The organism is Chryseobacterium artocarpi (assembly GCF_001684975.1).
Classification (GTDB): domain Bacteria; phylum Bacteroidota; class Bacteroidia; order Flavobacteriales; family Weeksellaceae; genus Chryseobacterium; species Chryseobacterium artocarpi.
Window position 1 is genome coordinate 230687 of the sequence record NZ_MAYH01000048.1, and the last position, 94721, is coordinate 325407.

Sequence of the window (94721 nt, forward strand, 5' to 3'; positions counted from 1 at the left end):
GAAAAGCAAAATATTGAGATAGAGTGGAAAAGTTTTCAACTTGACCCTTCGATTCCGGAGATTCCCAAATATCAAGATGATATTTACAGATTTGTAGCTCAAACCAAAGGAATATCATATGAACAGTCAAAATCGATGCATGAACATGTAGTAAAAATGGCAGAGCAAAGTGGTCTAGAATACCATTTTGATAAAATTTTAGTTACAAACTCTTTAAAAAGTCATATTTTAATTCAACTGGCTAAAACTAAAGGTCTTGCTTCAGAAGCTGAAGAAAAGCTTTTCTATTCTTATTTTACACTTGGAAAAAACCTTAATGATATTAATCAATTAACAGTGATTGGAGAAGAAATAGGCATTAAAAAAGACGAGATTGAAAAGGCTTTTAATAATGACGATTTTGTACTGAAAGTTAAAAAAGACAGACAGGAAGCATTAGCATATGGTATGACCGGAGTACCTCTTTTAGTTATAAACGGTAAACATGTTATAGTTGGTGCACAGCAGCCTGAAGAAATACTGAAAACAATTTCCAAAGCATACCAAGAATGGAAATCAGAACAGGATCCAAATCTAAAAATACAATATGGTGCTAGTTGCGATTCGGACGGAAGCTGTCAATAATTATTAATTGTTCAAAAATGTAAAACCCAATTAAAACCATCACCGTTTATAGTTGGGTTTTTTACATTTATGCATTTACACAAAAATTTCCAGTTCACTTATCATTTTTTCCGGTTCAAAGCTTCTTACTTTTCTAAAATACATCAATGGATAATCTTTGCAACTAATTAATCATAAAGTTTTAAAGATGTATAATAAGGTTGGTATGATTACCATGCTTCTGACAGCATTAGTTGCTTGTACACCAAAAGATCAGGCCGATAACAGCAATAGGCAACCTATTCCTGAGCTTCCTGTTAAAATTATTAATCTAGGTGATGCACAATCATTCAAAGATTATCCAGCAGTAATCGAAGGTAAAGAAAATATTGAAATTAGAGTTCAAGCAAATGGCTACCTCGATAAAGTCTACGTAGAAGAAGGTAGTTATGTAAAAAAAGGACAATTATTATTTAAAATTAATGATGCAATTTATCTTGCACAAGTAGAAAAAGACAAAGCTAATTTGCTTTCTTCTGTATCAACTTTAGAAAATGCTAAACTGGAAGTAGAAAAAACTAAACCTTTGACTGAAAATAAGGTTTTCTCACAAGTCCAGCTTAAAAATGCCATAAATAACTTAAATATTGCAAAGGCAAACTTTCAACAGGCAAAAGCTAAACTAAATGAAAGTAAAATAAATTTAAATTTCACGTATGTTAAAGCTCCAGTATCCGGATATATTGGAAGAATTCCTAAAAGAATAGGAAATTTAGTGTCTGTGTCAGATGTAACTCCACTCACAACACTTTCAGATGTAAGCAAAGTTTATGTGTATTTTTCCCTGAGCGAGACAGATTATTTTAACCTGGTGTCTAATGAAAAAGACCTTTTAAAGAAAAAGGTCGATCTCATTTTACCTAATGGAGAACTTTATAAGTCACCTGGACAAATTGAAATGATCGATGGACAATTCAATAAAACAACAGGGGCAATTACGATCAGAGCAAACTTTCCCAATAGTTCATCACTTCTAAGAACCGGAGTAACTGCCACTATAAGACTTTCTGAAAAGTATCATAACGTATTACTGGTACCGCAAATTGCAACAACGGATATACAAAATAAAGTCTTTGTATTTACCTTAGATAGTCACAATAAAGTAACGAAAAAACAAATTTCTCTATTTGGAAAGGCAGAAAACAATTATATAGTTTCGTCCGGTCTTAAAATTGGCGACAAGATAGTAATTGGTGGTGTTGAAAGTTTAGCTGACAATACTATAATAAAACCGATATTTAAATAGATTACTATGTTACAGAAAATATTAAAAAGACCAGTTCTGGCAACAGTAATCTCTGTCATTTTACTAATATTAGGGATCTTTAGTGTTTTTAAATTGCCGCTCACTCGTTTTCCGGATATCGCACCTCCAAGTGTACAAATCACAACTACTTTTCCTGGAGGAAATGCGTCAACGGTCTTGAGGTCAGTTGTTGCACCAATTGAAGAAGCTGTTAATGGTGTTGAAAACATGACTTATATTCAATCAACAGCCAGCAATGATGGGACAGCGAACATTACGGTATTTTTTAAACTTAGTACCGATCCAGATCAGGCCGCTGTGAATGTTCAGAATAGAGTATCACAAATAACAAGTCAACTTCCACCAGAAGTTATTCAAAGCGGCGTCACCACTGTTAAGCAACAAAACAGTATGATCATGGAATATAGTGTTTACAGCGATGACAAAAATCTCTACGATGAAGCATTCATACAAAACTATGCAAAGATTAATATTATTCCAGAAATAAAAAGAATCCCAGGAGTTGGACAAGTACAACTTTTTGGTTTGAAAGACTACTCAATGCGAATATGGCTTGATCCAAATAAATTGGCATCTCACAACCTGACTGCGTCAGATGTGATTACTTCAATTCAAGACCAAAGTCTCGAGATAGCCCCAGGGAAATTTGGAGAAGGGACTTCGCAAGATTTGTCTTACGTTATTAATTATTCAGGAAAGTTCAACCAGCCCGAACAATATGAAAACATTGTAATAAATGCAAATGATGATGGTTCTGTATTGTATTTAAAAGATGTTGCACAAATTGAGCTTGGTTCTGCAAACTATAATACTGACAATAAATTAGATGGAAAAGATGCTGTCGTATTTGGAATATATCAAACTAATGGCTCCAATGCTAATGAGATACAAATAGAGGCCATCAAAGCTATGAAGAGAGCAAGTGAAAACTTTCCAAAAGGGATTAAATATGAAGTGGTTTATAGCACAAAAGAAACACTTGACGCCTCAATAAACCAAGTAAAAAGTACCTTAATTGAAGCTTTTATACTTGTTTTTATTATCGTTTACCTTTTTCTACAAGATTGGCGTTCAACATTAATTCCTGCAATTGCTGTTCCGGTTGCATTAATTGGAACATTCTTCTTCTTACAATTACTTGGTTTTACAATTAATATTTTAACTCTCTTCGCATTGGTTTTAGCGATCGGTATCGTAGTAGACGATGCAATAGTTGTAGTGGAAGCAGTTCATGAAAAAATGGACAAAACAAAACTTTCTGCATCTCAAGCAACTGTAAAGACGGTTAATGAAATATCATCTGCAATTATATCAATTACGCTAGTAATGACTGCTGTCTTTGTGCCAATTGGATTTTTGGAAGGACCTGTGGGAGTCTTTTATAGACAATTTGCATTTACATTGGCAGTAGCGATTATTATTTCCGCCTTGAATGCATTAACCTTAAGTCCAGTACTTTGTGCCTTATTATTACGGAAAGAAGATAAAAACGAAGAGAAACAAAACTTTACATCTCACTTCAAAAAATCATTCAATACCGGTTTTAATGCAATAACATCAAAATACATTTCTACCGTTAAAACTCTAATAAAATTTAAATGGATTAGCGTTGGGGCGCTGATTGTTATTACTGCAATTTCTGGTTGGCTAATAGTAAACACCTCTACAGGATTTATTCCAAATGAAGATGATGGTTTTATTGCAATATCAGTATCTCTCCCTGCAGGAGCAAACCTAGAAAGAACAGGAAAAGTACTTAAAGAAGCTGATTCAATCATTGGGAAACTACCTTATGTGGAATCGTTTGCAACAATTTCAGGTTTTAATTTGCTTACAAACAGTGCCAGTCCATCTTACGCTGTAGCATATGCGAAACTTTTACCAATGGATAAAAGGGGCGAAACAAAAGATATTAATGAAATTATTGCAGAGGTTAATTTTAAGCTAAGTAAAATAAAAGAAGGAACATTTAATGTTTTTACTTTTCCTACAGTACAAGGTTTTGGAAGCTTCAGTGGTTTAGAGCTTATGCTACAAGACCGTTCAGGAAAATCAGTTGTAAAATTCAGTGATGACGTGAATAATTTTATTTCGGAAGTCAATAAGTTACCTGAAATTGAGACTGCCTTTACTCTTTTTAGAGCAGATTTCCCTCAATTTAATTTAAAAATTAACCATATAAAAGCAAAACAATTAGGTGTATCGGTTTCAAGTTTAATGAAAAATATACAGACTTATTTTGGGAGTAATCAGGCTTCAGACTTTAATCTATATGGAAAATATTATAGAGTTATAGTCCAAGCCCAACCTAATAGCAGAGCTACTGAGACTAGCCTGCAATCAATCTACGTCAAAAATAACCGGGGAGATATGGTTCCAGCTTCAAGTATTGTTACGCTTGAAAAAATGTATGGTCCGGAATCTATGAATAGATATAATTTATATAATGCAATATCATTAAATGCGATTCCTAAAACTGGTTATAGCACGGGCGATGCAATGTCTGCCATTGAAAAACTTGCAAACCAAAAGTTGAACAAAAATTACAGTTACGAGTGGACAGGACTCAGCAGAGAACAAAAAGAATCAGGAAATCAAACTTTGATAATTTTCGCAATGGTAATATTATTTGTTTATTTTCTTCTCTCAGCACAATATGAGAGTTATATATTACCGTTAGCTGTGCTTCTTACAATACCTACTGGATTAATTGGAGTTTTTTCTGCAATAAAAATTGCTGGTATAGACAACAATATATATGTCCAAATTGGATTAATTATGTTGGTGGGATTATTGGCAAAAAATGCAATACTAATCGTAGAATATGCTTCACAGATGAGAAAAACTGGTCAAGATATAATTACATCTGCATTGCAAGCATCCAAATTACGACTTCGTCCTATAGTAATGACTTCATAGCTTTTATTGCCGGTCTTTTACCTCTAATGTTTGTTAAAGGGTCATCAGCACAGGGAAATCACTCAATTAGTATAGGTACAGCTGGTGGAATGTTAACAGGGGTCGTCCTGGGAACCTTGCTAATCCCCGTATTGTACATTATATTTCAGAAAGTGCACGAACTAATATCAAAGAAAACAAAAAAAATAGATGATTAAATGATTACAAAAATATTGACATTAGCAACAGTATTAATTCTACTGCAGTCGTGTATATCAAATAAAAGCACACAAAAAACGAGTCATAATATACCTACTAATTTTGAAGGATTCTCTAAAGATGACAGTGTTAGTATAGCAGCACTTCCAATTGATCAATTTATAAAGGATAGCACATTACAAAAAATTCTTAATAATGCAATTGATAAGAATTTTGACTATAAAATTGCATTACAAAATATTTTGATTAATGAGGAAAAACTAAGACTTACAAAAGCAGCAAATCATCCTAATGTTAACTTTGATATAGCTGCTAAAAGAACATGGCAATCTTCCAATAGCTTAAATGGAACTCTCTCCGATCAACTTATTACAAGCAGCTATTTAGACGATTACAATTTGGGACTTTACTTTAACTGGGAAATATTAACCTGGGGCAGAATAAAAAAAATGAAAGAAGCTTCGTTAGCAGATTATATTAAGTCCATCGAAGCAACAAGAGTTATAAAAACAAGACTTGTAACCGATATCAGTCAAGCTTATTACAAGTTAATTATGCTGGATGCGCAACATAAAATAGTTTTAAAAAACATTATTTTAATGGAGCATTCTTTAAAACTAACTAAACTACAATTCAATTCAGGGTTGGTCACTAATTTGGCTGTTGATCAAATGCAGGTGCAACTTGATGAAGCAAAAAGGATTATTCCAGAAATTGAAGAAAATATTATCACACAAGAAAATATTATCAGATCTATATCTGGAGAATTTCCTAAAGGTGTTATCAGAAGCAATATATTGGAAAATAGCGATATGGACGACACTTTCTTGGTAGGCATTCCAGCACAACTGTTGAAATTCAGACCAGATATAAGAGAAGCTGAAAGTAATGTTAATTCATCTTTAGCTAAAATGGGAGTATCAAAAAGATTGATGTATCCATCCATAAAATTAACAGCAGGAATCGGACTTAATTCATTTCAAAATTTTAACTGGCTGAATGTTCCTAATAGCTTATTTGAAACTATTGGAGGAGGAATAACCCAACCAATTCTTCAAAATAGAAAGTTAAAAACCCAATACAATATCTCAAAAATAGAATTGACTAAAGCCAAGATAGAATTTGACAGAGTAATTGTATTAGCAGTTAAAGAAGTAAGCGATGCTTTAAATAAAATAAAAAAAAATAGAGAATCATTAGTTATAGAAGAGGCAAAACTCAAAAACTTAAATAATGCAATTTTGCGAGCAGAACTACTCTATCAAAATGGGCAAGCAAGCTATTTAGAGGTAATATCAGCACAAAGCAAAATGCTTGAATCCGAGCTTTCAATAGTCGCGATTAAAAGTACCATATCTCAGGCGAACATTGAGTTATACAGATCATTAGGCGGAGGGTGGAAATAATTAATTATTTTTATAAATTAAAAAGTAAAATAAGTGAAAGATAAACTGTTTTATAAATATTACAGGATAATTATTATACCATTAGTATTTCTGATATACTTAATTATCTCTTTTTTTATGAATCCTTTCAATTCATATTGGAAATATCTAATAAACTTACCTCTCTCACTTTTTTTAATGGAGGAGCTTTTAACTCTACTTACCTGTTGGGCAATAACAGAATTAAGTATTGCGATGGCAAAATGGATGGATGGTTGGTTGGATTGGGAGACAAAACCCATTATCAGAGCAGTACTTCAAACTATATTCTTACTGATAGGTACATATTTTCTATTAAAAATATTTGACTATCTGGCACTGATATTATGTCAAAGACCCAAAGGCTTTTCAGACGAATTGGGAAATTGGCAATGTGCCTTTACCGGTTTATTAATGTCAATTCTCATCAGTGCTTTCCATACCGGAAACTTTTTTTTTAAAAGCTGGAAGTCTTCTATGCTAGAAGCTACAGAACTACAATTAAAAGCTGCGAAATTTAAAGAAATAGCAATGCAGGCTCAGCTTCAGTCACTTAAGCTTCAATTAGACCCTCATTTTCTATTTAATAACTTTAGTATTTTGTCGGCTTTAATAGATGAAGAGCCAGAAACGGCCAGTTCTTTCCTTGAAAATTTATCAAAAGTCTATCGGTATATGATCAATAATCTTGATAATAATGTAATAGCAATTGAAGAAGAACTTAAATTTATTGATTCATATAATTATCTTATAAAAATCAGATATGGAGAAAATGTTAATGTAGATGTTCAGGTCTCGAATGAGACAAAATTAAAAGTCATCCCTCCAATTACAATCCAACTTTTAATAGAAAACGCTATTAAACATAATATTGCAACAGGCGAAAACCCACTGCAAATTAAAATTTATGATGATCAAAGTTATTTGATTGTTGAAAATACTTTACAACCTATTGACCACATAATCCCGACAACAAAATTAGGTTTAGAAAATATTAAAAGCAGATATAAACTACTATTTGACAAGGATGTTCTTATCAAAAAAATCGATGGAAAATTTTGTGTTGCCTTGGAACTTTTACAACCTAAATAGATATTTTTATGAAAGTTATAATCATTGAAGACGAAAAATTTAATATTATTAAATTAAAAAAAATGCTTTCAGAAATTGATTCTAGCATTGTAGTCGAAAAAGAATTAGGAACTATTAAAGAAAGTGTAAATTATCTAAAAAAAAATACTGATGTCGATGCTATATTTATGGATATTCGGTTAGGAGATGGACTAAGCTTTGAAATCTTTTCACAAGTAAAAATTACCTGTCCAGTCATCTTCGTTTCTGCATATGATGAATATGCTGTTCAAGCTTTTAAAGTAAATGGATTAGATTATATTTTGAAGCCTGTAGATAAAACTGATCTATCAAATGCCGTTGAAAGAATCAAAAATAGAATCCAATCATCTGATACCAACAGCCTTATCAAGAGTTTATTGGAACAAATCAATAGTAAACAATTAGTTTACAGAAACAGATTTATCATAAATTTTCAAGATGAAATAAAGACAATCCAAACTGCAAACATTCATTTTATCACTTTGGAAGATTCGAAGACTTATATTCACTTGAATGACGGTACTAATATCTATCTAAATATGACAATGGACGATGTAGAAACTCAATTGGATCCAACAATTTTTTTTCGCGCAAACAGAAGGTGCATTATACATATTGACAGTATAGATAAAATAGTTAACTATTCAGTCAGTAAACTTAAAATAATTATAAAATCAAATAAAGAACAAGAGATAATAATAAGTAGAGAAAAAGTTCCTGTATTTAAAAAGTGGATAGACCGTTAAGTCTATCCACTTTTTTTTGTATTAATCACAAGATCCTACTTCTTTAGGATAAGGAAGGCTGTTTCCTGTTTCATTCCTGTGTTGTGCACCCCAAACCTCCAACAGTCTCCAAATAGGTATAGAATCAATTGCGAGTTGTGTTAACTCATAATCAACTCTAGGCGGAACAACTGGATGAGCAGTTCTTGTCACAAGACCATCTGCCTCCAACTCTTTTAATTGTAGAATTAGCATTCTTTCAGTAATGTTACCAACTCTCTCTTTTAATTCTTTAAATCGTAAGGTTTTATTCTCTAATTTACCAAGAATAAGAATTTTCCATCTTCCCCCTAACTTCCGAAGAGCATAGGATAAATCGCATTCATCCAGATGCCTTTCGTTGATCATATTAGTTGATTCCAGCTTTCTTTTACCCATTACATACAAATTTGTTTGTTACATACAATTAGCTTGATAATTGTGAAAAAAAGGCTTTACTTGTAATTTTGCACCTTAATTTTTACAAAGATAAGGATAATATGAAAAGGATTGCTTATATAGGAGCCATTGGAGTATTGGGAGTAATGACTACAGAATTTGGGATTATTGGTGTACTTCCTCAAATAGCTGAGCATTATAAAATTTCAATTGAAAAAGCTGGGACTTTACTTAGTGGCTTTTCTTTAGTAATTGCATTCACAGGCCCAATTGTTACTTTATTCACATCATCTTTTAATCAAAAAAAACTAATGCTTTATTCAATGCTATTATTTTTGGTATCGAATATCTTATCTGCTTTAGCTCCGCCATTTTGGGCTCTTATGTTGTTAAGGATGCTGCCTGCTTTTTTACAACCAGCATATATGGCAACCGCAGTATCGGTAGCAGTTTCTTTTAGCGATAAAAAAAATAAAAATGAAATGATGGGAATTGTTTTTAGTGGAGTTTCTATCGCAATGGTTACAGCAGTACCATTGGCATCATGGATTGCCAGCAAATTTTCATATGAATATTCGTACTTTATTGGAGCTGTTGTCAGCTTAATTGCCATGATATCAATTTATATTGGGCTGCCCAAGATGGAAAAAAGAGAACGAAAAAGTTTTGGAAGCCAGCTCATTATTTTAAAGAGACCTACCTTCATTATTAGTACATTGATGAACCTATTTAAAATAGGCGCTTGGTTTGCAACTTATAGTTATTTTGCAGAATACTTAAACAAAGCTAAGAAAATGGATCCTACAACTGTTAGCTATATGCTTTTTCTATTTGGTATACTTGGAGTAATTGCAAGTTTCATTGCTGGAAAAATGCTTAGTAAGGGTATTACAAAAACTACAATTTTCTTTTTATCTGGAACAATAGTTATTCCCATATTGTTACAATTTACGGGCGAATTCACAGTTGGCACAACAATTCTTATTGCTTTTTGGGGCTTTATGTATGCTCCTTGTTTTCTGGTTGCAACCGCATATATGATTTCTGCCGCACCAGATGCAATGGAATTTGCTAACAGTCTCCAAATTTCTTTTGGAAATCTGGGAGTAGTTTTAGGAACAAGTTTAGGGGGATGGGTTATAGCATCAATGGGTGTTGAGTTTACTCCTTGGGTTACTCTAGGCTTAGGAATATTAGCTTTACTAATGATACTACTGAGATCATTGGTAGAAAGAAAAAAAGAATCACAATTAGCAATCAGCCAATAACAATATTTAAATTAAAAAATTATGGATAATAATCTTAAAATATTTACGCCTTTAAAAACGCCAGCATTTACATTAAACAATAGAATTGTAATGGCTCCAATGAGTAGAAGAAGATCTCCTCAAGGTACACCTTCTGCTTCAGTAGCAATATATTATGGACAAAGAGCTTCTGCTGGTTTAATCATAACAGAAAATGTTGCAGTTTCTCAAAATGGAGTTGGATATTTGGACGCTCCTGCAATGTTTAATGAAGAGCAAAAGGAAGCGTTAAAAAAAATAGTTGAAACTGTTCATGAAAAGGAAGGCAAAATATTTATGCAGCTAGTCCACAGTGGTCGTGTAGGACATCATTTTAACCATAAAGACAATGCTGAACTTGTTGCTCCAAGCCCTATTAAGGCAAGTGGATTAATCAAGATCCCTACCGGTGAACATTTAGAAATGCCAGAACCGATAGAATTGTCAACTGAAGATGCTGAAAATTTGATTGACTCATTCGTTGATGCCGCAAAGACAGCAATTGAGTTGGGTTATGATGGTGTTGAAATACATGGAGCTCATGGTTTTCTTACTGAGCAGTTTTTAAATCCACATACTAATTTAAGAAAAGATAAATTTGGTGGAAGTGTAAAAAACAGAACTCGTTTTCTACTTGAAATTGCTGAGAGAACAGCGAAAGAAATAGGACCAGAAAGAACAGGAATAAGACTTTCTCCCTTTGCAGGAGTTAATGAAATGGCACCTTACAGTGAAGAATTAGAAACATATCAATACCTTATTGATAATTTAAATACCATTGGATTATTATATGTTCATCTTTCTGGATTTACCATAAACGGGAAACAGAGCATAACTGAGGATTTTATTCGAGATGTAAGAGCAAGATTTAAAAATTTGGTTATGTTAGCAGGTGATTACACTAAGGAATCTGCTGAAATAGCTATTGAAAATGGCTTGGCAGATCTAGTAGCATTTGGAAGACCATTTATATCAAATCCTGACTTAGTTAATCGTTTTAAAAACAATTTACCTTTAGCTGTAGGCGATGAAGAAACCTTTTATAAAGGTGGAGATTATGGTTATATCGACTATCCAACTGCATAAAGAAACTAAATGAAAGAATCAAAAAGGGCAACACAACTCATTTTTTTAGCTTGCGGAATAGCGTTATCAAGTTGGGCACCAATGATACCCCTAGCTAAAGACCGTCTTAGTTTAATAGATAGTGAACTGGGATTGCTAATGTTGTTTCTGGGATTCGGAGCCATTGTAGCAATGCCAATCACAGATTGGTTTATTCAAAAATTTGGATGTAGGACAGCTATTAGTGCTGCATCGGTTCTGATTTCACTCAGTTTGCCTTTTTTGATGATTATTAAGAATTGGACTTCAATGTCAATTTGTCTGTTTCTTTTTGGATCTGGTATTGGAATGATTGACGTTGCAATGAACGCACATGGAGCTTTAATAGAGAAAAAATTAAAGAAGCCTATTATGTCTGCACTTCATGGATTATATAGTATAGGAGGATTGCTGGGACCAATTTTGTTTGGCTTTATTATGAAAATAAATATTCCTACTATTTACAGTGCGGTTATCATTTCAATCATAATTTTACTAATTGTATTTTCCCAGTATAAGACACTTTTGAGTAAAAGTGAAGAAAAAAATATACAAAAATCTGAACAAGAATTTACTGAAAGCCGATTAAAAAAGAAAGGAGGTTGGTTGAATCCGGTTCTATTAATAGTCGGAATGATGTGCTTTATCGGTTTTTCTTCAGAGGGAGCTTTATTGGATTGGGGTGCATTATTATTACGAGATACAAAAGGTATAAATGAAAAATTTGCAGGAATCGGCTTTGCATGTTTTTCAATTGCGATGGCAGCAATGAGACTAATTGGAGACAAAATACTCTCAAAGTTTGACCAGGGCTCTGTAGTTTTTTATGGGAGTATAATAGTATTTATTGGATATCTAATGGCAATACTATCACCATCTATCCCATTATCATTATTAGGATTCGTTTTAATAGGAATCGGAGGAGCAAACATAGTTCCTGTATTTTTCAGTGTAGCGGCTAGTATTAAAAATGTAAATATATCAACTGCAATTTCGGTAGTTACAACATTAGGATATACTGGCATGCTGGTTGGACCTGCACTTCTTGGTATTGTTTCTCAACACTATTCAACTTCAGTCGCATTATTTATAGCTGGTTTACTTCTTCTGGTGGTTGGAATTGCATTTAAATTCAGCAACTTGTCATCATTTTTAAAAGAAAAAAAATAGTGACCAAATAGTCTAGATCACTAATTTAAATTTGATTCATTACTTCGAGTAACTATCTATGATTTTTGCTCTATGATTTTTTCCCCATTTATATAATTCTAAAATAACCCCTTCTAAAGATTGTACATATTCTGTAGGGGTATATTCTACCAAAAAAGCACTATCATCATACACGGTTCTTTTGATTAATTGGTGCTCTTCCAAGTCTTTTAGTTCTTTAGCTAAAACCTTTGAAGAAATTTTAGGGATACTACGTTCGATTTCTCTAAATCTTTTATTACCATTACTTAATGAGATAATAATTAGCAATTTCCATTTACCATTAACTACATCAAGGGCGTCCCGAACGGATAACATCAGAGATAAACAATCATCTTTTGTTTTGTTTTCTAAGTCTACCATCTTTAATTTCTTACTAAAATTAACATACTATAAAACAAAATTACGATTTTTATACGTGGGAACTTGCAACTATTTTTGAGACGAAATTCATATACTCATAAGCAATTAAAAATTTTTTCCCCTTAATTTAATTGTAAATTTATGATGTCAAATAAAGAAGGGCTGGCTTCCGTTATGTGTATCAATGCTAGAAAGTGATTATGCTATTACACTCTGGTTAGAAGAACTTTTACCGGATATTTGTAATTCAAATACTCCAATTTGTTAAATTAAAAAGAATGAAATTTTTTCCTCTATTTTTTATAACGATTGCATTCAGTAGCAAATGTTATGCGCAAAATGAAGACATCAATTATGCAGAATATCCTTACAAATACCTCGACAAGAACTTTAAGATCAAAATATCTGACAAAGAGTATCAGGAAACCGTTGATAAATATGGCTTTTACAGAGATAGGGTAATCGGGGTTTCATATAAAGATTCTTTAACGGTTATAATGGCAAAAGAATTTGGAGATGACTCACAAAAAGGTAATAGAGCAACCCTTCATGTTGGCTATGGCTGGGAAATGGTAGGTTATCATTTATGGATCTCTGCTGAAGAAGCTAAAGAATTCGCAAAAAAGTATGATGTTACACATCCATACACTTTTATGGTGTTATTAAGAAAGCCAAACAGTAAGGATGACCAATATATTAATGAATTTTTTATAGAGTTAAGAAAAAAAGCACTGGAATATACCAAAGATGAAAAAGTCAAGACTCTATCTATTCCTCACCTAATGGATTTTGCTATGTATAAATCTCCTAAAAGAATAAAAGATTTTCAAGATCTTGTGGATGAAAGGATAAATAAAAAAAAATTGAAAAAAGATTATTAAAAAATAACTATGAAAAAAAAGTTTCTCTTCTTGCTATTAATACAAGTCGTATTTGTTAGCTGTCAGAAAAAAATTACTGATCTTAAGCTTATAAGCTACGACGAAAGGTCAAATAATGAGCTAAAAATAAATGCCTTCTCTACTTTAGATAAAGATGGAGTTTTATTGGTTTATTTAGATAGACAAAGAGATAATGTATTTTACAAATATAAATTGAGTCAAAGCGAGATAGACCAGATAAATACTTTAGCTAGTAAAAAATTAGAAAATTATGTTATCAAAAAATCATTAGATCTAAATCAAGGCTACGCTGGTAGCAGGAATTTTATAAGTTTTAAAGTAAATGGTAAGGAAGACAAAATATGTTTTATTAAACCTTTTATGGATTCTGATTTTAATAAAATTATAGATTCGCTTGAAGATAAAATCTACAAACAGGAAGATTCGCAAAGAACTGAAGCATTTCAGATTGATTTCAAAAAGACAGAAAAGGAAATAGCTAATCAAAATCAGATTAACAATTATCTTCCAAGCAAGTCACTACCTCCTCCTCCGATGCGATAAAATTCTTATATTTACAAAAAGCACATCTATGAAAGCATTAAAAATCTACAGTATTATTTCAACTATTGCGGTTCTTATCTTATCAGTAAGTCTTTATAATACGACAAAAAACTACAACAAAACTCAAAACGAGTTTGATAAGACGAAAAAAGAATATAAAGAGACAGAAGAAGTCCTCCAACAATGTTCCGATCGTTATTATAAAGCAATTGGTAAATAAAAGAAAATCCTTGCTTTACTTAATGGTAGGTTCATTAATGAAAATGGGACTGTCAAAAAATTCTTTTAAAGAAATGTTTAAAGCAATACATATTTTGTTAATGCTATAAATTGATACTCCTCTTTCGTTATTTAGGCTTTCCCAGCTATTTATTAACTGTTTGTCTAATCCGATATCATTTGCAAATTCGGTTTGATTATTAGTTACGCTCTGTCTTAATTCCTTCAGTCTTAGAATTATTTTTGTTCTTAGGATTTTATCTTCGTCAGTTAACTTTGCCATATGGCAATTTTGATATTATTTAAAAATAAATAGTAAAGCATATGCTTTACTATTGCGAATTTTTTATTATATTTGTAAAATAGGTTACAATAAATGTAACTTTGCGATACTTCAAAGAATAATAGAAGCTATTGCTTAGAATCTTGCTATTGAAAACTGGTAATTTTACGCACGCAAGACGATAAGTATTAAGCTCACGACCTAGGCGTGGGCTCTCTTATCTGTGTGCAGGGTATACCAGTACCTCAATAGCTGATAATGTAGAGTTCCCATGCCGTCTTTTTTCTAATGCAGTCCTTATTTTCTACAATCTAAGCACCTTCAAAAACATAGTATCAGATTATACGATACAGTGAGGTGTACAACTCATTGCGGCTTTATAGCTTTCACGGGACATAATTTCATTCATATTAAATGGCTTTCAAGTGCCTTGCGGTTTTTTAAGCGAAATCCTTTACCAAGAGGCACTGCGAAAGTTTTGTTTTCAAATACCTGAATCCAGAAGTAATAATAAAAAAGAAATGAAGAATAATCAGTAAATAATTAAAAAGCCCCTACCCTATCTGCCGACTAAAACATTCAGGGAAAGGAGCCTCAATTATTGAAGAGTTTAATTAAAAAACCCATACAAAACTATGAAAAAATCCTATTCTAACATAGGAGGCATTGGTCTTGTGTTCATATTAACCGCAGTATGTGGCAATATTAAGGCACAAACCAAGACAGTGACGGGAACTGTTACTGTCGGAGAGAATCAATCACCACTTTCGGGAGTCGTTGTATCTCAGGAAGGTAGTGATCAAGTTACCTTAACCAATTCAAAAGGCATTTATCAATTAGAAATAACAGGAGAAAATTCTACTCTACTTTTTCGGCATCCACAATATGCTGAAAAGAAAATTACTGCAAATGGCAAAACAGTCATCAATCTTAAGCTAGATCAAAAGGAACAAAGCATCGAGGAAGTTGTTTTAAATGCAGGTTACTATAAAGTTAAAGAAAGAGAAAGTACTGGGAGTATTGCTAAGGTTTCTGCTAAAGATATTGAAAACCAACCTGTGACTAATGTTTTATCTGCCGCTCAAGGGAGAATGGCTGGTGTGTCGATAACACAAAATTCAGGAGTTCCTGGAGGTGGATTTGATGTGCAAATACGAGGTCGCAACAGTTTAAGAAATCTCTCCAATTCGGAGATAGACGGCAATCAGCCATTGTATGTGATCGATGGTGTTCCTGTAGGAGGTTCTATGACCTCACTGTACAGTGCATCAATACTTCCAACAAAGAATATCAATCCGTTGAATAGTATCAATCCTAATGATATAGAAAGTATAGAGATCCTGAAAGATGCGGATGCTACAGCTATCTACGGTTCCCGTGGTGCTAATGGAGTAGTGCTGGTCACCACAAAACATGGCAAAAATAAAAGACTGGCTTTCAACATTACGACCAATTATGGACTCAGCCGTGTGGCATCAAAAATGAAAATGATGAACACCGTACAATACCTCGACATGAGACGTCAGGCCTATTTGAATGATGGTATCTCAAATTACCCTGCAAATGCCTACGATATCAACGGAGTATGGGATCAAAGCCGGGATACCGATTGGTCAAAAGTACTGATGGGCAATACGGCTTCTTCCTACAGTACCCAGTTCTCATTGAGCGGAGGTAGTGAGACAACGTCATTTTTGCTGAGTCTCGGACATTCAGAACAAACAACCGTATTCAGAGATGATTTCAGGTATCGCACGAATACTCTTAATAGTAATATCAGCCACCGTTCAAAGGACAACAGGTTTCAGTTGAATGTATCAAATATATTCTCCAAGATCGACAATAATCTGGTCAGACAGGATATTTCAAGGCAGGCTTACCTGCTGGCACCGAATTCTCCCCAGCTGTATAACGCTGACGGAAGTCTGAACTGGGAAAACAATACCTACACCAATCCTGTAGCTATGTACAACAGTACTTATTCCAATGATAATTTGCAATTTATAACCAACATCAATACAGAATATGAGATTATCAACCATCTAAAGCTGAAACTGAATGGCGGTATCAATTACAATACCTTTGAAGAATGGGCATTACAGCCCAATACCATTTACAATCCGGCAACCGCCACAGGGCAGTCGAGCGCTTACTCGCGTACATCAAAGAATAATCAAAACCGATTCTCCTATATTCTGGAACCTCAGGTAGAATGGAGTTTAAAAAAGACAAAGCACGAAATAACTTTGCTTGCCGGAACAAGCATTCAGAATGAGACCAATCGGTCAGGATCATTGGTAGGCGTAGGATTCGACAGCAATCTCTTTATGACAAACATCAGCGCAGCGAAAACCAGAACGGTTGGTGACCAGATCAACAGTGAATACCGATATGCCGCATTGTTCGGCAGGATCAACTACCAGTTCGATAAAAAATACTTTATCAATGTGACGGGTCGCAGAGATGGCAGCAGCCGATTCGGTCCCCAAAAGAGATTTGTAAATTTCGGAGCGGTTGGCGCTGCATGGATCATTTCGAATGAGAATTTTTTAAAAGATTCCGGATGGTTAAGCTTTGCAAAATTGAGGGGGAGTTTCGGAACCGCAGGCAGTGATAATATCGGGGATTATCAATTTCTTGATAATTACACGACCTCTACTTTAATCTATAATAATGTGACCGGGTTACTCCCTGCAAGATTATTTAATCCTGATTATAGCTGGGAGAAAACGACCAAACTTGAGACTGCTTTGGAATTAAGCTTTCTAAAAAACAGAATCAATTTCACGGGCGCATGGTACAGAAACCGTTCTTCCAACCAATTGGTAGGGATCCAGCTTCCCACAGTAACAGGCTTCAGTTCTGTACTGGCAAACCTGGATGCAACTGTTGAAAACCGTGGTTTTGAATTTGAATTGAGCGCAAAACCGTTATCCGGAAGGGATTTCATGTGGCAAACAGACTTTAACATCAGTTTTCCAAAAAATAAGCTGCTTTCTTTTCCGGGACTGCAAGGATCTACTTATGCCAACCGGTATGTAATCGGGGAATCAACATCCATCGTAAAACTATACCAGTATGAAGGCATTGATCCTGCTACAGGATTATACCGTTTCAAAGATTTTAACGGTGATGGTAAAATATCTTCACCTAACGACAATCAGATAATCGGCAACATTGATGTGCAGTATTTTGGAGGCTGGAGCAATACTATCAGATATAAAAACTGGGATATGTCCTTTCTTTTCCAGTTTGTCAAGCAGGATAACTTCAACTATAACCGGAATATGCTTATTGCAGGAAGCCAGAGCAATCAACCATTAGAAGTATTGAACGTTTGGTCAGCGACCAATCCCAATGGCGCTTATATGCCCTATACTACCGGTGCTAACGGAACAAAATCAGCACTGCACACCTATTTCCAAAGCAGTACGGAATCAATTTCTGATGCTTCGTTCATACGCTTAAAAAACCTGCAGATAGGCTATTCCATTCCGTTACAATCAGATGTTCTCAGAAGTGTTAAAATTTATTTGCAGGGGCAAAACCTTTTGACCATCACCAACTATTACGGGATTGATCCTGAGTTTGTAACCGCAGGATACCTTCCACCGCTAAGAACCTATTCCTTTGGCGCACAAATTAACTTTTAATAGTGTTATAATGAAAACAATATATTTGAAATATAAATTATTTTTGATGTCGGGCCTTCTGCTTGTAGTTTCCTCATGTGAAAATCTCGTGGAAGTCGACATCCCTTCGAACCAGATCAGTACCCAGCTTGTATTTCAAGATGTACAGACTGCCAACGCAGCGCTTGCAGGATTGTATGCCGGACTTTGGGAAGATTCACCTGTAGCAGGTGGTGCAAGAGGCTCAGGTGCGCTTTTAGGAATCTATACTGATGATCTTGAAAGTTATGCATCCTCTGTGGTTAATGCAGAGTATGACCTTTATCAGAATATGCAGATCGATGATAATGTGGCAGTCTACGCTTACTGGACATCTGCGTATCAAAAAGTATATCAGGCCAATACTATTTTAGAAGGAATGGCTTCCACAACGTCGATCAGTGGCGCTGAGAAGCAGAGAATCAAAGGTGAAGCTCTTTTTATCAGGTCGTTGGTCTTGTTTTATCTTCAGCAGACTTTTGGCAATATTCCTTATCCGATCTCAACGGATTATGAAATCAACCGAAATATATCAAAAATAACGGCAGCTGCTGCATTGCAAAGACTTGAGGATGATCTTAAAGAAGCTATTCCGCTGTTATCCGACCAGTATAGGGAATCGGAAAGAATTGTGGTCAATCGGAAGGCCGCAGAATTTCTTTTAGCAAAGATTCTGATGTCCGAAAATAAATGGAATGACGCTGAAATTTTATTAAGAGGCATCGTAACAAGTCCCCTTTATCAATTTGAATCTGACCTTTCTAAAGTATTTCTTAAAAGCGGAAAACATATTTTATTTCAGTTAAAACCAAAAAATGCTGTCGATCCGACGAAAGAGGCGACACTGTATTATTTTGCGAACGCTGCACCTTCTGTCTATTCGCTATCATTAGAATTGGTCAACAGTTTTACTTCCGGTGACTTAAGAAAATCGCAATGGATCACTCCTGTAAGCTTTAATCAGACTACGAAGTACCGTTCATCCAAATACAAGGTTATCAGTAATAACAGTACCGAATACTCCATCGTATTCAGACTGGAGGAAGTGTATTTACTACTTGCGGAAGCGCTCGCACAACAGAATAAACTGACCGAAACACTTCCGTTTATTAATGCCACACGGCAAAGGGCGGGTTTAGTAGGTTTATCAGGAACAATAACAAAAGAAACGCTCTTAGCCGAAATCCTGTCAGAAAATAGAAAGGAGTTTTTTGCAGAAATGGGGCTTCGTTTTATGACTTTAAAAAGAAGGGGATTATTAGGTACTCTAATTTTGGTAAAGCCTAACTTTAAAAGTTACCATGCCTCTTGGCCGATACCGCAAAAGGAATTACTGTTGAACAACAATCTAAATCCTCAGAATGAAGGTTATTAGACATCTGTTGATTGTAATCTTAATACTGCTGCAGGGGTTCTATTATATTTCTGCAGCATATAGTGATTCACCCAATATCAATATAAATCCAACGAATAGGAACAATGACTTACATTATTCCGTAAGTATTGTGGGAAATTCTGAAAATCTTAAATGGATGGTGCTGAGGAAATGGTATTATAAAAATAGTGACAGCACGCTTGTTTTCAGCCGTGCAAGTAATCAAAAGCCAGTTTTAAATCTTTATAAGATGACCGATTTTAAATTTATAAATGAGGATCATCTGCTTGCATTTGGGAATGGAAATGCAGAATATTATGATTTGAAGTCAATGTCTTTGAAAAAATATGAAAATGTTATTCAGACCTCTACCCTGAAGATGAATGGGGAGCATATGCTTTATGCCATTCTTCAAAAAGATGGTCATCTGTTGATTTGCACAAAAGACAGTAAGATAATTTACCAACTTGATGGGATTCATAGTTTTCAAGCAATTGACAATAATGGTTTTATCGCCAATCAGTATACCTCGGGGCAGTCGAACCTCATAAAGATTACTCCATCGGATCTCAAAACAATTTATACTACAGAAAAAAAAGTTGAGTCAGTAGTTTTTAGCAGTGATAAGCAATATATTTTAATACGAACTCGTTCGACGACGTCAGATTTAGATGCTGTCAATCTCAAGACAAATCATCTTTCAAAAATTCGAGTCAGTGCAATCATAAGAGATTTTGATGAAATTGAAATATCTGCGATAAGTAAAGAATCGTATCTCATTCAGACCCGCAAAAAAATTTTACCTGATCGTACATCGCCAGAGATATGGTATGGGAACGAATCCAATATAAAATCAATATACAAAGGAAAATTGAATAAGATATTTTTCATTTGGGATGCTGATAATAACAGATTGGAAAAACTGGAATCGACACCTGATGAAGTTTTTGTTGCTTTTAATAATTCGAATTACCTATTAAAATATGATCCTAATCTTAGGCATAATTATACGGAACAGATTCCAACAGTACAATTAAAGCTTTACAGCATTTCTACAAAAAAAGAAATAATCTTAAGTACTTGCACAGGCATAAATTATAAGTCACCAGAAATAATATACAATTCAGAGGGTCGTTATATCATGGGAAGTGATGATCATAAATACTGGAATTTATGGGATTTAAAAACGATGTCCACAATAAAAATTAACCGTGAAAACCTCAAAACACCGTTTTTCACACCGGATAATCAGCACATTTATTTTGACAGCAAGGAAGGTCTATGTCGTTATGATATTACATTAAAAAAACTTTCATCATTAGAAGCGGTAGAAAACAGTTTGGAGACCAAAATCTTAAATGGTGATGCAGATCGACAGTTCAACGAGTATTACTTTGCGATGCACACAATCAATCCTAATAAGCCACTGCTGATTAGGAATTATGATTTTTATAATAATGAAGTCAATTATGATGTATTGATAAAAGGGAAAATAAAGCATATCATACCAATAACTAAAAATAGAATTACAGACTTTGTCTGGAATCCTTCATTAGATCAATACATTTATCTTGAAGAAAATCACAATTTTCCAACCAGTTTATTTATCCAAACAAGAAAAGAAGAGAAAAAAAAGATTTTTCAGTCTAATCCCAATGATCATTTAGCTTCCACTCTGAAATCAGAAATTATCAGATATAAAAATAGCACTGGAAGGGATTTGCAGGGAACTTTATATTATCCTGCATACTTTAATTCTGAAAAAAAATATCCGATGGTTGTTAAAATTTATCAGATACAACGGTACAAAACCAATGAGTATATGGTAAGTGGTAACGCCAGTTATGTTGCATTTGACAAAAGAGCATTACTTGAAAGTGGATATTTTGTTTTCGAGCCAGACATAGCGTACGGAAATGAGGGTACAGGATATGGTGCTTTGAATTGTGTCAACACGGCAATGGATTCTATTCAGGGCAATAAAAACATAAACTTTTCAAAGGTTGCATTAATTGGACATTCTCATGGCGGATACAGTACAAATTTTATTGCAACGCATTCCAATCGATTTGCAACGTACATATCAGGTGCTGGGAACAGCGATATTGTCAGGTCTTATTTTTCATACAACAGAAATTTCAACAGTCCTTTCTATTTTCAATTTGAATCAGGACAGTATCAGATGCCACCATTTTCAGAGAACAAAGATCTATATTTCAAGAATAATCCGATTCACTACGTTGAAAATGTTGATGTTCCAATTTTGCTTTGGGCAGGAAAGAAAGACGAGAATATTTTTTGGGAGCAAGTTCAGGAGTTTTATATTGGATTGAAAAGAAACTCCAAAGATGTGATTGCCTTATTCTACCCTGATGTTGGGCATGATTTAGGTAGAGAAACATGGCAAAAAGAAGATATGCACCGCCGTTCGATGGAATGGCTGAATTACTTTTTGAAAGATAAAACAGACGTAGAATGGATCAAAAGGCAAATGAGTAAATCTAAGTTTTAATGATCAATTAATAATAAAAAAAGAAAGGATGCCGAGGCATCCTTTCCCATTTACTTAAGGGTTGGTAACAATTTCAAACAACTCATCCCCGCACATTGAATCTTCCAGTTGATGTAATTGCTGACCATTGTAAGTACAAACTATGTTTCCACTTGTTTCACAGCTTTTAGGTGTGATCACACACGCAGGCTCGCCTGCATTTCCAAATCTGTAACCTGATACAACAGCTTTGCTGCTATCAGTTTTTTTTGCTGCAAAAGCAGCTCCCGTAGCCATTAACATAACGACTGCCGGCATAATGAACTTTTTCATGATAAAAATGTTTATTGATGTGCCTACTCTAATAGGTTTTCGGCTTCCCCTATTTATTTATAATACTTGAAAGATTATTTCGGTAACGGTAAGAAATTAGTTCGGAACTGGTTAAAACATAAATTCTATCTTTGGTAGCCAACAGACCTGTCAATTTTTCACCTTTGTTATGAGGGATATAAAAACTAGCGATATATTGTTTTTTTTCGAAGTTATATATATCAATAGCCCAAGAGGATTTCCAACGTTTCTCGGATTCATTCTTTCCGATTAAATCAGATTGATTTAAAAGTAATTTGTTTACAGATGCTTGAAGTTTATTGACTTTAAATGGAGGTGCATTCATTTTTGTTCTTCCATCTGCTAAAGTTTTTGTCTGGATTTTGGCTACTGATGTAGTATCAATTGTATTTTGTGTGCTTAAAATGTTTAGATTTTCATCCATCAGAATAAACTGATTCCGATAAATATAAGTATAGATTAAATAAGCATTTTGTCGAGAACTAATTAAGTTTCCGTCAGAATCAAAAATACCATCAGCCTGCTTTGTTATGATTTCCGGATGCATAACCGCTTTTTCTCTAGAATCATACTTCTGGATTCCCAGGGTAAAAGACTTTGTTTTTGCACTGATTGTTCTAAATACAAATCGGGTACTATCTATAGGAATAAATTGATTAAAATAAACCTGTCTATAACTTACAGTTTTTGCAGAAGATTGATTAAATCTCCCCATATAGATGATAGGAACGCTTCCATCTGAAAAATAATAATAGTTATCTTTTACGGTCAATCTTAACCTCTTAAAAGAATAATCATAGGAATCCAGACCAACTTTTAGATTCTCCACTTTTCTTAAATCCGATCCTATAATTTTAATTTGGAGCGGCGAGGTTATATCCCCAAGAAATATACTGTCTGAATTATTACCCGCAAAATAATAGAACTGATGATCTAAAGAAACACGGTTGTCTTCAAAAAGAGCATTTGGAAAATATCTTCTTGTAAAATTATTTTCATTTTTTATAGTATATTCTGAAGAATAAAAAAGATAAACAACGACAGATGTGCTGGCGATACTTATGGCTACAATATTTAAAGAATAATGAAGTATCTTTTTCATTTTGTCATACTCAACTAGAAGAATACTTGTTAATGCAAGCAGAATACAACCCAAATTAAAAAATAGATGCTCTGTCCATCCCAATTTTTCGAGAATACCACCACAGGAGCAAGGTATGAAATCACTGAAATTAAGAATAAGATAAATATAGATTGTGAACGATATCATTATTGCTAAAGAGCAATAAAGTCCTAGAAGACGAGAATAAGGAATTACAAGAAGTAATGCAAAAAATAGTTCCGCGATAATTACAGCATAAGAAATGTATCCAGCATAAGCACTTAAAAGGGGTGATTGTGCAATCTGAACTTGGAAATTCTCAAAGTCCAAAAGTTTGCTAACACTCGCATAGCAAAAAAGTAGAATAAAAAAGTACGCCGTAATGGTTGGCATAAGATGGTAGATTGATTTTTTCATGGTTAAAAAAGTATTTAATTAAAAACTTTAAACTCAAAATCTGTCCACTCTTCATAACCTTCTTCGTAATTATTAGAAGATTTCCCTATACCCGATCTAACGTCGTTGGCTGGATATTATACTTGGAGGTATAGGGAATCTTTTTATCATTTATTTTAGTGTTTCCAGTCTTGTCCATCCTTAACAGGAGGATCTTTCTCGAACTCGAGATCTACTTTTTGGTTAGTAGAATCAGCTGATCTCTTACTTTCATTTGCAACTTTAGATAATTCAAAATTGCCATCTAATTGCTCATCCGATTGTCTGCAACTTTGGATGCTTAGCCCCATAATAAGACATAAAAATGGGATAACTCTCTTCATAATTTCAAAATTTATTAATTATTATCCCGGCCGGTTTTTCTTAGAATTCTTGAGACCAAAGGTATTGGCATTGAGTACGTTCGACCAAACAATTGTTGGCAGGCTTTAAAAAGCAAGACGTCGTGATTTATAAAGCACGACAACTAAAAATAACTAAAGTGGCTCATAATCAGTTATTTTTAATAATAATTAAATATCTTGATAGAATATTGTTAAAGAAGCCATTTTCTATATATTTTACATAAATTTGGCGCATTTTAATCGATAGCTAACAACCATGCCTAAAGGATTTTCAGTCATTTTTCTATTTTTTTCACTTTTCCTCTCTGCACTTGAAAAGGAAAGACAAGACTATGGAACTATTCGAAAAACTTATGAAAATCTTCTAAAAAATGATGAGAGGGCTATGCCTTTCGTGAATAAATACATCAGAAAAGCTAAAAAAGAGAAAGATTTTGAACATTTGACACAGGGCTATCGAGATGCAGTGTTCTTTATTAAGAATGAAGAAAAAAAATTGATCTATTCAGACAGTATGATCTATGCTGCATTAAAGTCTAGAGACAATGACCTTATTGGTTTGGCATATTTAGGAAAGGGTATCATCTATTATTTTAATTATAAGAAATTTGATGATGCATTGAATGAATACTTAAAAGCCTATGAACATTTAAAAAATACAGATGATGAGTATTTAAAATACAAAGTAATTTATCATATGGGAGTGGTAAAAAGCTATCTTGGATACTTTTCAGAATCCAAAGATCACTTTGAGGAGTGTCTTAAGTTCTTTAGTAATAAATCTGGAAAGAAGCTACATCCAAACGAAGTATTTAATAATAAACGAGGATATTTTAATACCTTACATCAACTAATTATATGTCATAGAAATCTTAAAAACTATGCGGTGGCTGATAGTCTTTTAGATGTCGGATTAAGAGAAATTGTTGGTAAAGAAGAATTTAGATTAGAAAAAAGTTACTTCTTAAAATGCAAGGGAATTTCGGAATATAATCATCAGAATTACAAAGGTGCAATCGATATACTTAATAAAGCAATTCCGGAAATATTAAAAGTTAATGACTTCGCAACACTCTCACTCATATATTCATATTTAGGTAGAAGTTACTATAAAGTCGATAGAGATAAAGAGAGAGCATTAAATTACTTTAAAAAAGTAGACACCATATTTAACAAACAGAATTTCATACTCCCTGAAACACGTAGTAACTATGAAATTCTTATAAATTTTTACAGAAAGCAAAAGAACACGGAAAAGGAACTGCTATATACGAAGCAATTACTATCTGTAGATAGCCTATTAGGAAAGGAATTTAACTTTTTGACTTCTCGGATTCATAAGGAGTATGATACGAAATCACTTCTGGACAAAAGGGATGTTTTGGAAAGAAAAAACTTTTTCACTTGGTTATTGGTAATCTTTTTTATATGCTTGTCAGCAATATTTTTAACGTTATATATTTTCAAGTATAAAAAGAATAAGCAGATGATTATAAAATATCATGCCCTTCAAAAAAAACTTGAAAAGCGGCACATTGAAAGTAAAGAGGAACCTACTTTCAGCGAGGAAAAACAATCAATCATTAGCCAGGAAATATATAATGATCTTGTTTCAAAATTTAAAAAATTTGAGGAAAAGGAAGAATTTACCACTATTGGATTAACATTAAATCTTCTTGCTGCACAATTTAATACTAATACAACATATCTTTCGACGTTCATTAATGAGACAAAAGGCGTAAATTTCAAAAACTACCTCAATGGTCTTCGCATTGATTACATAACGAACTTATTGAACACCGATCGAAAGTACCTTAATTTCACTTTTGATGCATTAGCAGAAAAATGTGGAATTGCCACTCGTCAGAATTTTTCAGATTTATTTTATGAAATTAATGGAATACGTCCAAAAGATTTTATCAAAAAGAAGAAAGAAGAGCAGAAAAACAATGATGTTAAATAGAAGTTAGTAATTCACTAATTTTCAAAAAAAAATTTTACCTAATTTTGATTATCTAATTTGGAGAAGACTCTTCTCGTTGGCTGATTTACATATGCGAATTCTAATTGGGATTGGCTTACTAGTTAAAAAATTGCCACATGAAAGATCTAAAAACCTCCGGCAGAGCGAAGACTGCACGAATTACTTTAAGGCTGCATCAAGATACCAAAGAAAAATGGCTTCTGCACTGCACTAATTCTAATGTTCATCTTTCAGACTATATCATCAACAGCGTCGAAGGGAAACTGTTGGACAATGATAGAAAAGAAATCATGAATTTCATAGAAAATCAGGTGAATATCTTTGCAAAAATTGAAAACAATATTAATCAGATTGCTAGATATATCAATTCAAAAAAAGACTTTCCTTCTTCCCTCCTATCTGAGTATAATTCAAAACTTGAGATTCTCAACAACCTGAAAATTGAACAAAACCGAATTATCAAAAAAATCTATACTGAGCTCGCAAAATGATTGTAAAAATTTTAAATCGATCATCTCAAGAGTTTAATGGTGTTCTTTACAATGATAAGAAGATTGAAAAAGGTAAAGGGGAGCTTTTAAAAATGAAAAATTTCCCCTCCCATATCAATTCATCATCAGGAACTCAGGATGTAAAAAATTATTTAAAGGCAATATCCAAAAATAACCAGAGAGTTAAAAACCCACAATTCCATGCTACAATTTCTGCACAGGGCAGAAGCTATTCTAAAGAACAATTAGCGTTGACAGCGGATAAATTCATGGAAAAAATGGGTTATGGTGAACAACCTTACATTGTAGTTTTTCATAATGACACGCCCAATAATCATGTTCATATTGTGAGTACAAGGGTTCATAAAGACACATCAAAACGTATAGAAAGAGACTTCGAAAAATACAAAAGTCAAAGTGCTTTACAGGAAACTATCAAAGAATTGTACGGCAATGATGTACTTAAAAACTTAGAAAAGATTATGGATTATAACTATAGTACAATGCATCAACTGCAAAGTATATTAGAACTCAGTGGATATGGCTTTTACAAGAAAAATGATCAATTAAATATTACAAAAAATGGAACTCTGGTAAAGCAATTATATATCAGCGATTTAAATTTTTTCGAAAAAAGTTTTGATGAAAAAAGAAAAAAACAGATATTTGCTCTATTCAAAAAATACAAAGAGGTATATTCCAACTCAATTTTCAGAGTTTCGGACAAAAACCATACCTCCTACCAATCAGAACTTCAATACCAACTGAAGAAAAAATTTGGGATTGACGTTGTTCTTTCATTCAAGGATGATAAAGTGCCATTTGGCTATTCCATCATCGACCACAAAACCTATACAATTTACAAAGGCAGTGACATAATGAAATTGGGCGACCTATTCACTATCAGCTCCCAAGTATTAGACAAAAAGATCTTTGACATTCTGACCAATTCAAATTTGACAATCGAAACGAAAAACGTTTACAAAAAGCATTTGGAACAAGAGTACAAATGCGAAATCCAGGATTATATGATTTTTTTGAAAAATTCAAAAAAAACTGATTATAATATCTGGAAGGACACACGAAATTCAACAATAGATTACATCCTAAATTTAGGAAAAGTAGGCGGTAGTTCGCAGGACAAAATAAAAATCGTCAGCTTCTCAAATGAGACATACATCATTAATAAAATAGACAATGTCATCTTTACCGTAAAAGAATTGGTCGGAGATTACTATCATGATTTTTATTTATCTCAATTACTAAATCCTCAAATTTTAGGACAGCAATCTACTGTAAGTGGCTCAATAGCTGCGGAACAACCAAGTTTAGAAGAAATGCTAAAACGTTCTTCCTTATTTGGCAATTCAGCAGCTCCTCAGCCATCCAACGAAGAACAAGAAAATAAAAGAAGAAAAAAGAAAAAGAAGAGATGATTATTACGTTTGCAAATCAAAAAGGCGGAGTTGGAAAGACTACTTTGGCCATTGCATTTGCCAACTATCTTTCTCTATTTACCGAAAAAAAGGTAAATGTCATCGATTTTGATTTTCAGCGTTCATTTTACAGGCAATGGTCAGAAGACAAAGATTCAAAAGGAGCAAATCTTTATGAAGTAGAAAAAATTTCAGAAGAAAACATTCACCTTACGCAGAATGAAAAAATTCTAATGCAGTTAAAAGAAAGTGAAGAAGTCATTCTTTTTGATACCGCCGGAAATATCCAAAACAATTACACCCAAGTATTACAATACAGTGATGCTATAATAATTCCGTATGGGTACTCCAGTGTTACAATGATGTCTACCGTACTGTTTCTCAACCTTCTTAAGCTAATAAAAGTTAAGGCAAAAATTTATTTCATCAGAAATAATATGCGTAAAGACGATAGCTATGAATTGAAACCTGTAATGGATGCTGAATTTAACACGATTGGGAAAGTAATTGGCAGTTCAGTTCTTACTCGAAAATGCATGTTAGGAATTAACACAAAAGGACTGACCTATGAGCAGAAGCTGGCTGTTAAAGAGACATTTGATGAATTAATCTATCATTTATGGGAATTTTAGATCGCTACACAACCGATGAAGATAAAGAGGAACTAGCGAAGAATCTAAATTTACCTGTCGATAAAACAGCTATTTCAGGAAAGACTACTAAAAGCAAAAAAACTTCAGCTCCACAAACAAGTAAGTACGAAAAGAAACAAGCAAAAAATCTAAACGAACTTGATGATAAAATTTTATCTACTATTAACCAATTTGTTGACTCCTATAAGAGTAATAAAAAAACAAGTAGAATGATAAGAATACAGGATCATCATTATAGAAAATTAGTCAGTTTACGTGCTGATGGAATTTCAGTTAGTGAATTTGTGAGTTTTGCAGTACATCTTGTTTTAAATTCTGAAGATTTTGAAAATTTTTTAAACATTTTAAAAAAATAATAATTAATGGGAAAAGTCTTAATCATTACTGGTCTATTGTATCTTTTATATTATACCGGAAATGTAGTTTATGACTTATTTATAAAAAAGCAGATTGTAAGTAAAAATGAACAAGATGGGGAACTCATCAGTCTTGAAAACATTATTGAAGAAATTCCTCCTTCTTTAACCACTATCAATGAAGATGAAGTAGAGAATTTAAATCTACCGAGTTCTTATGATTATGACGAAACGGAATTATCCAATTATGATGATGAAAGTTTTACTCGCCATCAATATGAAGAGGAACAAGAAATTGATAATTTTTACGTCAAGGAACAACAGGAAGAAGATGGGCAAGAAGTACGTCAGTCATTTCTTTCCAGCTTAAGTTCAGTGATAGGAAGCAAGAATTCAGAAGCATCTCCGGAAAAAGAAATAATTCCAACAGTAATTTCTGATGAGATGTTTCGAAATTTCTTTGAAAAAGCTTCAAAACATATCGTAGTGGCTTCTGAAAGCGGTCACAGCTTTTATAAATCAAGTTTAGTTTTCTAACATTTTTAGTTAGTGATACGGGTAAATCGCCGTATCTGTTTCGATTCCAAAGTATCAATACGATGCTTTGGAATTTTTTTATGCCAAACCGAAAGGTTTAAAACAAAGCAATTAAATAATTGTTCAATTAAATTTTTAAAAATCAAATGAAAAATAATATCAAACTTATCAATAAACATCAAACGATTAAAAAGGCTCTCTTTTCTTTAGCCTTTGTTTTAGTCACAAATATGCTTTTTGCTCAAACGGGTGGTGCCGGAGCAATATCATCTGCAACATCGGATATAGAAGAATATGTTGAACCGGTATCGAATCTGGTTCAAATGATTGGCGCTATCGTAGGAATTGTTGGCGGTGTAAGAATTTACAACAAGTGGAACAATGGCGATCAGGACGTCAATAAAGAACTTATTGGCTGGGGTGGCGCCTGTATTTTCTTACTACTGGTGCCAACGGTGATTCAAGCATTCTTTGGAATTTAAACTATGGAAGAAAAGTGTTTCTTTCTGTACAAGGGGCTTAAGAAGCCTCTTGTATTCAAAGGTTTAAAAGGAAAGTACATCTATTATGCCGGAGGTTCATTTGCCGGCACTATGGTTTTAGGCATCATCCTAAGTAAAGTTATCGGATTCTTTGTAGGAATCGTCCTTGCTTTGGGAATTGGTGCAGGATTGATTTGGAATGTCTTCAGATTACAGAAAACAAAGGGTCTTTTCAATAAAACCCTCACCAAAAATGAGATTTTTATGATGCCTGTAAGAATAAAGCTGAAGCAAAAATATAAACCCAAATAATTGCAAACATGAAAAAGAAAAGCTTTAGTCTGCCATTCATAGGATATGACTATGGTTCAGAATTTAATACAACGTACGACGTACTTATCGGTGAGTTTGGAAATCCAATCATTGCAATTCAAATAAAAAATATCGTTACTCAATATTCTGCAAATAGGGCTTTATACTTAAAATATCATTCGATACTTTTAAATATCATTAGTATTATTGGTGAAGGTTATATCGTTCAGAAACTGGATATTTTTGATAAAAAAGTCTACAAAACAGAAGAACATGAAGAATATTTACAGCAAAAATATTCAGAACATTTTGAAGGAAGAATCTATAAGACCATCGACAGTATTTTAGTAATTACTCATCGGATCGATCAAAGTAAAAAGAAAAACAATTATAAATATTCTGATAAAAAGTACAAAGAGCTACGTGATAAGGCGGAGAAAATCTTTATGCTCTTGAAAGAAAATAATTTTGAACCAAAATTTTTCTTGGAGAAGAATTTCGAATATTACATCTCCTCCATCCTTTCAATGAATTTTGGCAGATCAACAAAAGCACTCGATAATATTAGGTCTTTAGACAATAACCTTCAGATAGGAAGTTCATTTATTAAGGCGATTTCTCTTGTAGATGTAGAAAATATTGAGCTTCCTAATGAGATTTATCCTTACACAACCTTAGGTGGCAACGGCGCAATTAAAGATACAGCAGTTGACAACTTTTCATTCATCAATGATTTGGAACTGTATGATACTATCATTTACAATCAAATCATAGTAATTCCCGATCAGACGGAAAGAGTGAAATTTTTAGCCAATAAAAAAAATCGTCACGAAGGATTCCAAAATGAACCTTTAAATAGAATCTGTGCAGAAGAAATTGGACTTTTGCTGGATAGTATTGCAAAAGATGGTCAACTAATTGTTGATGCTCACTACAGTTTAGTAACAAGCTGCTCAACAATAGAAGATATGGAGAAAACTCAATCTATGATTGAGAACCAGTTGTTTCAAAAAGGAGTTATATCGAGTAAAAATTCTTTCAATCAAATGGAATTATTTCGCTCATCCCTTCCGGGAAATGCGAATGAGTTAAAAGAATACGATTTGTTTACCACAACGAGTGAAGCCTCGTTGTGCTTTTTTTTTTAAAGAAAGCTACCCCATCGATGAACAATCTAATTTTTATTTAAGATTCACTGACAGACAAGGCGTTCCTTTAAAGATCGACACTGCTGATTTGCCAATGCAGACAGGTAGAATTAACAATAGAAATAAGTTTGTACTTGGACCTTCCGGAAGCGGTAAATCTTTTCTGATGAATAATATCATTGAACAATATCTCACGTATAATTATGATGTTGTGATTGTAGACACAGGAGACAGCTACAGTGGAACAGCCAAATACAAGAACGGGAAATACATTCAATACACTGAAGAGAAGCCTATTACAATGAACCCCTTTGTAGTAAGCCAATCAGAATTCAATATTGAAAAAATTGAGTTTTTAGGAAATCTCATTTTTCTTATTTGGCAGGGTGCTGATTCATCGATGACCACGACACAGAAATCAATCATTGATAATCTTCTTTTAGCTTATTATCATCAGTTTTTCAAAGGTGGTACCAACTGGTATCGACAAAAAACCTCCCGTGAGCTGATTCTTTACTTAAGCAAGTATAACATCTATGAAGATGAACTGTATGCTGAATTTGAGAATCAATTCGCTGAAAACGAGAATTACTATAACATTTTAGGAATCCCGATGAATGCCGAAAGTACAGACATCAAAAAAGCCTTTCGAAAACTCGCGGTACAACATCACCCTGATAAAAATTTTGAAAAAGACGATTTTGATGAGACTATGTTTGATAAAATCCACGAGGCTTATGAAACTTTAATTAATGTTGAAAAAAGAAAAGTGTATGACGACAGCCAGTTAGCACTTTCAAAGACCCAAATCATCGAAAGACCAAAAATTAACAGTGAAGAATGGGAAGATGCATTTAGAAAGTCGTTAATTAAAAAACTGATTGAACTCGAAGAAAACTTAAATATAGAAGAACTTTCTTTCAACTCTTTTTACGAGTATTCCGAAAAATTTCTTCCTATCTACCTTTCAAATAAAAAGTTCAAAATCTCTGAATCTGAGTTTAACTTAAGAACTTTCCTGTATGTACTTGCTGATTTCTACAAAGGAGGAAGATATGGAACCACTTTAAATGAAGATGCAGACAATTCATTATTTGATGAGCCTTTCATTGTATTTGAGATCGATAACGTTAAGGATAATCCGAAGCTTTTTCCGATAGTTACACTCATTATCATGGACACGTTCATTCAGAAAATGCGTTTGAGGAAAGATAGAAGAAAGGCACTTATTATTGAAGAAGCATGGAAGGCAATTGCAAGTAAACTGATGGGAGGATATATCTTATACCTATACAAAACTGTAAGAAAATTCTGGGGCGAAGCGGTGGTAGTAACGCAGGAACTTGATGACATCATAGGAAATGCAGTTGTAAAAGACAGTATCATCAATAATTCCGACACCTTTATCCTTCTGGATCAAACAAAATTTATCGACAATTTTGACAAAATCGCCAAGCTACTGTCGCTAAATGAAGTAGAGCAAAGTAAAATTTTCACTATCAATAATCTCAATAACAAGGGTGGCAGAAGCCGGTTCAAAGAATTCTATCTCAAACGAGGAAGCAAAGGAGAGGTCTACGGTAATGAGGTTTCCTTGCATCAATATTTGACTTACACCACTGAGAAGCCTGAAAAATCAGCATTAGAATACTATGTCAATGAATTTGGAAACTATCAAGATGCTCTTGAGCAATTTGTTGCCGATATTGATAATCTAAATGATGGTTTGCCAAACCTTGTATCATTGGTTAACATCTACCAGAAACCAATTGAAAAAGATCTAATTGAGTACTATCATTTATTTAGGAAGCAAAACCCCGGACAAGACTTTTTCAAAAGTATTAAGCGGCAGCTTATTCATCATAACATGACTTTTAAAGAATTTATTAAAAATAAAAATCAATATTATGAAAAAATATAGCATCATACTCATGGTCTTGATCATGAGCTTTTTTAAAACACAAACTCCATATATAGACGTATTAACGGCTCCTTCAATGATTTTATATGCAAATCAGATTAAAAGCGAACAAGAGAAAACGGTAGACGAAATGAATAAGCTACAGCAGGCACAGGCGTTTGTATCATCGCAAATGGTTCTCGCAAATGATCTTCAGAATAAACTATACAAGGGATTAAAGGAGGTTAACGGCACCCTGAAGAATGGGATCCAGGTTCAGAATATTTATAATAACCTTAATAAAATCATCAACAACGTTAACGGGATATATAGCGAGGTTCAACATGCTCCGGAATACAGCTTGTTCGCTACGAAGTCAGTGCAACTGGTCACTAACAAGGCCACAGACATCTATACCGACGTTGCAGATTTGTTGACGAGCGGGGAGTTAAATCTTGCAACATCCGGCGATAGAAAGAGACTCCTTTACAACATTGAAAACAACACGCGGTTACTTAATGTTTACCTTATCAATGTCAAGATGACAATTAGGAGAGCAAAAAAGAAAGGATTCTGGAAATCAATTAATCCATTCCAAACTTACGTCAATACGGATAGGCAAATTTTCCAACAAATATTAAATAATGCAGGAACATTAGGATTATGAAAACTTTAATAACTAATATTTTATGCTTGGTGATTATGGTCTGTTCAAGTATGTTTAAAGGTCAGCTAACCGGAGGGAACTACATCTGCTACTACCTTATCAATTCCGAAATCCAAAAAACGATGGATGAAAACGACAAGCAAAAAGAGATGAGAAATAAACAACTGTCCAATTTAAGTTTGGAGTCGGCTAATAAAGAACAATGGAGTAAATATAGGGATGTGACAGAAAAAATACGTGGAAGGCTGAACAATCTGTCATTTGCAGTTCAAGCCATCCCCACATCCGTCTATATAGTTAAGGAAGTCGATAAGATTTATGAGATACAATCAAAAATTTATACAGAACTATCAGATGCTCCCATTTGGATTCCGGTAGCATTAAATGGTCAGTACGAATTCATTGATAATCTCCAGCTGTATATCAGATTGATGGCAGGAATTATTTTATCATATGGAACTATCAATGGAATGGAAAAGGCAGAACGTAAAATTCTTCTGGACTACGCGCAGAGTGAAATTAAAATGCTTCGGCAACAGTCATACTCTACCCTTCAGAAAATTGTTAATGTGAAACGCAAAATGAAACTGCGTAACAATCTATTGCAAAACTGGGTCAATAGAGATAAAAAAATCATTCAGGATATTATTAACAATGCTAACCTTTATTAAAATGAGAACATTTCTAATTGGATTTTTTTTGCTGTCTTTTAATATAGTAAGATCACAAACGTACTATCAACTTTATTACAATTTAGAATTACAGGCACAGGTGACTGCCAATCAAGCCGCAAGAGTTGCTTCTGAAAAACTCTATCAAAAATCTTATGAGAAGCAGAGAAAAGCTTATGATGACATCAAGGAAAAAGCCACCCAAGTAGTAGTTATGAAGAATCATATTTACAACCAGCTTCGTAATGTTAATTCAGCATTGAAACAGGGAAAACAGTTGGAGGGCATCTATAATGACTTTACAAAATTGATAGGAAACATGGAAAAAATGCTGGAGCTTTCAGCTCAAAAGCCTCAGTATGCTGTATTAATTACAAATTACTATTCTAAACTTTATCTGCACGCTATGAATTCTTATGAAAATATAAGTGAATCTGTATTGAACGAAGAAAATGATTTTCTTATGGATAGCTACGACAGACAGAAAGTTCTGTCGAAAATACAACATGAAATAAAAATCATGAACGGCTGGACAGTACATATAATTAATTATCTGAAAAACGCTGAAAAGAAACCCTATTTCAGACATATAGGTGTATTCAATAGCTGGTATATAAGAGATAAGGGTTTAATCCAAAACATCATTAATAATTACAACTATAATCTAAATGGTTGGTAAAATTTGACATCATGAGAAATACACTAATACTACTAACAATACTATTCTTTTTACCTTCTGTAAAAGGACAGACTATAAAAAGAATAAAGGACAAGCACATTGTAGGGCAGGAAAAAAGACAAGTTTTTTATCAATGGGGAGATTGGCATCCTGAACCAAAATATTTTTTAGGTATTCAGACCAATTACGCTTATGCTATGGTCTGGGGATGGTTAGCGCCAAGTCGAAATCGCGACTACAAAGGAGGAAGCGATATAAGACCTCTCAGTTTAACAGGATTACAAAATCAACGGTACGCAACAACCTTGGTTCAGCAAGATAAGACAAGCGATATACAAGAAGAAGCAAAGTTGACTTACGAAGAAAACCTTAAAGAGTTCTATCACTTTTCAAATGTTACTTCATCAGCTGACCCTCTTTATCTGCTATACTACAAAGATGTACTTAACAGTCTGGACAATTTTGAAACGAACTCTTCAGCTTCTTCACAATGGGGATTTACATCATCTAAAGCTTGGGAAAGATTCAATAACTATGGCATTATTGGAGAATGCAGACGAAAGATCAATGTGTTGCAAGACAAATACAAATTTGCTAAAAGTGTTGATATGCCGAGAGGAAAAAGAATTCTGGCCTATCACGATTGCCTCATTGAATGGCGCAAAATGAAAAAGTATCTGGCTTACTTAAATAAGCAGGGAGAAAACAGATTCAGAGCCGAAGTAAAACTTCAAAGTTACAAAACAAAAAATCCCGGAAAGATCACAAAAGAAAGGAGAGATGCAGAAATATTTATGGATGTACTCATGGGACACTTATAACCAAAAAAAATATGAAACGAGAAACGATTTTAAAAAGCATTATGAAAGTAATGCTTTTATTCATTCCCTCCCTTGCATTTTCACAGGATACTCACAGCGATGAATATTACCAAAAGGCAATGGATTTTCTACAGGGAGAAGGAATTTTGGAAGGATGGTTTACTGAAAAATTCCTGCCATTATATGATAGCTTTATGACCGCTGAATATGGACAATTTATATTATTCGGGCAAGCAGTAGCAGGATTAGGAGCACTACTATATCTAGGTAACATAGGCTGGCAGATGGTCAGCGGAGATCGAGAATGGGAAATTGTTCCAATGCTAAAACCCTTTGCTATTGGACTGGTCATTATGAATTGGGTATCATTTGTAGGTGTTCTTAGAACACCATTGATAAAACTACAAGATGTATCAGAAAGCAGCTTTATCGAAAGTCAGCAGGAACTAAATTCATTAAGATGGGTAAGGTTTAAAAAACAACAGCAGGTTGTAGACAGAATTGTTGAAGAACAGGCAAAAGCTCAAGCTGAGATTCAACAGCAGGAAGCTGGAGACAAATCTTTAATTGAGGAAGGTCTTGATATGGTCGGCGACGGATTAACAAGTCTAATGAGTCCGGTGTATGAACTATACCTTCGATTACAGGTGGGATTGCAATTAGCTATCTCAAGTGCGTTAGAATTAATTGGATTATGGATATTGAGAATATGTGTGTATGGGATATTTTTTATTCAACTTATATTTTCTACCATCCTGATAATTATAGGTCCGATTCCTGTTGGTTTATCTGTATTTCCCGCATTTTCAAGTTTTCTCACACAATGGGTTTCAAGATTCATTAATGTCAATCTCTATGGATTTGTTGCATTTATTATACTAAAAATAGGAACACTGCTTCAGCTCTTTGCTTTTGAAGCCGAAATCGAAAGGTACGACCAAATCATCAATACAGATGGAAGTATTAAGAATATGGATCTTCTGCTCACCTATTCGAGCAGTGGAATCATGTCTTTCGGGTTAGTTATTGTCTGCTTTCTAATTACCGCAGTCGGAATTTTATGCGTTCCAACTTTAGCTAATTATATAATTCCGTCAGGGGGTGGTAACACTGGAGCTATGAGTAAAATGAAAAAAGCAGGAATGGCAATAGCAACAAAAGGAACATCACTATTAAAAGGATAATTATGGCAGTTGTAAAAAACATCGAAAAAAAAATAAAGATTAACAAAGTAACCTCAATCGGTTGTTTAGTCTTATCCGTCATTATTGTTATAGCAGGTTTCATTTTTTCGTATAAGCAGATTAAAGATGCGAGAAAATCCATTTACATACTTGATAATGGTGTTCCAGTATTAGTCAAGCAAACCGATTTACTTTTGAACAGACCTGTAGAGTACAAAGCTCAGATTGATATGTTTCATGCATTATTCTTCACTTTATCGGCGGATGATGACTACATAAAATCACAAACGAAAAAAGCATTATATCTTATTGATGACAGTGGTATGAAGGAGTATATGAACCTTAAAGAAAAAGGCTTTTATAATCAAATTATTTCTTCTAATAGCGTAATGACAATTAAAGCGGATAGTATAGTATTAGATGAGCAAAACTTGAAATTTACTTATTATGGTAAGCAGACTATCAATCGAAAGACACAACTGATTGTCCGAAAATTGATTACTGAAGGTTTTTTGCAGGATCTGCCTCGTTCACCCAATAATCCTCATGGCGTGTTGATTGAAAAATGGAAAACATTAGATAACTCGGATATTTCCGTAAAAGAAAAATTTAGATAATGGAAGAACATGATAAAATTATAAAAGAAAACAAGACTTCTCTTTGGAGAGGTTTGGAACGATTTGCCGAACGTCAGCCTAAGAAAACATTTTACCTGATGTTCGGATTGATTTTCTTTTCAACCATATTCTCTATTGGAAATTTGATTTACATCCATAAAGTTTCAATTCCGGAATATGAAACATTGAAGGGGCAAAATGTATTGACCGATGCAGCAACATCATTCAGCTCTTCTCTAAAAGAAACAGAAAAGATAATGGATATAAGAGAAGCAATAAAAGAACTTGAATACTATCAGAAAAAAAAGATGCTGAGTCCGTCCGACAGTTCGAGAATCAAATATCTACTTGATAAATACAAAATAAAATATTCAAGATGAAAAAACTCAATTTTAAACAACCCAAATATATTCTTCCACTTATTGCCCTTCCATTCGTTTTGATGATAGGGTATTTTTATATCCAATTCGTAGAAAACTCTGGAAAAGACAAAAACAAACTTGCAGAGAGTAAAGATATTTCTACAGATTTTGGAAAAGTTGGAGAACGTTCTGAAATCAAAGATAAAGCAGATGCTTACGCTGATTTTTTCGACAAGAGAACCGATGGAAGAACTATGATTGACGGCTTTGGCGATGAGCATGAAAGTCTTGAGAAATTTGACGATGATCTTTCAGAACGTCAGAAAAGACATATCGACAGTATGAATTACGCTCGTGAAAAAGAGCGTCTCAGTAACCTTTCGAGACAGGCGAATAGACAATCCTATTACAATGCTATGGATGCCAGACAATCCAAAAACCGGGAAGATGAGCAATATGACAGAAGTATGAAAATGCTTAAGATGTTAGATAATGACAATAATAAAGACTCAAATACTGGAAATTTAAATAGGAATTCTGAAACATCAGACTGGAAAAAAGACCAGATGACTTTGATGCGGGAACAGATGATGCTAATGGATAGTATTGAAAAAGCAAATAATCCTGAGCTAAAGAATCAGGCAAAAGCTATTGAAAAAATGAAAAAAAATGAGAAAGAGATGGACTTCTTTCTTAACTCAACATTGGATGTTACAAAAGCTTCCAAAAGTTCTGATTTCAACTCAATTTACAGGCAAAGGGAAAATAATTTTATCAAAGCGGTCATTGACGAAAATATTAAAGGTTTTGCCGGAAGCAGAATACGTATCCGATTGCTTGAGGACGTATATGTAGGAAATACAAAAATTACAAAAGGTACTCCTCTCTATGCATTAATCAGTGGTTTTTCATTGCAAAGAGTTAATCTTAATATCGTTTCAGTAATGCATCAAAATGAAATACTTCCTATTAGTCTTAATATATATGATATTGATGGAATGGAGGGATTATATGTACCAAGTTCTGCTTTCCGTGAAATGACCAGATCAATGGGAGAAAATATCGTTCAAGGGCAAAATCTATCCAGTGGAAGTGCCGATTTTTTCACGACAACATTAAGTTCTGTTTATCAATCCACGTCAAAAACGATATCTGATGTTATAAGAAAAAACAAGGCAAAGATTAAATACAACTCTTTCGTTTACCTAATTGATAACAAAGAACTTGAGAAAAAGAAAAAAAATATCTATAAAAAAAATACCAATCCATAAACTATGAAAAATTTCATCCTAATTTTTATGCTTATTATTGTTTCAATACAGACCTCGGCACAAAGTCAAGTAAGCTCAAAAGTATATAAAAATAATCTTCCTGAAATTTATATTACCGGAGATGTCAATCTCCATTTCAGAAGCCCACAGCCTGTTCAGTTTGTTGATCTAAGTACAAAAAATCTTATTGGTGACCTTCCAACTGAAAATGTTGTGAGAATTAAAATTCAGCAATTTGAAAATGAAAGTCATACGCTGAAGGACAGTATAAGTGATAAGGAAGACATCCCAATTTACTACTTTGACAACCAGGAGCTCGGCATTGTCACAGTTGTTGGTCAATCTTTTATGGCTCAATATAAACTGATTTACAAAATTGATAATTCTTCTAATATAATGACCAATATTGAAATTTTACCTGAAGATATGCAGGCACTTGAATACCCTGATTACCAGATATCCAGTACTGAACTCAGAAAATATTCACTGGAGATTATTAGAAAAAAGGAAGGAAAAAAAATACGAAAAAACAAAGATCTTGGGATCGAATCACAGCTCAATAATGTATTCACTTTTGGTGATTATGTCTTTCTAGATGTGAGCTTTAAGAATTACACTAACCTCACCTATAATATTGACAAACTTAATTTTTCAATTGATGATAAAAAAGTATATAAGGCGACTAATGTGCAATCAATAGAAATAGAGCCCGTTTTTCGACTATACGATCTGAAATCATTCAAAAAGTATTACAGGAATATTTTTGTGTTCAAAAAGTTTACTTATCCTAACAATAAGGTTTTAAACATAAGATTGGTTGAAAATCAAATAAGCGGAAGGACATTAAATCTTGAAATAAAATATTCAGATATTTTACAGGCAGATACCTTTTAAAAACTTCTTTACATCCAAAACACAACAACAGACAGCTGGGAAATCCTGGCTGTCTGCTTTTATATAAATCAAGAAAAGAAATTATGCAGGAAAGCAAAGAACAACAAAAAATCTATGGCTTTTTTCAGAAGGCAGTTTATATGCTTGTCCTTACCGAATGTAGTATCATATTTTTTGGAGGAACACAAATTCCGATACTTCCAAAACTGTTAAAGTCATTTGCGAAAATGCCATTTTTATTTCCACCACGCAATGCAAAATTTGCTGAGCTTATTTTAATCATTCTCATTGCTATTGGAACAAAACCTAAAAAAAATCAGAACATAAATATTACGACATCTATTATTTTACCAATAATAGGAGGGCTTTTAATGATATTCGGTTCTTTGTCATTTATAGAAGATACCTTCCGAATTGATTCCTTCGCAATTACTCCGTATTTCAACATGTATCAAGCAGTTTATGCATTACTATCATTTTCAGGTGTTTTAATTACCCTTTTGGGAGCTGATAATATCAGTAAGATCATGAAAAACAAGCTAGGTAAAGACCGCTGGAATATAGAAGAAGAATCATTTGATCAAAACAAAGAATTAATCACGACTGACTTTTCAATTAACATTCCTTACTTATTCTATTACAATAAGCGTATGAATAATGGCTGGATCAATATCAATCCATTCAGAGGAACCTTAGTGATAGGAACTCCAGGAAGTGGTAAATCATTTGGAATAATAAATCCAGCTATCAGACAGATGATTAACAAAGGGTTTTGTCTTTGTATCTATGACTATAAATTTCCTGACTTGGGTAAAATTGCTTACTATCATTACCAATTAAAACGACAAAGGGAAAAAGATTACAAGTATGAATTTGCTGTTATTAATCTTAACGAGGTCGAAAAATCAAAGAGAGTTAATCCATTAAGGAAAGAATACCTCTCTACTCTAGCAGAAGCTCAGGAAATCGCAGAAGCTATGGTTTCTTCTCTTCAAAAAGGCGGAGGCTCCGGTGGAGGTAGCGATCAATTCTTTACGCAGTCTGCCATTAATTTTTTGGCATCCTGTATTGCTTTCTTGGCAAAATATGAAGACGGAAAATTTTCGACTTTACCACATCTGCTATCTTTTATGAATCGCAGTTATGAAGAAATTTTCAATACACTGTTTACAAACATTGAGCTGCATTCATTATTATCAACATTCAAATCGGCTTTCGACAATAGAGCTTTTGACCAATTAGAAGGACAAATTGGAACTTTAAAGATATTTTTATCGCGTTTAGCTACAAAAGAAAGCTTTTGGGTATTCTCGGGAGACGAAGTAAATCTAAAAATATCTAATAGAGAAAATCCTACAATTATCGTATTAGCCTCTGATCCTAATACACAGGATATCAATTCGGCGCTGTACTCAACTATCCTGAATAGATTACTGAAACAGATTAATTCGAAAGGTAATTTACCAAGTGGTATTGTTGCTGATGAGCTGCCAACTATTTATATCCATAAAATAGATAATCTGATTGCCACTGCCCGAAGCAATAAAGTAGCGGTTCTCTTAGGTCTTCAGGAGATACCTCAATTTAGGCAATTTTACAAAAAAGAAGTGGCAGATACTATCACTGCCATTATCGGAAATATTCTCAGCGGGAGTGCTCGTGATAAAAGTACTTTGGACTGGCTTGAAAAAGTATTTGGAAAGGTCAAACAAAAAACTCAGTCCATGTCCATTAATAACAATCAAACTACAGTTTCTATACAGGAAAAAATGGATAATCTTATTCCTGCAGGTAAAATAGCAGGTCTAAAGACAGGCGAAATGGTTGGAATAATTGCAGGAGACGAGCATAATCAAACCGAAGAATATAAAACTTCTGCAATTCACGGAAGAATAAATCTGGATATGAGGAGCATTCAAAAAGAAGAACAGGGATACATTGAAATGCCCATTTACTTCAATTTCACTGATCAATTGGGAAATGACAATAAAGAGAAAATTCTAATGTCAAATTTTTTAAGAATAAACAGAGAAGTCGAACTTATAATTCAGGACTTTAACGGTAAAGTTCAATAATATTAAAATATTTAAAAATGAAAAAAACATTAATCATAATGCAATTATTTATTTTTTCTAATTTCTTACCACAATTTAATACGGTTTCATACCAAGGAAAGCTAAATAATGTAAGGGTCAATAGTTCTTTACAAAATAATTTTAGCAGCAACTTCTTTTCACATCATATTGAAGGCAAGAATAGAAGAAAAAAAATTGAAAAAATTAAAGATCCTAGTCCGGATTCATTGGCAACCAGTACGCAAAATGAAGATTCTCAGATGATTTCTATTGAGGGAAAAGAGGAAATTAACAATGATTCTGAGGAAGATATCGATCCAAAAAAGTACGTGATACAGAAAAGATATCGTAATAAAAAGCTACCACTAATAGAATCAAGAAATTATACAATAGAAGAGCGTCAAATAGTCTATATGCCACTTGAAAATATGACGGTAACTTCAAATTTTGGAACTCGTTTTCATCCAATAGACAAAGTTGAAAAATTTCATTCAGGCGTTGACTTTCGAGCAAAGAACAATTATGTATTTGCTGTATTAGATGGGACAGTCAGTGAAGCGGGCTATAGCAATGCGGCTGGCAATTACATAAAAGTACGACATGGCGATTTTGAAACTATCTACCTTCATTTATCAAAAACATTTTTTTCCTATGGAGATATTATATATGCAGGTGATATCATTGCTGTTACTGGTAATACCGGGAAAAGCACCGCGCCACATCTCCATTTCTCAGTAAAAGAAAATGGGAAATATATTAATCCCATTCGATTTCTAAACGACTTAATACAAACCAATAACGCATTAGCAGATTACAATTATGGAACATACTAATACATTACTTACAGAGGAACTAAAAAAATTCGGAATCATGAATGTGAACGATGAATTTAGCGACAAACTTTCAAAAACAGAAATTAATGATTTTCTGAATGGTGGAATTCTTATTGCTGAAAATGATAAGAACAGACTTACATTTAAAATTAATGAAGATAAGCTTGATTTAAATGTCTACACTAAAGATTTAGTAAATCATAGAGATTTATCAACAGCTGAACTTTTTGAAATTGCATCTTCTAATAGCAATCTTTATAAGGTAATGGCTGATTATGGTAATATTACTCATATAGGAACCGATTACTTCAATAAAAATTTAGAAAATGAAATGACAACTTTTGTTGAAATTGAAAATGAAAGAGGTAAAACTATTTTTTTCGGAAACAAACTTGACGAAAGTTTAAATAATTTCAAAGTTGGCGATAAGGTTCAGATTATTCAAAGCGGTGTAGAGAAAACAAATCTTCAAACCGGCAATGAGAATTCGGAAGAACTCTCAAAATATGACAATCTGTTTATAATTAAGCCATTAAATGAAAAAAATAAGCAATTCCAATCCAAAATATTTGAATTAGATAAAAAAGACAATACAATCAAAGACATTGATACTACTAAATATGAACTTCAAAATGTAAATGGACACAGTATTTCAGAAAAGCAGCTTCAATTGCTACGCAAAGGAAAAGAGTTGAAATTAGATGATGAAACCATTATACAAATAAGTCCATCAGCAAATAACGACGTTAAATTATCGGCAAGTTCAAAATCGCTACTCATTTTATCAATTGCAGTGGATGGAGGCTTGAGTTTCCTAATAATAAAAGGTATTCAAAAATTGGCTAAAATGCGGGAAGAAAATCAGCTTCAAAAAGAAAGCACAAGATATCAAACCGAACTTCTTAAACTCAAAGCCCATCTTCAATCTAAATCAGAGCAGTATCCAGATAATAAAGCTATTATATCAGACCTTAATATTGTAAACAGAGAAATCTCAGTTTCGCAACCAGCATTAAGTAAAAATAATAGTAAAGTGGATGAGCGGCAAAACATCAACCTTCAGGTAAACGATCAGGATATGTACCAAGATAATAATAAAAGGAAAGATCAGGAAAAACAAATTTCCGACGATTCTTCAAAATCCTCGACCTATTCGAGAGGAAGATAAAAACCAACATTCACAATGTACTTAAAGCTGGAAGTGCTAACTCTATTTGGAGGCAGAATTAGTGAGAATGGAAATCTTTACTTTTTGGGTCATAGAAAAAATACCTGGAATATTATTTACAAAGATTATTCCTCATTTGAAACCGCTCATTACTATCAGATTATCAATCCTGCGGGAGATTCTATAATCCATAATATATACTGTTTTAGATTCATTTTGGAGGCAATACTTTTTTATCATTGCAGGTCTCAGGACTTTTTTAGAAACTCTGTGGTAATTATTACAGGAGCTAACAACAAAAAAGCTTTAAAATCACTTCTTTTAAAAAGTTACCTCCAAAAAAAGCTGCTTGTACCAAAACTGCATTTTTTTCATTCATCGGAAAATTTTGAATTAACCATGTTTTATCTGGAATTATTGGATAAAGAAATTTCAGCCAGTATGATAACTGCCAAAGATCACACTTACCTTAAGATAAATTATAAGTCAATTCAATTAATGCTTAATAATAAACAACAGACTAAAAGTAATATTACATATCTATTAGGTATTAATGACCGGAAATTTAAAGTTCGAAATTATTATCTATCAAAATTGATTTACGATAACAATTTATTATGGTAAATCTATAATCCTAAATTAACAAAATTGATATGAAATCAAATTCCGATACTGAAACTTTAGCTGAATATTTTAAAAATACAAACAATAGCATTTGGCTAAAAGAAGGTAGAAGAGAATCCATTTCTTCTGAAATTGACTCCTTTTCGTCACTGATTAAAAATCTTGAGGACAGAAAAATAATTTTCACTGATAATCCTTTGACAATGGTACCATTTAATAGTTCTGGAATTGATTTTAAAATAGTCATTCAAAACGATTTTCAAAGGAAAGAGCTCATTTCAAAACTAAGAGACTATCAAAATCAGGAAGTAATCAGACAAAGTAACAATTCACATCATAACAACAACAATATAAACATCATGGAAAACAACCTATTTCAAGGCAAAAAGGCCGATCTCGAAGTCAAAATTGAACTACCTAAACAGGAAAAACCATTTTTTGAAAAAATGACCACACCTAAAAACTTGATCAATATGCTTCAAAAAGCGGGACAAAAACTAAATCCAAATGAAGAATTAGGAGTCAGTTTAAACGGTACATCTTTTAAAATTACAAAAGAACAAACTGAAAAATCGGATATCCTCCAAACAGTAGCTACAGAATATGATAAAGTTAGAATTGTGAAGAATGACCTTTCCGGTGAGAATAAAAATTTACAGGATTTAAAAGATCAGATAAAATATTTAGGATTTGGTGAAGAACCAAGAGTCCATCAAGAACTGGCTGAAAACTTAGCATCTGGTAAAAAAGACTTTCTCATTAATATTTCTTCTGACAAAGCTTCTTTTAAGAACAATGAAATCAATTTTGAACTAAGGTTTCAAAAATCTGAAAACAATGAAAAGTTCTATTTAAACTCATTTTTAGCAAATCTTAAAAACAATGAAAAAGATGTCAATTTAAGTCATACCTTTTCCGCCAATGGTAGCTATACGGCAAAAGCCGCTATAAATCTTTTGGAAGGCAGATCAGTACGAACTCAGATCTACAGTAAACATTCTGAAGAAAAAGAAGATGCATTTGTAAAGCTTCAATTAAATGAAGAAAAAAATGAAAAAGGAAATTATAAACTTCAAGTCTTTAATAAAAATTATGGAATCGATGTTGAGAAAATTATTGATAAAGCTAAGCTGCAATTTGATAATGAAAGACACCGAGAAATTACTACTAAGTCCCTTGAAAAAGGGAATATTGTTTCCGTAAAGTTTTCTGATCAAAACAATAAAATTACTGAAGGAAAAGCTATTCTTAATCCACAATATAAGATGCTGAATCTATACGATAATAAAATGAAAAGAGTCAATTCCAATGAACAGGCTTTCCAGCGTGAAAATTCTGAGACTAATGAGGTGAAGAATCAGCAAAGTCATTCAAGAAAAATTTAGCCGTTATGAAATGTTTTTTGCTATTGTTCTTAACAACAGTTTTGGTTTCATGTAAAGAGGAACATAGAATACAGAGTAAAAAAGGAGGAATTGATATTGTCACCAACATTTACTATGGGGCTTCAAAAGGTCTTGATAACCATCAACAAATTATTTTGTCAAAAATAAACTATTTTGAAAACGATATCATCGAATTAGTACCTAACATTACAATACCGGAAATCATCGACAGTGTTTACTACATAAATGATTCGGTTTATTATGAAATAGGTTCGTTAATGGATTCCAAGTCTCTTAATTTTATAAAGCAACGGCAGGAAAAATCAAAAAATGTCAGAGATAAAAAATACGGTGCAATATGGATTGACAAACAGATTTCCAATTATGAACTAAGAAAAAACCTCAATGATACGGTGCTTTATGGTAGATTGCCATTTAAACGCTTTCAGATCTTAACAAAAGACAACTACAGTATTTTCTATATTAATAAAACTGATACTATTCTGCCCTATTCTCTTAATCAATTTGCTGATAATGATTATGGAGGACGTTTAGAAAGGATTGACAGTTATGATAAAAAAAGAGATCTATTTACCACTATTATATTGTTACCCAGGAGAAACTGGGATAAAGAAGCTGCAGTTATTTTCGAATATAATTATCAAATAAATATTGATTCCAATTAAAAATCCCAAGCCAAATTGGCTTGGGATTTTTTATTTGACTGAAGTACGTCTTTTTGATAATTTAACCAATACTTGAGTTGAATCCTTAATTTCGATTAGTTGCTCTTCTATGAATAAAAACACACTTTTGTCCAAGATAAAAATATCAAAAACCGTCTGTCGCTTTTTAAAAAAAAATTTTCCTGTGAGTATTATGCAATTATTATAGTTAATGGGTGAAGAAAGTTTCAGATTAACTTTTGATTTCTTCGTCTTGGCATAGAAAACAATAAATTTTCTTTTCTCACAGTATTCAAGAACAAAATAATGTTTCTTCTTTAGAAGTTTTAATGAAGTTAAGTTAAACAGGTTTTGAGAATCAATTCCGATCTCTTTTTTTTGATCATGATTAAAAATTACGTTAATAAAATATTTAAAATTCAAATAATTTAGTGATAAATATTGCTTCACCAATACAAAGAAAAATTTTATGCAAAAAAATCCCCAAGACTATGGGGATAAAAACTAATAACCATGAAAAACTCAAATTAAACATGAGAGTCTTCACAAATTTATAAAATATCATACGCACCTTTTTTAAAAGGCAATATAATGGCTCTATTCAGCCAATTCTATTTATCAATGGCATCTACATAATAAAAATTAAATGCATTTAATAATTACTTACTTCTCTCCAAATTTTCAATATCATCTTCCCAGTGCGGTCTATTAAAACCGCTGACTGATTCGGCTAAAAGCAAATCATGCTCCAAAACAGGATGATGAATCTGCTTGTAAAAACAAGTAGTTTCAGCCCAATCAAAATTATTACTCGAAGCAAGCAACTGAATGCTGTTACAATGGATTGCTCGGATATCTTTTTCTTTATAATCAAATCCTTGTATTGTTTCCTGTGCTTTCAAAAATCTCTTTCTTTCTACATAAGGGCCATCCAAATTTTCATAGCCAATATGAATAATTCCTGGGCCATCTAGCGGTATTTGATCAACCGCCTTAACAAGAAGTCTTTTAACATCCTTCGCTTTCATATTAATAGAATGATCAGAAACACTAGTCCATTTAAGAATACTTATACTTACTACCTTGTCAATATAAACATTAAGAATATCAAAATTTTTATCCAAACCTAATTTATAAAGTTCATCATGGTTGAAAGCAGACACATAGTTACCTCCACTTTCATACTTTCCCACGCAAACCTCAATTAATTCCGGAGAATTACTTCTTACATCTTTTTCTTTTAACTCCTTGTTAATAGCAATCACATCCAGTGGACGAAAGGTAATTTCAACATCATTGGTCTTTATTTCAGCTCTATTACCACCTCCATAAACTTTAAGATACTCGTTAAAACAATCAACTAAAATATTGTCTCCTGTTTGTGAAACTGGAACTTTAAATATTATATCAACAGAGTATGATAATTTGTATTCCTGCAATATATTAGTCAACCGTAAAGATCTGTTTTGCCATTCTGATCTTTCACTTTCGGAATAATCTGGAACTTTCTGCATTCTTTTACATTCAACCCAGTATTGCTGTCCATCTTTTCTAATTTGTAAATCTGGAGATTTATAAAAAATGCTTTCAGGTATAAAGCTTACTTTCCACCCATTTTTGCAATATAAATTTGCGACTGCCAATTCAAATAAGATTGCATCAGGTTGATTTTTCCTTTCGTTCAATAGTTCCTCAATTTTTTTCTCTATTCCATCGATCTCAAGAAGCACTGAAAGATTTTTCCCTATCATCGAGAAAAACGGAAATATGCGAGCTGATTGGAGAGCATCACCAGACAATGGTCGATCAAAAATACTTTCTACCAGATACATATACCATGCAATCCAGTCATCATAAACAGCTATTGGCATCACAACCTTTTCTTTACTTCCTGCTTCCTTAAAACCAAATTGAATTGCTTCAACTTCACGAAAATAAGATACAACCTTCTCTCGTCTTTTTGACCATCTATCATCTCCCATTCTCGACACAAAAAAATTCAACGCTTTTTTAGCATCTATAGCCCAATCCTCTTTAATGTATGTATTTATCATTTTCAGTAATTATTATTTTTAATCTAATATACTTCAAATTTGAAAATGATTGAAATTGTTCTGAAGACCTTTTCTAATTATAATTACGAATGAGTCCCTACCAAATTTTAACGAGTTCCGAGTTATAAAAAATCCTTTTGAAAAAAGGCAGGATACACTTTTGTTAGTTCATTTAAAAAAATGGACGTCCAAAAGGACATCTTGCACCACAAAAAAAACACTCCTATTTAAAATCATATTTAGTAAGTAATAAGAAATATGACACATACTATTTGAATCATTGTAGAATTACATCTTTCATCACTTACATAAAACTACAATGGAGTAATTATATAAAGGATTAATTACATCTTTCAATAATTAAATAAACTTATAGTTATACTCTTATACATTAATCACATTGTATAACTATACATTTATATACTTATATATTGATTTAAGTATATAAATCTATAACTCTACAATAAAATAATCTAAAGTATTTGCGCTTACGAAAGAAACAAGAAATTCAAAAAAAGCTGAAATGGAATAGCTGGAAGAATCTGATTTTTCATTGATGTAATAAGTATGCATCAATTCATAATAAAGGTCTGAATATTTTATAGGAAGGAGAAAATTAATACTTTCCAGAACTCTTTCCTCTTTTGTTTGTCCAATTTTAGTCCCCCTTTTTTTGTAGAAGACTAAATATTGCTCGTTGGGTTTGAGAACTTCACCATATTTCATTTGAAAGTTCTTTTGAACATTGAGTAGAACGAGACCTAAATAATGCCTATAAGAAAACAGGGATAATAAATCATTATCCTTATAATAAGTGAAACTGCAAATTTTAAAATTATCTACTAAAAACTTATCGGTTTTCACCAAGAAGTTTTTGGTTGCTTTTTTTGCGCACATAGAATGCCTATTTATTAGCCAACTTGCCGTATTGAACGACAACAAATTATTACAAATGTAAAACTAAAACCGTAAACTAAAATTCAAAATTCTTACGGTTTTACAAAATTTTTAAAGCACGATAGACAATTTAATCTCGTCTTTCTTTAATTTCTGAACCATTTCAACAGCTTTTTGCCGTTGAAAAACGTAATACGCCAGTTCTTTAGAAGGGCTGAACAAGGGTAGCTTGCCATTATAGATTCTTATAAATTTAGAATAGTATAGTCCTTCGTCTGAAGTAAAGATGTAAACTTTCCGGTGAGTTGCGTTATTTATCCAAGCACTAAGTTTATCCTTTAGAAGTGAAGGATCATTTTTCAGCTTTACTGTAAAGCAATCTTTACCATCAAAAGAATCATCTTTAAATACAAGGTTGAAATTACTTACGTAACAGCTCAAAACAATATTGTCTGCAGTAACAATCAGTGGGTTATTGATATCACCCAATAAATCAATTGAGATTTCATTCGCCTTAAAGAACTGTTTTATCAAAAAATTTCTTCTTGCAATATCCGTAAATAGATTGTGATTTGTTTTTTCTTCCATTTCATTATTATCAGAATTAAACAAAAATACTATTTTTTACCTATTAAACCTATTAAAAATATCTTGCCTATTATTTAAAATATTTGTTATATTTACATATTCTTATTAATCGATTTTAATATGAAAAGAATTATAAAATTTGTGGTGTACGGAGCTTTAGCGTTTTACATATTTCTGTTTTCGTTCATCGGTACGACCACAGACAATAATAATGCAAGAAAAATATCAATAACTCTATTTGTTATCGTCGTTGGCTGGAATGTCTTTAAGTCACCTATTAAAAGGAACTTGAAGAAAATATTTAATAAAAATTCTTGACGATAATAATTAAGGCTGCCTTATGGCAGCCTTTTAAATTTTAATCTTTTTAGTATCTCACTACTCTTCTAAGTAGTTTATTAATTCACTCATCATATTTTCCCAAGCGAACCAAGTATACCAATTTTGAAGTTGCATCGTATCGGATGGTTTATCTAAAGGTTGTCCGATTTCTTCTTCAAATGTTGAAAGCTGTTCAATTATCAACCAAATATTACTTTTTGCAAATCTGCAGGTTTCAGAATAATATATCATTCCAGGAACAGCTCCGGTATTGGCAGCATAATAATCATTGGGATATTGCTTTACTTTTTCAAATGAAAGTCCTCCTTGGTTCCAAACTTTCCTAAAAAGTTCAGGGTTTGAGCAATTTTTAAAAAAATCTGTAAGTGTTTTTCTTGATTTCATAATTTGAATTTTAGGGGTGATAGATTTCTCATTTTTATTGAGCGACATTTTATTTTTCTTTGCTCAATGACCAGAGAAATACTAATTCGACTAAAACCGAAATGACTTTAAGAATGTAGGCTTTGAAATCTTTTTGTCCGCAGGATTATGGAGTGTCTGAAAAATCAAAAGAAGAATGAAAGTGGTTTTTTAGAAACCCAAAAAGATTTTTTTTGATGAAGTAGTGTTTCTAATTTTGCAAATAGAAAAAGAATTTGCTCGATAAAAAGAAAGAAAAATCCAGACTAACCGTGAAACAATGATAAATTCAAAAAAATAGTAGTGAAGGAAACTATCAAATAGCCGATTGAAACTTTTACAAAATTATGCTGAAACGATACGTTAAATGATGGCGAAACGAAAATAATTTATGTTGAAAGTTTGGTTAGATTCAACTGATGTTTCAAGTATTTGTTATACTTTTTTAAATAAATACGATTACCTATACATCGTGAGGTTAAAAATTTAATGTTCGCTTGGAAGTAGTAATACATCACCTTCTTTCCAAATGGTAAATTCCTGAAAGAAAAAATCAGAGAAGGGAATTTCTCTTTTTAACAATTCATTCTCATTTCCATCTGTGGCGGAGACCTGAAATCTATTTCCATCTAATCTTTCGATTTTCCAAACTTGAAAGTCTTCTTTTCTAAATTTCTCATAGAATTGATAAGAGACGATAATATCAATAAACCAATAACATTTTTCCTCATCAGCTACCGTCTTAACGCCATCTGTCAGTAGAAGTCCAAGAAGGTAGGAGTAATAATGTTCTGTGCAATAAAATTGATTGTAAAAATCATTAGCTGAAATAGTTGGATTTTTCATAGTTGTAAAATTTTAGATTATTATTCATTAATTAATTTTGAGCTAAGTCAGATTTAATTTTTCTGACTACTTTGAGCGTTTTTCTTTGCTTTCCTTCAGAGAAATTCCATTTCAGCCAAAACCGAAATGACATATGGAATGCAGGCTGCGAAATCTTTTTGTCCGACGGATTTAGGAGTGTTTGTAAAATTTATTTTAGGGACTAAAGGAAATTTTATAGATGCCCTAAAAGATTTTTTTAGAGCAGAAATAGGATTTCTACTTTTGCAATTGAAAAACAACAAACAGAAGAGAAAAATAATGTCATCAGCGACAACCGTTCAATGTCATCTAACATCGAAAATTTGTATATTTGAAAGCAGCCTAAGATGCAAGATTAGCTATATTGATGCGAATAAGTAAAAGGCCGTAAAATGTTTGAGATGGAATGCAAAAGATGTAACGAAAGTTCTTTAAAGCTTTATTATGAGACAGATTTTCACGATATTTATATTTGTAACAACTGTGAATTTCAGATAATAAAAAAGTTTGATGACTGCTGTCAGAATCCTGACCTGATTGTAGTAAATGATAATAAATTTTTTCCGAACTTCAGATTGTATCATCAATGCAGAAAATGTGGTGGAGCTAAAAGAAATTTTCCTTTGAAATATACTGCTGATATCGAAATACGAGGAGAATTTGATTTGGAATATTTTGAGGAATGGCGTACAAATGTCAATAGAGATAAAAACTTGGCGTACGAATCTGTTTCATATTCCAACTATCTAACATCACCGCAGGGCAAGTATCACAAATATTTGGATTCGCCTGAATGGAAAGCTAAAAGACAATTGGTCTTTGAAAGAGATGAAAATCTTTGTCAGGAATGTAAATCCGCACCAGCATTCCACGTTCATCATTTAACCTATGCAAATATATTCAATGAAAAGCTTGAGGATTTATTATCGGTATGTGCAGAGTGCCATTCTAAAATCCATCATCAGGAACTAATGGATAAAATCAATAGTTTAAAGGAAAGGAAATAAATATAAATTATCGAAGTGCAACCTCTTTTTAAAATATATGGAATGAGAAAGGATGGAAATATTTTAAAATGTGGTTGCTCCATACACGCAAAAATGCGTTTCCGACCAAAGGGAGGAATTGCATTTTTGCCACCTGATTTTCATCAGGCAACTTTTATGGGTTGAGAATTGAAGTTTTTGAGATTTAGAAAAAAGCCTCTGTTTTCGGTCATTCCGTTCCTGAATAGATTCCACAAAAGAGAACCTCCCATTTGAGCCAAAGTAGAATTAATAAATAGGTCTTGTTTTTCCAGAGCTTCAGCCAAACTACAACTTGGAGTATCGTCTTCCGTTTCCGATTGTTTTAGTAGTGTTCCAAATTCGTCTGTTATAAATTTTAGTTTTGATACAGTTTCAAATTTTTTAGAATCAGGCTGTCTAATATCCCCTATCGTCGAGAGCAAAACCTGTCCACTAAATTTACTGTTTCCGAAATCCATCCAATACTTAGCAGTGTTGCCATACAGATAAGTAGTGTCGAGAGTTCTTAAAACATCTGCAATTTCAAATCTTGTTTGTACATTGTCCACACAGGATACAAAAATATTTGCAGTCAGGCTGTGAGAGATTTTACCGAATTCATCTTTACGAAATCTATGATTTTCCGCTTTCCAATTTGTTCCAAAAAATCTGTTTGTTCTGTTGATTAGAGCTGTCGCCTTGTAAAGCCCCAATTCACTTTCCGCAAAAAGCTGTCTGCCAAGATTCGGTTCTTCAACTTTATCATCATCCCACAAACGAACAAAAAATCCCGGATGTTCCAGTTCAGTTAAAGCGTGATTAATTCTTCCCAAAACAGTAAGCATTTGTGAACCTGTTCCTCCTGCTCCAATCAAGTTTATAGTTATTGGGTTTGTAGGCTGAATAAAATTGTTGAATGTAAAATGTACTTTAGGTTTGCTATTTATATCGAAAACATTATCTTTTTTAAATTCCATTACAATAGATTTTTTAATTTGAGATTTGACTTGATTAACACATCGTTTGGAAAAGGCTTCTGATTTTTGATAAGTTCTTTCCAAAGATTAACACAATTACCATTAATTGGGTTATGATTAAACATTAAATGGCTGAAATAAGAATTGAAAAAATTGTATTCCCAAGTTTCAATAAACTCTTCGAGAGAGGAAGATTTTTTAATTCTTGCGTTGACAGTCCCCATACATACACTTCCACTACTATTAACATTAAAAAATGGTGCGTGAAACAGTTCAGTGTTTTCATTTGGACGTAGGTCATCATCTAGTGCATAGATTTTCAGATGCTGTTTATCCGCACACCATAATAGTGCAGGAACTTTTGCTGTTCCATTTGGAATATTTAAATCTTTGACAAAATAAAGTTCTCGTTCCCCACTTTCTGTAAACCATATCACCTTTCCGTTTTCGGTATTGTCGATAGAAAGTATATTTGAAGATAGTACACCTTTAGGTTTTAGAAATTCTTTTTCTTTCCGATTCTGAACATTTAGTTTTTTTGCCAAATTTTTGGCTTCATTGACTGTTAATGGATGGGCATTTAATGGGTTTCCATTTTCATCCATATCAAAATATTCGACATAGGTTTCTGAAACTCTTTCATCACTCTCGTAAAAAACCAATGCGCATTTTGGATGATAAAGCATTCCAAAGTCATTTGTTATATCCAAGACCTCACTATCTTGCTCATTACTTCTATTCTTCATATCTAACTTTTTATTGATTGGAATAATCCTCAAACACTTTCGCTAACCGATTGATAATCTCAAAAACAGAATTTTCAAAATCGAGACTATCACCCGAAACATTACTACCATTGAAAATTTTATAGATAATTGGTTCTTGAATATCTCCATACTGATTGAACTCATTGTTTACAGTATCTACGATGTTATCATACACCCATCCCCTGCTGTCAGCAAAAAATGACACATATTTTTCTATCGAAATAACAGTTTCATCATCTTCATAATTATCTTCATCAAAATCTTTCAGCTCGGTATTGTTGTTTAGGTAAACATTTCTATAGATACGTTCGTTTGGAAAATTGATAAATAGTTCAAAAGCTTTTTGGGCAATCTCCAAGCATTCTTTTTCAAAATCTCCGTAAGGCTTAAATGATTCAATACGATTTTGAAAAAAATTAAGATTTTCAACATTCGAAATCTTCTGTTCCATAAAATCCCCAATGACCTCAGCTTTCTTCAACTGCTTTTTATAGATTGAATCTTCATCCAATTCCTCGTCTTGGTCAAGCCAATCCTCAAGCATTTCGTACAACCAAAACAGATAAGAACTTTCCTGCCTGTAATATGGAATATCTACGCTTTGATACAAGTAGGTACAAACCGATAATAATAGTTGAGCCGTTTTTCTGTCTTTTCTACTGTGGAGCATTTTATAAAGAGGCACGACAGGTATATAGAATAAGGTCATTCCTGTGTTACATCTTTCCTCACTTACAAAGTAAATATCATTTCCCTTTTTCTTTAAAGTGATGTCCTGCCAATTTTTTATCTTCTTTTTTATTTGCTTTTGAGAATGGAAAAAGGATAAACTCAAATTATAGGGAAATTCCAAATTAGTATGTACAAATTGAGAAATATTATAATGTTCAGACATTTGGGAAAGGGATTTAAAAAAATCCCTCTCCATCTTGTTTTTCTTTCTTTGACTTAGTGAATTTGCCATTTCATTTTCTTTCAGCTTTGGTAAAAAAGTTGTTTTTAGAAAAGCATTGGAATTTGATTCAGCGGAACGGATTTTCTTTTGTCTCTTTGGATTTCCGAACTGTCCTTGTCCTGCTTCATCCACTTCATAAATTCTCCTACCTGTCGATGAAGCCGTTTTTGCTTTTGTTCTTCGGGGAGTAGTATTTTTCCTGATATTACATTCTTTTGCATTCATAAATATTTACTGAAATTAAAAAAGTTGAAACATTATCCTTTTGTTCCCATAACACTTTCAAACTGATACTGAACAGCATCGTCTTTTATTTGAGGTGCGGAGACTTTAGCAGTTGTAAGGATCGGATAAGTATTTGCATAAAAATTCATTACTGCTTCCACACTCCATTTTGGTTCGGGGTCAGTTAAACGGATTTCCTGTCCGTTATCTTTCAAAATAAAAACTCTATCTAATTGCTTTGCGAGTAACATAATTAAGATTGTTAAGGATTAGAAATTTGTTGTGCTTGTTGTGGTTCAGTAAACAAATTATGAGCGAAATGAGCCTCATATTCATCCTGTTTTTTTCTTATGACGTCCACATACTGTGGAAATTCAGAAACTTTGGGAAGCGTTGACCAAGCTTCTTTATGTTTTCCCTCTGATGCAAGTTGCTCAGCTTTCTGTAAGGCATCATTATATTTTTTGTCTTTCCCCTCTTTCTCTTTCTTCTCCTTATCTGATTTTTCCTTTTCCATTGCCGATTTTTTCTTTGCTTCCTCAACCTGTTTCATAAAGCCCTCCATATCTACCATTAATCCCGATACAGTTTGCAAAGGATTTGCTACTTTTTCGAAAAACCCATTATCTAATTCTTCGGCAGTCCCTCTCAAATTAAGAGGTGGAATTAATTTTCTTGCTTTGTCTCCACATTGCTCATTAATGAGCAATATGGATAATACGAAGCCACTTTCCTCTGTTGCACGGAGCGTCAACTGTAAATCACCTGTTAGATTTAATTTAACAATCTGTCTAAAAAAATTGGTCTGTACCATAATTTAAATTGGTGTTAGTATGTTAATTGTTTCAATGAAAACTTGATTGTCCAATATTCTTCTCCCAAGTGCTTTTCAAAAGCATTGTAAATAGCAGTGCCATCATTAAAAACCTGCATTTGATAATTCCTCAAAATAAAATCCAAAGGTTTTAGTTCGCTTATTTCATCATCGTCAGTCTCGACAAAAAAAATTTGCTTTTCAGAAAACCACTCTTTTAATTCGGGGAATCTATCATCTGAAAATCGAAAAAAATCAATTGCTTCATCTTTGTAGTTAAGCCATTTAAAAAAGTCATCAGTTTTAAAAGGCTCGACTGCATCAAGCCGTTCCTTACAGATTTGTTTCCATTGTTCTGTTGTGTGAATAATTGCAAAATCAGAGAATTCACTGTTATCAATTGATTTGATAAAAAGGTAATCTGTTGGTGTAAGGGATATTTTCATTATTTAAAAATTTAAAATTAAAAAGGTAGATCATCATCTTTATCTTCAAGTAAAGCTTTTGAGTTCTGTGGCTGTGAACTTGAGGTATTGTCAATTACACTATCTGACTTAAATCCTCCACCGTGAACTTTGATAAGTGAAGTAAGAAAATTCAATCCTGAACGAATTTCTCCATCTTTGCCAATCCAAGCACTTGCGCTCGGTTTACCAGTCAACTCAACTAAAGTACCTTTAGTAAGAATTTTTGCCACATTTGAACTAATCCAATATGAGCAGTTGTAGAATGTAGTTTGGTCTACTCTTTCTCCTTGTTTGTTTTTATAACTATCATTGATAGCTACTGAAAAGTTTACAACTTTTTTGTCGTTTGCTAATGCGTTAACTTCTGCGTTTTTTGTAATTCTGCCTACGATGTTCATAATTTTTGATTTAAATGTTAATAATTATTATTGTTGTGTAAATTTTTTTCGAGTGAATTGATTTGGTATCGAGGACACTCGTTTTTCTTTTTTTTATTTTTCCATATTGGAAAAGACTTTATTTTTTGATTTTTATAATAATTCCGAAGATGTCAATGAGCGTTTTTGAATTGATTCGTATAACTGAGGTCGCTGTTTTTCTTTGCCTATGATTATAGAAAAGAAGATGGTACACAAAACCCTATCCCATCAAAGAAGTAGAAGAAAATTGTTACTAGGGCTTGAAATTTTTTTGTCCGGAGGATTTAGGAGTGTCTGAAAATAATCTTGTAGCTGGCGAAAAGATTTTTTTAGAAACCCAAAAAGATTTTTTTGAGTGAAAGCTTCTGTTCTACATTTGCAACAGTAAAAACAAAACAACAGTTAGACTAATTCAAAAAATGTTTATTAACTATCTCAAATACTGTAAAAATCAAAGGACTGTATCTGTTTACAATAGTTTATAACAGATAGTACATAAGATGTAAAGTATGTGAAAAATTATCTTTTTTTTTTCCTTATAAGCAAAACATCCTACTAAAATCCTTTTAAATAAAAAATTAACTTTTATTTACTTTTATAAATACTTTTATAAATTATAGGTACTAAGCTTTCACAAGTGTTTTACTCCATTTACTCAATGAGTGCTTTTCCGATATTGACATCAGTGCCTTTCCGAGTTTCAAATAAGTGCTTTTCCTAAATACTTACTTAAATCAGATGAGTGCTTTTCCGAAGTTAAAGGAGCTTAGAGTAAAACTTATTCACAATCCTTGTAACTATTTAGTAAAAAGGAGCGCTTTTCCGAATTCTTATCTATTCTCGCAAAATTTTAAGTCTATAATCTAAAATGATGAGTGCTTTTCCGAATTTGTGATGAGCGCTTTTCCGAGATAGAATGAGTGCTTTTCCGAAATAGAAGAAAAGAGTTTCAAAATTGTCCTGACTTACCATTAATACAATCGCAACAAGCCATAAATAGTCTTTCAATAATCATAGTAATCATTTTGAATAGTCTTCTTAATAGCACTAATCATTTTATAACTTCTTAAAAAGTCAAAGTGATGATAAAAGCAGCGGTTATTTCTATCATAAACCACTATTACTGAATTTTGCAAAGACATTTCCAAAAATTGATTTCTAATGAGAAACAAATTTCTACTACTACTTTTTATTGCTTTCAGTGCATATACTTACTCACAGGTTGGAATCAACACTTCATCACCGGAGACAACTTTTGAGGTTGTTGGTAAAGGAGACGACTTAAGTCATTACGACGGTATTCTTCCTCCCCGAATCTCAGGTAATCAATTATCTAAGAAAACATATACCTCTTCAAAAAAAGGTACAGTGATATTCGTTACTAATCCTCCAACGGTTTTGGCTGGGCAAGTCATCAATATTTTAGAAGCCGGTTTATATTACTTTGACGGAAACAATTGGCAATCACTTTCAAAAGATACCGATCCCATAGAATATTATATATCATTAAGACTAGACTCTGAAAGTACCTCAGCTTTAGCAGCCGAATCAAAGTGGTCAGAACCAAGAGATCAATGGGGTAACATCAACAATTATAAAACCTCTACAAAATACTACACGGTTGGAACTAAAAATTATGGTGACCTAAAAGGGTTTATTACATTCAGGAAAATTCAAGGTATTGTAAATGTTCGTTTTCAAATCTACAGACCTTATGGAGCTGGATCGGTTAGTGAAAATGTTTTTATAAATATTGGAGACATATTTAGCGATATAGGCTACATCCCTAATCAGATTGTTTTGCTACATAATGAAAATTCGACCCAGTATTTTCCCGCTTTACTTGAAAATTTTTCTTTGCAAATACCATTTAGTTCAATGAACTTAATATCGGCTTCGTCATATACCTATGGAGAAGTTCAGGGGTATTCTAATTGGAGAAAACCATATTTAAAGTAAGATTCTAAAAACCACAATGAATTAAAATCAAAAAACAAAATGAAAAACAATTTTCTAAAATTAGCTTTATTATTAGTAACCACTCATTTATTTTCACAGGTCGGTATTAATACTCAGAGTCCGAAAGCTACCTTAGAAGTAGTTGGAAAGCCAAATGACATCAATCATTATGATGGAATTATTCCACCCCGAATCACAGGTGACTTGTTAGCTGCAAAAATCTTTTCTTTTGAACAAAAAGGAGCTTTAGTTTTTGTGACGACACCAGCTTCTAACTTAACTGGTCAAGTAATTAATCTTGAAAGGTCAGGGCTTTACTGTTTTGATGGTCAACAATGGATTCCTGTCCTGCAAAGTGATCCATTAGAAATTGTTGCACTACGAGGTAACACTTCTTCGGTTAAATTAATCGTAAAAAACAACCTGGAACTTGATTTTGACCAAAAAGAAAATTACATATTAGGAAAGTCTAGAAGCACAATTACAGGTGATTACAACTCTATTTACGCTACAGATTCAAACATTACGTCAGGAAAGGGAAATTCAGCAAGCGCCTATGCGATGTCTCAAGGCGAGATCACTGGTAAATTGAATTACGGAGCTGGAGTATCAGCCTTAAATGGAATTGCTAACGGAGTAATTTCGGGAAACAGAAACATCGGGATTGGTGCCGGAGCGATGTCGTATATTACTTCAGGGAATGATAACATATCAATAGGCTATTTATCAGGAACAGGAAACAGAACGGGTTCCAATAATGTATTTATTGGAGTTGGTGCTGGTAGCCCAGCAGCCGGAAATAGAAGTATCAGTAATAAATTGGCGATCCATTCTACTCCTGTAACAACTAATGCTAATAATTTTTGGGATAGTATTACAAATAACTATACCGATTATAAGTTTGCTTTAATCTCTGGTGACTTCTCTGAGAGATGGTTAAATATCAATGGAAAATTAAGTGTCACTCCCTCCCAAATGCCAGATGCAGACGGAGATTCGTCATACACAAAAAAAGTGGTTGCAAGGGCTGACGGTTCATTTGGATTTGCAACTGAAGTTATCCCTCCACCACCTACAAATGGAACATTCATACTAAAAAGCGTAAATGGATTACCTGAATGGGTAATACAATAAATAAAAGTTTTAAATAAACCGCTACTAAATTTAGTAGCGGTTTATTCAAAATAATCATCGACAAAGCCATTTGTTTAAGTCTTCATAATCCTTGTAGAACTGGGAACAATCTTCAATATTATTATGAAAAAGGCTAATATTTTCTATCGCAGTCTTCCCTGCGCTATCATTATCAAGAAAGAGTGATAGTTTCTCATAGCTGCATAAAATATCCCTTGCAAGAAAAAGCATTGAAGTAGAATTTAGTATCAAATAATCTGTCTCTGAGGAAGAAATATTCTTTTCTATGACTTTATAGGAGAGATAGTCAAAAAAACCTTCGAACACAACCACTTCAGTGTTTTGCGATTCTTCCGATTTAATTAAGGTTACATCCTTTGGACCTAAACAAATTTTAGAATATTTGCTTCGTATTTCATATCCTCCGGAATTGTTTCGAAAAGCAATTCCAAAGTACTTTCTCTTGTTAATAATGTAATGTGCTTCTTTGGCAAAAATTTTACTATTGACGACTTTTCGTGATTCCAGATATTGTAATAATGCAGGATGTTGTATATCGATTATTTTAGATATATCGTAAGATGAAAGGTCTTTACTTTCGATATTATTGTCAAGAGGTTTTAAAACATCAAATCTTTGCAGATAAATTAACGCTTCAGAAACATTGCACCTGTTCTTTACTTGAACAATTGAAATCACATCGTAACTTTTTCCCGTTCCAAAATCAAATGCTGTATTTTTAACAAAATCTACTGAAAGACTAGGCGTTTTTTCATCTCTATCCAAAGCAAAATAGGTTGCCGTTCTTCTATTCTCCTTTACGGGTAACAGACCGTATGATTCTAAGACGTCCCGAATACTGATTCGTTGCTTAATTTGCTCACAGTTCATTTTTTCTCTTTAATAAATAAATGCTAGTGTTAATCTACAATATCACTGGATAACCGTCCGGCAATAACTTGCCCATCCTAGTAGTTCTATACAACTCTATCATTATCTGTTGTAACTCTGTCAAAAAGTGTTTCCCTTTAATATCATCCGACTTTCGTTTCTTACTTCTATTAGTTTTAATGAAGTAGCTGTAAGATTTTTCGATAAGATTTCTCGTTTGGATCAAGTTGCGATATTGAAAAGAAAACTGCTGCATTTCCTTCTCCCCAATAGTATATCTTTTCTTGAAATAATTAATGCGATATGTTACATACAAATGCTCCCTATCCACAACAACGTCTGTCTGTTGTAATAACTTAGTAGAATAAGGTTTGATAGAGATCGTATCAGCTTTATATTTAAAATTAAAAGACAGAGAACTATACTTATCAAGATTTAATTTGACAGGTTTTAAAAATTTAAAACAAAAATCATTTGCCGTTCTGTAGTTTAAATCAAATTTAGAATTAAAGGTAGAAAGTTTCAAAGCGGTCCCAGTTTGAGGTACTTTCGAAAGCCAAATCGCAAAAATAATATGCTTATTGTTTTTGATATTATACACTAAGTGATAAAGCATATAATTGTACTCAGGGATAACAATAAGCTTTTTCAACCAGTAACTGCTAATGAGAAAAGATGTATAACCTCTTTCATCATAAGTTGGGGTAGATATAAGACCTGCAAAAGTCTTAATTTCTTTGCCTTTGCTGTTCAAAGATTTGTACCAGCCCATTTTGAATTTGGTCAAGAATTCGTAAGCGGTGATAACCTGTTTTGATGAACCACTTGGTGATATCTTGCTATTTTTTATTTTTAATAAGGCAAACGTATTATTTTCCGTTTCAAATTCCTCATCGAATAAGGAAAGTTGTTTTGGGCGATCTTCTGGTCTAAATTGCTCATTGCTGATAATACTTATGATATTGAAAATGACTCTCAATGCATTAATTGGGATATCTGCTGCTTGATTATTTTCATCAAATATAAAATCATCTACAAAACTATTTCCGAGACGGATATTATCCAAAACCCTATCGTTACTGAATTCTTTGCGGATAATTTTCGGACTTACTTCTCTATGTAACATTACCTACAACATTATTCAAAATTACTCTTAACAATAGAGGACGAATCATTAAGAAGGCTCAAAGCTTTTTGCACGTCTACAATTATTTTCCTTCCATCCTGGACAATTGCGTTATTGATTTTACCACTTCTCTTCAATCTGGTAGCTGATGAAACACTACATCCTAAAAGATTGGCAATTCCTTTTAGTCCATACACATACTTTTCATTGCCTATTTTATGCATTGCTCCACTTCTGTTTGTTCGATTAGATAAATAGACATTTTCGTATTTAAGCAATTTTATCAACTCATCGCCCGTCATTTGCCAAACAAACTTTCCCTTTAATGATTTAATTTCCTGTGACATCATATGAGTAAAACTTAATTATGATTTTTTCTTCGATTAGATTTAAAATCAGCCTCGCACTCTTCAGTAATCTCCTGTAGAGTCTTTTTCTTACCTTTTGAAATCCAACTTAACAATTCATCTTCAAAAAAATACAGTTTCTTTCCATTTTTATAACAGGGTATTTTTCTTTTTCTGACCAAGGTGTAAATAGTTGGTTTTGCTTTTCCAATCAATGCTGACACCTCATTAATACCAATAGGAACTTTTTTGGGAACGACGACAACGTCCTCCTTTTTAACCAACAGCTTTATCTCCGCTAATTCTCTAATAAGAAATGCTACCGCTTGGGGTAGATTTTCAAATGAAATCTCTTTCAAATCCATAATAATTGATTTTGCTTATTATGGTGCAAATGAAAAAAGTGTTTTCGCCGTGTTTTTAAAACACGATGAAAACACTCAAAAACACTGAGTTTTAGTGATTGATATTATGCTGTAATGTTCTTTTCTATTTTTATGATACCTTTTTTTTCATCATCTCTCAGGTGGCTTTTGATTGAATCTTCTTCAACATCCTTTAAAGAAATTTTGAAAATGCTTTTTAAAAACCTTGCTACCTCAATCTGATTTCTTCTATCAAAATGCTTCCAAATATTCCAACCAAAATGATACAAATCTGTTTTAGAAAGTGTGTGTACAACGACAGCTTTCACATTTTCTATTTTCTCGTTTTTTGAATAGGCTGTAACATATTCACATAGACTTTTCAAATCCGGTTCAGATGTGTAGAGCGCAAACTGTTCTTGGGTATATTTCAATGCTACATTTAGGCGATCATTAATTATTATCTCTTTCTTTGCTTTTAATTCTTCTTGTAAATCAGAAATAACTGGAGAAAAAGAAATTGGCTCATTAACTAAAACTGGTAATCTTCTTCTTAAAATTATTCTCTTGATAACATCATACACAGTATGCAATAATAGATTTAAGCCGGCATAAACTACTAGTCCGGTAAAAATTACAGCCATAAAAAAAATATTTGCTGTAAAAGAGTCTGCTCCTTTGCTGATAAAACTTAGCCTAACTAAAGCACCTAAGAGGATACATACTACCATAATTGGTAAGTACATACAAATTGATTCAAAATGTTTAATCTTTATCATTATTAGTTTGATTGTAAAAATTCTTGAGTTTTTTTCTGAACAGTTGTGTTTAATTTTATTGCACCAGCAGCCTTATCTTTAAGTTCATCAACTACTTTAGCATAAATCTGTGTCGTAGTAACCTTAGTATGACCTAGCATTTTACTGACTGTATAAATATCGGTACCTAAAGACAATTGTAATGTTGCAAAAGTATGCCTAAAGCAATGAAAAGTTATATGTTTTGTTATTCCGGCTGCTTGGATCCATTTTTCAAGAGGTCTGGAAATCCAAGAGCTATCTTGCAAATTTTCGAATACTAGTTGTTCGGGTAATCTAGGGACACCGCATAACTGAATAGCTTGTTCTGAAATGGGTGTGTACTCTACACCTTTAGTTTTCTTCTGTCTAAACTGAATTTTAATTCTGTTGGTTTGAACATCGAGCTCTTTCCATCTAAGTCTTTTAATATCGCAATGCCGTAAACCTGTAAGTGCTGAAAAAAGAGAAGCTCTTCTCAATTCATCATTATCACAAGGAGTATTAAACAAAAGATTAAGCTCATCAATAGATAAATGTTCGCGGAAAGATTCCTGATCTCCAATGCCTTTAATCTTTGCAGATAAGTCAGTCATAAAATATCCATCTATAAAAGCCTGGCTGACAATTGCTTTAAAAATTGAAAAATAAGTTGCAGCGGTATTATTGGAAAGAGTACCTTTCTTTTTACCCCTGTAAGGTGCAGATAGGAGATACATTTTGAAATCATCAGCAAAGCTTAGGTCAATTTTTGAAAATCGCAGATCATCTCCTGCAAACTCCACGATAAATTCTATAAGGCACTTCCAATTAGTCCTTATAGAATCGGAACTATTAGCAGATCCGTGTCGCTTCTTTAACAGTAACTTACAATAGTTCGTAAATTTTTCTTTTTGTTTTTCTTGAAGTTGTGCTTTAAGTGTATCACTTTCATTATATAAGTCAGCATTGTCATATTCTTTTTGTCGAAGTTTTCGGATTCCATCTGCATATAACATCGTTTCGCAATCACGTTCACCTCTACAAATAATTACGCCATTATCATCTCTTTTCGGTTTAAAAGATTTTACACCTGTCTTCAGATTAGTTCTGGCCACTCGCTTTTTATCCCATTCAATAGTTTTTACTGATCGATTTAGATATTCTCGAACACGTTGCGGCTCTTCTTTACCAGCTATGAAAACAGGAAAAATTTCAAGGTAAAGATACCATTCATTACGATCTTCAGCTTTACGAAGTCGTACCGTTACTTGAGTTTTTGTTATTTGTTTCATGGGCTTAGTCTATTATTCCATTGTAAATTCTGTCAATTTCGCCTTTTGGTGCGTAAACATAATTGCCTATCTGTCGAGTTGGTATGGAGTATTTTCTAATGTGCTTGTAAACACTTGTATCGTGAAGTTGAAATTTCTTTGCTATTTCTCCAATTGTATAGCAGTTTTCTATAGATAGATCATACAAATAAGGATTTGTTTCTTTCTTTTGAGCTTTTTCTTTTGATGCTAATGGAAACATTTCCTCTAAAGCAGCTCTATCCACTTTGATTAACCGTTCCCCTTCATTAATAGAAGGAACTCTCTTTTTTCTTATAAGTCTGTAAAGTGTCTCTCTGCCAATTTCAAAAATTAGAACAGCTTCGGGAACAGTTATAAAGAGTTTACCTTCTGGAATTTTAGCAATTAGATCTTGTCTCTTTTGCTCTAATTTCTCCAAAGACTTTCTTTTCTGATAAGCTTTTTTACCACACTGTTCACTACAATAAACTGAAGTAACAGTTTTTGGTATAAACTGCTCTGAACAATGCAAACATTCTCTTTTAACCCTTTTAATCATATTCTTAGAAAGGTTAAAGATAATAAAAAAATCCTTAAGTGTCACTTCATCGCATCTTAAGTGCCGGTACTAATATGGTACTGATATGTAATTAAAAACGATTAAATATGATTAAAAACGAGTGAGACAAAAAAAACAAAAACCGCTACAGACTAATGTCTATAGCGGTTTGCTATGTTTTATTGATTATTACTAATCAGTAATTACTTAACTTCTTCGAAATCTGCATCCTGTACATCTTCACCTCCAGCGTTGTTTGCACCTGCATTTTGAGCACCTGCATCAGCACCTGGCTGTTGACCTGCTGCATATAATTCTTCAGAAGCTGCCATCCATGCTGCGTCTAATGCTTCAGTTTTAGCTTTTACATCATCAGCATTTTTAGCTTCGAAAGCAGTTTTTAATTCTGCATGAGCTGCTTCGATTGCTGCTTTTTTGTCAGCAGAAAGTTTCTCACCGAATTCTTTTAATTGCTTTTCTGTCTGGAAGATCAATCCGTCAGCTTTGTTGAAGATTTCAACTTCTTCTTTTCTCTTAGCATCAGCTGCAGAGTTTTCCTGAGCTTCTTTCTTCATTCTTTCGATTTCTTCGTCAGAAAGACCTGAAGAAGCCTGGATTTTGATAGACTGCTCTTTACCAGTTCCTTTATCTTTAGCAGATACACTTAAGATACCGTTTGCATCAATATCGAAAGTTACTTCGATTTGAGGAACTCCTCTTGGTGCTGGTGGAATATCTGTAAGGTCGAATCTACCGATTTCTTTATTATCGTTGAACATTGGTCTCTCTCCTTGTCCTACTCTGATGCTTACAGCTGGTTGGTTGTCAGAAGCTGTAGAGAATACTTCAGATTTTTTAGTTGGGATCGTAGTGTTCGCTTCAATTAATTTAGTGAATACAGAACCCATTGTTTCGATACCTAAAGAAAGTGGTGTAACGTCAAGAAGTAATACGTCTTTTACGTCTCCTGTTAATACACCTCCCTGAATAGCTGCTCCAATAGCAACAACCTCATCCGGGTTAACACCTTTAGATGGTTTTTTACCGAAGAATTTTTCTACTTCTTCCTGAATGATTGGGATTCTTGTAGAACCACCTACCAAGATTACTTCGTCAATATCAGAAGTTGATAAACCTGCATCTTTTAATGCTTTAGCAACCGGCTCCATAGATCTTCTTACTAGATCTGCAGATAATTGCTCAAATTTAGCTTTAGTTAAAGTCTTCACTAAGTGTTTAGGACCTGTAGCTGTAGCTGTGATATATGGTAAGTTGATCTCAGTCTGTGGAGAAGAAGATAACTCGATTTTTGCTTTTTCAGCAGCTTCTTTCAATCTTTGAAGAGCGATTGCATCTGATTTTAAATCTACACCTTCTTCAGCTTTGAATTCGTCAGCCATCCAGTTGATGATCACATCATCAAAGTCATCACCTCCTAAGTGAGTATCACCGTTTGTAGATAATACTTCGAATACACCGTCTCCTAAATCAAGGATAGAGATATCGAAAGTACCACCACCAAGGTCATATACTGCGATTTTCTGATCTTTATGGTTTTTATCAAGACCGTAAGCTAATGCTGCAGCTGTAGGCTCGTTGATAATTCTTTCTACTTTAAGACCTGCAATTTCACCAGCTTCTTTAGTAGCCTGTCTTTGTGCATCGTTGAAGTATGCAGGAACAGTGATTACCGCTCTTGTTACTTCTTGTCCAAGATAATCTTCAGCAGTTTTCTTCATTTTCTGAAGAGTCATTGCAGAAATTTCCTGTGGAGTATATTCTCTATCGTCAATTTTTACTTTTACTGTATCGTTCGGTCCAGCAACAACTTTATAAGGTACTCTTGAGATTTCTTTAGCATCTTCTTTAAAGTGCGTTCCGATAAATCTTTTGATAGAGTAAACAGTTTTAGTTGGGTTTGTTACAGCCTGTCTTTTTGCAGGATCCCCTACTTTTCTCTCTCCGTCTTCTGTAAATGCTACGATAGAAGGAGTCGTTCTTTTACCTTCTGCGTTAGGAATAACAACAGGGTCTTTACCCTCCATTACAGCAACACAAGAGTTGGTTGTTCCTAAGTCAATTCCAATTATTTTACTCATAATATTTTTATTTTTTTCTAATTTTTATATTTAATTTACACTCACTATTTCACAATATCTGTACCATTCAAAAAATAGTGACAAAATGACACAACAAAAATAAAACCTCGTTATAATCGAGGTTTCACATATATTAATCTGGAAATATTTTCATTATTTTTTTATAAACTTCATAGATTTGACAAAGTCTTTACCGTTATAAGTTCTTACATAATAGACTCCATTGGCAAAATCTTTTACATCAATTCTATCTGTTTCGTTTTTAATGACAGTTTTTTTGACCAATCTTCCTTCTGCATTGAAAATTTCAACCTCATCAATAGGAGTAAGAGGAGAAGCTATAGAAATATACTGAGTAGTAGGATTAGGAAAAAGGTTAATAGAATTTGTTTTTTCTACCTCATTTACAGATAAAAAAGCACATGAATTTGAATTCAACAGGCTTGCTCTTGGTCCTGCGAGTGTATTTTGAGCAATTGTTTTCTGATCATTAGTAAACATAGCCATGGCAGCGTCATTTACATAATCCATATAATTCATAAACATGGCACCTACAGCAGTGGGCGTACAGATATAGTTTGGATCATTATTAGGAAAAACAGGAGTATTAAAATAAGGTTGCATTGTAGCTGGAGTATCTGGGCAGCCATCATCATTGATAGCAGTTCCACATTGTGTAGGATCATTACTCTGTCCCCAGATATGATTAAGCCCAAAATAATGTCCTATTTCATGCGTTGCTGTTCTTCCCTTATTATATGGAGCCTGAACAGTTCCTGTCGTACCAAATGCACGATAGGTGATACACAAACCATCGTTAGCATACCCCGCAGCTTCAGGAGGATATGCCCAGCCTAATAATCTTTGATTTGTAAATGCTCCTACCCAAATATTCAGATATTTTGTAGTATCCCACGCATTATCTCCCCCGACGTTTCCATTATAATAATCATCATCAAAATTAAAGGATGAAGAAACAGATTTTCTTATCACTCCAGATGTTACATTACCTAAAGGATCCTTGGTAGCAAGGCAAAATGCAATTTCCATGTCAGAAGCCACACCCTGAAATGCGGGTGGAACCACTGTGCTAAAGTCAGAATTTGTTTTTCTGAAATCATTGTTGAGAGCTGTTAATTGGGATTGTATCTGAGCTTCTGAAATATTTTGTGTAGCATCTTTGTAAAGAACATGAACAACTACAGGAATGGTAACTACAGTTCTTTTTGAAACTGAATTAGATCTTTTCTGGGTTAAAAAACTATTCAGATCCTTTGCTAATAATCTTGTTTCAGGGTTTTTCTTATAAAATTGTTCTAATTTTTCATAGGTTCCACACCCTCTGTTTTGCGCATTTACACTTAAAGCAAAGATAAATCCTGCCATAAATAATAGATTCTTTTTCATTTTTGTTTTTTTAACAAAAGTAGAATCTAATCATATACAACACAACAACACACAATATAAAAAGAAAATAATCCTTAACTTAACAACAAAAACAGAAATTAATCATTAAAAACAATCAATTCAACTTAATTAAATTAAGAATTTGCGATATAAAATCTAAGACATTATCTTATTTCTAAAATACATAGCCTAATGATATGCCAAGATTGGAATTGTACACTTTAGGAGCATCTACAATAACCAATGAATTTAAGTTATAAACTTCTGCATTTTTATAAACTTTTGTCATACCAAAATAGTAGCCTACCGAAGCCAGATAATGCTTTGCAAAAATATATTGTGCTTTAAGTTTTATGCCTGCATCAAACTGCTGTAAGTTATCCGGCTTTTGTTTTGTTGAACTATTAATAGTTTGATTATATTCCAATTCTTTATTCAGAAGTATTCCGATTTCAGGACCTATAGAAACGGAAAGCTCGTTAATAGGATGATAACTAAATAATACCGGCAATCTTAAATAATCTGTTTTTAACTTTCCATTTAATGAAGCGGATTTAGGTCCATCCATTTCATTAATACCATATGGAATAGTTGTACTAAAATCTGCTCCCATTTGTGAATAAGCTAACTCTACATCAATAGAAACTTTATCAGAAAGATAGTTCCAGATAAAACCACCTACATGAAATCCTGTTCTGGACTTAAACTCATCAGCATCAGATCCTGTAAGGCTACTGAAGTTTACTCCTGCAAAAACGCCGTATTTGGTTGTTTTATTTTGGGCATTAATCATCCCTGCTGCCAGCAGCATACTCATTATAATTGTTTTTTTCATGGTATTATTCTTTATCTATAATTAATTTTATAAATATATTGACTTTTCAATAAAAATATTCAAAATCATATTATTATATTTGATAGAGAGTCATCAAATCTGATATCCGCATTTTAGTTCATATATTTTATTCTATAAAAAAGCAAAATATGATTAATAAAATCCCCATATTGTGAATGACTACACCATATCCAATAAAGCACAAACAAACTGAAAACCAGAATCATAAATCAAATTAATTCACAAATCATCAAAAATTAATCAAAGTTTAACCTAAGAAATTAAATTAGAAACTTATGAATCATTATTTTTGATAAAACATAAAAATCTAGAATGTCAATACACTTTAATCCACGAGATATTACATGGCTTGCCTTCAATGAAAGAGTTCTACAGGAAGCCATGGACGAAAATGTTCCCTTACATTTAAGAATACGTTTCCTAGGAATTTTTTCCAACAATCTGGATGAATTCTTCCGGGTACGTGTTGCCGGATTAAAGCGCGCCATGGATTTTAAAGAAAAGGTGATCTCAGAATCATTCTACCAACCGCCTTCAAAAATTCTCCAACGAATCAATGAAGTAGTAATGAGACAACAGCAAAATTTCGATAAAACCTGGAAAAAGATCCAGACAGAAATGGCTGACCATAAAGTTTTCATCAAGAATTCTAAAAACCTGACAGCACTACAAAAGGAGTTTGTCCGAAAATATTTTGATGAAGTAGTGGAATCTAATGTCATCCCTATTCTTCTCCATGAAAATACCCCCATGCCTTATTTAAGGGATAAAAGTCTTTATCTTGGAGTTGCCATGAGAAAAAAAGACTGGCAGTATTCAAGTAACTATGCCATCATTGAAATCCCGTCCCGTTTTGTAGGAAGATTTGTATTGCTTCCAACAGAAGATCCTGAAGAGAAAAATGTGATGCTTTTAGAAGACGTTATTACATTCAATCTCCCTCATATTTTCTCTTACTTCGGGTATGATGACTTTGCTGCCAATGCTTTTAAGGTTACAAAAGATGCAGAACTGGATCTTGATAATGATATTCGTACCAATTTTGCAGAAAAAATAGAAAAAGGACTTAAAAACAGACGAAAAGGAAAACCTACCCGATTTGTTTTTGATAAAGATATGGATAAGGCTTTATTGGAGCTCCTTATCAGAAAGTTGAATTTAACCAAGAAAGATAGTATTATCCCTGGAGGAAAGATTCATAATTTCAAACATTTTATGGATTTTCCTGATGTTTTTGAAACGTATGAAAGACCTGTGGAAAGAACATCATTCACGCATCAGGCATTTGAACATGGTGAAAGGGTAACTGACGTTATTCTAAAGGAAGATGTCTTATTAACTTTCCCTTATCATAAATACAATCCCGTTATTGACCTTCTTCGCGAAGCGGCAATGGATCCTGATGTAAAATCAATTCAGATTACGGCTTATCGTCTTGCCAGCAGTTCAAAAATTATTAATGCATTGATCTATGCTGCGAGAAATGGTAAGGAAGTAACGGTCATGCTTGAGCTTCAGGCAAGGTTTGATGAAGAATCTAATCTTGAGTGGAAAGATATGCTGGAACCGGAAGGGATTACGGTTCTTGTAGGACTTCCTAATAAGAAAGTTCATGCTAAACTTTGTGTTATCAAAAAACGTTCACACAACAAAACGATTCAGTATGGATTTGTAAGCACCGGAAACTTCAATGAAAAAACGGCAAGAATCTATGGTGATCATTTGCTTCTGACTTCGGATCGTGGTATCATGGCAGACATCAATAAAGTATTCAATGTTCTGAAAAAACCAAAAGATGATTACCTTCCGATTTTGAAAACTTGTAAAAATTTACTAGTTTGCCCCCAATTTATGCGTGAAAAGATTGTTCACCACATTGATAAAGAAATTGAGGAAGCCAAAGCAGGTAGAAAAGCTGAAATAATAGTAAAAGTTAATTCCTTAAGCGACAGACTATTAATTGAAAAATTATATGATGCCGCCAAAGTAGGGGTTACTGTCAAAGGAATTGTAAGAGGAATCTACTGCGCGGTTAATCAAAAAGACTTTAAAGAAAAAATAAAGACAATAAGCATTGTGGATGAATATCTGGAACACGCCAGAGTAATGTATTTCTATAATAAAGGAGCTGAAGATATGTATATTTCCTCTGCAGACTGGATGACCAGAAACCTTGACTATAGAATTGAAGCGGCAGCCAAAATTACCGATAAAAACCTTAAAAAGGAATTGAAGGACATTCTTGATATTCAGCTCAGAGACAATGTAAAAGCTAGAATTTTAGATAAAAGGCTTAGCAATGAATATATAAGAAATGATAAAAATGAATGCCGCTCACAAATAGAAACCTATAAATATCTAAAGGCTAAAACAAGCAAAAAATGAAGATAGCAGCAATAGACATAGGAAGTAATGCCGCAAGACTTCTCATCAATGAAGTAAAAATAAATAATAGAAAACCAGAATTTATAAAGCTTAATCTTCTGAGAATTCCTCTGAGGTTGGGAATGGACGTTTTTACCATCGGAAAAATAGGTCCCGAAAGAGAAAAAATGGTGATCGACTCTATGAAGATCTTCAGTGATCTGATGAAAATCTACAAAGTAGAACATTACAGAGCCTGTGCTACCAGCGCAATGCGTGATGCTGCCAATGGTAATGAAATCATAAAACAGGTAAAGGATGCTTCAGGAATCAATATTGAGATTATCTCCGGGGATGAAGAAGCTACTTTAATATACGAAAACCATGTAGCAGAAGGTCTTGACAAAGAATTTGCTTATTTATACATTGATGTAGGGGGAGGTTCTACCGAGCTTACTTTTTATGAAAACGGAAAAATGGTGTATGAAAGATCTTTCAATATTGGAACAATCCGTCTTCTGAACAACCTTGTGACCATGGAGAACTGGCACGAAATGAAAGAAGAGATTAAGAAAAATATTGTCAGCAAAAAACCAATCGTTGCTATTGGTTCAGGAGGAAACATTAACAAAGTGTTCTCTATGAGCAAAACTAAAGACGGAAAACCAATGTCTTTATCTCATCTTAAAAAGGTTTACAAAGAATTCAATGAGCTTTCTGTAGAAGAAAGAATGACAAAGCATAGTTTGAGAGAAGACAGAGCTGATGTATTGGTTCATGCCTTGAGTATTTTCAACAATGTAATGGCATGGGCAGATATCAGTAAGATTTTTGTTCCAAAGATTTCTGTTGCAGATGGTTTGATTCAAAATATTTATAGCCAGTTACAACATAAAAAATAGTTTTTAAAACATAATTTAATACAAAACCGAGCAATTTTTTGTTCGGTTTTATTTTTTCTATACAGCTATTTCAAGCAAAACGGGCTCTACATTTCTATAAAGCATATTTTTCTGTAAAATATTCATGTCTTTTTTAGTTTTGGCTGAAGCCAGTGGAATTTTATTATTTAGGAGGTCTAAAGCCCGCCTCTATTGATATAGCTAAGCAAATATTGAAATTTAATAACAATATCTTTTATCTTTTATCTTTTATCTTTTATCTTTTATCTTTTATCTTTTATCTTTTATCTTTTATCTTTTATCTTAAAAAAAATTAAAGTAATTCTCCGCCTTCATTCGTCATTCAACTATCAATAGCAAAGCAATGGACTCAATCAAAATAATTCTTACAGGAGCAACAGGAATGGTAGGCGAAGGTGTTTTAATGGAATGTCTTGAAAACCCGAATGTCTCTGAAATTCTAAGCATCAGCAGAAAATCTTCCGGAAAGACTCACCCTAAATTAAAAGAATACCTTGTTCCTGACTTTCTATCCATCGATATTAATGATGAAAATCTCAAAGGTTATGATGCCTGTTTCTTTTGTGCCGGAATCAGTAGTGTGGGAATGAACGAAGAAGATTATACCAAAATCACTTACGATACAACAATACATTTTGCAAACGTTGTTTTACATCAGAACCCGAATATGATTTTCAGTTATGTATCAGGAGCAAGTACAGACAGTACCGAAAGTGGAAAAATCATGTGGGCAAGAGTTAAAGGCAGAACAGAGAATGCTTTAAAGAAAATGAATTTCAAGGGTGCATACAATTTCCGTCCGGGATTTATGAAACCTGTTGATGGTCAATTGAATGTAAAATGGTTTTTTAAACCATTTATTTGGATTTTCCCTATTTTTTTACCGTCAAAATCATTAACTTTACACGAAGTTGGAAGAGCTATGATCAATACCGTTAAAAAAGGGTACCCTACTTCAACTTTAGAAATTCGAGATATTAAAAATTTAGCGATATGAGAGACATGTTAAAAAGAATTGTTCTGGTTATTTTTGTACTCTTGCTTCTGACTGCGGTTTCAGGGTTTTTCTATATGCAGAAACATCCACTGGAAGGAAAGTCGGGAACGATTTTGAATTTTTCCGGTAAACCCACAAAATAGCTTCTATTCTGTATACATGAATCTTATTAATTAAAATTTTGTAATTTATCAGAAATAAACCTATTTTTTAAACATTTCTTAAAATTCCATTAAAATAGTTACAAAACATAAAGTTCATTTTTGTATTTATCTAATTGAAGTACAAAATGATCAAAAACTACCTATTAAAAGGGTCTGTCGTTGCCGCATTCTTCTTCCATAGCGGACTTTTCGGGCAGACACTTATCCATTACTGGAATTTTAACAATAATACTTCTGCTGCTTCCATCACAACACCATCGTCTACTTTGGTGAATGGTTCTCTTATGTCTGTAGCAGGAGGTACAAGTGTCATAGATTTTGCTGGTGGTACCGGACAAAACTTTAATCTTGAAAATTTAAATGCAAGAAACGGAGATGCCTGGGGAACACATTTGAGATTTAATAATCCCATTGGTGGAGCATTGCAATTCAACCTGCCTACCACAGGATATAATAATGTTATTGTAAAATTTACAACAAGGAGATCTGCACAGGGAGCGGGAACACAAACATGGTCTTATACAACGGACGGAACTACTTTTATCCCATATCAGACAGTGAATCCACAAGATGGAAATCCTCAATTGATTACTTTTGATTTTTCTACGGTTACTGGAGTTTCTAATAATCCCAATTTTAAATTAAAAGTTGAGTTTTCTGCAATCGGAGGAGGAACTGGCGGAAACAACCGTTTCGATAATTTTACGGTAGATGCTTCTCCAGTTGGAGGTATTGACACTACTCCACCAACGACAACCTACCTTCCTGCGAACAACACAAACAATGCTTCAACGACTGTAAATCCTACGATTTCTTTTAATGAAAATGTAAGATTAACGGATAATTCTGCGATAAACGATTCTAATGCACAAAATCTTGTAGACTTCCGACTGGGAGATGCTACAGGTACACAAGTTCCCTTTACGACTGCTTTTAGCAACAACATCATCACTATCATTCCAACTACCGGCTTAGTGCCGGGGCAAACGTATTACCTTGCTTTGAAACCCAATACCGTTGAGGATTTTAATGATAATGGTATAGCAACAGTCACTTCAAGTACATTTACAACAGCAGGAACTTCAATTTCTCTTGATAAAAACTTTATAACAGTCAATGAGAATGCAGGAAATCTTGCTTTTAAAATCAATATTGCTAATCCTTCAACTGCCACGGTAAATCTTGTCGTGAAACCGGCACCTTTCAGTACTGCGGACAGCAATGATTTTACGCTGACTAATCAAACAATTAATATTAATCCTTCCACTACTAGTTATACCGTTAATATTCCTATTATTGATGATACTTTGGAAGAGCAAAAGGCTGAATATTTTGTAGTAAGTCTTGAAAACCCAACGGGAGCAACAATTTCGGGAGATAATTCTGCAACGGTTTATATTGTAGATAATGATAAGCCGGCACCCGTTCCTTCTAATGAAATTCAGCTGAATTACATCGGAAGTTTTGATCCTTCAGGAAATAATAACAGTTCTACGGAAATTGTGGTTCATGATCCTGCTACTCAAAGATTGTTTACCATTAGCTCTCTTACTGATGTTTTTGATATTATTGATTTCAGTACTCCTTCCTCTCCAACAGTAATCAATACAATAAATATGGCTGCTTATGGTGGAATCACCAGTATTGCAGTTAAAAATGGTATTATCGCAGCCGCTTCTCCCAATACTAACCCTCAGCAAAATGGTTCTGTCGTCTTTTTTGACATTAATGGAAACTTCCTCAAACAAGTAACTGTAGGAGCTTTACCGGATATGGTAGCTTTTACTCCTGACGGAACCAAAGTAATGACAGCCAATGAAGGAGAACCCAATGATGCTTACACCGTAGACCCTGAAGGAACCATCAGTATTATTGATATTTCAGGGGGAATTGGTAATCTGACACAGAGTAATGTGACAACGCTGAATTTTAATAGTTTTGATTCTCAGGTTGCTGCTTTAACGGCTACAGGTTTAAGAAAGGTCAGAACAAATAATACTTTATCTCAGGATCTGGAACCGGAATACATCACCATAAGCTCAGACAGTAAAAAAGCCTGGATAACACTTCAGGAAAACAATGCTATTGCTGAAGTTGATCTTTTTAACAAAGCTATTACCGGGATCTGGGGATTGGGTAAAAAAGATATGAGTGTTCCCGGAAACGGTTTTGATGCTTCTGATAACAATGGCGAAGTTCTTATCGCAAACTGGCCTGTAAAAGCATATTATATCCCTGATGCTGTTCAAAACTATAAAGTAGGAAATACAAATTATATTGTAACCGCCAATGAAGGTGATGAAAAAGATCTGTCAGGATATAGTGAAAGAACTACAGTAGGAGCTAATAATTATACTTTAGATCCTGCTATATTCCCGAATGCTAATATTTTAAAAGCATCGCATAATCTTGGAAGATTCAGAGTTTCTTCGGCTACCGGAAATACAGATAGTGATTCTGATTTTGAGGAAATTGCTGCTTTAGGAGCACGTTCATTCTCTATTTTCAATGCGGATACAAAACAGCAGGTGTATGACAGTGGAGATCAGTTTGAACGATATATTTCAGCCAAACATCCATTGATTTTCAATGCTGATAATGAATCTAATGCTATTAAGAACAGAAGCCGGGCGAAAGGTCCCGAACCGGAAGGGGTAACATTGGGAAGCATCAACGGGCAGACTTACGCTTTCATTACTTTAGAAAGAACAGGAGGTGTAATGGTTTATAATATTACCAATCCGAACAATCCTACTTTTACAGATTACAAGCATTCCCGTTCTACATCAGCTTATGGAGGTGATAACGGACCTGAAGGAATTATTTATATTGCCCCTGAAAATACTACAACCCAAAAAGGCTATGTCATTGTTGCCAATGAGATCAGCGGAACTTTATCTATGTATGAAGTGGCAGTACCACCAACTTTGGCAACCGGTGAAGTAAAACAGGAAAAAGCAACTTTCAATGTTTTCCCTAACCCTGTGAATAAAGGGAACATTTTATATTTCAACAGAAAACAGGACTACGAATTATATGATATGTCCGGAAAATTGATTGGAAAGGAAAAGAATGCCTTAACCATTACTACGACTAATCTTTCTACAGGAGTTTATCTTGTAAAAACTTCTGAAGGAGATCTTAAAAGAGTTATTGTAAAGTAACTGATATTTTACTATTTGATTAAAGCCTCTGGAAACAGGGGCTTTTTTTATAGGAACAGAATCAGTTTATCTTACCTGAATTCACTCAAAAAAGATTTAACTTTTGATTAACAACGGAAAAATTATTTTATATCTATATTTATCCCCAACAAAAACCAAATTCAAAATGAAAAGTATTAAAACAGCAGCTATTTTTGCAATTCTTCTATTAGGAACAGGTACTGCATTTGCACAATCCAGAAAAACAGAATCTACAAAAGGGGTAGAACAGACTGATGGCAAAGTAATTGAAGTGGAAGGCGTAGGACATAAACTTAATTATACCCTTAACGGTGGCATTGTTCAGGTTTCAGGAGGTGATAATACAGTAACTGTAAAAGGAAGCGCAAAAAAGATTTCAGTTTCAGGAACAGGCAATAAGGTATATATTGATAAGGTAGACAACGTTACTATAGAAGGCGGTAGTAATACAGTCTATTACAGGACTTCAGGAACAAAATCAGGAAAGCCTAACGCTTCTCTTACAGGAGTGGGAAATAAGGTTGTAAAACAATAATTATAAAAAGCTTAGATAAATATTCTAAGCTTTTTTCCTTTAAACTATAAACTTCTTCCATAATTATATAACATCAAGACTCTTATTCATTTTAATTTTACTCCACAAAATGAAAAGAGTCTTTCACATACTATTTATCCTTCTGTACATCGTAGTTTCTTCAGGGTTTACGACAAGCAGACACGTATGTAAAGGCAATTCAAGTGAAATACATGTAGGCTTTAAAAAACTCTCTGATCTGGATTGTTCAAAATGCAAAGCCAATAAACAGAAAAATCACAACGGCTGCTGTAAGCTGGAAATAAAAAAAGTTTGCAAAGAAGATAACCTTCCCCATTCTTACAAAAACTCTCCCGTAAAGTTTTTATCAGCCTCTATCCCGTATTATAATTTGGGAGCATTATTTGATGCAGCACCTGCTATTGATCCTGAAAAACACTCCTTTTATTTTGATCCCTCAAAATACCATCTCAATTATCCTTCCCTTTTCATCCTTCATTGTGTCTATAGAATTTAGAATAGATTGAATCATACCGTGATCCCGATCGGGACATTTACTTTTCAATTTTAATTCTAAAAATATTCTATGAATTTAACATTCAGAGCACTCATCTTATGGCTGGGCTGCCCTGTGCTATCCTTTGCTCAGTTTACGAGTTTAGAGGATGTACTTCTCAGGGTTGAAAAAAATTACCAGTCCATTCAAAAAAAGGAAATCAATATACAAGCTTCAAAGGAAAGACTTAAGCTTCAGAAAACGTATTATCTGCCGGAAGTTTCGGTAATGGCTCAGCAAAGTTTCGGAACCATTAATGCCCAAAACGGACCTATGTACAATATGGGTAGTTCAGGTATTGCCTCTACGTCCATGCCTTTGGCAGAACAAAACTGGAATGCAGCTTTCGGAAGTTTATATCTCGCTAATATCAACTGGAGCGTTTATACTTTTGGAAAACTTAAAACAAAAGAAAATATAGAGATTGCAGATACGGAACTTCAAAAGGCAGATTTAAAGCAGGAAATTTTTCAACAACAGATAAAAGCAGCAGCAGCTTATTTCAATCTTCTGGTAAGTCAACGATTGGAAAATGTACAGTTGGAAAACCATAAACGTTCAGAAGTTATTTACTCTATTGCACAGGTAAGAGCCAACAGCGGGCTGATCCCCGAAGTAGATGCTTCTTTAGCAAAAGCAGAAATGTCTAGTGCACAAACGGCTGTTCTTAATGCCAATGACCATGTTCTGGAATACAATAAAAAACTATCTGATCTATTAGCGGAAAATTTCACAGACTATCAGCTAGATCATTATTTCAGTAAAAATACGCCAACCTTGCTTCAGGAAAACTTATCATTGGATAATCACCCTACTACCCTTTTTATTGCTCAAAAAATCAATAAAAGTAAGCAGCAGGAAACCTATTTGAATAAAACCGGACTGCCTTCTCTTTCACTTTTTGGCACATTTCAGGGAAGAGGTTCCGGCTTTGGATGGAATTATGTTCAGGATAATTCTGCCTATTCACCCTCTTATCTTAAAGGAATCGGTGTAGACAGGATGAATTATATTGTTGGACTTAACCTCAGCTGGAATCTCACTGACTTTTACAGAAACACCTCTAAAGTAAATGAGCAGAAACTGGTTACAAAAGCTCTAGATTTTGATTATCAGCAACTACAGCAAGAACTATTTAACCAACAAAATCTTTCAGAGCAAAAATATAAAAATGCTGTAACAAAAATCGCAGAATCAAAAGTTCAGTTACAGGCTGCAACCGATGCATTCCATCAGCAAAAAGCTTTGTATGAAAACGGATTAACAACAATTGTAGATTTTACCCAGGCTTTATACCTTTTGAATCGTGCTGAAATCAATTATGAAATTGCCCAGAATAATTCATGGCAAGCCATTGTACTGATTGCTGCTTCCAAGGGCGATATCTCTATGATCACAAAAGCAATTACCCATTAACTTAAAAATTTAAACATGAATCTTATAAAGTTTGCATTACGCAGACCAATATCCGTAATGGTATTGGTATTGGGGCTGTTGTTTTTCGGAATCAAGGCTGCCAAAGAAGTAAAGGTAGATATTCTTCCTGAGATGAACCTCCCTGTTGTATATGTTGCTCATTCCTTTAATGGATATACTCCACAGCAGATGGAGGGCTATTTTACCAAAATGTATGTGAATATGCTTTTGTTTACCAACGGTATTAAAAGTATAGAATCTAAAAATACTCAAGGACTTACCCTCATGAAGGTCAATTTCTACGAAGGAACCAACATGGGAGAAGCTATTGCACAGATCAATGCACTTTCTACCCGTTCGCAGGTATTTTTACCACCGGGAGCACCGCCGCCGTTTATTATCCGCTTTGACTCCTCTTCACAACCGGTGGGACAGCTTGTTTTCCGAAGCAATACCAAAACAAATAACGAGTTGCAGGATATTGCCAATTTCAATGCCCGTCCATTTCTTATTGCTATTCCGGGGCTTACTACAGCTCCTCCATTCGGTGGAAGTCCGCGTACTATAGAAGTCAATGTAGACCCTATTAAATTACGTGCTCACAACTTATCTCCGGAGCAGATCGTAGAAGCTATAAGCCGAAATAATATTACCTCACCATCAGGAAATGTATATATTGGAGAAACCAATTATCTTACTCCAACCAATAATACGGTAAAAAAAGTGGAAGAACTTGGTGATATTCCTCTTTTTAAAGGAACGGCAGACAATGTTTATGTAAAGGATGTTGCTACGGTAAAAGACGGAGCAGATATTGCCACCGGATATGCATTGATAGACGGCAAACGTTCCGTTTATATTAATATTGCCAAAGCCAGCAATGCTTCAACCCTTGAGGTAGTCAATAAGTTAAAAGAGTCTTTACCTAAAATTCAGAAAAATATGCCTGAGGGTGTAGAAATTTCCTATGAATTTGATCAGTCTGTTCATATTTCAAATGCACTTAAAAGTTTGGCTGTTGAAGGTATTTTAGGAGCTTTACTTACAGGATTGATGGTTATGCTTTTCCTTAACGATCGAAGAGCTGCCCTTATTGTCATCATGACCATTCCGATCTCCATTATCTCAGGAGTTTTGTTTCTGAAATTATTCGGACAGTCCATCAATATTATGTCTTTATCCGGGTTGGCGCTTGCCATAGGAATTTTGGTAGATGAGAGTACCGTAACCATTGAAAATATTCATCAGCATTTTGCAATGGGAAAAAGCCGTGCACAAGCCATTTGGGATGCCTGTAAAGAAATTGCATTTCCTAAACTCTTGATCATGCTTTGTATTCTTGCCGTATTTGCTCCTGCATTTATGATGAGTGGGATTCCAGGATCTTTATTTATGCCTTTGGCAATGGCTATAGGTTTTTCAATGATCGTATCTTTTATATTATCACAAACTTTTGTTCCGGTAATGGCTAACTGGCTGATGAAGCACAATCCTCAAACCTGTGAAAATCATAAGCCTGATTGGTTTAGCAGATTCCGTGATCGTTTCACTTCATTTTTATCTTCTTTGATGACCCGCAAAAAAATCATTGTCAGCTTAAGTATTTCAATCGTTTTATGCTTAGGAATAGGGCTTTATCAGATAACAGGGAGAGATGTGTTACCAATCGTTAATTCCAAACAATTTCAGGTTCGTATAAAAACTGCGGAAGGTACCCGTATTGAAGTTACGGAAATAAAAGTCAAAAAATTTCTGGAACACCTTAAGAATAAAGTTGGAAAAGATAATATCGCTATCTCTTCCGTATTCATCGGGCAACATCCCTCTACGTTTGCCGTAAGCCCGATCTATCTTTACAATGCAGGACCTCATGAAGCTTTAATGCAGGTTGCGTTAAAAGAATTCAATGGAAATTCTGATGAACTGAAAGATGAATTACGAAAGTATTATAAAGAAAAAATGCCTGATCTTCAAATTTCGTTTGAGCCTATCGAACTTACGGAAAAGATTTTAAGCCAGGGGACAAATAATCCTGTGGAAATAAGAGTTTCGGGAATGATGAAAAAAATGAACCGTATGTATGCCGAAAAACTTTTAACCAAAATAAAAGAAATTGAATATATGCGTGATCAGCAAATTCCTCAGTCTATGAGCTATCCGGCTTTACAAATTAATATTGACAGAGTAAAAGCAGCACAATTGGGACTTGATGCTCAGGATATTGCCAAATCTTTGGTAACCGCTACAGCTTCTACACGATATACCAATAAAAACTTCTGGGTAGGAGGAATGATGGGAATTGCGTATGATGTACAGGTGCAGACTCCTCAGAATATCCTTAACAGTAAAGAAGAATTAGCCAATATTCCGTTATCAAAAAATTCGGATAGACCTGTATTGGGTGATGTAGCTACAATAACTTCTGCAAAAGAATTAGGTGAAAGTTACAATTTGGGAACAATGGGTTACACCACAGTCACTGCCAATATTCATAAAAAGGATCTAGAACAGGCTTCCAAAGATGTAAAACAAGCGATAGAATCTCTTGGAGAGCTCCCAAAAGGAGTTAATATCGAGGTTGCCGGAATGGCTCCTGTATTGGATGAAACGATGAGCAGTCTTTCTTCAGGGCTTCTTATTGCTGCAGCGGTAATTTTTCTGATGCTTGCTGCTACTTTCCAGTCGTTCCGTGTTTCATTGGTTATTTTAACAACCGTTCCTTTCGTGATTGTAGGATCCCTTACCTTATTGAAACTTACAGGTTCTACCTTAAACCTTCAGTCTTATATGGGATTGATCATGTCTGTTGGAGTTTCTATTGCCAATGCTGTTTTACTGATCAGTAATGCAGAAACGATAAGAAAATCAACAGGGAATGCATCTGATGCAGGTATTGAAGCCGCGAAGCTGCGTATCCGACCAATCATTATGACCACGTTGGCTATGGCGGCAGGAATGCTTCCTATGGCTATTGGTTTTGGTGAAGGTGGTGATCAGGTATCTCCTTTGGGACGCGCCGTAATCGGAGGGCTTATTTTTTCAACCTTCTCGGTCTTGGTCATTCTTCCTCTTGTTTTCGGATGGATACAAAAAAATGCAAGCATTATATCTCCTTCTTTAGATCCTGAAGATGAAGAAAGTATCCATTATTCTAACTCAAACCTATAATATTTATCATCAATGAAAAACATTTTATATATAACAGCCATTCTAAGCCTTATCATTATTCCTGCATCTTGTGATAAAGAAAAAAAAGAACCTCAACAGGAAACCAAAATGATGATGATGACCAATATGGAAACGGTAAGCATCCAAAAAACCAATCCAAAAGTAGAGCTTAAACTTCCCGGTGAACTGGTTCCCGATCAGGAAACTGCTTTATTTGCTAAAGTACAAAGCTATGTAAAGAAAATCAATGTTGACATCGGTACTTACGTCAACGCCGGACAAGTTCTTATGATTCTGGAAGCACCAGAAATACAAGCTCAGGCAGCTAATGCCAAAGCAAAATGGCAGGCACAGGAAGCCATATATGCATCTACAAAATCAAGTTATGCAAGAATGTACAGAGCCAATGAGACCAAAGGTGCTATTGCAAAGGATGCTCTGGATCAGATCACTGCCCGAAAACTATCTGATGAAGCACAGGTGAATGCTGCGAGATCAGCTTATCGTGAACTTCAGGATATCAATCGTTATCTCGTTATTCGTGCTCCTTTCAGTGGAGTGATTACCGAAAGAAATGTAGATCTGGGTGCATACGTAGGTCCTATGGGAAATACTCCGCTGATGGTTATTCAGAATACTTCAAAGCTACGACTTAGTTTATCCGTTTCAGAAGCCAGTGTTCCCTATCTGAATGTAGGAGACACAATATCATTCAGAGTACATGCAATCCCGGAAAAAAATTTTAAAGCAAGAATCTCCAGAAAGTCAGGTTCTTTAGACCTTAAGCTCCGTTCGGAAAAGATAGAGGCTGATTTCATTAATCATTCCAGAGAACTCAAGCCCTTTATGATCGCAGAATCTATTATTCCTCTTCAGAACAGTGAAGCAACATTTTTCATTCCAAGGTCGTCCCTTGTAGAAAGCAATATGGGAATTTATATCATTAAAAAAGAACATGGAAAGGCAAAATTCATCCCTGTCAAAAAAGGAAGAATCATGAATGAAACCATTGAAGTTTTTGGAGAATTATCTGAAGGGGATCAAATCATTAAAAAAGGAAGTGAAGAAATTTTAGAAGGAAGTTTAATTAAATAAAATCAACAATGAAAACAGTATTAAAAATCACAATGATTATTCTTTTCAGTGCAACCGTTTTGTATGCCTGTAATAAAGAAACGCCTAAAAATCCGGAGCCTGTTGCGGTACAGAAGCCTCAACCAACAGATTCTTCTGCAAAGTATGTGAAAGGAAGCCATGTTCCCACCGAAACAGTCTGTATGGTGAATAATGCTTATATGGGTAAGAAACAAATAGAAGTTCCTCATAACGGAAAAATGTATTACGGTTGCTGCGAAATGTGTGTAAAACGTATTCCATCAGATAAAACAGCTAGAGAAGCAATTGATCCGTATAGTGGAAAAACAGTGGATAAGGCTGATGCTTATATTGTCATGATCAGTGATGAAGGTGAAGTGGCTTATTTTGAAAATGAGGAGAACTATAATAAGTTCCTGACTCAAAATTCATAATTATACTTTTTAGATTAATTGTTTTAGGGCTTGGTAATTCATAATTATCAGGCTCTTTTTACGGGAAATAAAAAAGACAGACTTTATACAAAAGCCTGTCTTTTTTAATATCTCAGATATAGTTTTACTCTACGTTTATTACTTTTTCAATTTCCGGAGCATGTTGTTTGATTGTATTTTCTACACCTAGTTTTAGGGTTGAAAAATTCAACGAGCATCCAGAACAGTTACCCAGAAGTTTTACAAAAACCTGATTATCCTTCACGTCAATAAGCTCAATATCACCTCCGTCTTTATTCAAAAACGGTCTGATGCTTTCCAGAGCTTCCATTACTCTTGTTACTGTATCTTCGTGCGTTATGTTTGTTTCCATATTTTTTTCAGTTCAATTCGGTTTTTTCAAATTTAATTGAAATTTATTATTATTTTGCTTTTGGCGAGCATCCTGCCATTGTTGAGATCTTCACAGCCTCAGTTGGCGGAAGGCTTTTATTTCTCTCTACAAGACTTTCTACCATTTTTCTTGCAGTTTCTGTATAGATATCTGCAATTTTGGAACCTTCCTGAAGCGCTGCCGGTCTTCCTACATCTCCTGCTTCTCTGATACTTTGAATCAAAGGAATCTCTCCTAATACAGGAATTCCTAAATCTTCTGCTAAATATTGTGCCCCTTGGTTTCCAAAGATATAATATTTATTATCAGGAAGTTCTTCCGGTGTAAAATACGCCATATTTTCGATTAATCCAAGAACCGGAATGTTGATACTTTCCATCTGGAACATTGCAATCCCTTTTCTTACGTCTGCCAAAGCAACGTGCTGAGGTGTACTTACAATCACAGCACCTGTAACAGGCACTTCCTGAATGATAGATAAGTGAATATCACCTGTTCCCGGAGGAAGATCGATCAATAAGAAATCCAATTCACCCCATGCAGCATCTCTGATCATTTGATTTAATGCTTTTGAAGCCATTGGACCTCTCCATACTACAGCTTGGTTTGCTCCGGAGAAATATCCTATTGAAAGCATTTTCACACCATAATTCTCAATCGGCTTCATCATGTTCTTACCGTTTACTTCTACAGAAATTGGTTTTGCACCTTCTGTATCAAACATGGTAGGAACTGAAGGACCATAGATATCAGCATCTAATAATCCTACTTTAAAGCCCATTTTAGCTAAAGTAACTGCCATATTTGCAGAAACTGTAGATTTCCCTACTCCTCCTTTACCGGAAGCAATAGCGATAATATTTTGAATTCCAGGAATTTGTTTTCCTTTGATCTGACTTTGCTGAATTTCACTAGGTTCCGGAGAAACGATTTTAAGTTTTAAATGAACGTTTTCTCCAAACTCACTGGCAAAAGCCTGTTTCATTGCAGCTTCCAGCTTTTTCTTTTCATGCATTGCAGGCGAATGAGCAGTCATGTCAATATAAACATCGTCACCCATAATCTGAAGATTATTCACCAAGTCGTCTACTTCTATTTCTTTAAGGAATTCCTGAACCTTTTCTTTCGTCAACATATAAATATAAATTGTTTACAAATTTACGCATTTTTTCGATAATTTAGAATCAATAAAATCTATAATATCAGGTGATAAATCAGATCGTTAAAAATTTGTTTATCCTGATTTTTCATCATGAGATTTTATACCACACCAAAATAAAATATATGGAAACTACTTCTTACCCGAACAAATACGCTTCCCCAAAAGGAATTTTCAACGTTGGAAAAACAAAATTTAAATGGTATGACCTTGCTAAAAATCCTGCTGAGGTTTCTCCGGAAGACATTGATCGTGCTAAAATATGTATTGAAAATGCCAAAGAAAACTTTCAGAATATAGAAGACCTTGGATTTGTGATCATGCATCGATGTGGAGAAAATTATCTTCTTCTGGTCTGCACATGGAGAAGTGAGAACGAATTATGGGAAAGTGTGTATTATGATGGAAACGGTACATTTGAAGTTTGGGACCGAAATAAAACCCACCTCCCGACTTATTGTGTATGGGAAATGGGCATTGTATATCATGAGTCTCAGGCATGGAAAAAGTATCTGGGAACTTCAAGGCATGAAAATCATAAAGCGGAATACCTAAATACTTTATTTGAAGGTGAGGTTTAAGAGCAGGACAACAATCAACAAGCCTCAAATTATTCGTAGCTGAAAGCACTTCCCTCTTTCACTCACTTTCCTATCTTATCTATTATAATACAATCAAAAGACCTCCAACTCTCCATAACCCGATAGTACTTCCAGCCTCCCGCTTCCAACTTCCCACCTTACTTAATTCGATCTGTTTTTTTCATCAAATTTTACATCACGGTTTGCTCCTTTTACTTTTTTGTTTCCGAAAGTATAGGTTGCTGATACCGTAAGTCTTCGCGCATCATAATAATTATTGAAGTAATGAGATCCTGTGGTATAAAATATTTCTCCTCTGCTTCTTGCTTGCTTGAAGATATCCGAAACAATGACATTCACCTGTAAATTTTTATCCATCAGATTCATTTTTAATCCAGCTGTAAAATTTCCTAAAAAATCCCAGTGTACGTTTCCTGAATTGGAAGGAAGGCGAAACCAATAATTAGCAATAATCTGAATGGTTTTCTTCTCATTGAGTGAGATATTATTCTGAAGATCGAAATCATAACCATATCCTTTTTTGGCAGAAGCATCCGTAGTAAACACACTCATGTCTGTATGAGATAAGTCTGCAGAGTAATTTGCCTCCCAACGTTTGAAAAATGTATCCGAATAATTGATGGTAGCACCAATACTGTTCTGATTAAAATAATTAAAAAAGGTACTTGTTCTGTTCCCTCCTGATAAGCTTACCAATTGACTAAATCCGTCCAATGTTCTCTGAAAATAAACCGTTGTAGATAATTTTCCTTTATATACGTGAGAAAATTCAAAATTATGATTAACAGAAGGTTGCAAAAAAGGATTTCCAGTGGAATAAGAGTTAATATTAATATACCAACGATATGGATTTATTGCACGGAACCCCGGTCTGTTGATTCTTTTGGAATAATTTAGACTGAAAGTATTGCTCTCATCACTTTTGTACATCACATACGCAGTTGGAAAAAATTTTCCGTAAGAGTTTTCCGACTGTTGTCCGGAAGTCAGTGAATTTCCATTAACGGTAGAATACTCATAACGAAGTCCGGCTTTCGCTGACCATTTCTCATTAAATGATTTTTCAACGCTGAAATAAGCAGCATAGTTTTTCTCATTGTACTTAAATTCATTGCTCTTCAAAGCATCAGTCACATAATTTCCATTCTCGAGATTTTGATAGAAGATACTTGAGTTATTATCAAAATTAGTAAATTTTGCTCCCGTCTCTATTTTTACAAACTCATAAGGTAAGCTAAGATCTGCCTGCCCTGAATAAATTTTATAATCTACTACTGATGGAGATCTTACAATAAATTTATCTCCGGAATTTTCCATAGTCGTAAAATCAATCGTAGTTTTGGGAAGGTTAGAAAAATAATTTCCTGTGATGCTTAATTTATTATCCTGCTTTCCAAACTTAACATCATAATAAGCACTTACTGTCTGCTGGGTAGATTTTCCTCTATGTTCTGCGTAAGTAGATAACGTATTGGTATAATTATCATCCTGAAAGTAATCTGAAGTATTCTCAACATTCATATTAGAATGTCCCACTCCATAATCATAAATAAATCCGATATTAGATTTTTTACCCAATTGATAATCAACACTCAGATTCGCGCCAAGACCATCCCCAAAATCTCTTCTATCATCGTGACTTTTAAGTCCCTCTACTCCTGTAATTCTATAATTTTCAAAGGAATATTTTTCATATTTATTTTGTCTTAATTTCAGAGAAGAGCGCAATTTTTCATTCTGATAATTGATGGTTGCACTGTTTGAAAATCCTGAATAAGTCTGCTGCTGAAAGCTTGTGGTAAGACTTCCGTTCCATCCCAAATTTTGATTCTTCTTTAAGACAATATTGATAAGACCACTGTTTCCCTGGGCTTCATATTTCGAAGGTGGTGCCGTAATGACTTCTATTTTCTCTATGTTCTCGGATCTGAGACTTTTAAGATAGGTAATCAATTCTGCTGAAGAAAGGTTCAGAATTCTTTCATTGATCATCACAGATACTCCACTTTTCCCGGCAATGGAAACTCCTGAATTATCATCCACCTTCACCAACGGTGTTGTTGCAAGAGCATCAGCGCCATCCATTCCCTGTGAAGCAACGGAACTCTCTACATTGAAGACCAACCTGTCGGCTTTTCTTTCAATCAGTTTTTTTCTTGCAGTAACAGTAACTCCTTCAATCTGCCTTTCTTTTTTCTCTTCAATGAAAAAATCCTGCTTGAGATCACCATTTACAGCAACATCGGTAGTGGATAATTCTGCTCCGTCCTGAATAAGTTTTATATTATAATTTCCGTTCTCCAGAAGTTTCAGTGAATAATTTCCTTTTTCATCAGAAATTGTTGTTTGTTTTTTCTGATCCTTCATCGCAATAATTTCCACATAGGAAACTACATTTCCGGATTGCTTAATCTTCCCGGTTATACTTTGGGAAAATGCTGCTATAGGTAGCAATACGATTGCTGAAAGTAATATTTTCTTCATGTAATTCTTGAATCATAGTTATTAGGCTATTGATAAGACAAGTGAAGAAGAAGTTTTATTACATGGAGCATGATTTTTCTTATGTCGTTTAAAGTAAGATAATAGTGATTTCAATGACGAAACCATAAAAACCATTGCAGATGCAATGGTTTTTATGGTTCTCTTCAAGATCAGATACTTTAAAAAAAGCTATTACTTTTTAAAATAAACATTTCTAAGAATTGTCTGAAAACCTTCTTTGGTTTCTTCAGAAGGGTTATTACAATAAATGGAAAGTTTATTACCTTCAGTCTCTTTATTAAAAATCGCTCCAATTGTTTGTCTATCTTTTCAGGACTAGTCAAATTAAATATTATTATCATTTTTATCTATAACTTTTTCATAAATAATGGTTCTTTTATCACTGAAAACCGGAGTAATATTTTTTACATTCCAATCATTATCAATGTCGAGCAAATTTTTATTTATATTAGATATTAATTGATACCATCCTACGACATCATCATTAAATTTATATCTTTTTTTATCGGTATATATTTCAATAAATGTGATGGTACTTTCATAGAAAGTCACATCATAAAAAATTATTTTATTTATATCTTCCCATTCAATAAAATCATTTATCTCATTTTCATTTATGAAAAACCCTTTTTTTGAAAATTTAAAGATTCCATTAGCAGAAAAATATTGATTGGTTTCATCATAACTTCTAAATGGACTTTTCTGAAAAATATTCCACTTATCAATTTGTCTAAAAAGAAGAACAATAAAAATTGTCGCAAATAAATAAAATAATATCCATGAGGATAGATTATCTGACTTAATAATAAAAATAAAAGAAATTATTAATATAGATAGACTTAATAATAATATTTTACTATTTTTTTCCAAATGAAATTATTTATTATTTATCCCAACCTATATGGTTTTTTAATGGAGCAGCATTAAATATCTTATTATATCCAACAGGCTTATAAAACATTAAAGTTATTATTAAAGGTTTTTTTAAATTATTACTATCATTTTCTTTTTTAATTACGTATTGAACATATTTCTGTTTATTTTCAGTAAACAGAACAGTAGTATCTTTAATTTTTATATTTTTTACTAGAATATCATTGGGATTTATTTTATCATAGTTTTTACGAAGAAAATAAAAGTCAGCTTGAATACCACCAAAAAAAGTCTCATTATTATCAAAAAGATTTTTATAGCTTTCTGAATCATCATCTTTTATGGTTTTCCAAAATTTTTGAACTGTTGTTTTAATTTGCTCCTCATCCTTTTTATTCTGATTTACGCAACAACTTATATTCAATAAGAACAGTATTGCTAAAATGTATTTAATTATTTTCATTATTGAGGTATTTTTCTACTTTTTGTTGTCAATTGTTCATCAAGTGGTTGAATAGGAATGCCATTTGTTCTCATAATTTCTGTCCCGTTCTGGATTATTAAAGAGTTTGGCATTAATCCGGCATCTGGATTAGGCAATGTTCCATCAAATATATAGTTTATTACATCATTTCTCGTTTGCGGATTCATATTAATTCCACTTTGGTCAACATAATTGATAGCATCGTCCATTCTCATTGCTTGACTTTCAATCGCTTTAACATCCTTTGTTGCTTGTACATAATCGTTTGTACTTTTAATAGCATCAGGAATACTTGCTGCTAATTTGCCCAACTTCACAAGTTCTTTTATTCCACTATTTGCCGCACTTGCTTGGTCAGCTCGGTACTGTTTAATATTCCACATCTCTGCACCTGTTTTTGTTGTTTTGAAACTCTGACGCACTTTAGTTGATATTTTATCCCTTGTATTCTGCATTTGTACAGCATCAGATACTGGACCTTCATATCTGTAAGAATCAAGTCTTAAGCCTGTATTTTCTGAAGACATTCTTGCCCCATTAGGATTGTAGCCACTTGTAGACAATCCAATATCTCCGGCTGTAAATGTAGGATTTCCATTACCATCCCTTTGAGAGACAGGGGCTCTTTTAACTTTCATTGCATTTCCATTAATTGCAAAAAATCCAGTATGGTTTTTCAAAAGTTCCAAACCTTCCAATTCAATACCCATTCCTAACTTATTCTCTTGGAAAGCATACGTAGAATTATAAGGATATTTTTCAGAAAGCGGGTCAATTGTTGTGAAACGCCCAACATCCGGCATATAATTCCGCCACTTAAAACTGTAGAAACCGGTCTCTTGTAACTCTTGTCCTTGGTACTTATATTGATAAGCATTCTGAGTTGTAGTAGTATAATTATGTAGCAATCCAAAAGGATAATAATTATTGACTTCTACAATTTCTCCAGGCTTCCAAACATCATGACAACCAAGTTTCCCTCCTAAGCATTCTCTAACAGAGTATTGTCCTGGTTGGATAATCCCATCTTTATTAGTATCTGTATAACTCAGCCTTACATTTCCTAAATGGTCTGTAAAATTATAAATATACTGTCCTAAAAGCGCATCATAATATCCTTCAGATGTAGGAATTATTCTAAGCTTCACGACTGGAATTTCGTTAGGATCTGGAATAAAAGTTCCTTCACCGTTCCAAGATTCTTGTAAAAAAGTTGACTTATACTGAAAACCATCCAGATAAGCTGTTTCAATATTATCAAAGAGCTTCTTTACTTTTACTCCATCTGCTCTATAGATATAATTTGTTACCTTGTCATTCTGAACAATCTGTTTAGGTAAATTTAAATAATTATATTGAATGGAGGAAATCCCTTTATCAGGATGGCTTATCATGTTTCCATTTCCTGCTACATTGTCATTATCATATCCTATGGTACCGGGATTTGCCATGTAAGGATAACCCGATGGATTCATTTGCTGATCAGTAACACGTATCAATTTGTTCCCAACATAATCATATTTAAGGTTATCAATAACGAGTGCTGTATTGCTTCCTGGTAGTACTCCTGCTGATCTTTGAAGTCTTGTAATATTTCCATTCAGGTCATATTCTAATCTTTCAAAATACTCTTTAGCAAACTCATTTCCTGCTTTTTGATAGAATCCGGCAGTAAGTCTATTGAGTGAGTCATATGCGTACCCATAGGTTTTAAGGGGCTCGTTATTTTCAGTAAGAGTTTTCCAGGATACTTCAGCAATGTTCCCGTTGTATTTAGGCTTTACTTTTAAATCCAAATAATCATTATTGGGAGTCTCCTGTCCTTCTACTTTATTATAATTAATTTTATACCCAAATAGGTCATTGCCTAAGTTTGCGGGATCATTGATCTGCGTCATCCACCCTCTGATATTATATTTATAATCAATCTGCTGCAGAGAAGAGTCTAAAGTAACTCCGCCTACTTTTTTAGTAGTAAGCTGCGAGAGTTCATTATAATTATTCTGAGCAAGAATTTCTTCAGGATTGGAATCTATCTTGTGTTTATGAACCAAGAGCCTGTTCTGATGATCATAAGTAAAAGTCTCGGTGATCACTTTTTCAGTATCTGAATTCAACCTTTTATGCTTTGTAACAACTGTTTGAGGAACTCCTGCAAAATCAAGCTTGGATTCTGTTCGGGTATATCCTCCCAAGTGATTGATAGAATGGGTTCCAATGACTCTACCCTTCAGATCATAATAAGTATAATTCTTGGTCCAGTTGTCATCTTCAATATTCTTAACAAAGCTCATGACAGGAAGTCCTTTGGTACTTCTTCCCTCTGGTGATGGAGAATCTGTGAGAATTGGTTCCACTGGAAGAGAGGGATTAAAATCATAGTTGGGATAAGTATCATAGTAGTTGATACTTAAAATGGTTTCAATATCAACAAAATATCCATTACTGTATTGAATCTGCATCCCGTTTTTAGTAAATCCGGAACTATTTCTTTCCTCTACGATGATAAGGTTCCCTGCCTGAGACTGCATACTTATTCTGCTTCCTCCTCCAATGATTCCGGTATAAGCAACTCTTCCCAATGATT

85 protein-coding genes and 2 pseudogenes (1 of these 87 cut by a window edge) are annotated in these 94721 nt (G+C 33.6%); 53 read left to right on the forward strand and 34 right to left on the reverse strand.

Features of this window, described 5'->3' with window-relative positions:
• The 6 genes and pseudogenes from BBI01_RS18835 to BBI01_RS18860 form a co-directional block, all read left to right on the forward strand.
• A protein-coding gene (locus BBI01_RS18835; protein WP_083190154.1) for a DsbA family oxidoreductase crosses the window boundary here: on the forward strand, positions 1-624 show its 3' portion. The gene continues 219 nt to the left of window position 1, outside the view; 624 of the gene's 843 nt are visible here — the last part of the coding sequence; its start codon lies beyond the left edge, outside the window; its stop codon occupies positions 622-624.
• A 187-nt stretch (positions 625-811) separates the two neighbouring features.
• Positions 812-1909: an efflux RND transporter periplasmic adaptor subunit gene (locus BBI01_RS18840; RefSeq protein ID WP_065396189.1), complete on the forward strand. Its 1098-nt coding sequence runs from the start codon at positions 812-814 to the stop codon at positions 1907-1909.
• A 6-nt stretch (positions 1910-1915) separates the two neighbouring features.
• Positions 1916-5046 (forward strand): annotated as a pseudogene (locus BBI01_RS18845) (efflux RND transporter permease subunit).
• Positions 5047-6453, forward strand: coding sequence for a TolC family protein (locus BBI01_RS18850; protein ID WP_065396190.1), 1407 nt, complete (start codon positions 5047-5049; stop codon positions 6451-6453). It abuts the pseudogene before it with no gap.
• A 177-nt stretch (positions 6454-6630) separates the two neighbouring features.
• Positions 6631-7563, forward strand: coding sequence for a sensor histidine kinase (locus tag BBI01_RS18855; RefSeq protein WP_165602274.1), 933 nt, complete (start codon positions 6631-6633; stop codon positions 7561-7563).
• An 8-nt stretch (positions 7564-7571) separates the two neighbouring features.
• Positions 7572-8330, forward strand: coding sequence for a LytR/AlgR family response regulator transcription factor (locus BBI01_RS18860; RefSeq protein ID WP_065396191.1), 759 nt, complete (start codon positions 7572-7574; stop codon positions 8328-8330).
• 21 nt (positions 8331-8351) lie between these two features.
• Here the strand turns inward: BBI01_RS18860 and BBI01_RS18865 are convergent, their stop codons facing one another.
• On the reverse strand, positions 8352-8747 hold the full coding sequence (locus BBI01_RS18865) for a winged helix-turn-helix transcriptional regulator (protein WP_065396192.1): 396 nt from the start codon (positions 8745-8747) through the stop codon (positions 8352-8354).
• Between the two features lie 101 nt (positions 8748-8848).
• Between BBI01_RS18865 and BBI01_RS18870 the strand changes: the two genes are divergently transcribed.
• Genes BBI01_RS18870 through BBI01_RS18880 form a run of 3 tightly spaced genes read left to right on the forward strand, consistent with a single transcriptional unit; the run spans position 8849 to position 12307 of the window.
• On the forward strand, positions 8849-10015 hold the full coding sequence (locus BBI01_RS18870) for an MFS transporter (RefSeq protein ID WP_065396193.1): 1167 nt from the start codon (positions 8849-8851) through the stop codon (positions 10013-10015).
• A 21-nt stretch (positions 10016-10036) separates the two neighbouring features.
• Positions 10037-11119, forward strand: coding sequence for an alkene reductase (locus tag BBI01_RS18875; RefSeq protein WP_065396194.1), 1083 nt, complete (start codon positions 10037-10039; stop codon positions 11117-11119).
• 9 nt (positions 11120-11128) lie between these two features.
• Positions 11129-12307: an MFS transporter gene (locus BBI01_RS18880; RefSeq protein ID WP_065396195.1), complete on the forward strand. Its 1179-nt coding sequence runs from the start codon at positions 11129-11131 to the stop codon at positions 12305-12307.
• Between the two features lie 39 nt (positions 12308-12346).
• Here the strand turns inward: BBI01_RS18880 and BBI01_RS18885 are convergent, their stop codons facing one another.
• Positions 12347-12709: a winged helix-turn-helix transcriptional regulator gene (locus BBI01_RS18885; RefSeq protein WP_065396196.1), complete on the reverse strand. Its 363-nt coding sequence runs from the start codon at positions 12707-12709 to the stop codon at positions 12347-12349.
• Between the two features lie 278 nt (positions 12710-12987).
• Between BBI01_RS18885 and BBI01_RS18890 the strand changes: the two genes are divergently transcribed.
• Genes BBI01_RS18890 through BBI01_RS18900 form a run of 3 tightly spaced genes read left to right on the forward strand, consistent with a single transcriptional unit; the run spans position 12988 to position 14374 of the window.
• Positions 12988-13590 (forward strand): hypothetical protein, encoded by a 603-nt coding sequence (locus BBI01_RS18890; protein ID WP_065396197.1) that lies wholly within the window; start codon positions 12988-12990, stop codon positions 13588-13590.
• Between the two features lie 9 nt (positions 13591-13599).
• Entirely contained in the window at positions 13600-14154 is a 555-nt protein-coding gene (locus tag BBI01_RS18895) for a hypothetical protein (protein WP_065396198.1), read from the forward strand.
• A gap of 28 nt (positions 14155-14182) precedes the next feature.
• Complete coding sequence (locus BBI01_RS18900; protein WP_065396199.1) at positions 14183-14374, forward strand: hypothetical protein; 192 nt, start codon at positions 14183-14185, stop codon at positions 14372-14374.
• 15 nt (positions 14375-14389) lie between these two features.
• On the opposite strand, the gene BBI01_RS18905 is transcribed toward BBI01_RS18900, so the two are convergent.
• A complete protein-coding gene (locus tag BBI01_RS18905; RefSeq protein WP_065396200.1) occupies positions 14390-14656 on the reverse strand; it encodes a helix-turn-helix domain-containing protein in 267 nt (88 codons plus the stop codon).
• Positions 14657-15291: 635 nt separating this feature from the next.
• Here BBI01_RS18905 and BBI01_RS18910 point away from each other — a divergent pair.
• The 3 genes from BBI01_RS18910 to BBI01_RS18920 are packed head-to-tail and all read left to right on the forward strand — an operon-like array spanning position 15292 to position 22214.
• Positions 15292-18309: a SusC/RagA family TonB-linked outer membrane protein gene (locus BBI01_RS18910; RefSeq protein WP_065396201.1), complete on the forward strand. Its 3018-nt coding sequence runs from the start codon at positions 15292-15294 to the stop codon at positions 18307-18309.
• Between the two features lie 46 nt (positions 18310-18355).
• Complete coding sequence (locus BBI01_RS18915) at positions 18356-19702, forward strand: RagB/SusD family nutrient uptake outer membrane protein (protein WP_228394039.1); 1347 nt, start codon at positions 18356-18358, stop codon at positions 19700-19702.
• Positions 19689-22214: an alpha/beta hydrolase family protein gene (locus BBI01_RS18920; protein WP_065396203.1), complete on the forward strand. Its 2526-nt coding sequence runs from the start codon at positions 19689-19691 to the stop codon at positions 22212-22214. The genes BBI01_RS18915 and BBI01_RS18920 overlap by 14 nt, the downstream gene beginning before the upstream one ends.
• Before the next feature lie 54 nt (positions 22215-22268).
• On the opposite strand, the gene BBI01_RS18925 is transcribed toward BBI01_RS18920, so the two are convergent.
• From BBI01_RS18925 to BBI01_RS18935, 3 genes are all read right to left on the reverse strand, one after another.
• A complete protein-coding gene (locus BBI01_RS18925; protein ID WP_065396204.1) occupies positions 22269-22526 on the reverse strand; it encodes a DUF6520 family protein in 258 nt (85 codons plus the stop codon).
• Positions 22527-22575: 49 nt separating this feature from the next.
• On the reverse strand, positions 22576-24066 hold the full coding sequence (locus BBI01_RS18930) for a DoxX family protein (protein ID WP_123862177.1): 1491 nt from the start codon (positions 24064-24066) through the stop codon (positions 22576-22578).
• A 155-nt stretch (positions 24067-24221) separates the two neighbouring features.
• Positions 24222-24428 carry a hypothetical protein gene (locus BBI01_RS18935; RefSeq protein ID WP_065396205.1) on the reverse strand — a complete coding sequence of 69 codons (207 nt, stop codon included), beginning with the start codon at positions 24426-24428 and terminating at the stop codon, positions 24222-24224.
• Positions 24429-24705: 277 nt separating this feature from the next.
• Here BBI01_RS18935 and BBI01_RS18940 point away from each other — a divergent pair, with 277 nt between their 5' ends.
• From BBI01_RS18940 to BBI01_RS19055, 23 genes and pseudogenes are all read left to right on the forward strand, one after another.
• Positions 24706-26412: a helix-turn-helix domain-containing protein gene (locus tag BBI01_RS18940; protein WP_065396206.1), complete on the forward strand. Its 1707-nt coding sequence runs from the start codon at positions 24706-24708 to the stop codon at positions 26410-26412.
• A gap of 137 nt (positions 26413-26549) precedes the next feature.
• Entirely contained in the window at positions 26550-26924 is a 375-nt protein-coding gene (locus BBI01_RS18945; RefSeq protein WP_065396207.1) for a hypothetical protein, read from the forward strand.
• Positions 26921-28360: a relaxase/mobilization nuclease domain-containing protein gene (locus BBI01_RS18950; RefSeq protein ID WP_065396208.1), complete on the forward strand. Its 1440-nt coding sequence runs from the start codon at positions 26921-26923 to the stop codon at positions 28358-28360. The genes BBI01_RS18945 and BBI01_RS18950 overlap by 4 nt, the downstream gene beginning before the upstream one ends.
• Complete coding sequence (locus tag BBI01_RS18955) at positions 28357-28992, forward strand: ParA family protein (RefSeq protein WP_065396209.1); 636 nt, start codon at positions 28357-28359, stop codon at positions 28990-28992. The genes BBI01_RS18950 and BBI01_RS18955 overlap by 4 nt, the downstream gene beginning before the upstream one ends.
• Positions 28980-29369 carry a hypothetical protein gene (locus BBI01_RS18960; protein ID WP_065396210.1) on the forward strand — a complete coding sequence of 130 codons (390 nt, stop codon included), beginning with the start codon at positions 28980-28982 and terminating at the stop codon, positions 29367-29369. The genes BBI01_RS18955 and BBI01_RS18960 overlap by 13 nt, the downstream gene beginning before the upstream one ends.
• A gap of 6 nt (positions 29370-29375) precedes the next feature.
• Positions 29376-29906, forward strand: a complete 531-nt coding sequence (locus BBI01_RS18965) for a hypothetical protein (RefSeq protein ID WP_065396211.1) — start codon at positions 29376-29378, stop codon at positions 29904-29906.
• Positions 29907-30052: 146 nt separating this feature from the next.
• Positions 30053-30388, forward strand: a complete 336-nt coding sequence (locus tag BBI01_RS18970; protein WP_065396212.1) for a DUF4134 domain-containing protein — start codon at positions 30053-30055, stop codon at positions 30386-30388.
• 3 nt (positions 30389-30391) lie between these two features.
• On the forward strand, positions 30392-30700 hold the full coding sequence (locus tag BBI01_RS18975) for a DUF4133 domain-containing protein (protein ID WP_065396213.1): 309 nt from the start codon (positions 30392-30394) through the stop codon (positions 30698-30700).
• An 8-nt stretch (positions 30701-30708) separates the two neighbouring features.
• A pseudogene (locus BBI01_RS23105) lies at positions 30709-33769 on the forward strand (TraG family conjugative transposon ATPase).
• Between the two features lie 10 nt (positions 33770-33779).
• Entirely contained in the window at positions 33780-34415 is a 636-nt protein-coding gene (locus BBI01_RS18985; RefSeq protein ID WP_083190164.1) for a hypothetical protein, read from the forward strand.
• A 35-nt stretch (positions 34416-34450) separates the two neighbouring features.
• Complete coding sequence (locus BBI01_RS18990) at positions 34451-35086, forward strand: hypothetical protein (protein WP_123862178.1); 636 nt, start codon at positions 34451-34453, stop codon at positions 35084-35086.
• 1 nt (position 35087) lies between these two features.
• Positions 35088-35765: a hypothetical protein gene (locus BBI01_RS18995; protein ID WP_065396216.1), complete on the forward strand. Its 678-nt coding sequence runs from the start codon at positions 35088-35090 to the stop codon at positions 35763-35765.
• 11 nt (positions 35766-35776) lie between these two features.
• Positions 35777-36586 (forward strand): hypothetical protein, encoded by an 810-nt coding sequence (locus BBI01_RS19000; RefSeq protein WP_065396217.1) that lies wholly within the window; start codon positions 35777-35779, stop codon positions 36584-36586.
• Between the two features lie 11 nt (positions 36587-36597).
• On the forward strand, positions 36598-37770 hold the full coding sequence (locus tag BBI01_RS19005) for a TraJ family protein (protein WP_123862179.1): 1173 nt from the start codon (positions 36598-36600) through the stop codon (positions 37768-37770).
• 2 nt (positions 37771-37772) lie between these two features.
• A complete protein-coding gene (gene traK, locus BBI01_RS19010; RefSeq protein ID WP_065396219.1) occupies positions 37773-38387 on the forward strand; it encodes a conjugative transposon protein TraK in 615 nt (204 codons plus the stop codon).
• Positions 38387-38767 (forward strand): hypothetical protein, encoded by a 381-nt coding sequence (locus BBI01_RS19015; RefSeq protein WP_065396220.1) that lies wholly within the window; start codon positions 38387-38389, stop codon positions 38765-38767. Before traK ends, BBI01_RS19015 begins: the two co-directional genes overlap by 1 nt.
• The gene (traM, locus tag BBI01_RS19020) at positions 38764-40020 is read left to right on the forward strand and encodes a conjugative transposon protein TraM (RefSeq protein WP_065396221.1); all 1257 of its coding nucleotides are present in this window, start codon (positions 38764-38766) and stop codon (positions 40018-40020) included. The genes BBI01_RS19015 and traM overlap by 4 nt, the downstream gene beginning before the upstream one ends.
• Positions 40021-40023: 3 nt before the next feature.
• Entirely contained in the window at positions 40024-40914 is an 891-nt protein-coding gene (locus BBI01_RS19025) for a DUF4138 domain-containing protein (RefSeq protein ID WP_065396222.1), read from the forward strand.
• An 83-nt stretch (positions 40915-40997) separates the two neighbouring features.
• A complete protein-coding gene (locus BBI01_RS19030) occupies positions 40998-42989 on the forward strand; it encodes a type IV secretion system DNA-binding domain-containing protein (RefSeq protein WP_065396223.1) in 1992 nt (663 codons plus the stop codon).
• Positions 42990-43006: 17 nt separating this feature from the next.
• Entirely contained in the window at positions 43007-43822 is an 816-nt protein-coding gene (locus BBI01_RS22400) for a M23 family metallopeptidase (protein ID WP_083190158.1), read from the forward strand.
• The gene (locus BBI01_RS19040; protein ID WP_065396224.1) at positions 43809-44990 is read left to right on the forward strand and encodes a hypothetical protein; all 1182 of its coding nucleotides are present in this window, start codon (positions 43809-43811) and stop codon (positions 44988-44990) included. The genes BBI01_RS22400 and BBI01_RS19040 overlap by 14 nt, the downstream gene beginning before the upstream one ends.
• Before the next feature lie 653 nt (positions 44991-45643).
• Positions 45644-46999 (forward strand): V-type ATP synthase subunit I domain-containing protein, encoded by a 1356-nt coding sequence (locus BBI01_RS19050; protein WP_065396226.1) that lies wholly within the window; start codon positions 45644-45646, stop codon positions 46997-46999.
• A 5-nt stretch (positions 47000-47004) separates the two neighbouring features.
• Positions 47005-47685 (forward strand): hypothetical protein, encoded by a 681-nt coding sequence (locus BBI01_RS19055; RefSeq protein WP_065396227.1) that lies wholly within the window; start codon positions 47005-47007, stop codon positions 47683-47685.
• A 659-nt stretch (positions 47686-48344) separates the two neighbouring features.
• Here BBI01_RS19055 and BBI01_RS19065 read toward each other — a convergent pair.
• The 5 genes from BBI01_RS19065 to BBI01_RS19090 form a co-directional block, all read right to left on the reverse strand.
• Entirely contained in the window at positions 48345-49739 is a 1395-nt protein-coding gene (locus BBI01_RS19065) for a hypothetical protein (protein WP_083190159.1), read from the reverse strand.
• Between the two features lie 450 nt (positions 49740-50189).
• The gene (locus tag BBI01_RS19070) at positions 50190-50636 is read right to left on the reverse strand and encodes a hypothetical protein (protein ID WP_065396229.1); all 447 of its coding nucleotides are present in this window, start codon (positions 50634-50636) and stop codon (positions 50190-50192) included.
• 111 nt (positions 50637-50747) lie between these two features.
• Entirely contained in the window at positions 50748-51224 is a 477-nt protein-coding gene (locus BBI01_RS19075) for a hypothetical protein (RefSeq protein WP_065396230.1), read from the reverse strand.
• A 378-nt stretch (positions 51225-51602) separates the two neighbouring features.
• Positions 51603-51950, reverse strand: a complete 348-nt coding sequence (locus tag BBI01_RS19085; protein WP_123862180.1) for a DUF7222 domain-containing protein — start codon at positions 51948-51950, stop codon at positions 51603-51605.
• Between the two features lie 504 nt (positions 51951-52454).
• Complete coding sequence (locus BBI01_RS19090; protein ID WP_065396233.1) at positions 52455-52814, reverse strand: DUF6876 family protein; 360 nt, start codon at positions 52812-52814, stop codon at positions 52455-52457.
• A gap of 422 nt (positions 52815-53236) precedes the next feature.
• Here BBI01_RS19090 and BBI01_RS22405 point away from each other — a divergent pair, with 422 nt between their 5' ends.
• On the forward strand, positions 53237-53842 hold the full coding sequence (locus BBI01_RS22405; protein WP_123862181.1) for an HNH endonuclease: 606 nt from the start codon (positions 53237-53239) through the stop codon (positions 53840-53842).
• A gap of 143 nt (positions 53843-53985) precedes the next feature.
• Here BBI01_RS22405 and BBI01_RS19105 read toward each other — a convergent pair whose 3' ends face one another.
• The 7 genes from BBI01_RS19105 to BBI01_RS19135 are packed head-to-tail and all read right to left on the reverse strand — an operon-like array spanning position 53986 to position 58445.
• Positions 53986-54819 (reverse strand): PRTRC system ThiF family protein, encoded by an 834-nt coding sequence (locus tag BBI01_RS19105; protein WP_185114365.1) that lies wholly within the window; start codon positions 54817-54819, stop codon positions 53986-53988.
• Positions 54819-55565 (reverse strand): PRTRC system protein B, encoded by a 747-nt coding sequence (locus tag BBI01_RS19110; RefSeq protein ID WP_065396284.1) that lies wholly within the window; start codon positions 55563-55565, stop codon positions 54819-54821. The genes BBI01_RS19105 and BBI01_RS19110 overlap by 1 nt, the downstream gene beginning before the upstream one ends.
• A 10-nt stretch (positions 55566-55575) precedes the next feature.
• Positions 55576-56766, reverse strand: coding sequence for a hypothetical protein (locus BBI01_RS19115; protein ID WP_065396235.1), 1191 nt, complete (start codon positions 56764-56766; stop codon positions 55576-55578).
• 32 nt (positions 56767-56798) lie between these two features.
• Entirely contained in the window at positions 56799-57017 is a 219-nt protein-coding gene (locus BBI01_RS19120) for a PRTRC system protein C (RefSeq protein ID WP_065396236.1), read from the reverse strand.
• 11 nt (positions 57018-57028) lie between these two features.
• The gene (locus BBI01_RS19125) at positions 57029-57580 is read right to left on the reverse strand and encodes a PRTRC system protein E (RefSeq protein WP_065396237.1); all 552 of its coding nucleotides are present in this window, start codon (positions 57578-57580) and stop codon (positions 57029-57031) included.
• A 14-nt stretch (positions 57581-57594) separates the two neighbouring features.
• Positions 57595-58026: a hypothetical protein gene (locus tag BBI01_RS19130; RefSeq protein WP_065396238.1), complete on the reverse strand. Its 432-nt coding sequence runs from the start codon at positions 58024-58026 to the stop codon at positions 57595-57597.
• A 17-nt stretch (positions 58027-58043) separates the two neighbouring features.
• Positions 58044-58445 carry a single-stranded DNA-binding protein gene (locus BBI01_RS19135; protein WP_065396239.1) on the reverse strand — a complete coding sequence of 134 codons (402 nt, stop codon included), beginning with the start codon at positions 58443-58445 and terminating at the stop codon, positions 58044-58046.
• Positions 58446-59627: 1182 nt separating this feature from the next.
• On the opposite strand from BBI01_RS19135, the gene BBI01_RS19140 reads away from it, so the two are divergent.
• Both BBI01_RS19140 and BBI01_RS19145 read left to right on the forward strand, forming a co-directional pair.
• A complete protein-coding gene (locus BBI01_RS19140) occupies positions 59628-60425 on the forward strand; it encodes a phage tail-like protein (protein ID WP_065396240.1) in 798 nt (265 codons plus the stop codon).
• 39 nt (positions 60426-60464) lie between these two features.
• On the forward strand, positions 60465-61559 hold the full coding sequence (locus tag BBI01_RS19145; RefSeq protein ID WP_065396241.1) for a phage tail-like protein: 1095 nt from the start codon (positions 60465-60467) through the stop codon (positions 61557-61559).
• Between the two features lie 54 nt (positions 61560-61613).
• On the opposite strand, the gene BBI01_RS19150 is transcribed toward BBI01_RS19145, so the two are convergent.
• The 10 genes from BBI01_RS19150 to BBI01_RS19195 all read right to left on the reverse strand — a co-directional run bounded on the left by BBI01_RS19150 (position 61614) and on the right by BBI01_RS19195 (position 71259).
• Positions 61614-62450, reverse strand: coding sequence for a DUF8464 domain-containing protein (locus BBI01_RS19150; RefSeq protein WP_065396242.1), 837 nt, complete (start codon positions 62448-62450; stop codon positions 61614-61616).
• A 34-nt stretch (positions 62451-62484) separates the two neighbouring features.
• On the reverse strand, positions 62485-63576 hold the full coding sequence (locus BBI01_RS19155) for a hypothetical protein (RefSeq protein WP_065396243.1): 1092 nt from the start codon (positions 63574-63576) through the stop codon (positions 62485-62487).
• 11 nt (positions 63577-63587) lie between these two features.
• Positions 63588-63926, reverse strand: a complete 339-nt coding sequence (locus tag BBI01_RS19160) for a DUF3853 family protein (RefSeq protein WP_228394040.1) — start codon at positions 63924-63926, stop codon at positions 63588-63590.
• An 11-nt stretch (positions 63927-63937) separates the two neighbouring features.
• Positions 63938-64288 (reverse strand): helix-turn-helix domain-containing protein, encoded by a 351-nt coding sequence (locus BBI01_RS19165; RefSeq protein WP_065396244.1) that lies wholly within the window; start codon positions 64286-64288, stop codon positions 63938-63940.
• Positions 64289-64392: 104 nt separating this feature from the next.
• Positions 64393-65034, reverse strand: a complete 642-nt coding sequence (locus BBI01_RS19170) for a mobilization protein (protein WP_123862182.1) — start codon at positions 65032-65034, stop codon at positions 64393-64395.
• A gap of 35 nt (positions 65035-65069) precedes the next feature.
• Entirely contained in the window at positions 65070-66359 is a 1290-nt protein-coding gene (locus BBI01_RS19175; RefSeq protein WP_065396246.1) for a site-specific integrase, read from the reverse strand.
• Positions 66360-66363: 4 nt separating this feature from the next.
• Positions 66364-66918 (reverse strand): helix-turn-helix domain-containing protein, encoded by a 555-nt coding sequence (locus tag BBI01_RS19180; protein WP_065396247.1) that lies wholly within the window; start codon positions 66916-66918, stop codon positions 66364-66366.
• A 203-nt stretch (positions 66919-67121) separates the two neighbouring features.
• Entirely contained in the window at positions 67122-69017 is a 1896-nt protein-coding gene (gene dnaK, locus BBI01_RS19185; protein ID WP_065396248.1) for a molecular chaperone DnaK, read from the reverse strand.
• Between the two features lie 153 nt (positions 69018-69170).
• Positions 69171-70424 carry a zinc-dependent metalloprotease gene (locus BBI01_RS19190; protein WP_083190162.1) on the reverse strand — a complete coding sequence of 418 codons (1254 nt, stop codon included), beginning with the start codon at positions 70422-70424 and terminating at the stop codon, positions 69171-69173.
• Between the two features lie 175 nt (positions 70425-70599).
• Positions 70600-71259, reverse strand: a complete 660-nt coding sequence (locus tag BBI01_RS19195; protein ID WP_065396250.1) for a porin family protein — start codon at positions 71257-71259, stop codon at positions 70600-70602.
• Between the two features lie 333 nt (positions 71260-71592).
• On the opposite strand from BBI01_RS19195, the gene ppk1 reads away from it, so the two are divergent.
• The 11 genes from ppk1 to BBI01_RS19245 all read left to right on the forward strand — a co-directional run bounded on the left by ppk1 (position 71593) and on the right by BBI01_RS19245 (position 86117).
• Entirely contained in the window at positions 71593-73665 is a 2073-nt protein-coding gene (gene ppk1, locus BBI01_RS19200) for a polyphosphate kinase 1 (RefSeq protein ID WP_065396251.1), read from the forward strand.
• On the forward strand, positions 73662-74546 hold the full coding sequence (locus BBI01_RS19205; protein WP_065396252.1) for a Ppx/GppA phosphatase family protein: 885 nt from the start codon (positions 73662-73664) through the stop codon (positions 74544-74546). The genes ppk1 and BBI01_RS19205 overlap by 4 nt, the downstream gene beginning before the upstream one ends.
• 364 nt (positions 74547-74910) lie before the next feature.
• Complete coding sequence (locus BBI01_RS19210; protein WP_065396253.1) at positions 74911-75564, forward strand: NAD-dependent epimerase/dehydratase family protein; 654 nt, start codon at positions 74911-74913, stop codon at positions 75562-75564.
• A complete protein-coding gene (locus tag BBI01_RS22920) occupies positions 75561-75707 on the forward strand; it encodes a hypothetical protein (RefSeq protein WP_165602276.1) in 147 nt (48 codons plus the stop codon). Before BBI01_RS19210 ends, BBI01_RS22920 begins: the two co-directional genes overlap by 4 nt.
• A 146-nt stretch (positions 75708-75853) precedes the next feature.
• Entirely contained in the window at positions 75854-78892 is a 3039-nt protein-coding gene (locus BBI01_RS19215) for a choice-of-anchor I family protein (protein ID WP_065396254.1), read from the forward strand.
• Between the two features lie 166 nt (positions 78893-79058).
• Complete coding sequence (locus BBI01_RS19220; protein ID WP_083190163.1) at positions 79059-79448, forward strand: DUF3060 domain-containing protein; 390 nt, start codon at positions 79059-79061, stop codon at positions 79446-79448.
• A 109-nt stretch (positions 79449-79557) separates the two neighbouring features.
• The gene (locus BBI01_RS19225; RefSeq protein ID WP_065396255.1) at positions 79558-79965 is read left to right on the forward strand and encodes an HYC_CC_PP family protein; all 408 of its coding nucleotides are present in this window, start codon (positions 79558-79560) and stop codon (positions 79963-79965) included.
• A gap of 69 nt (positions 79966-80034) precedes the next feature.
• Positions 80035-81420 (forward strand): TolC family protein, encoded by a 1386-nt coding sequence (locus BBI01_RS19230; protein ID WP_065396256.1) that lies wholly within the window; start codon positions 80035-80037, stop codon positions 81418-81420.
• A 15-nt stretch (positions 81421-81435) separates the two neighbouring features.
• Positions 81436-84588: an efflux RND transporter permease subunit gene (locus tag BBI01_RS19235; protein WP_065396257.1), complete on the forward strand. Its 3153-nt coding sequence runs from the start codon at positions 81436-81438 to the stop codon at positions 84586-84588.
• 12 nt (positions 84589-84600) lie between these two features.
• On the forward strand, positions 84601-85683 hold the full coding sequence (locus BBI01_RS19240) for an efflux RND transporter periplasmic adaptor subunit (RefSeq protein WP_065396258.1): 1083 nt from the start codon (positions 84601-84603) through the stop codon (positions 85681-85683).
• 8 nt (positions 85684-85691) lie between these two features.
• A complete protein-coding gene (locus tag BBI01_RS19245; protein ID WP_065396259.1) occupies positions 85692-86117 on the forward strand; it encodes a hypothetical protein in 426 nt (141 codons plus the stop codon).
• A 124-nt stretch (positions 86118-86241) separates the two neighbouring features.
• Here BBI01_RS19245 and BBI01_RS19250 read toward each other — a convergent pair whose 3' ends face one another.
• Positions 86242-86490, reverse strand: coding sequence for a NifU family protein (locus BBI01_RS19250; RefSeq protein ID WP_002977212.1), 249 nt, complete (start codon positions 86488-86490; stop codon positions 86242-86244).
• 49 nt (positions 86491-86539) lie between these two features.
• Entirely contained in the window at positions 86540-87646 is a 1107-nt protein-coding gene (locus tag BBI01_RS19255; RefSeq protein ID WP_065396260.1) for an Mrp/NBP35 family ATP-binding protein, read from the reverse strand.
• Between the two features lie 149 nt (positions 87647-87795).
• On the opposite strand from BBI01_RS19255, the gene BBI01_RS19260 reads away from it, so the two are divergent.
• Positions 87796-88251 carry a hypothetical protein gene (locus BBI01_RS19260; protein WP_065396261.1) on the forward strand — a complete coding sequence of 152 codons (456 nt, stop codon included), beginning with the start codon at positions 87796-87798 and terminating at the stop codon, positions 88249-88251.
• A gap of 162 nt (positions 88252-88413) precedes the next feature.
• Here BBI01_RS19260 and BBI01_RS19265 read toward each other — a convergent pair whose 3' ends face one another.
• From BBI01_RS19265 to BBI01_RS19285, 4 genes are all read right to left on the reverse strand, one after another.
• Positions 88414-90756, reverse strand: coding sequence for a TonB dependent receptor (locus BBI01_RS19265; protein ID WP_065396262.1), 2343 nt, complete (start codon positions 90754-90756; stop codon positions 88414-88416).
• A gap of 345 nt (positions 90757-91101) precedes the next feature.
• Positions 91102-91647: a hypothetical protein gene (locus BBI01_RS19275; RefSeq protein WP_065396264.1), complete on the reverse strand. Its 546-nt coding sequence runs from the start codon at positions 91645-91647 to the stop codon at positions 91102-91104.
• Positions 91648-91660: 13 nt separating this feature from the next.
• Positions 91661-92113: a hypothetical protein gene (locus tag BBI01_RS19280; protein WP_065396265.1), complete on the reverse strand. Its 453-nt coding sequence runs from the start codon at positions 92111-92113 to the stop codon at positions 91661-91663.
• Positions 92113-94721: RHS repeat domain-containing protein (locus tag BBI01_RS19285; RefSeq protein ID WP_317040737.1), on the reverse strand; the 2609-nt coding region annotated here is incomplete at its 5' end. The genes BBI01_RS19280 and BBI01_RS19285, both read right to left, overlap by 1 nt.

Excerpts from the sequence above, each read along its gene's own strand:
- BBI01_RS19195 (WP_065396250.1), bottom strand. The coding sequence starts at position 71,259 with ATGAAAAAAACAATTATAATGAGTATGCTGCTGGCAGCAGGGATGATT.
- BBI01_RS18975 (WP_065396213.1), top strand. The coding sequence starts at position 30,392 with ATGGAAGAAAAGTGTTTCTTTCTGTACAAGGGGCTTAAGAAGCCTCTT.
- BBI01_RS19015 (WP_065396220.1), top strand. The coding sequence starts at position 38,387 with ATGGAAGAACATGATAAAATTATAAAAGAAAACAAGACTTCTCTTTGG.
- BBI01_RS19170 (WP_123862182.1), bottom strand. The coding sequence starts at position 65,034 with ATGTACTTACCAATTATGGTAGTATGTATCCTCTTAGGTGCTTTAGTT.
- BBI01_RS19250 (WP_002977212.1), bottom strand. The coding sequence starts at position 86,490 with ATGGAAACAAACATAACGCACGAAGATACAGTAACAAGAGTAATGGAA.
- BBI01_RS19215 (WP_065396254.1), top strand. The coding sequence starts at position 75,854 with ATGATCAAAAACTACCTATTAAAAGGGTCTGTCGTTGCCGCATTCTTC.
- BBI01_RS19000 (WP_065396217.1), top strand. The coding sequence starts at position 35,777 with ATGAGAAATACACTAATACTACTAACAATACTATTCTTTTTACCTTCT.
- BBI01_RS18990 (WP_123862178.1), top strand. The coding sequence starts at position 34,451 with ATGGTCTGTTCAAGTATGTTTAAAGGTCAGCTAACCGGAGGGAACTAC.
- dnaK (WP_065396248.1), bottom strand. The coding sequence starts at position 69,017 with ATGAGTAAAATAATTGGAATTGACTTAGGAACAACCAACTCTTGTGTT.
- BBI01_RS18885 (WP_065396196.1), bottom strand. The coding sequence starts at position 12,709 with ATGGTAGACTTAGAAAACAAAACAAAAGATGATTGTTTATCTCTGATG.
- BBI01_RS19235 (WP_065396257.1), top strand. The coding sequence starts at position 81,436 with ATGAATCTTATAAAGTTTGCATTACGCAGACCAATATCCGTAATGGTA.
- BBI01_RS19005 (WP_123862179.1), top strand. The coding sequence starts at position 36,598 with ATGAAACGAGAAACGATTTTAAAAAGCATTATGAAAGTAATGCTTTTA.
- BBI01_RS19120 (WP_065396236.1), bottom strand. The coding sequence starts at position 57,017 with ATGTTACTCGCAAAGCAATTAGATAGAGTTTTTATTTTGAAAGATAAC.
- BBI01_RS18840 (WP_065396189.1), top strand. The coding sequence starts at position 812 with ATGTATAATAAGGTTGGTATGATTACCATGCTTCTGACAGCATTAGTT.
- BBI01_RS18930 (WP_123862177.1), bottom strand. The coding sequence starts at position 24,066 with ATGAAAAAATCAATCTACCATCTTATGCCAACCATTACGGCGTACTTT.
- BBI01_RS18960 (WP_065396210.1), top strand. The coding sequence starts at position 28,980 with ATGGGAATTTTAGATCGCTACACAACCGATGAAGATAAAGAGGAACTA.
- BBI01_RS18910 (WP_065396201.1), top strand. The coding sequence starts at position 15,292 with ATGAAAAAATCCTATTCTAACATAGGAGGCATTGGTCTTGTGTTCATA.
- BBI01_RS19050 (WP_065396226.1), top strand. The coding sequence starts at position 45,644 with ATGAAATCAAATTCCGATACTGAAACTTTAGCTGAATATTTTAAAAAT.
- BBI01_RS19225 (WP_065396255.1), top strand. The coding sequence starts at position 79,558 with ATGAAAAGAGTCTTTCACATACTATTTATCCTTCTGTACATCGTAGTT.
- BBI01_RS19280 (WP_065396265.1), bottom strand. The coding sequence starts at position 92,113 with ATGAAAATAATTAAATACATTTTAGCAATACTGTTCTTATTGAATATA.
- BBI01_RS18855 (WP_165602274.1), top strand. The coding sequence starts at position 6,631 with ATGGAGGAGCTTTTAACTCTACTTACCTGTTGGGCAATAACAGAATTA.
- BBI01_RS19265 (WP_065396262.1), bottom strand. The coding sequence starts at position 90,756 with ATGAAGAAAATATTACTTTCAGCAATCGTATTGCTACCTATAGCAGCA.
- BBI01_RS18915 (WP_228394039.1), top strand. The coding sequence starts at position 18,356 with ATGTCGGGCCTTCTGCTTGTAGTTTCCTCATGTGAAAATCTCGTGGAA.
- BBI01_RS18920 (WP_065396203.1), top strand. The coding sequence starts at position 19,689 with ATGAAGGTTATTAGACATCTGTTGATTGTAATCTTAATACTGCTGCAG.
- BBI01_RS19135 (WP_065396239.1), bottom strand. The coding sequence starts at position 58,445 with ATGAACATCGTAGGCAGAATTACAAAAAACGCAGAAGTTAACGCATTA.
- BBI01_RS19220 (WP_083190163.1), top strand. The coding sequence starts at position 79,059 with ATGAAAAGTATTAAAACAGCAGCTATTTTTGCAATTCTTCTATTAGGA.
- BBI01_RS19175 (WP_065396246.1), bottom strand. The coding sequence starts at position 66,359 with ATGAAACAAATAACAAAAACTCAAGTAACGGTACGACTTCGTAAAGCT.
- BBI01_RS19240 (WP_065396258.1), top strand. The coding sequence starts at position 84,601 with ATGAAAAACATTTTATATATAACAGCCATTCTAAGCCTTATCATTATT.
- BBI01_RS19205 (WP_065396252.1), top strand. The coding sequence starts at position 73,662 with ATGAAGATAGCAGCAATAGACATAGGAAGTAATGCCGCAAGACTTCTC.
- BBI01_RS18925 (WP_065396204.1), bottom strand. The coding sequence starts at position 22,526 with ATGAAAAAGTTCATTATGCCGGCAGTCGTTATGTTAATGGCTACGGGA.
- BBI01_RS18970 (WP_065396212.1), top strand. The coding sequence starts at position 30,053 with ATGAAAAATAATATCAAACTTATCAATAAACATCAAACGATTAAAAAG.
- BBI01_RS19090 (WP_065396233.1), bottom strand. The coding sequence starts at position 52,814 with ATGAAAAATCCAACTATTTCAGCTAATGATTTTTACAATCAATTTTAT.
- BBI01_RS18905 (WP_065396200.1), bottom strand. The coding sequence starts at position 14,656 with ATGGCAAAGTTAACTGACGAAGATAAAATCCTAAGAACAAAAATAATT.
- BBI01_RS19245 (WP_065396259.1), top strand. The coding sequence starts at position 85,692 with ATGAAAACAGTATTAAAAATCACAATGATTATTCTTTTCAGTGCAACC.
- BBI01_RS19085 (WP_123862180.1), bottom strand. The coding sequence starts at position 51,950 with ATGAAATCAAGAAAAACACTTACAGATTTTTTTAAAAATTGCTCAAAC.
- BBI01_RS19025 (WP_065396222.1), top strand. The coding sequence starts at position 40,024 with ATGAAAAATTTCATCCTAATTTTTATGCTTATTATTGTTTCAATACAG.
- BBI01_RS18865 (WP_065396192.1), bottom strand. The coding sequence starts at position 8,747 with ATGGGTAAAAGAAAGCTGGAATCAACTAATATGATCAACGAAAGGCAT.
- BBI01_RS18880 (WP_065396195.1), top strand. The coding sequence starts at position 11,129 with ATGAAAGAATCAAAAAGGGCAACACAACTCATTTTTTTAGCTTGCGGA.
- BBI01_RS18890 (WP_065396197.1), top strand. The coding sequence starts at position 12,988 with ATGAAATTTTTTCCTCTATTTTTTATAACGATTGCATTCAGTAGCAAA.
- BBI01_RS22920 (WP_165602276.1), top strand. The coding sequence starts at position 75,561 with ATGAGAGACATGTTAAAAAGAATTGTTCTGGTTATTTTTGTACTCTTG.
- BBI01_RS22405 (WP_123862181.1), top strand. The coding sequence starts at position 53,237 with ATGGAATGCAAAAGATGTAACGAAAGTTCTTTAAAGCTTTATTATGAG.
- BBI01_RS18850 (WP_065396190.1), top strand. The coding sequence starts at position 5,047 with ATGATTACAAAAATATTGACATTAGCAACAGTATTAATTCTACTGCAG.
- BBI01_RS18940 (WP_065396206.1), top strand. The coding sequence starts at position 24,706 with ATGCCTAAAGGATTTTCAGTCATTTTTCTATTTTTTTCACTTTTCCTC.
- BBI01_RS18875 (WP_065396194.1), top strand. The coding sequence starts at position 10,037 with ATGGATAATAATCTTAAAATATTTACGCCTTTAAAAACGCCAGCATTT.
- BBI01_RS18895 (WP_065396198.1), top strand. The coding sequence starts at position 13,600 with ATGAAAAAAAAGTTTCTCTTCTTGCTATTAATACAAGTCGTATTTGTT.
- BBI01_RS19190 (WP_083190162.1), bottom strand. The coding sequence starts at position 70,424 with ATGAAAAAGAATCTATTATTTATGGCAGGATTTATCTTTGCTTTAAGT.
- BBI01_RS22400 (WP_083190158.1), top strand. The coding sequence starts at position 43,007 with ATGAAAAAAACATTAATCATAATGCAATTATTTATTTTTTCTAATTTC.
- BBI01_RS19065 (WP_083190159.1), bottom strand. The coding sequence starts at position 49,739 with ATGATAAATACATACATTAAAGAGGATTGGGCTATAGATGCTAAAAAA.
- BBI01_RS19150 (WP_065396242.1), bottom strand. The coding sequence starts at position 62,450 with ATGAACTGTGAGCAAATTAAGCAACGAATCAGTATTCGGGACGTCTTA.
- BBI01_RS19115 (WP_065396235.1), bottom strand. The coding sequence starts at position 56,766 with ATGAATGCAAAAGAATGTAATATCAGGAAAAATACTACTCCCCGAAGA.
- BBI01_RS19145 (WP_065396241.1), top strand. The coding sequence starts at position 60,465 with ATGAAAAACAATTTTCTAAAATTAGCTTTATTATTAGTAACCACTCAT.
- BBI01_RS18935 (WP_065396205.1), bottom strand. The coding sequence starts at position 24,428 with ATGAAGAGAGTTATCCCATTTTTATGTCTTATTATGGGGCTAAGCATC.
- BBI01_RS18985 (WP_083190164.1), top strand. The coding sequence starts at position 33,780 with ATGGTCTTGATCATGAGCTTTTTTAAAACACAAACTCCATATATAGAC.
- BBI01_RS19110 (WP_065396284.1), bottom strand. The coding sequence starts at position 55,565 with ATGAAGAATAGAAGTAATGAGCAAGATAGTGAGGTCTTGGATATAACA.
- BBI01_RS18945 (WP_065396207.1), top strand. The coding sequence starts at position 26,550 with ATGAAAGATCTAAAAACCTCCGGCAGAGCGAAGACTGCACGAATTACT.
- BBI01_RS19130 (WP_065396238.1), bottom strand. The coding sequence starts at position 58,026 with ATGAAAATATCCCTTACACCAACAGATTACCTTTTTATCAAATCAATT.
- traK (WP_065396219.1), top strand. The coding sequence starts at position 37,773 with ATGGCAGTTGTAAAAAACATCGAAAAAAAAATAAAGATTAACAAAGTA.
- BBI01_RS18950 (WP_065396208.1), top strand. The coding sequence starts at position 26,921 with ATGATTGTAAAAATTTTAAATCGATCATCTCAAGAGTTTAATGGTGTT.
- BBI01_RS19155 (WP_065396243.1), bottom strand. The coding sequence starts at position 63,576 with ATGTTACATAGAGAAGTAAGTCCGAAAATTATCCGCAAAGAATTCAGT.
- BBI01_RS19255 (WP_065396260.1), bottom strand. The coding sequence starts at position 87,646 with ATGTTGACGAAAGAAAAGGTTCAGGAATTCCTTAAAGAAATAGAAGTA.
- BBI01_RS19125 (WP_065396237.1), bottom strand. The coding sequence starts at position 57,580 with ATGGTACAGACCAATTTTTTTAGACAGATTGTTAAATTAAATCTAACA.
- BBI01_RS19180 (WP_065396247.1), bottom strand. The coding sequence starts at position 66,918 with ATGATTAAAAGGGTTAAAAGAGAATGTTTGCATTGTTCAGAGCAGTTT.
- BBI01_RS19160 (WP_228394040.1), bottom strand. The coding sequence starts at position 63,926 with ATGATGTCACAGGAAATTAAATCATTAAAGGGAAAGTTTGTTTGGCAA.
- BBI01_RS19030 (WP_065396223.1), top strand. The coding sequence starts at position 40,998 with ATGCAGGAAAGCAAAGAACAACAAAAAATCTATGGCTTTTTTCAGAAG.
- BBI01_RS19070 (WP_065396229.1), bottom strand. The coding sequence starts at position 50,636 with ATGTGCGCAAAAAAAGCAACCAAAAACTTCTTGGTGAAAACCGATAAG.
- traM (WP_065396221.1), top strand. The coding sequence starts at position 38,764 with ATGAAAAAACTCAATTTTAAACAACCCAAATATATTCTTCCACTTATT.
- BBI01_RS19165 (WP_065396244.1), bottom strand. The coding sequence starts at position 64,288 with ATGGATTTGAAAGAGATTTCATTTGAAAATCTACCCCAAGCGGTAGCA.
- BBI01_RS18900 (WP_065396199.1), top strand. The coding sequence starts at position 14,183 with ATGAAAGCATTAAAAATCTACAGTATTATTTCAACTATTGCGGTTCTT.
- BBI01_RS18955 (WP_065396209.1), top strand. The coding sequence starts at position 28,357 with ATGATTATTACGTTTGCAAATCAAAAAGGCGGAGTTGGAAAGACTACT.
- BBI01_RS18965 (WP_065396211.1), top strand. The coding sequence starts at position 29,376 with ATGGGAAAAGTCTTAATCATTACTGGTCTATTGTATCTTTTATATTAT.
- BBI01_RS19210 (WP_065396253.1), top strand. The coding sequence starts at position 74,911 with ATGGACTCAATCAAAATAATTCTTACAGGAGCAACAGGAATGGTAGGC.
- BBI01_RS19055 (WP_065396227.1), top strand. The coding sequence starts at position 47,005 with ATGAAATGTTTTTTGCTATTGTTCTTAACAACAGTTTTGGTTTCATGT.
- BBI01_RS19040 (WP_065396224.1), top strand. The coding sequence starts at position 43,809 with ATGGAACATACTAATACATTACTTACAGAGGAACTAAAAAAATTCGGA.
- BBI01_RS19075 (WP_065396230.1), bottom strand. The coding sequence starts at position 51,224 with ATGGAAGAAAAAACAAATCACAATCTATTTACGGATATTGCAAGAAGA.
- ppk1 (WP_065396251.1), top strand. The coding sequence starts at position 71,593 with ATGTCAATACACTTTAATCCACGAGATATTACATGGCTTGCCTTCAAT.
- BBI01_RS18995 (WP_065396216.1), top strand. The coding sequence starts at position 35,088 with ATGAGAACATTTCTAATTGGATTTTTTTTGCTGTCTTTTAATATAGTA.
- BBI01_RS18860 (WP_065396191.1), top strand. The coding sequence starts at position 7,572 with ATGAAAGTTATAATCATTGAAGACGAAAAATTTAATATTATTAAATTA.
- BBI01_RS19260 (WP_065396261.1), top strand. The coding sequence starts at position 87,796 with ATGGAAACTACTTCTTACCCGAACAAATACGCTTCCCCAAAAGGAATT.
- BBI01_RS19230 (WP_065396256.1), top strand. The coding sequence starts at position 80,035 with ATGAATTTAACATTCAGAGCACTCATCTTATGGCTGGGCTGCCCTGTG.
- BBI01_RS19105 (WP_185114365.1), bottom strand. The coding sequence starts at position 54,819 with ATGGAATTTAAAAAAGATAATGTTTTCGATATAAATAGCAAACCTAAA.
- BBI01_RS18870 (WP_065396193.1), top strand. The coding sequence starts at position 8,849 with ATGAAAAGGATTGCTTATATAGGAGCCATTGGAGTATTGGGAGTAATG.
- BBI01_RS19140 (WP_065396240.1), top strand. The coding sequence starts at position 59,628 with ATGAGAAACAAATTTCTACTACTACTTTTTATTGCTTTCAGTGCATAT.